The organism is Pedobacter sp. MC2016-24 (assembly GCF_015223055.1).
Classification (GTDB): domain Bacteria; phylum Bacteroidota; class Bacteroidia; order Sphingobacteriales; family Sphingobacteriaceae; genus Pedobacter.
This window is the reverse complement of sequence record NZ_JADFBX010000001.1, coordinates 1,095,234-1,210,576: the sequence shown is the minus strand read 5'-3', so window position 1 is coordinate 1,210,576 and position 115,343 is coordinate 1,095,234. Positions and strand designations below refer to the sequence as shown.

At 40.7% G+C, this 115,343-nt stretch carries 98 protein-coding genes (2 of these 98 cut by a window edge); 67 read left to right on the top strand and 31 right to left on the bottom strand.

All coding sequences use genetic code 11. The features are described 5' to 3' along the window. Both IM797_RS05235 and IM797_RS05230 read right to left on the bottom strand, forming a co-directional pair. Positions 1 to 197: the beginning of a J domain-containing protein gene (locus IM797_RS05235; protein WP_194126023.1), read on the bottom strand. It extends 277 nt beyond the left edge of the window; the window shows 197 of its 474 coding nt (coding positions 1-197); its start codon is at positions 195 to 197; its stop codon lies off the left edge, out of view. Positions 198 to 215: 18 nt separating this feature from the next. Beyond that, the gene (locus IM797_RS05230) at positions 216 to 488 is read right to left on the bottom strand and encodes a hypothetical protein (protein ID WP_194126022.1); all 273 of its coding nucleotides are present in this window, start codon (positions 486 to 488) and stop codon (positions 216 to 218) included. A 509-nt stretch (positions 489 to 997) separates the two neighbouring features. On the opposite strand from IM797_RS05230, the gene IM797_RS05225 reads away from it, so the two are divergent. The 3 genes from IM797_RS05225 to IM797_RS05215 all read left to right on the top strand — a co-directional run bounded on the left by IM797_RS05225 (position 998) and on the right by IM797_RS05215 (position 6,179). Next, positions 998 to 1,225, top strand: coding sequence for a hypothetical protein (locus IM797_RS05225; RefSeq protein ID WP_194126021.1), 228 nt, complete (start codon positions 998 to 1,000; stop codon positions 1,223 to 1,225). Between the two features lie 105 nt (positions 1,226 to 1,330). Beyond that, positions 1,331 to 2,083, top strand: coding sequence for a hypothetical protein (locus IM797_RS05220; RefSeq protein ID WP_194126020.1), 753 nt, complete (start codon positions 1,331 to 1,333; stop codon positions 2,081 to 2,083). Between the two features lie 181 nt (positions 2,084 to 2,264). Then, positions 2,265 to 6,179, top strand: a complete 3,915-nt coding sequence (locus IM797_RS05215) for an SMEK domain-containing protein (RefSeq protein ID WP_194126019.1) — start codon at positions 2,265 to 2,267, stop codon at positions 6,177 to 6,179. A 17-nt stretch (positions 6,180 to 6,196) separates the two neighbouring features. Here the strand turns inward: IM797_RS05215 and IM797_RS05210 are convergent, their stop codons facing one another. From IM797_RS05210 to dinB, 4 genes are all read right to left on the bottom strand, one after another. Further along, the gene (locus IM797_RS05210) at positions 6,197 to 6,934 is read right to left on the bottom strand and encodes a hypothetical protein (protein WP_194126018.1); all 738 of its coding nucleotides are present in this window, start codon (positions 6,932 to 6,934) and stop codon (positions 6,197 to 6,199) included. A gap of 168 nt (positions 6,935 to 7,102) precedes the next feature. Then, on the bottom strand, positions 7,103 to 8,587 hold the full coding sequence (locus IM797_RS05205) for a caspase family protein (protein WP_194126017.1): 1,485 nt from the start codon (positions 8,585 to 8,587) through the stop codon (positions 7,103 to 7,105). Positions 8,588 to 8,661: 74 nt separating this feature from the next. Beyond that, on the bottom strand, positions 8,662 to 11,604 hold the full coding sequence (locus IM797_RS05200) for a DNA polymerase III subunit alpha (protein ID WP_194126016.1): 2,943 nt from the start codon (positions 11,602 to 11,604) through the stop codon (positions 8,662 to 8,664). Positions 11,605 to 11,623: 19 nt separating this feature from the next. Then, positions 11,624 to 12,763 carry a DNA polymerase IV gene (gene dinB / locus IM797_RS05195; protein ID WP_194126015.1) on the bottom strand — a complete coding sequence of 380 codons (1,140 nt, stop codon included), beginning with the start codon at positions 12,761 to 12,763 and terminating at the stop codon, positions 11,624 to 11,626. 73 nt (positions 12,764 to 12,836) lie between these two features. Between dinB and IM797_RS05190 the strand changes: the two genes are divergently transcribed. Together IM797_RS05190 and IM797_RS28645 are read left to right on the top strand one after the other, a co-directional pair. Further along, positions 12,837 to 13,403: a helix-turn-helix domain-containing protein gene (locus IM797_RS05190; protein WP_228098717.1), complete on the top strand. Its 567-nt coding sequence runs from the start codon at positions 12,837 to 12,839 to the stop codon at positions 13,401 to 13,403. Beyond that, on the top strand, positions 13,286 to 13,630 hold the full coding sequence (locus IM797_RS28645) for a helix-turn-helix transcriptional regulator (RefSeq protein ID WP_370583064.1): 345 nt from the start codon (positions 13,286 to 13,288) through the stop codon (positions 13,628 to 13,630). The genes IM797_RS05190 and IM797_RS28645 overlap by 118 nt, the downstream gene beginning before the upstream one ends. 14 nt (positions 13,631 to 13,644) lie before the next feature. Here the strand turns inward: IM797_RS28645 and IM797_RS05185 are convergent, their stop codons facing one another. Together IM797_RS05185 and IM797_RS05180 are read right to left on the bottom strand one after the other, a co-directional pair. Then, positions 13,645 to 14,634 (bottom strand): hypothetical protein, encoded by a 990-nt coding sequence (locus IM797_RS05185; protein ID WP_194126014.1) that lies wholly within the window; start codon positions 14,632 to 14,634, stop codon positions 13,645 to 13,647. Between the two features lie 89 nt (positions 14,635 to 14,723). After that, positions 14,724 to 15,227, bottom strand: a complete 504-nt coding sequence (locus IM797_RS05180; protein ID WP_194126013.1) for a hypothetical protein — start codon at positions 15,225 to 15,227, stop codon at positions 14,724 to 14,726. Positions 15,228 to 15,655: 428 nt separating this feature from the next. Between IM797_RS05180 and IM797_RS05175 the strand changes: the two genes are divergently transcribed. Next, entirely contained in the window at positions 15,656 to 15,925 is a 270-nt protein-coding gene (locus tag IM797_RS05175) for a hypothetical protein (RefSeq protein WP_194126012.1), read from the top strand. Positions 15,926 to 16,028: 103 nt separating this feature from the next. Here the strand turns inward: IM797_RS05175 and IM797_RS05170 are convergent, their stop codons facing one another. Then, positions 16,029 to 16,226: a hypothetical protein gene (locus tag IM797_RS05170; protein ID WP_194126011.1), complete on the bottom strand. Its 198-nt coding sequence runs from the start codon at positions 16,224 to 16,226 to the stop codon at positions 16,029 to 16,031. A 65-nt stretch (positions 16,227 to 16,291) separates the two neighbouring features. Continuing rightward, positions 16,292 to 17,134 (bottom strand): LytTR family DNA-binding domain-containing protein, encoded by an 843-nt coding sequence (locus tag IM797_RS05165; protein ID WP_194126010.1) that lies wholly within the window; start codon positions 17,132 to 17,134, stop codon positions 16,292 to 16,294. Between the two features lie 97 nt (positions 17,135 to 17,231). Between IM797_RS05165 and IM797_RS05160 the strand changes: the two genes are divergently transcribed. Both IM797_RS05160 and IM797_RS05155 read left to right on the top strand, forming a co-directional pair. Beyond that, positions 17,232 to 17,609 (top strand): hypothetical protein, encoded by a 378-nt coding sequence (locus IM797_RS05160; protein WP_194126009.1) that lies wholly within the window; start codon positions 17,232 to 17,234, stop codon positions 17,607 to 17,609. A 173-nt stretch (positions 17,610 to 17,782) separates the two neighbouring features. Further along, complete coding sequence (locus IM797_RS05155; protein ID WP_194126008.1) at positions 17,783 to 18,355, top strand: sigma-70 family RNA polymerase sigma factor; 573 nt, start codon at positions 17,783 to 17,785, stop codon at positions 18,353 to 18,355. Positions 18,356 to 18,459: 104 nt separating this feature from the next. Here IM797_RS05155 and IM797_RS05150 read toward each other — a convergent pair whose 3' ends face one another. Beyond that, on the bottom strand, positions 18,460 to 18,945 hold the full coding sequence (locus tag IM797_RS05150; RefSeq protein WP_194126007.1) for a DUF1877 family protein: 486 nt from the start codon (positions 18,943 to 18,945) through the stop codon (positions 18,460 to 18,462). Between the two features lie 149 nt (positions 18,946 to 19,094). On the opposite strand from IM797_RS05150, the gene IM797_RS05145 reads away from it, so the two are divergent. From IM797_RS05145 to IM797_RS05130, 4 genes are all read left to right on the top strand, one after another. After that, the gene (locus IM797_RS05145) at positions 19,095 to 20,291 is read left to right on the top strand and encodes a FecR family protein (protein ID WP_194126006.1); all 1,197 of its coding nucleotides are present in this window, start codon (positions 19,095 to 19,097) and stop codon (positions 20,289 to 20,291) included. 181 nt (positions 20,292 to 20,472) lie between these two features. Next, entirely contained in the window at positions 20,473 to 23,793 is a 3,321-nt protein-coding gene (locus IM797_RS05140) for a SusC/RagA family TonB-linked outer membrane protein (RefSeq protein ID WP_194126005.1), read from the top strand. Between the two features lie 5 nt (positions 23,794 to 23,798). Continuing rightward, positions 23,799 to 25,208, top strand: a complete 1,410-nt coding sequence (locus IM797_RS05135; RefSeq protein WP_194126004.1) for a RagB/SusD family nutrient uptake outer membrane protein — start codon at positions 23,799 to 23,801, stop codon at positions 25,206 to 25,208. A gap of 1 nt (position 25,209) precedes the next feature. Then, positions 25,210 to 26,505, top strand: a complete 1,296-nt coding sequence (locus IM797_RS05130) for a TlpA disulfide reductase family protein (protein ID WP_194126003.1) — start codon at positions 25,210 to 25,212, stop codon at positions 26,503 to 26,505. A gap of 3 nt (positions 26,506 to 26,508) precedes the next feature. Here the strand turns inward: IM797_RS05130 and IM797_RS05125 are convergent, their stop codons facing one another. The 9 genes from IM797_RS05125 to IM797_RS05085 form a co-directional block, all read right to left on the bottom strand. After that, positions 26,509 to 27,537 (bottom strand): hypothetical protein, encoded by a 1,029-nt coding sequence (locus tag IM797_RS05125; RefSeq protein WP_194126002.1) that lies wholly within the window; start codon positions 27,535 to 27,537, stop codon positions 26,509 to 26,511. A 46-nt stretch (positions 27,538 to 27,583) separates the two neighbouring features. After that, positions 27,584 to 27,808, bottom strand: coding sequence for a DUF6520 family protein (locus tag IM797_RS05120; RefSeq protein ID WP_194126001.1), 225 nt, complete (start codon positions 27,806 to 27,808; stop codon positions 27,584 to 27,586). Between the two features lie 109 nt (positions 27,809 to 27,917). Next, positions 27,918 to 28,361 carry a MauE/DoxX family redox-associated membrane protein gene (locus tag IM797_RS28640; protein ID WP_194126000.1) on the bottom strand — a complete coding sequence of 148 codons (444 nt, stop codon included), beginning with the start codon at positions 28,359 to 28,361 and terminating at the stop codon, positions 27,918 to 27,920. 91 nt (positions 28,362 to 28,452) lie between these two features. Further along, positions 28,453 to 28,914: a hypothetical protein gene (locus IM797_RS05110; protein ID WP_194125999.1), complete on the bottom strand. Its 462-nt coding sequence runs from the start codon at positions 28,912 to 28,914 to the stop codon at positions 28,453 to 28,455. A 352-nt stretch (positions 28,915 to 29,266) separates the two neighbouring features. Then, on the bottom strand, positions 29,267 to 30,232 hold the full coding sequence (locus tag IM797_RS05105) for a helix-turn-helix transcriptional regulator (RefSeq protein WP_194125998.1): 966 nt from the start codon (positions 30,230 to 30,232) through the stop codon (positions 29,267 to 29,269). 20 nt (positions 30,233 to 30,252) lie between these two features. Then, positions 30,253 to 31,023 carry a sensor histidine kinase gene (locus IM797_RS05100; protein WP_194125997.1) on the bottom strand — a complete coding sequence of 257 codons (771 nt, stop codon included), beginning with the start codon at positions 31,021 to 31,023 and terminating at the stop codon, positions 30,253 to 30,255. After that, on the bottom strand, positions 31,013 to 31,669 hold the full coding sequence (locus IM797_RS05095; protein ID WP_194125996.1) for a hypothetical protein: 657 nt from the start codon (positions 31,667 to 31,669) through the stop codon (positions 31,013 to 31,015). The genes IM797_RS05100 and IM797_RS05095 overlap by 11 nt, the downstream gene beginning before the upstream one ends. A gap of 10 nt (positions 31,670 to 31,679) precedes the next feature. Next, positions 31,680 to 32,138 (bottom strand): hypothetical protein, encoded by a 459-nt coding sequence (locus IM797_RS05090; RefSeq protein ID WP_194125995.1) that lies wholly within the window; start codon positions 32,136 to 32,138, stop codon positions 31,680 to 31,682. Between the two features lie 24 nt (positions 32,139 to 32,162). Next, entirely contained in the window at positions 32,163 to 32,837 is a 675-nt protein-coding gene (locus IM797_RS05085) for a response regulator transcription factor (RefSeq protein ID WP_194125994.1), read from the bottom strand. Positions 32,838 to 33,247: 410 nt separating this feature from the next. Between IM797_RS05085 and IM797_RS05080 the strand changes: the two genes are divergently transcribed. The 26 genes from IM797_RS05080 to IM797_RS04955 all read left to right on the top strand — a co-directional run bounded on the left by IM797_RS05080 (position 33,248) and on the right by IM797_RS04955 (position 58,032). Beyond that, on the top strand, positions 33,248 to 34,072 hold the full coding sequence (locus tag IM797_RS05080) for an RteC domain-containing protein (RefSeq protein ID WP_194125993.1): 825 nt from the start codon (positions 33,248 to 33,250) through the stop codon (positions 34,070 to 34,072). A gap of 75 nt (positions 34,073 to 34,147) precedes the next feature. Then, positions 34,148 to 34,570 (top strand): hypothetical protein, encoded by a 423-nt coding sequence (locus IM797_RS05075; protein ID WP_194125992.1) that lies wholly within the window; start codon positions 34,148 to 34,150, stop codon positions 34,568 to 34,570. A gap of 391 nt (positions 34,571 to 34,961) precedes the next feature. Further along, a complete protein-coding gene (locus IM797_RS05070) occupies positions 34,962 to 35,396 on the top strand; it encodes a hypothetical protein (protein ID WP_194125991.1) in 435 nt (144 codons plus the stop codon). Between the two features lie 103 nt (positions 35,397 to 35,499). Continuing rightward, positions 35,500 to 35,673 carry a hypothetical protein gene (locus IM797_RS05065; RefSeq protein ID WP_194125990.1) on the top strand — a complete coding sequence of 58 codons (174 nt, stop codon included), beginning with the start codon at positions 35,500 to 35,502 and terminating at the stop codon, positions 35,671 to 35,673. A 42-nt stretch (positions 35,674 to 35,715) separates the two neighbouring features. Further along, positions 35,716 to 36,081, top strand: a complete 366-nt coding sequence (locus tag IM797_RS05060) for a DUF4134 domain-containing protein (RefSeq protein ID WP_194125989.1) — start codon at positions 35,716 to 35,718, stop codon at positions 36,079 to 36,081. Between the two features lie 11 nt (positions 36,082 to 36,092). Further along, a complete protein-coding gene (locus IM797_RS05055; RefSeq protein ID WP_194125988.1) occupies positions 36,093 to 36,521 on the top strand; it encodes a DUF1896 family protein in 429 nt (142 codons plus the stop codon). A 63-nt stretch (positions 36,522 to 36,584) separates the two neighbouring features. After that, entirely contained in the window at positions 36,585 to 36,908 is a 324-nt protein-coding gene (locus IM797_RS05050) for a DUF4133 domain-containing protein (RefSeq protein WP_194125987.1), read from the top strand. 2 nt (positions 36,909 to 36,910) lie between these two features. Continuing rightward, entirely contained in the window at positions 36,911 to 38,023 is a 1,113-nt protein-coding gene (locus tag IM797_RS05045; protein ID WP_194125986.1) for a hypothetical protein, read from the top strand. Positions 38,024 to 38,049: 26 nt separating this feature from the next. Continuing rightward, positions 38,050 to 40,491: a TraG family conjugative transposon ATPase gene (locus tag IM797_RS05040; protein ID WP_194125985.1), complete on the top strand. Its 2,442-nt coding sequence runs from the start codon at positions 38,050 to 38,052 to the stop codon at positions 40,489 to 40,491. Between the two features lie 33 nt (positions 40,492 to 40,524). Further along, the gene (locus tag IM797_RS05035) at positions 40,525 to 41,217 is read left to right on the top strand and encodes a conjugal transfer protein TraI (protein WP_194125984.1); all 693 of its coding nucleotides are present in this window, start codon (positions 40,525 to 40,527) and stop codon (positions 41,215 to 41,217) included. 5 nt (positions 41,218 to 41,222) lie between these two features. Continuing rightward, complete coding sequence (locus tag IM797_RS05030) at positions 41,223 to 41,867, top strand: hypothetical protein (protein ID WP_194125983.1); 645 nt, start codon at positions 41,223 to 41,225, stop codon at positions 41,865 to 41,867. 2 nt (positions 41,868 to 41,869) lie between these two features. Continuing rightward, entirely contained in the window at positions 41,870 to 42,502 is a 633-nt protein-coding gene (locus tag IM797_RS05025) for a TerB family tellurite resistance protein (RefSeq protein WP_194125982.1), read from the top strand. 10 nt (positions 42,503 to 42,512) lie between these two features. After that, the gene (traJ, locus tag IM797_RS05020) at positions 42,513 to 43,733 is read left to right on the top strand and encodes a conjugative transposon protein TraJ (RefSeq protein WP_194125981.1); all 1,221 of its coding nucleotides are present in this window, start codon (positions 42,513 to 42,515) and stop codon (positions 43,731 to 43,733) included. Between the two features lie 26 nt (positions 43,734 to 43,759). Further along, positions 43,760 to 44,377, top strand: coding sequence for a conjugative transposon protein TraK (gene traK, locus IM797_RS05015; RefSeq protein ID WP_194125980.1), 618 nt, complete (start codon positions 43,760 to 43,762; stop codon positions 44,375 to 44,377). Positions 44,378 to 44,379: 2 nt separating this feature from the next. Beyond that, entirely contained in the window at positions 44,380 to 44,862 is a 483-nt protein-coding gene (locus IM797_RS05010; protein WP_194125979.1) for a hypothetical protein, read from the top strand. A gap of 2 nt (positions 44,863 to 44,864) precedes the next feature. Beyond that, complete coding sequence (gene traM / locus IM797_RS05005) at positions 44,865 to 46,166, top strand: conjugative transposon protein TraM (RefSeq protein WP_194125978.1); 1,302 nt, start codon at positions 44,865 to 44,867, stop codon at positions 46,164 to 46,166. 35 nt (positions 46,167 to 46,201) lie between these two features. Beyond that, a complete protein-coding gene (gene traN / locus IM797_RS05000; RefSeq protein WP_194125977.1) occupies positions 46,202 to 47,041 on the top strand; it encodes a conjugative transposon protein TraN in 840 nt (279 codons plus the stop codon). A gap of 105 nt (positions 47,042 to 47,146) precedes the next feature. Further along, positions 47,147 to 48,031, top strand: coding sequence for a hypothetical protein (locus tag IM797_RS04995; protein ID WP_194125976.1), 885 nt, complete (start codon positions 47,147 to 47,149; stop codon positions 48,029 to 48,031). 14 nt (positions 48,032 to 48,045) lie between these two features. Next, positions 48,046 to 49,104 carry a hypothetical protein gene (locus IM797_RS04990; RefSeq protein ID WP_194125975.1) on the top strand — a complete coding sequence of 353 codons (1,059 nt, stop codon included), beginning with the start codon at positions 48,046 to 48,048 and terminating at the stop codon, positions 49,102 to 49,104. Positions 49,105 to 49,107: 3 nt separating this feature from the next. Beyond that, a complete protein-coding gene (locus tag IM797_RS04985; protein ID WP_194125974.1) occupies positions 49,108 to 49,386 on the top strand; it encodes a hypothetical protein in 279 nt (92 codons plus the stop codon). Between the two features lie 37 nt (positions 49,387 to 49,423). Further along, the gene (locus IM797_RS04980; protein ID WP_194125973.1) at positions 49,424 to 49,699 is read left to right on the top strand and encodes a helix-turn-helix domain-containing protein; all 276 of its coding nucleotides are present in this window, start codon (positions 49,424 to 49,426) and stop codon (positions 49,697 to 49,699) included. Positions 49,700 to 50,295: 596 nt separating this feature from the next. Next, positions 50,296 to 50,580 (top strand): helix-turn-helix domain-containing protein, encoded by a 285-nt coding sequence (locus tag IM797_RS04975; protein ID WP_194125972.1) that lies wholly within the window; start codon positions 50,296 to 50,298, stop codon positions 50,578 to 50,580. Continuing rightward, complete coding sequence (locus tag IM797_RS04970) at positions 50,577 to 52,646, top strand: class I SAM-dependent DNA methyltransferase (RefSeq protein ID WP_194125971.1); 2,070 nt, start codon at positions 50,577 to 50,579, stop codon at positions 52,644 to 52,646. Before IM797_RS04975 ends, IM797_RS04970 begins: the two co-directional genes overlap by 4 nt. Continuing rightward, complete coding sequence (locus IM797_RS04965) at positions 52,643 to 53,920, top strand: restriction endonuclease subunit S (RefSeq protein WP_194125970.1); 1,278 nt, start codon at positions 52,643 to 52,645, stop codon at positions 53,918 to 53,920. The genes IM797_RS04970 and IM797_RS04965 overlap by 4 nt, the downstream gene beginning before the upstream one ends. A 316-nt stretch (positions 53,921 to 54,236) precedes the next feature. Continuing rightward, positions 54,237 to 57,692 carry a DEAD/DEAH box helicase family protein gene (locus IM797_RS04960; protein WP_228098715.1) on the top strand — a complete coding sequence of 1,152 codons (3,456 nt, stop codon included), beginning with the start codon at positions 54,237 to 54,239 and terminating at the stop codon, positions 57,690 to 57,692. 1 nt (position 57,693) lies between these two features. Continuing rightward, complete coding sequence (locus IM797_RS04955) at positions 57,694 to 58,032, top strand: hypothetical protein (protein WP_194125968.1); 339 nt, start codon at positions 57,694 to 57,696, stop codon at positions 58,030 to 58,032. Positions 58,033 to 58,381: 349 nt separating this feature from the next. On the opposite strand, the gene IM797_RS04950 is transcribed toward IM797_RS04955, so the two are convergent. Further along, positions 58,382 to 59,626, bottom strand: a complete 1,245-nt coding sequence (locus IM797_RS04950) for a hypothetical protein (RefSeq protein WP_194125967.1) — start codon at positions 59,624 to 59,626, stop codon at positions 58,382 to 58,384. Positions 59,627 to 59,675: 49 nt separating this feature from the next. After that, entirely contained in the window at positions 59,676 to 60,542 is an 867-nt protein-coding gene (locus tag IM797_RS04945; protein WP_194125966.1) for a LysR family transcriptional regulator, read from the bottom strand. Between the two features lie 106 nt (positions 60,543 to 60,648). Between IM797_RS04945 and IM797_RS04940 the strand changes: the two genes are divergently transcribed. The 7 genes from IM797_RS04940 (at position 60,649) to IM797_RS04910 (ending at position 71,858) form a co-directional block, all read left to right on the top strand. Beyond that, the gene (locus IM797_RS04940; protein ID WP_194125965.1) at positions 60,649 to 61,845 is read left to right on the top strand and encodes a YbfB/YjiJ family MFS transporter; all 1,197 of its coding nucleotides are present in this window, start codon (positions 60,649 to 60,651) and stop codon (positions 61,843 to 61,845) included. Positions 61,846 to 61,918: 73 nt separating this feature from the next. Continuing rightward, the gene (locus tag IM797_RS04935) at positions 61,919 to 62,515 is read left to right on the top strand and encodes an RNA polymerase sigma factor (protein ID WP_194125964.1); all 597 of its coding nucleotides are present in this window, start codon (positions 61,919 to 61,921) and stop codon (positions 62,513 to 62,515) included. Positions 62,516 to 62,605: 90 nt separating this feature from the next. Further along, positions 62,606 to 63,775 (top strand): FecR family protein, encoded by a 1,170-nt coding sequence (locus tag IM797_RS04930; RefSeq protein WP_194125963.1) that lies wholly within the window; start codon positions 62,606 to 62,608, stop codon positions 63,773 to 63,775. A gap of 56 nt (positions 63,776 to 63,831) precedes the next feature. Continuing rightward, on the top strand, positions 63,832 to 67,389 hold the full coding sequence (locus IM797_RS04925) for a SusC/RagA family TonB-linked outer membrane protein (protein ID WP_194125962.1): 3,558 nt from the start codon (positions 63,832 to 63,834) through the stop codon (positions 67,387 to 67,389). 9 nt (positions 67,390 to 67,398) lie between these two features. Continuing rightward, positions 67,399 to 68,823 carry a RagB/SusD family nutrient uptake outer membrane protein gene (locus IM797_RS04920; RefSeq protein ID WP_194125961.1) on the top strand — a complete coding sequence of 475 codons (1,425 nt, stop codon included), beginning with the start codon at positions 67,399 to 67,401 and terminating at the stop codon, positions 68,821 to 68,823. A gap of 16 nt (positions 68,824 to 68,839) precedes the next feature. Beyond that, the gene (locus tag IM797_RS04915) at positions 68,840 to 71,281 is read left to right on the top strand and encodes a zinc-dependent metalloprotease (protein WP_194125960.1); all 2,442 of its coding nucleotides are present in this window, start codon (positions 68,840 to 68,842) and stop codon (positions 71,279 to 71,281) included. Positions 71,282 to 71,339: 58 nt separating this feature from the next. Then, positions 71,340 to 71,858, top strand: a complete 519-nt coding sequence (locus tag IM797_RS04910) for a DUF3347 domain-containing protein (RefSeq protein ID WP_194125959.1) — start codon at positions 71,340 to 71,342, stop codon at positions 71,856 to 71,858. 67 nt (positions 71,859 to 71,925) lie between these two features. On the opposite strand, the gene IM797_RS04905 is transcribed toward IM797_RS04910, so the two are convergent. Continuing rightward, on the bottom strand, positions 71,926 to 73,404 hold the full coding sequence (locus tag IM797_RS04905; protein WP_194125958.1) for a PLP-dependent aminotransferase family protein: 1,479 nt from the start codon (positions 73,402 to 73,404) through the stop codon (positions 71,926 to 71,928). Between the two features lie 101 nt (positions 73,405 to 73,505). Here IM797_RS04905 and IM797_RS04900 point away from each other — a divergent pair, with 101 nt between their 5' ends. Together IM797_RS04900 and IM797_RS04895 are read left to right on the top strand one after the other, a co-directional pair. Then, positions 73,506 to 73,841: an antibiotic biosynthesis monooxygenase gene (locus IM797_RS04900; protein ID WP_194125957.1), complete on the top strand. Its 336-nt coding sequence runs from the start codon at positions 73,506 to 73,508 to the stop codon at positions 73,839 to 73,841. 18 nt (positions 73,842 to 73,859) lie between these two features. Continuing rightward, the gene (locus IM797_RS04895; protein ID WP_194125956.1) at positions 73,860 to 74,279 is read left to right on the top strand and encodes a GNAT family N-acetyltransferase; all 420 of its coding nucleotides are present in this window, start codon (positions 73,860 to 73,862) and stop codon (positions 74,277 to 74,279) included. 63 nt (positions 74,280 to 74,342) lie between these two features. Here IM797_RS04895 and IM797_RS04890 read toward each other — a convergent pair whose 3' ends face one another. Beyond that, positions 74,343 to 75,725: a hypothetical protein gene (locus tag IM797_RS04890; RefSeq protein WP_194125955.1), complete on the bottom strand. Its 1,383-nt coding sequence runs from the start codon at positions 75,723 to 75,725 to the stop codon at positions 74,343 to 74,345. 19 nt (positions 75,726 to 75,744) lie between these two features. Then, positions 75,745 to 78,558, bottom strand: coding sequence for a TonB-dependent receptor (locus tag IM797_RS04885; RefSeq protein ID WP_194125954.1), 2,814 nt, complete (start codon positions 78,556 to 78,558; stop codon positions 75,745 to 75,747). A 318-nt stretch (positions 78,559 to 78,876) separates the two neighbouring features. Between IM797_RS04885 and IM797_RS04880 the strand changes: the two genes are divergently transcribed. Further along, the gene (locus IM797_RS04880; RefSeq protein WP_194125953.1) at positions 78,877 to 79,659 is read left to right on the top strand and encodes a hypothetical protein; all 783 of its coding nucleotides are present in this window, start codon (positions 78,877 to 78,879) and stop codon (positions 79,657 to 79,659) included. Positions 79,660 to 79,728: 69 nt separating this feature from the next. On the opposite strand, the gene IM797_RS04875 is transcribed toward IM797_RS04880, so the two are convergent. Next, positions 79,729 to 81,084 carry a glycoside hydrolase family 28 protein gene (locus IM797_RS04875; RefSeq protein ID WP_194125952.1) on the bottom strand — a complete coding sequence of 452 codons (1,356 nt, stop codon included), beginning with the start codon at positions 81,082 to 81,084 and terminating at the stop codon, positions 79,729 to 79,731. A gap of 159 nt (positions 81,085 to 81,243) precedes the next feature. Between IM797_RS04875 and IM797_RS04870 the strand changes: the two genes are divergently transcribed. Genes IM797_RS04870 through IM797_RS04860 form a run of 3 tightly spaced genes read left to right on the top strand, consistent with a single transcriptional unit; the run spans position 81,244 to position 83,919 of the window. Beyond that, positions 81,244 to 81,981, top strand: a complete 738-nt coding sequence (locus IM797_RS04870; protein ID WP_194125951.1) for a CPBP family intramembrane glutamic endopeptidase — start codon at positions 81,244 to 81,246, stop codon at positions 81,979 to 81,981. Between the two features lie 58 nt (positions 81,982 to 82,039). Next, positions 82,040 to 83,209: a sensor histidine kinase gene (locus IM797_RS04865; protein WP_228098714.1), complete on the top strand. Its 1,170-nt coding sequence runs from the start codon at positions 82,040 to 82,042 to the stop codon at positions 83,207 to 83,209. Next, positions 83,209 to 83,919 (top strand): LytTR family DNA-binding domain-containing protein, encoded by a 711-nt coding sequence (locus IM797_RS04860; RefSeq protein ID WP_194125950.1) that lies wholly within the window; start codon positions 83,209 to 83,211, stop codon positions 83,917 to 83,919. The genes IM797_RS04865 and IM797_RS04860 overlap by 1 nt, the downstream gene beginning before the upstream one ends. Here the strand turns inward: IM797_RS04860 and IM797_RS04855 are convergent. After that, positions 83,909 to 85,189, bottom strand: coding sequence for a tetratricopeptide repeat-containing sensor histidine kinase (locus tag IM797_RS04855; RefSeq protein ID WP_194125949.1), 1,281 nt, complete (start codon positions 85,187 to 85,189; stop codon positions 83,909 to 83,911). The genes IM797_RS04860 and IM797_RS04855 overlap by 11 nt on opposite strands. Before the next feature lie 190 nt (positions 85,190 to 85,379). Between IM797_RS04855 and IM797_RS04850 the strand changes: the two genes are divergently transcribed. From IM797_RS04850 to IM797_RS04820, 7 genes are all read left to right on the top strand, one after another. Next, positions 85,380 to 86,426, top strand: a complete 1,047-nt coding sequence (locus IM797_RS04850) for a COX15/CtaA family protein (RefSeq protein ID WP_194125948.1) — start codon at positions 85,380 to 85,382, stop codon at positions 86,424 to 86,426. Positions 86,427 to 86,546: 120 nt separating this feature from the next. After that, entirely contained in the window at positions 86,547 to 90,902 is a 4,356-nt protein-coding gene (locus tag IM797_RS04845) for a hybrid sensor histidine kinase/response regulator transcription factor (RefSeq protein WP_194125947.1), read from the top strand. Between the two features lie 186 nt (positions 90,903 to 91,088). Then, on the top strand, positions 91,089 to 94,310 hold the full coding sequence (locus IM797_RS04840) for a TonB-dependent receptor (protein WP_194125946.1): 3,222 nt from the start codon (positions 91,089 to 91,091) through the stop codon (positions 94,308 to 94,310). A 12-nt stretch (positions 94,311 to 94,322) separates the two neighbouring features. Beyond that, positions 94,323 to 96,119: a RagB/SusD family nutrient uptake outer membrane protein gene (locus IM797_RS04835; RefSeq protein WP_194125945.1), complete on the top strand. Its 1,797-nt coding sequence runs from the start codon at positions 94,323 to 94,325 to the stop codon at positions 96,117 to 96,119. A 120-nt stretch (positions 96,120 to 96,239) separates the two neighbouring features. Then, a complete protein-coding gene (locus IM797_RS04830; RefSeq protein WP_194125944.1) occupies positions 96,240 to 97,031 on the top strand; it encodes a rhamnogalacturonan acetylesterase in 792 nt (263 codons plus the stop codon). A 5-nt stretch (positions 97,032 to 97,036) separates the two neighbouring features. Beyond that, complete coding sequence (locus IM797_RS04825) at positions 97,037 to 98,128, top strand: pectinesterase family protein (RefSeq protein WP_194125943.1); 1,092 nt, start codon at positions 97,037 to 97,039, stop codon at positions 98,126 to 98,128. Positions 98,129 to 98,764: 636 nt separating this feature from the next. Continuing rightward, a complete protein-coding gene (locus IM797_RS04820) occupies positions 98,765 to 99,286 on the top strand; it encodes a sigma-70 family RNA polymerase sigma factor (RefSeq protein ID WP_194125942.1) in 522 nt (173 codons plus the stop codon). An 80-nt stretch (positions 99,287 to 99,366) separates the two neighbouring features. On the opposite strand, the gene IM797_RS04815 is transcribed toward IM797_RS04820, so the two are convergent. Beyond that, positions 99,367 to 100,017: a response regulator transcription factor gene (locus IM797_RS04815; RefSeq protein ID WP_194125941.1), complete on the bottom strand. Its 651-nt coding sequence runs from the start codon at positions 100,015 to 100,017 to the stop codon at positions 99,367 to 99,369. 30 nt (positions 100,018 to 100,047) lie between these two features. Beyond that, entirely contained in the window at positions 100,048 to 100,218 is a 171-nt protein-coding gene (locus tag IM797_RS04810; RefSeq protein WP_194125940.1) for a hypothetical protein, read from the bottom strand. Between the two features lie 21 nt (positions 100,219 to 100,239). Between IM797_RS04810 and IM797_RS04805 the strand changes: the two genes are divergently transcribed. The 9 genes from IM797_RS04805 to IM797_RS04765 all read left to right on the top strand — a co-directional run bounded on the left by IM797_RS04805 (position 100,240) and on the right by IM797_RS04765 (position 113,738). Beyond that, positions 100,240 to 101,328: an ATP-binding protein gene (locus IM797_RS04805; RefSeq protein WP_194125939.1), complete on the top strand. Its 1,089-nt coding sequence runs from the start codon at positions 100,240 to 100,242 to the stop codon at positions 101,326 to 101,328. A 336-nt stretch (positions 101,329 to 101,664) separates the two neighbouring features. Continuing rightward, on the top strand, positions 101,665 to 102,237 hold the full coding sequence (locus tag IM797_RS04800) for an RNA polymerase sigma-70 factor (protein ID WP_194125938.1): 573 nt from the start codon (positions 101,665 to 101,667) through the stop codon (positions 102,235 to 102,237). Between the two features lie 143 nt (positions 102,238 to 102,380). Continuing rightward, positions 102,381 to 103,349 carry a FecR family protein gene (locus IM797_RS04795; protein ID WP_194125937.1) on the top strand — a complete coding sequence of 323 codons (969 nt, stop codon included), beginning with the start codon at positions 102,381 to 102,383 and terminating at the stop codon, positions 103,347 to 103,349. Positions 103,350 to 103,512: 163 nt separating this feature from the next. Continuing rightward, complete coding sequence (locus tag IM797_RS04790; RefSeq protein ID WP_194125936.1) at positions 103,513 to 106,959, top strand: SusC/RagA family TonB-linked outer membrane protein; 3,447 nt, start codon at positions 103,513 to 103,515, stop codon at positions 106,957 to 106,959. An 11-nt stretch (positions 106,960 to 106,970) separates the two neighbouring features. Continuing rightward, entirely contained in the window at positions 106,971 to 108,365 is a 1,395-nt protein-coding gene (locus IM797_RS04785; RefSeq protein ID WP_194125935.1) for a RagB/SusD family nutrient uptake outer membrane protein, read from the top strand. Positions 108,366 to 108,375: 10 nt separating this feature from the next. Further along, positions 108,376 to 109,134 carry a DUF4843 domain-containing protein gene (locus IM797_RS04780; RefSeq protein WP_194125934.1) on the top strand — a complete coding sequence of 253 codons (759 nt, stop codon included), beginning with the start codon at positions 108,376 to 108,378 and terminating at the stop codon, positions 109,132 to 109,134. A gap of 18 nt (positions 109,135 to 109,152) precedes the next feature. Next, entirely contained in the window at positions 109,153 to 110,682 is a 1,530-nt protein-coding gene (locus tag IM797_RS04775; RefSeq protein ID WP_194125933.1) for a PKD-like family lipoprotein, read from the top strand. Positions 110,683 to 110,730: 48 nt separating this feature from the next. Then, the gene (locus IM797_RS04770; protein WP_194125932.1) at positions 110,731 to 112,662 is read left to right on the top strand and encodes a TlpA disulfide reductase family protein; all 1,932 of its coding nucleotides are present in this window, start codon (positions 110,731 to 110,733) and stop codon (positions 112,660 to 112,662) included. Between the two features lie 41 nt (positions 112,663 to 112,703). Further along, on the top strand, positions 112,704 to 113,738 hold the full coding sequence (locus tag IM797_RS04765) for a S9 family peptidase (protein WP_228098713.1): 1,035 nt from the start codon (positions 112,704 to 112,706) through the stop codon (positions 113,736 to 113,738). 115 nt (positions 113,739 to 113,853) lie between these two features. Here IM797_RS04765 and IM797_RS04760 read toward each other — a convergent pair whose 3' ends face one another. Together IM797_RS04760 and IM797_RS04755 are read right to left on the bottom strand one after the other, a co-directional pair. Next, positions 113,854 to 114,594, bottom strand: coding sequence for a hypothetical protein (locus tag IM797_RS04760; protein WP_194125930.1), 741 nt, complete (start codon positions 114,592 to 114,594; stop codon positions 113,854 to 113,856). Between the two features lie 72 nt (positions 114,595 to 114,666). Continuing rightward, positions 114,667 to 115,343: the 3' portion of a hypothetical protein gene (locus IM797_RS04755; protein ID WP_194125929.1), read on the bottom strand. 172 nt of this gene lie beyond the right edge of the window; the window shows 677 of its 849 coding nt (coding positions 173-849); its start codon lies off the right edge, out of view; the stop codon is at positions 114,667 to 114,669.

Below are 115,343 nucleotides of genomic sequence, written 5' to 3'. Positions count from 1 at the left end.
AAGCGGATTTCCTTTTCTGTGTCTTCTTCTGATAGGTTGGCACCTTTTAGGATACGAGCCGAAGCAAAGGCATATTCTGCATTTATTGCCTGCATAGTCGCGGTATCGCCTCCCCGGTCAGGGTGGTGTTCTAAAGCCAACTTTTTGTATTTGGCTTTTACTTCGTCCAGTGTGGTACAATCGTTAAAGAATTTCATAACGCGGCGGTTTAATGGTTAAGCGGTTTTTAACAGTTGGTTTAATTTGTCCTTTACTTCTTTAGCTACTTCGCCCCGCCATGCCTTTGCATTGCTTAAAAAGTAGCGTACAATCGACGCCGCTGAATCCTCGAAATACGCCTGTTTGATGTCGGTCAACTCCTCCATTGCCATTAGGTAAGGCACTGCCCCGAAATAGATTTTTTTCCAGTCCTGCCGGATGATTGCAGCAATTGCGGACAGGTTGTCCGGGATTGTTGTTTGTGCTGTTACGCTTGCTGTTGATTTCATAACATGATTTTTAAAAAGTGAATAATCTGTTTTCTCTTTTTTCCTTCCCATGTTCTTTTGGCCTAAGGCATTTTTCAAATGAGCAGATGCGGGAAGAAAAGAAAGCAAGGACAATGGGTGCCTGACTGGAAAGACCAAAAGGAAACGGAATTATTGGAGGGGACCCTTTAGGGGAGGAAACCGTTTATGCCGTAGTCTTTTGGGCAGGGTTTGTGCGGTGGGCAGGCACACTACCTTAGCTGTACTTTTCCCCGCTTGCTTTGAAAATGCCCGCCAAAAGAATATTCAGTACCTATGGCAATCAACAGGACCAAAGGCTCAGAAACGAAAAAAGCCACCAATCAAGGCGGCCAGGAACTAATTGCAACTATAAGGAGTATCAGGAGAGCATCAGAAATGCGTTAGTGGGATAGAGGCGGCATCCCCGCAAAGCGGGATATAGCTGAAAGCCCCGGTCCTGCGGAGCAGGAAACGCCATTTGCAACCGTAAATTGATTTAATTTTGCTGCATGACTATGCAAGAATGGAGTAATGAATTAGCACGGCTGGAAGCATTTTTTACTTCCATTAAAATACCAACAGAAGGGAAAAAGATCAATGGTTACGAAACATACAACGATTTTAAAGCAGCTATTGAAACAGATTTAGTCAGAGCTAAAATGGATATCGGAAATAAATGGTTTGAAGCACCGTTACTTCGTCTGCAAAAAATGGAAGCATATTTGAAATCAATTTAAACCATACTATTGCTTGTAAGCGAACTGCTGTTATGATAAGCACTGGTCGATATCGAAAACAACTATAGACCTTTAAAGTAAATCTAAAAATGATCCATTACCATTATGTCTATTCAGATAAGGGAAATGCGTAAGCTCAATTTCCATAACAAGGTAATTACCCCTTCAGTTATAAACCGTATTGCAACTATTATTGACAAAGAAGCTGACAATATTAACGATAGCGAACCCTTCCTGATATCTTACTCCATAGAGGCAGCTGACGACTCATCTTATGAAAGTCAGAGCAAAGAAATTTTTAATGCTCCGGAAATTATGGACACAAAGATGGTAGAACGTATTCATATGCGCTTGCAAACCTTATCGGGTAGTAAAAGTATTGAATTACAACTATTACATTGTGACCAAAATAATGCTGGTAATAACTTTATGTTGGTCAGCGGAAATAATTCAGTATGGGTTAACGGAGTTATGTCCCGATTGTCAGAGATTATTGATTCTTCGAATGAGCAACCCCAAATAATGCATCACCTGGAACTACTGCAATGGGTTGTAGTCATTACCTTTAATTTCCTTTACTTCAGGCTTTTTTTTAGAGACATTGAAAAAATAGAAAATGGTTTTATTGGTCTTGGATTGGTATTTGGTATTCCACTATTATCATTATATCTCGCGGGATTAGCGAAAACGCATATTGAGCAACTCTGGCCGGATGTTGAATTACAGACAGGACCAGATCATTTGCAGCAACCACAAAAAAAGCGCCGGGAACTAGGGTGGATAATGACTATGATCATTCTGCCAATCCTGCTTGGATTTATTACCGATGTTCTGAAAAACTGGCTGCATTTGTTTTAGACGTTATTGATTTGATAGGTAGGATCAATTTATCTCAGCAAATTCAGTCAGTATTCAAAGGCTCGTTATGAAATAAAACATCGGCAAACCTGCATTTCATGAATATGCACCGAATGATATGTGTTAAAAAAATATTATTTTGTAAGCTTGCACATAATCTTAAGTTGATTTTTGACTCTTTATGAACAGAAAAGATTACATGACCGAAATCAGGAAACTAATTAGTTTCTGGATAACTCAAATAGCATTTGAGAATGGGGATACCTACTACGACATCAACAAAGTCTCCGAGCATTTGTGCCGCCAGTTGATGAACCTGCTATATGGTTATGAATTGATTGATTTGAACAAGGTCAAAAGCAATTTCCCTGGGCTGGACATTGGCGATCCAGACAAAGCAAAGGTTGCCTACCAGGTAACTTCCAGAACCGATAGACAGAAGATCAATGAAAACCTAAAATCTATCGTTAAGAATAAATATCATACAACGTTTACCGCCGGTATCAAATTCCTGATTCTGAACCAGGCTTCTAAGGTAGAATATGGTAAGAAAGCTATCAACCCCGCGACAATTCTTCCAACTTTTGATATTTTAAGGGATATAGTTTATCCAGCCGACCTTATAAGCCGAATCGAAGAAATCTATGAAGCTGAAAATGACCTTATAACTTTTACAAGGATATCGGCTCTTTTAACTAAGGAGCTTTCTCCCCGATTCCCAAAGCACGAAAACGAGAAGCAAAAAGAAGATATTAACCAATTGCAAAATCTTCTAAAGGTTGCGCTTGAAAAACTTGATACTACTAACAATGGGGGCTACAGTATTTCAAGAAAATTCTTTGATGGCGATCTTGCTGTTCCCGAAATCAAGCTCCTAATTGACCGGCCAGAACTGACGGGATATTTCCGAAGTATTATTGATAGTAAAAGTTTCTTGTGGATACAGGGACCGATATCTACAGGAAAAACGAGCGTTGCGGTAAGTTTGTCCCGTGAATGGGGAAATCACGTAGTTTGGATTGATTGCAGGGATATAGAGGCTGGACGGTTGATTGAGCATATAATTGACCTGCTTTGTGGCGGATTGAATATTGACTTAGAGCAGAATTACAAAGCAACGGTCAAACGTTTGGCAGAAAAGCTAAAATCAGATACTCTGATTATATTGAATGATTTACCACAACTTAGCCATTCAACAAGAGAGAAGGACCAATTAAGCTATTTTATTGGTCAGCTTATTTCTGCAAACATCGCGGTCGCAGTCACGTCGAATTTTGATCCTCCGGTGGACTTCGGCGATAATGAGGGATTCAATGCTGTTCCAGAGGTCATTCCACCGTTTCTTAATGAGGATACGGAACAATTGCTGAAAATTATGGATGCCCCTGCTGAAATAGTTCCCACCATGGCAAAGATTATTACAGCATCAACGCATGGACATCCTCTTATTATAAAATCAGCAATTAAATACCTGAAAGAAAGAGATTGGAAGGTAGATGAAGATGCTATTGTTTCGGTATTCAGCGGCAGTTTTGATATTGGCCGGGATAGAGCCGCATACCAAAGACTTATTAACGAAACAAGCAGCAAAAACGGAAGAGCGCTACTTTACCGTTTACAATTTGTAATAGGAAGTTTTGACATTAAAACGGTGCAAAAAGTTGCCGCGATTGAGCCTGCGATTCAAAATCCGGAAGATCAACTTAGTGAACTTCTTGGAACCTGGATTCAACAAAACCAGGAAGGAAGATACCAGTTGTCTCCGCTGGTAAAGAAGTTGGGAGAGAATGTTCCCTGGGAAATGAAAAGCCAGGTCTACCTGGAACTGGCTAACTTGATCCTGGTGACCAAAAGCCTTTCCATCTTCGAGGCATCCTCGGCCATATTTTATTTGCATATGGCAAAAGATAATAACCGAGCAGCTTATTTACTGATTACCGCGCTCAGTGCTCTTAAAACCTATGAAATGTTCGCCAGCTCAGGGCTTGGCATTTTTTGGTATAATTCTCAACTGCCAACCGATATAGCTCCATTACTACAGGCGCAGATCCGGGCTGCTCAAATTGCCTTAACGGAAGATAATGAAAAAATACGTTTTCTAAACGAAGACCTGCAAAAGATCAGTAACCAGGAAGGCGCGGGAGCCTTTGAAAAGTTATTAGCGGCCCATTATATGGTAATGCTCGAACTCCGCCAACATCCGTTACTGGCTTTAGATCAGCTATTGCTTTTAAAAGATGCAAGTGAAAAGTTAGAAAAGGAATTTAATCTGGATCAACCATTAACCAGTGATGAGATATACTGTGCAATCTGGCTTGCATTCACCGGACTAAAATCGATAGAGGAATACAAACAATGGTTCGATAAAATTCATCCAAAGGATTTCCCTCCTCAAATTTTCGATGATCAATCAATTGAAGAATACCAGATCGCGGCGGCATCGATCTATAGAAATGCCGTATTGCATGAAAATGATTTTGAAAAGCAAAGCGAAGTACTTAAAGAAATTCTAGCTATTTCACTTGCAAATGAACTGTGGTTGTTCGCTGCCTACGCGATAAAGTATCTTGTTAAGATTTACGCGGAAAACGGAAAATTAGAGGAGGTGGTTTCAATCGTCGAAGCGCACGAATCTTTACTTAATAAATCAGATACTTACAAGTTGCTGGTATATGCTGAATTAGGCAATAAAGCATATTTGGCAGATAAGCAGCATTTAGCGATGGACTTCATTTCTCCGATAATGTCGAAGGAACTTCCTGTGTTCTATCCTGAAATGCTGGATTTTAATATGACCGTCACCCAACTTTACGCGAAAGAAGATCCTGGGATATCTGCGGCCTTCTCGGAAGCTGCATTGAACTTAACGAATTCCAATGATATTTATCTGATTGAAGACAAAATAAAACAGTATGGTGAGGCCGCTATTGGAAAAGCGCATATCGGACAATATCAGGACTCGCTAAAATACCTGGCCATCGGATATGAGCTGACCCTCGATCATTTCCAGGACAATGATGAATACAGGGCAATGGTAATCCGGTTTGGTCATGTTATCATGTATATCAACAAAATGCTGGAGTATGGATATGCACAAGGGTTCAAGGAGAAGGATTTTATTATACCTTATGCAGGGTTCTTTTATAAAACAAATGAAAAACTATTAGAAGGTGGCTTTTATTTTGAGGAGCGGAAATCATTAGTTGCTACCCTGATAAATGATGGATTCGAAAATATACTCGATAAAGAGAGTGCAAAAAAATGGGCCTTTATTTCGCTCGACCAGGCACTTAATACCGAAGGGGGGAAATTTGTGCCGATCCTTGAAAAGGTAGTATTCTACCTTATTGAGGATTCGGAATTTGCTAAGGCATATAATGTGCTGGCATTTGTGGATAGGTTCTATAAACAAATCGCCGACAGAATAGGAAAAGGCAATGCATCTGCTGAAGACAAAGAAATATTCGAGCGGGCTAAAAATACAAAAGCAATATCCAGTGATTTTGGCGTTTACCTGCACATACTTCTGCCCGCTGCTTTAAAGTTTTCCAAAAATATCAGGAATGGCAGCCTGGAGGTAGAAGGCTACCAAAAATGCATCGACTCCGCATTTGAACACGGACAGTATCAGCCGCGTGACCCTGATGAATTTCACATGGCCAAAGACCTATTCGAGCAGATCATGATTGGCAAAATAGAGTATGAGCAAATGAAGGCAATCATTGATAAGTCAACCAGTGGCAACAAAGACATTATCTATGCAATAGCTTGCTATTTGTTATCAGCCTTTACTGATGCCACGCAAGCAGCTAACCTGCAGTTAGCTACTATATTAGTTTTGGAGAAAGCCTTCCGACCGCTTAAGGCGTTTTATTATTTTTCATTAGTTCCCTACTTCGAGGAGTTCTGGACAAACACTATTATGAAGAATCCAAAGGAATTTAGTGATATAGGGTTTTTACTTGAAAAGGGGTTACCACTGATTGATAAGACACCCGCTGAAAAGAGGATAGCAAAAATATTCCAGGTACTGAATAACCACCTGTCGCTACAATTAACTGCACCGACCGAGGCTTTCATTTTTGGCGACACGTAGGGGCTTTGGGGATATGATTATAATCCTACGCAAGCTATATTTGTTGACCTCAATAACAATAGGCTTAGGTACGGGTACAATATTTCCAAAAGCCTTGCTTTGTTTCTATAGCCAAAAATGGCGGGTACCACTGTCGTTTCTCCATTATGAACGAAGTTGTTACGTATAGCGTACATTACTGTAAGCACCTCTGTATGCGTCAAGATAAACGGACCAAACGAAATTTTTGCTATGATAGCTGATAAACCTACTCTTTGGGCTCCAAAAGCATTAGGAAGGCAGTAATTTAAATATTCTATTAATTCCGTGCGTTTGTTTGCGGTATTATATAAGACACCAAAGGCGCTGTTGGCAATATTCAGTGTATTAACTAATATCGGATCAACAGGATAATTATTATGCACCGCAGTTCCGATCCAATTGATCTTATGTTTGGTAACACCTGCTATATGCCCAAATAATTTTATAAATGTTTCATAGGCAAACCACAAATCAGCCAACTTATAATAGAGTAAATGGCAGATTTTCAGATCCCCTTCCTTATCTTGAACAAATTCATTATTCAATCGGATTTCCCGTATCCCAAAAGCCAATCGCATTTTGACATCAAGGTTCTGGAATTCATCGTAGATGAGCCTTAACTGCTGAGTCTTTGGAATATTTGCAACGTTATTTTGCAATGCTATATGAATGCGCCCTTCAATATTATGGTAGGCATTGTATTCATTTTGAAAATTCTGAAACTGAAACTCCATATAAAATTATTTAAATCCATCACCTCTGAAAGGAGATCAATCAAATATATGTAAGTTAAATTGTTCAATGATGAATTGGAAGACTAATCTCTTAATATACTAACAGATACATTTGAGATCAACGTTTATAAAACATACTCTGATCAAGAAATGACAATTGATATGGATTTAGCTTATTAAGGCAATTTTATAAGGTATTACAATAGGTTCGTTATCTACGGGATGTCTATCCGTACTAAACCTTAATTTTTTCAATGGAACCATTAGCAATTTGCTAAGCATTTTTTTCAAATCTGTAAAAGAAACTTTATCAAAATTGAATTCTAAATCTTCATTCATTCTAACCTTATCTAGAAGTTCAAATCCTTGATGTTTTACTGAGGCTAATCTAAGTCGAGTTACCAGCTTTTTCTGAAAGGTTAAGTATTCATAATTTTCAAATTTTATCTCAATTGGAACAGTAGGAGATCCAGGTTTATAAAAAATGTAGTTTTTAAATGGTTTGAGATGTTGACCAATCATATTGAATGCTGATGCGTATTCAATATCATCTTCCAGTAAATAGATTTCGTCAAGGAAATTATTTTTAAAATTTGTTTGCCTAAATCTGCCCTGATTATTAAAATACATTTCAAATAAAATACCATTTAGTACATGATTTTCATCATCAGTTGCCATGCTCGGAAGCCAATAAGAAGGATTCGCCATAAACTTCATCGCACTCCATTCTCCACCATGAGCTGCCTGTAAAATATTTCTTCCCATTAAAAAAAGATCACTCGTATTTTTATTGCCTATATCACTTAAGTTTTTAAATTTCCTCAATGCTGAGTTTTGAGAATCCCAATTATATATTCTCATTTGTAAAATTATTTCCTGAAGATCATTTCCATTGGAAACAAAATATTTGTCAGCAATCCCATAATGGCTATATGGAAGGTTAACACTATGATTTAAGTCTTTTCCATTGAAGTTGAAATTGCCAATTAATGAGGTATGCTCCCAACTAGTTTGCTTTCCGTCAGTCATGTCATAAACCGATGTTCTAACTCTTTTAAAGAATTCTTCAATTGGAATATCCGTATCATCAATGTGATTTAGAAACGCTTCGGCGTAAACGCTATTGGTGCCCTCAATTCCATCTTTAGCCGTTTGTCCAGGAGATGTTGAATAGGCAATTATGGTTCCTTTAGGGGCAAATACTGGGGCTAAACCTTGCTGATTAAGGCTACGCACAGCAATATTCCAGGGATTATCTCTACAGGCATCCAGAACAACAATGTTTATTGAATTTTCCGATGACTTTGACCTATCCATATAATCGAGAATCATAGCAAGGTTATAACTAGAATATTGGGCTGACAATTCATCTTCAAACCGTGTATTGATAGCAGTTAAATAATTCTGCCCCTTAACTTGTAATCCATGACCAGCAAAATAGAAAAGACCAACTGCAAAGTTTTTAAGCTTTGCTGAAAATAATTGTACCGCTTTTTCAAAGTCTTGTCCGGTACAATCTATATGCCTATCAACGGTAAAGCCAAGATCGGTAAGCTTTTTTGAGACGTCAATTGCATCTTTCGCTGCATTTGGCAGTTTATGCTTTTCTAAGGTATAATTACTATTTCCAATTACCAATGCTAAGGCATTCATGAGCGATATATAAGTACGCTCTAAAAATACTCTATAATTATTTGAAATGTTTTGTACAGGTGGACGTTTTTTTGTTATTCACTCCTTGGATCAAAATGTACTGGCAGTTTTGCAATTTTATGAACCTCAACTGCAGGGTATCCAAAGTCCAGCACTACTTTACCCATGACTAGATATACGCCGCTACCACGCAAAGGGAATGATTTTAAGGACGGAGGGAAGTGTACCGTATCAAAGAAGTCGCCGTTTACATCGTAAAAGGTGCCAAATTTCATGTTTTGACCGTTTTTAGTACGTACATGCTTGTCGCATACAAAGTCGCCTACCATGCGCACTATTTTACCTTCATATGCCCGTAGATCAGCAGCAAATACATCACCCCGGTAATCTGATTTAACCAGGTCAAACAATGTTGCTGAGATAGGGAAGCCTATCAGCTCCAGCTCGTCGTAAATGTCCTCAATGTAAGAACTCTCCAATACTGGTAAGATAGGCTTCACGCTACCTTCTTCCAGGAATAAACCAACTTCAGTTCTCCGCTTATTTGAGGTGCTTAGCAATAAATGTGCTTCCCAAAGCAATTCTTTTTTGCCAATACCAGTAAAAGCCATTGCACCGCTGCGGATCAGTATCACCAACTGCTCCAGGGTAATGCCGGTCCGCAATACAAAGTTCTCCATACTTTTAAATTCTCCATTGCGTATCCTTTCCTCTGGAATAGCAGTGGCATACTGGTGTTCCAGGTTCTGTAGGCAATCAAAGCCCATATAGATCACACTTCCTTTGATGCAGGCTGTGTATCGGCTATTATTCAAGCAGGGCAGGTTTACCGTAGCACCGGCTTTCTTCGCTTCATTGACATAGACCTTTCGGGAATAGAAGCCGCCATAGTTATTAAGCACTGATACCATAAATTCCAACGGGAAGTATGTTTTCAGGTAAAGACTCTGATAACTTTCTACTGCAAAACTGGCGCTATGCGCTTTATTGAAAGAATACCCGGCAAAGGATTCCATCTGCCGCCACACTTCCCGGCTGATGTTCTCGGGATAACCCATAGTATTACAATGACGGAAGAACTTGTCTTCGATTTCATCTAAGTGCTTTTTGCTGCGGCTCTTTCCGCTCATCATGCGGCGCAGCACATCTGCATCAGCCAGGTCCAAGCCGCCGAAATGATGGCCGACCTTCATCACGTCCTCCTGGTACACCATCACACCATAGGTCTCTTCCAACTGTTCCTTAAATACAGGATGCAGATATGCTACCTTTTCAGGGTTATGATGCCGTTCAATATAGGCTTTCATCATACCACTGCTGGCTACTCCGGGCCGGATAATGGAACTGGCTGCAACTAAGGTCAGGTAATCATCACAATTCAGTTTGGCAATCAACTGCCGCATAGCCGGGCTTTCCACATAAAAGCAGCCAATGGTATTTGCCGAACGAAGCTGATCTGCAATCTTAGGATCTTTAAAAAACTTCCGGGGCTGATGCACATCAATGATCTGACCTGTGTTCTCTTTTACGATCTCAACGCAGTCTTTAATATGCCCGATTCCACGCTGTGATAAGATATCAAACTTCTCAAAGCCGAGGTCTTCTGCAACGTGCATATCAAACTGCATCGTTGGTAAGCCTTTTGGAGGATAGTCTAAGGCACAATAACAGGTGATTGGCAATTCCGATATAATCACACCGGAGGCATGGATTGTCCGTTGGTTCGGAAAATCCTCCATTTGACTGTAAAGGGATAAGATCGTATTGACCACCTCATTTTTATTCAATATGCTGCCTGGTTCCATAATTAGGCGATCAATGTCTCCTTTGGGCAAACCATGCACCTTACCCAATTCCCGTATGATGGAGCGATCCCGAAAAGTACTCATGGCACCCATCAGGGCGGTATGCCCGGATTGATACCGATGAAAGATATAATCGTACATTTCATCTCTTTCTTTCCAGGAGAAATCTATATCAAAGTCAGGCGGTGACTGACGCTTGGGATTTAGGAAACGTTCAAAATATAAGTCCAGCTCTATAGGGCAGACATCAGTTATACCCAGGCAATAGGCCACAATACTATTGGCACCGCTTCCCCGGCCTACATAATGAAAATTGCGGGACCTGGCGTAACGGCAGATATCATCGGTAATCAGGAAATAGGAAGAGAATTTCAGATCATCAATGATCTTTAATTCTTTCTCTATTCGTTCCCTGGCAATACGGTCGCCACTTCCATACCTGCGTAAATACCCATCCATCGCATATTTATGCAACAGCTCTTTATCATCGATCCGGTTGCCGGTAAATGTTTTCTTATTGCGGTGTTCGCTGAAATCAAAATCAAAACGGCAATCTGCTAACAATTTCTCTGTGTTAGCAATGATACCAGGAAAATCTTTGAAACGATCCAGCAGCAAGGCTTTTGAAGGGAAAACCTCTGATTTATTGGCTACTTGTGTCGGCTCCAACTGAGAGATCAGGATATTATGATCAATAGCTCGTAATTGGTTGTGCAGCTTATATTGATCAGCAGAAATAAAGGTTACTGGCTGCCACAATACATATCTGGACATCTGTACTGGCGATGCAAAGCGAACTTTGTTTAAATGTTGCTGCCTGATGCCGATAAACTCATTATCTTGTAGTTTTCGGTTTTCATTCGTATCAAAAGGATAGATTACGAATACATGATTAAAAACAGGTGCAGCAGGAGGTAGGTTTGTTTTTGTCCGATTGCACTCAGTCAACAGCTCATTCATTTCCCGGAACCCATTTTCATTTTTGGCGATCCCGATATACAGCAATTCATCACCATTACGGAACTCAATACCCGCAAGCCCCTTAATACCTTTAGCCTGGCAGGCTTTAATAAAAGCCAATGAGCCGGTGCTGTTATTGATATCGGTAAGCACCGCAGTATCATAACCACGGGTTTGCAAACCGGTTACCAATTGATCCAGGCTTAAAATACCGTAACGCAGGCTATAGTAGCTATGAATATTGAACAGCATCTCAAATCCCCCTTGTCATTTATAAACTAATGGCTCTCTTAACGGAATCAATACCGTACCGTTCCCTTATCTTATCCATTGCCGCCGAAAGGTTGACATCTGTTACTGCGTCGTTGAATAAATCAATCTGGTAATTACCCGCAACCAGCTCACTAAACTTTACGCCAATCAACCGGATCAGCATGCGCCTGCTGTATAATCCCTTAAATAGTTCCAATGCTTTTTCAGATAACAGGCGATCTGAACTGGTAAATGGAATACGTACTTGTTTAGTAAAAGTTTCAAAATTGGAATAGCGGATCTTAATGGTCAGACAAGCGGTCAGTTTGCCGCTGTTGCGCAATTCAAAAGCCAGGCTATCCACCATCGTAATGATGTGCTTGCGTAATGAACCCATATCAATTGTGTCATTTTCAAAAGTGTGTTCTTTGCTGATGCTTTTCTTTTCAGAAAAAGGAATTACGGGAGAATCATCAAGACCATTAGCTTTCTTCCAGATCATCACACCATTGGCTCCTAAGACCTTTTCCATAACCGAGGGCTGCATTTGCTGTAAGGTGATAATCTGTGAAATGCCCATATTACGGAGCTGCATGAAGGTTTTAGCACCTACCATCGGAATCTTTTTTATAGACAAAGGGGCCAAAAAGGACTTTTCAAAACCAGTGTTCACCTGGCGCTCGCCACATGGCTTTGCTGTTCCCGTTGCTATTTTTGATACCGTTTTGTTGACAGATAATCCAAAAGAAATAGGAAGGTTGGTTTCGCGGATGATGCGTTGCCTTAATTCCTGCGTCCATTTCCAGCAGCCGAAGTACTTGTCCATACCTGTAATGTCCCGGTAGTGTTCATCAATGCTGGCTTTCTCGACAACCGGTGCAGTCTCGGAAATGATCTCTGTGACCATACGGGAATACCGGGAGTATTCATCATGATCACCCCGCACCAATATTGCCTCCGGGCATAGTTGCCGTGCCATCCGCATCGGCATTGCACTATGGATACCAAATTTTCGGGCTTCATAGCTGCAGGCGGCAACAACGCCGCGGTCAGAACTGCCGCCTACCAATACCGGTTTACCTATCAAATCTGTATTTAACAGGCGCTCCACGGACACAAAAAAGGTGTCCAAATCACAATGCACAATATGCCTATCCATAATTCCCCGATTTATTTTACTACTTTTGTCACTATTAGTAACAATATCGTGTTATCAATAATAACATTCTGAAATGGAGAATCGAAAAATATTTTTTGCAGCCAATGTAAAATTCCTCCGAAACAGGAAGAAAATAAGCCAGGAAGAGCTTGCATTGCAGTTAAATATTACGCGTGCTAAATTGGCGGCCATTGAGTTAGGAGAAACGAAGTCACCGCAGCCTGAAGATTATTTAAATGTCTCGGAATATTTCAAGATTAGTGTAGATGCCCTTCTGAAAATAGATTTAAGCAAATTAGGAGAGCTGAAGGTTCGGGAACTGGAGGCGGGCAACGATGTTTATATGGCCGGAGGAAATATCAGAGTGCTGGCCATTACAGTCAATAAGCAAAACGTCGAAAATGTGGAATATGTGCCGGTGAAAGCAAAAGCAGGATACAAGGCTGGCTATAGTGATCCGGAGTTTATTGCTACACTCCCCAAATATAGTTTTCCCGATCTTCCAAAAATGGAACATACAGGATGTTTCCAACGACTGGCGATTCTATGCTACCCATTCCGGAAGGCAGCGATATCCTGGCGAAGTATGTTCAGGATTGGACCAGTATCAAGGCGGGAACACCTTGTATTGTCATATTAAATGGAACCCAGGATTTTGTATTTAAACTTGTAACAGTAAATAGTGACAATACCCTGATGCTAGAATCTCTAAACAAGAAGTATCTACCCTATTCAGTGCCGACAAATGATATATTGGAAATTTGGGCCTACCATAAATACCAATCCAATAAGTTGCCCGATTCAATTACTGAACTGCAGGAGATAAAGTCGATGATATTGGATCTAAGCAATAAGCTGGTTAAGTAAAAACCGAAAATTGATTAAGCGTTTATTTTTCGATGAAACTCTGCGGTCAGATGTTTATCATTTACCTGGGCATGCAATACCCGTTTATCAACATCTGTATAATTTCTGTCTAAATTGCCGTAATATCCAATTTGCTTTTCAATCTGCATGTCTTCCACTTCTTTTAGTATCTGGCAAATGGTTTCTGATAATACAAGGTATGAAGTAGCGATGTCAACTAAATCCCGTGTTCTAAAATCGGTAATTATATAACGGTGTACCACCTTGTTTCTATCTTTATAAAGCTTTTCAAGCTGATTGAATAGATCTTCGCTTAGGATACCTTCATTTTTTGCGAGATCATATATTCTCCGCTCCATTACAGCCTTATCCGTATCCCCCTGGTATAGTAAGGAAATATCCAGCCGATTGGACTTTTCATCGAGCTGCTTCTTTAGCATAAGAGACATTCTTAAATAGGCATCTATTTGATTGGCCAGGATTACTATCATTTCGATGAGTGAGAGATTTTCCATTGCCTTATTCCTAAGATCGAATGACGCGGCTAAAGAAGCAACGAAATTACTTATCCTAAAATGCGCTACAGCAATCTCACGACGGTCTTCACTGAGCAACTCCAGTGTACTTAATGCCTGTTCTACTTTTAAAAGGTCATTGACTTCAGATTCTGAATTTTCCGCAGCGAGATCACAAACATACTTGACGATGAAAGTATGATCTTCCACTATTGCAAACCAAAGATGTATTCGAAATTCATCTTCTACAAATCCTGTTTTGATAAACTTTAAATCTTTTGTATTGTAGGTTTGTATAGCAACATTCTTTTTTATGGGCACTTCCTCTTTTGAGTAACAGCTGATCTGGAAAGACCCATTTTGCGGCGCATCATATGGCTGAAAGCAAAAAGGTGATTGCTCGTCAAATCCAGATCCCGGATTAGCATATTGCCACTCTATCGGAATCTCAAGTACAAATTTCCCACTGGGTTCAAAAAAATATTTCATACATCGCAATATATTAAAAATGGATAAATAGAGCTGCTCATTTTCAGTTACCGTACAATTTTGGTTTACCTAAAAGTTAGAAGAGCGTCTTACAATCTTACCAAAGCCGCAATCAATGAGAGGTTAGAAGCGTCTACTGATAGTTTTACGCCCGACGGATACTCCAGGGTAACTTCTTGTCGTTTAGCCCCATCTCTTACTGTTACGTCCTGATAATGCGCTATATCTTTAGGGCTCAAAACGCCTTCCGTCCGGTCTGATGTGTTATGACCTATATCGTTGTGTTGTTCAGGTAAGTTATTCGCAGAACGGTATAGGGGCTCCATATTATTGCCCCCTTCAACTATTCCGGTTTCGGTTATTGACAATTCAGAGAGTGGGTCTGTTTTACCCTTCGATAAGCGGCAGTATTGTGAATAAGGACGGGGCCGAAAATCGATTAACCATGCCAGAAGCTCAATATTTTTCTCCCTGGTCATTATGTCCTTTTTCAGAAAGTTGCAAAGCGGCCTGAATTTATCCGGGTCACATTTCCTGACTGCTACAGCAGAAATTTCCTGGTCAAACGGTAGCTCAAAAAACTCCTTTAGCATACGCCTGTCCATGTTACTGCAGCCTGAACTAAACAGTAAGCGAAATTCGTTACGGACCTTTGCGGTTGTAGGGTGTGTCAGGTTTGAGGAGAGTTCACCCGCAGCTTTTTTTTTTCGTAGAACGCCAGAACGTCAGATTTATATTTTTCTATCATTGTCGAAAGAGTTAGACAATAAATTTATACTAATTTTTTAAATACAGAAAGGGTTGATAGACATTCCGCTAGTAAACTCAATAATGCTATTGGATCAGGTATTGGCAGGATAATACGACATTCTATAGCTTTAATGCAAATAGGATTTACGATTACGGTTTCCCGTAATTAACAGCTTTTTATATTCCCCATCTTTACGGCTTTAAGACACCGAAACGGACAACAAACAATATTAATTATAATAATATTTGTACTTTTAAAAAGAACAGACTTATGGCAACAGAGAAAGATACCAGTGAAACCTTAATGAACAAAATTATTGAGCTGGCCACCCAATACGGAAATGTATATACCGATACAAAAGAGGCCCATATTGCAGCGAAGGGATATGCAGTTGGCTATAACCATGCGCTAACGGAAAAGACAAAAGAAATAAAAGAACTGGCGGGCATTGTAAAATTGCTGCTGCCAGGCATAGGATCAATACCTCTGGAAAATGTAAAGGTGATTGAACAGTATGTTGAAAAAATGGATCAGCTATAATTGAGCGTGGATGTGCTACTGAAGATTGGTAGGAACAAAGAAGGGGGCTAAGCTGTAACACCTCACCCCCAAATTAACGCTCTCGCCCAAATATATAAATAATTTAATTACCATTCGGTGCATTTGATATTACCCACAATTTTGCGTCTTTCGGATAGCGAAATACATGTTTCTCATTCATCCTGGAAATCACCAAAGCATATTTGCTATCTTCCTCTGTTATTTCCAGCACACTCCCCAAGTTAAGTATGTAAAAACCGGCAGTAAGTTCCGCAATGTCTATTTCTTTAATATCTTTCATTATGAGCGTGTAGAAGTAATGCAAATATATAGTTATTATAACAATCAGATATTTGGTGTTGGATGCTACTTTACAGAATTATTACCGTCTATCCACTCCCTGAAACTCCTGCTCTTTTTCTGACTAATGACAATAGGTATTTTATACTTCGGCTCTGTCACTAATTCCAGTTTATTATAAGGCAAGTTTTCAAAATGTTTACACGCTTTGCGGCTGACCAGCATCTGCCTGTTTGCTCTAAAGAAGTCCTTTTCAGGGAATAACTGCTCCAGTTCATCCAATGGTTGTATCACTGTATAATCATCACCGGAAAAGGTGCGCAGAAAATTATAATCTCCTTCCCGGAAAAAGTAGGCGATATCGACAATTGGAACAGGTATGCTTTTGACTCCCTGGTTGACCATAAAGGATTGTTGCGGGAGATCGTCGCTTTCAGTGGTTACCACCGGTGTATTAGCAACAGCCCGTTCTGCTATTTTCATTTGCGCAAAAAAGTAATACGCTAAATAATACAAATTGAGCAGTAGCAGCAATACAAGGATGATCGGATAATCAAAGCGGAGGTAGTATGTCTTTAATATCCGCAGCCCCCGAATAGCGAAATAAACATAGGCCAATAAAAAAGCCAGCAAACCGGGAGCAACCCAACCTAACAATACCTGCAGTGCTGCTCTTTCTAACGGCTTGGCTCTCCAGTCAAATTTACGGTCAAGTTTCAGATACACCCAACGTACAAAGCTGATGAGTAAAAAAGCGATCAGAATACTGCCCGTCATAGCCACATAGTAGATCTGCGTGAGCACTGCTTCAAAAAGAGAGATTTCCTCTCCATACATGACTATAAAATGTGCTACCAGTACAGGTACTATTATTCTAAACCAGAGATCATTGTATCGAACATAAACCATAGCGAAGTCATTAATTCTTTTAGTATTGTAATTCTAAAACAGGCGCACTAATTTAGAAATATTATTAATATATATTATTCACTTAACCCTATTAACGATGCAACAACAACCGCTTACGCCTGCAGGCGTTACCAACAAAACAACAGAACTGTATGCCTTATCCAATAACGATTTGCTCGCACAGGCGAATTTGGTCCGTACAGATTTTATAACCTGGATGAATACCAATTTTGTGCTGAATGCAAGCCAGTTGAGCTGGCTGAATGGCGTTGATACAAGGTGGATAGCTTATGCAGCATTTTCAACAGGATTTGCGCTTGAAAACAGGCTACCGGTTATTTTCGATGCACCGGTGCCACTACCACCGGCATCTATTAGTAAAATGGCAAAAGTGGAGAATAAATTCAAAGTCGAATATTCGCAAATCACTGGTTTTGTACCTCATGGAGAACTGGGCTTTACCCTGACCTATTAAAAAAATGGCCGGATTGCTCCGGCCAAAATTTATCCCTCACTATCGGTAGTGAAGCCACAAAGTTATCTATTATCAGTTTTTAAAGAAATATCCTTAGTATTTTAAGATGCTCAATTCGCTTGATATAAATATTACATTTTAGTATATTTGATATCAGCAAATTAGGAATGGAAGTGAGGTCACATAGCGGTTTTGATGTTGTTGCTTTTAATCAAAAAGAAGTAGCAGCGTATAACTACGTGTTCCGTTTTTATTATCCTTCACTGTGTCAATTTACCGGGAGATTAATAGGTCGCGATTTTGCAGAAGACCTGGTTGAAGAATTATTCTTAAGGTTATGGTCTTCTGAAAAGACCTTTAACAATGAGGAACACTTAAAAGCATTTTTATACCACTCCATTAAAAATGCCAGTCTGGACTTTTTGAAAACTACCAAACGGGCAGTGGATCGCAATACCCTATTTACAGAAGAGCATTCCTTCAATGAAGCAGACTACCTCGCCGGTATCATTCGCTCTGAAGTATTAATTGAATTGTACCAGGCAATAGCTGAATTACCGACAGAAAAAGGCCGGATAATCAAAATGACCTACCTGGATGGAAAATCTAACCAGGAGACAGCAGCCGAGTTAGGCATATCTATCCAGACGGTGAAAAATCAAAAGCTAAGAGGTTTGGCGTTATTAAAAAACAAGCTACCTGACGGAATATATGCTTTCATATTCCTTTATCCATTTGTGAAATAATCCTCGAGGCTTTATTTCCTCCGCTTAATATGATATTTCAATTGATGGTCGCCCAAGTTTTGTTTGTCCGCGGTTTTCATAAATTGATAAATTGCAACAAGTATTTATGTTGTCATTATAATTATGGCTTTGGCGTCACGAGCAGCTTGCGAAATGAACCTTTTAAGGCCGAGGAAGCAGGTATGCAAATAATCATATGATTCTTTGCCATATCCCCATATATTGGGGTAAACATCAGACGCCATCATAACGAGTGGATCAAAGTTCTGCGCAAGAATGGAATCATTTACAGTGGACAGTAACTCATCCAACTGCTCTATTTCTTTGTGGGTTAATACCTGATAGATAATACCGTTTTCCTCATCTTGTGGCAAAAGGACAATCTTACCCTTCAATAAGTTTTGATAGGGATTGTCAGCGTCAGCACTACCGGATAACAAGAACTGAATACCTGGTAAACTTTTATCAATATCCAATAATTTATCCCCTGACACCGTATCATTCGGATAAAACCTGTTGTATAGTTCTTCCAATTTCAGGCCGGTTAGTTCAACAGGATTTAACTGAAGCAGTTTAGTGTATCGTCCCATACTACAAAGTAACAGATCAGACTTTAAAAATGCGCCATTTACCTGGGTATCATGCGAAAAAAGAAAATTGCCATTTGCTAAAAATAATTCTGAAAGCCGTGGTACTATGGGCCAATCATGTCGTGTTGCTTGTAATTAACCACTCCATTATGCAACATAAAAAAGAACTAACCGCCATTAGAATCGGCAAACTCGTTATTAAAGAACTAGCTGGACAGCTCAGTCCTGCTGAGCAGGCCGAGCTTCAGGAATTGATCTGTACTACTGAAGAAAATAGGTTAGTCTATAAAGAATTGTTACGGGAAGAAAAAAGAAACGGCCTTTTGGGGGAATTGAAGAGGTTTGATGGTAATGCTGCATTTGACAGGTTTACCAACAAGATCAATCCTCCGGCAAATAGGAAGCCCATCAAACTTTGGCTGAGAATTGCCGCAGGTATAGCCGCAATTGTAACAATAGCTATCCTAAGTACCTACCTGTTTCAAAAACAAGGATCATCTGATCAGAATATAACACAGACTATAAAAGACATATCCCCAGGTGGCAATTTTGCCACTTTGAAATTGGCTGATGGTAGGACTATAAGTTTGAAAGATCAGCAGAACGGTACTATAAGTAAGGAATCCGGTATCAACATCAGCAAGACAAGTGACGGGCAATTGGTCTATACTGTTGATCAGAAAGATCAATCTTTAGCTAAAGAAGTGTACAACACTATTACGACACCTGTGGGGGGACAATATCAGGTGCTTTTGCCTGATCATTCGACAGTATGGCTAAACGCTGCTACTAGCATAACTTATGCGACAACCTTGAATAAACAAGGTAAGCGCTGGGTACGATTGGAAAGCGGCGAAGCCTACTTCGAGATAGCGAAGGATAAGGCACATCCGTTTATTGTTTCTTCTTCCGGGCAGGAAGTAACCGTATTGGGTACGCACTTTAATATCAATAACTATTCGAACGAAAATGCAATTAAGACAACCTTATTGGAAGGATCAGTAAAGATTCAGAGTTCTTCGAGCACTAAAGTACTGAAGCCAGGCCAGCAATCTGCAGTAACACGTAATCAAATTAAAGTAACCCCAGTCGATACAGAAGCAGTCGTAGCCTGGAAAAATGGCCTGTTTGTATTCAATGAAGCAGATGTACCTGCCATCATGCGGCAAATCTCCAGATGGTACAATGTAGAAGTTCAATATAGCGGAGCAATACCTAATAATCTTATTTCAGGCGGTATAGAACGTAACAGTAACCTGACAACAGCTATGAAGATGCTGGAAATGGTCGGCATCAAATACCAATTGGTACAGGTTGGCGACACAAAGAAAATAATCATCCACTAAACAATAACTAACCTGATGTTTTACTTAAACCCAAACTTATGAGATAGTACCATTAAAATTTAGGTTAATAATCCCCAAAAGAAAAAGCCGGACGTGTTGTTCAGAACACATCCGGCAATGCCGGGGTATTAATCATTAAACCTCTAACAGTATATCAATTAAACCCTAACAAATCAAAAGTATGAAATTTTTCAGCTACGGGAGTTCCTGTGAAGAAAAAACACGGCTACGGTACTGGTTCATGAAACTGGACCCGGCCATTAAAAGGATGATCATTATGCGTATAAACCTCATCGCATTCCTGGTAAGTATCACTGTAATGAATGTTTGTGCATCAGCAAGCGCACAAAGCATCAGTATTAATGTACAACAGGCTCCCTTAAAAGAGGTATTAAACCAGATCAAAAAGCAAAGTGGTTATCAGTTCCTATACGACAAGGTACAGATCGAAAGTTCAAAGTCTGTAACCATTAACGTCAAAGGTGCAGAGCTTAAACAAGTGCTTGATCTTTGTTTCGATCAACAGCCCTTAACTTATGAGATCGTCAATAAAACCATTGTTATCAAATTAAAACCCCGGAGCTTGGGCGATAAGGTTACATCTTTCTTAAAATCGCTGAAGGTAACAGGCAGGGTTAAAGACGAAGACAATAAGCCTGTAGCCGGGGCAACTGTAAAAATCAAAGGCAGCAAACAGTCTGGGACAACAAATCAGGATGGTAAATTTTCCCTTAATGATGTATCAGAAGCCGCAACCTTAGTAATCAGTTTTATTGGTTATGAAGATCAGGAGATGCCTGTCACAGCCGAAATGACAATCGTTCTAAAAAGGAGTACTTCAAGACTTGACGAAATTCAGGTAATCGCCTACGGCTCCGTCGTTCAGAGACTTAGTACAGGTACTGTAACTAAAATAAAAGCTACAGATATTGAAAAGCAACCTATTTCCAATCCGTTGGCTGCTTTGCAGGGCAGAGTATCCGGGCTTATAGTTGCTCAAAGCTCTGGTTTGTCAGGCAGTAGTTACGATGTGCAGTTGCGAGGCCGAACATCAATAAAAAACTCCAGCAATCCTTTATATCTTATTGATGGAGTGCCTTTTGGCGGAACAAGTTTAGATATAATAGGCGGTGGTACCGGTATTTATGGGCAAAGTCCGTTCAGTAGCATCAATACACAGGATATTGAAAGCATTGAGGTTTTAAAAGATGCCGATGCGACTGCAATTTATGGTAGTCGTGGTGCAAATGGCGTAATTCTTATTACTACAAAAAAAGGAAAAGCGGGCAAAACGGAATTCAGCGCCAATTTTTATTCAGGTATTGGAAAGGTAACGAGGACAATGGAGTACTTAAATACAGCACAATATTTAGATATGAGGCGTGAAGCATTTAAAAATGACGGAATTGTTCCTACAGCCAGTAACGCCCCGGATCTTATGGTGTGGGACAATAGCCGTTATACTGATTGGAAAGACCTGTTAATTGGCGGAACTGCAAAAACGACTGATGTACAGGCCAATTTAAGCGGAGGGTCACAGACTACCCAGTTCCTGATCGGGACAAATTATCATCATGAAACAACCGTCTTCCCTGGTAGTCTCGCAGACAATAAGGCTAATGTGCATTTTAATTTAAATCACCGGTCTACCGACAATAAATTTTTATTCAATTTTTCGGCAACCTATAACAATGACAATAATAACCTGATATCAACTGACCTTACAAGTGTTGTCCGTATTGTTCCCAATGCCCCATTACCTTTTGATGCAAGCGGAAAGCTAAATTGGAGCGAAGGAGGGGTGAGCTTTCAGAATCCATTGGCCTATTTCCAACAGCCCTATAAAGCAGTTACGGATAACCTTATGTCCAATGCCGTTGTGGAATATGCTCTTTTTCCTGAACTTAAAATCAGGACCAACCTAGGTTTCACTAATATGGCTCTGAAACAAACTATTCTCAAACCAAAGAGTAGTGCTGATCCAGCTAATACAACAACTAATTCCGCCACCTTTGCCAATAATACTGGCAAGAATTGGATTATTGAACCTCAGTTGGAATACGAAAAGTCCTTTGCTTTGCATAAAATAAATGTTCTTGTAGGGAGTACGTGGCAACAGGATATTATTGACGGCAAAAAAATTGATGCTAGTGGTTTTATTAGCGATGCGCTTATTGAATCGCCGGGTGCCGCTGCATCCCAGGTAACCAGATTAAATTATAGCCAATATAATTACCAGGCGGTGTTCGGGCGTATCAACTATAATTACGATAACAAATACATTGTTAACTTAACAGGTAGAAGGGATGGCTCCAGCCGCTTTGGTCCCGGGAAACAGTTTGCTAATTTCGGATCAATAGGAGCAGCGTGGATATTTACTGAAGAGGCGTGGACAAAACGCCTGCTCCCTTATCTCAGTTTTGGAAAGTTACGGAGCAGTTTCGGTGTGACAGGCAACGACAAGATTGGGGACTACAAATTTTTAGATACCTGGCTAACTTCAAATTATCCTTACCAGGGGACGGCAGGTCTAACTCCTTATTTTCTGAATAACCCCGATTATGCCTGGGAGCTAAACAAGAAATTGGAATTTTCTATTGATCTGGGATTCTTTAAAGATAAGATACTGTTCAATGCCGGATTCTATCAAAACAGAAGCAGCAACCAATTGATTGATTATTCATTGCCAGCGCAGACTGGTTTTACCCAGATACTCAAAAATTTTCCGGCGCTAGTGCAAAATGCAGGTTGGGAGTTTAATCTGAATACTACAAACATAAACAACCAAAAGTTCAACTGGACCAGCAATTTAAACCTTACTATCGCAAGAAATAAACTGCTTGAATTTCCCGGATTGGAAACTTCATCCTATGCAGATCAATATATGATCGGGTATCCGCTTGCTATCACCAAGAACCTAATATATAAGGGAGTTGACCCGCAAACAGGCGTCTACACTTTTAATGGTACCAATATTGTTTCAGACAGAACCAGCATCGGTAATATTGAACCAAAATTCTATGGAGGCTTATCGAATAGCTTCAGCTATCAAGGTTTTCAACTGGACTTTTTGCTTCAGTTTGTCAAACAGGATGGACTCAACTACTTAGCTTCTTCCTCGGTCGTAACTCCGGGGATAATGAATAATCAGCCTATTTATGTGCTGGACAGATGGACTGCTCCCGGGCAAAGCACGACAGTGCAAAAGTTTACAACGCAAAATACAACCGGAGCGGCGGGTACTGCCAACTACAACTACACTTTCTACTCAGACGCCCGAATATCTGACGCGTCCTTCATCCGGCTTAAAAATGTATATCTCGGCTACTCTATACCCGGAACATGGATCAATAGGATCAAAGCTAAGAGCCTTAAAGTGTATCTGCAGGCACAGAACCTGTTTACCGTCACTAACTACTTTGGCAATGATCCGGAAAACGCCAACTATAATGCGCTGCCGCCTTTGCGGGTGATTACAGCAGGTTTACAATTTAGCTATTAACTACCATGAAAAATCACACTAAATATTCAAATACAATCATCAGCACGGTATTTATTCTGATGATTATTGTGCTAAGTACCCTATTATTCTCTTGCAGGAAATTTGTCGAAGTGCCATTGCCCAAAGATAGGCTTGTCAATGAATTGGTGTTTAATGACGACCCCAGCGCGACGGCTGCGATCTTAGGTATATATAGCAACATGATGCAAACCAATACTTTGATCAGCTCCACTGCTACCTGGTATCCTGGCCTAAACGCAGATGAATTGAACTACGTAGGCACTAGCGCCTCGTCGCAGCAGTTTCTGAAGAATTCCATACTTATTGATAATTCCGAAGTAGATGCCGCATGGACGCAGGGATACCAATTTATATATTATGCAAACTCCGCTATCGAGGGCTTAAATAAATCATCAACGGTGAGTGAAGCCACTAAAAAACAGCTTTTAGGGGAAGCGAAAGTTATAAGGGCATTGGTTTATTTCTATTTGACTAATTTATATGATGCGGTTCCCTTGGTCACTGGTACCGACTATGAAAAAAACGCTGTGTTGCCCCGGGTAGCACAAACTGAAATTTACGATTTTGCAGTGCAGGATCTAAAGGAGGCAAAAGAACTGCTATTGCCAGCTTATCCAACCGCGGACAGGGTAAGACCCAATAAGTGGACTGCCTCTGCCTTGTTAGCCAGGATATACCTTTATCAAAAGCAATGGGATAAAGCTGAAAAAGAGGCTACGGAAGTTATTAATTCTAAAGTATACTCTATTGCCCCTGTATCTGACACTTTTCTTAAGACCAGCAACGAAACCATATGGCAATTAATGCCTGTTGCACCAAGTTCAAATACACTCGTATCCACACGTTTTATTCCATCAAGCAATACAAGTGTGCCCTTATTTCCGCTGACCAATGAACTGGCCAATATATTTGATGCGAATGACCTTAGAAAAGCAACATGGATAGGAAAATCCATAGCCTCCGGCATAACCTATTATTATGCCTATAAGTATAAGATCAGGACAACAAACGCTACAACGACCGAGAATTATGGTGTTTTCAGATTAGCTGAACAGTATTTAATAAGAGCGGAGGCCAGGGCACGGCTCAATGTTGATTTAAAGGGTGGTATCGACGATGTTGATGTATTAAGAATTCGCGCCGGTATATCTAAACTGCCTGAAAACTTATTGCAAGCAGATCTTCTGGCAGCAGTTGAAAAAGAAAGACGTATGGAATTATTTGCCGAATGGGGCCACCGATGGTATGATCTGAAAAGGACAGGCAGGCTGGATGCAGTAATGTCTGTTTTCAAACCTACTTCATGGAAACCAACAGCTGCTTTATGGCCCATCCCGTTTTCGCAAATTAAAGCAAACAAACAATTAGTACAGAACCCAGGATATACCAACTAAGATGAAGAAGATATTAATAATTGCTGTACTCCTGTTAAGTAGTGCATTGACTGGTCATGCCCAACAAAGCCCCGTTATTAAACCATTGTCCATTGGTGATAAGCTTCCTGATGTTATGCTTCAGGGCATATTCAATAGCCCGGCAGGTAAGAACCTTAAGCTATTCTCTCTTGTAAAAGGTCGTCACCTGATAATAGATTTCTTTGCGACCTGGTGCATACCATGTATCAAAGCATTGCCGGAGATTCAAAAAATGCAACAATCCTATTCGAAGAGATTGCTTATTCTGCCGGTCACTGCGGAGCAGCCAACAATATTAAACCAATTTTTTAAAGCCCAACCACAGTTAGCGTCAACACTGAACTATCTGCCTGATGACCGGATATTAAGAAGTTACTTTCCACACCGCATGGTGCCACATGAAGTATGGGTAGACAGTAACGGTATAATAAAGGCAATAACTGGTGGCCAGGCATTGAATAGTCAGATCATAGATGCCTTTTTGTCTGACAAAGTTGTTGATGCACCTCAAAAGGTGGATGACCTTAAAGTCAATGTTCGTCAGCCGCTTTTCATTAATGGGAATGGAGGCAGCGATACGACCTATTCCTATCGCTCCGTTTCCTCAAAGTATCTTCCAGGTGGGCTTGGAACCAGTTCTATTAAGGCGGAAGGCGACAAGATCAAAAGGTTTACATCCATAAATGCCACTGCACTGAATTTATTCACCCGGGCTTTTTCAAAGTATAAATTGCTAGTTTATAACTGGAACTGGATTGTAGCAGATGTTGCCGACAGCAGTAAACTGACCTATAGGCCGCATCCGCTTACACAGAAATGGAAGGAGGAAAATATGATCTGTTATGAACTATCTTTTAAGAAAGCTATCCCGGACAGTCTTTTCTTTAGTTATATGATGCAGGACCTTAATCGTTTATTTGATCTGAGCTGTGAAGTAAAAAAGAAAATGGTGCTTTGCAATGTCATTACAAGAGCACAGCAGGACAATACCGTATTGCAAAGTAAAACAACGAAGATAAGTGGCGCCTATACAGGCAAAATGAGAAACCAACCATTTGCGCGGCTTGTTGATCTCCTCTGTAACTATAAAAATGCGATTCCTGTGGTTGATGAAACCGGTATTAATTTCAATGTTGATATGGATCTGGATTTCGGCCTCGACCTGCGTTATCCTGCGGAGATCGATAAGATCAAAGACACTCTTCGCAAATATGGATTAGTGATGAGTCAACAGATGCGCCTTATTGATGTAATGTACATTAAAGACAAATCTTAAAGGCTAGTCTATTTTATAAGCTGCAAGATGATAAGAGTAGACAGCGTAGAGTATGCCGTTATCTATCGTCATGGACCTGACCTCTTCTTTGTCCAATTTGGGCAGGTAAAAACTGCCCAAATATTTTAAGGTCTTCAGATCATATTGATCAATATTGCAAGCGTGTACAAATTTTTCTTCTTCATTGTCCGCTTTAAGCTTAGAGTAATGGTATAGGATACCCTGCGCTACTGCTGAAGCTTTATTGTAAATCAGTGTTGGAGCAGCATTTGTAGCTATGTAAGTTTCGTCGCGTTTAAATCGTTTGACTTTTTCAAATACATTGGATATGGTATCAATTGTTTTGCCCGTGTTCTTCAAACATAAATTAGTATCTAATACCAGGAAGGAATTACGTTTATTAAAAACGTAGATGATCTGCTGATTGGATATGTCATAATATAATTTTCCTTCTTCAGCCATTCCGCTATCATAGTATAGTTTGGTAAGACCGTTGCCTTCAATGGTCGTTTTGTTGTTAAGATCGTATACAACAAGATTTTGATCCCTGATTCCATCTATAAACTGCCGTAGGACAATCTTGTCAGAGCGCAGCATCAGAGCCTTTGTAAATATCTGTCCGGGAACAATTTCAGCCCTGAATGTATCCTCATCAACCTTCTTTCTGAAAATCGTATGCTTGTCGCCATCAAACAAAACCATATTCGTTGAGTCCATAACTAATATTGGATGATGTATGCCTGGTGGATAATGTAGGAGCGTTTTTGATATTAGTCGCCCTCGTTTATCATAGCATTCAATTAGAGGGCTGTCTGTCGCGGACACATATATTGAATTTGCCGTGGTGCCGGCGATGTTCCTGATCTTATAATTTGTTTTTAGGTCGAAAAGTAAGGTTGGCGCTTTAGGAAGATAAATACGGATGAAGCCATTCTTTGACCTATTCAATTGGAATGATTGGAAGAACAGCAATGCTATTATAGTCACTCCGGCAAATGCCCCTATCAGCATTGGGATAATTTTTCTTTTCATAAAAGTTAATTAAAAGAAGGCTCCAATGCGGAGCCTTCTGTGTTTGCTATTCAAATTCCACTGTTTCAAACGGACGACCCAGATTGTCGTAATGCGTGGCGCACAGGTCTTCGCCAATGCTGCAGCCTTCCGGGGCTTGGTCCAAAGCTACTGTTGAAGCAGGATAAGAAGGAGCATACCATTTGTTAGGGGTAGGATCAGCGCTGGCGAAAGCTGCGCCGGTGGCGACTACGAATGCAAGCGCTGCGAGGGAGATTTTTACGCGTTTCATAATTAATGGAGCTTTTATGGATCAAAAAGCAACAAAAACTTTGAGAATTATTGGTGCCTACTCTGTTCTACAGGTTTTCGGCTTCTCCTGTTTGTTGGCCAACAATGATTTATAACGGAACAGTATTTTCTAAGGTTGAACTATCCTTGACCTGTTTTGTTAATAATATGCCTATCAGTGCTAATAGTGCGTAACCGAGATTAAACACTATGTGGGTTTTCCAGCTCATCCCTTTCAGGATACCGCCACAACTGCATGGTATATAGTAACTGAAGTTTAATATTGCGACCAGGTATGCACTGAATGTAATTAAAAGGATAAAGGATAGGTAGAATCCAGGTAACCTCCATTTTGTAAATACCAATGTAAATGATATCCCTAGTTCGATCATTGGGATAGAAACTGCCACGAATCCAGGAAAGTTGGTGAGCAACGGCGATTTGCTAAGTTGCAAACGGAAACTATCATAGGCGATTAGCTTACTTACCGCAGCATACACCCACAACAATATTAGTAGGGCTGCTATAACTTCAACTACAGTTTTCCTTATCATAATTGATACGTGTTTGTACTGAAATAAGGGAAAGGGTTATAGGTCCTAAACTGAAGTAACCCAAAAACAGTTTAGGTATTTCTGGCCCGATTTAATTGAATACAACTGTTGCCATACCACCACTGGAACTCCAGGTCCCGGTAACTGATCCGCAGAGTTTGCAATCACTGTTATATACATTCTGTTTATCAACCTGGGGTGTGCCTGCACATTTATCATAAATGCAACGCTGAGCGATAGGAATCGCAGGACAAATAGAAGATGGATCGTAATTATACCAGCATAACATAGAGAAGATGCCACCTGCAGCCATTGGAGGCGAAAAAGGCGCTACGCTTGTATTAGACCAGGTAATGGAACCACCCGGAAGTAAGCAAATGGTATTAGTTCTGGATGTAAGTGGGTTACAATCAGGTCCTTTCGCTCCAGCCACGTAAAAGCAGACCGTACAGTGTGAATTATTCACTATTTTAAGGCTGGTTGGAGGCTGAGCGCTGGCGACAAAGGAGAGTGTCGTAAACACGATCATCAGGAAAGAAAACAGTTTTTTCATTTTATTTGGTTTTTGATCTTAATAATTTGCCTACTCTATTCTAAAGGTTTTCGGCTTCGCCTTATTTTTTGGCCAAAAAATATATTTATCGGATTCAGATTATAATAGGTTACAATTAATGCAAAGCTTCGCCTGCCGTATCATGAATACAGTTTTGGAGTTTTTATTAATCTTTATGCTTTTGCGGGTATTGAATTATTACCTGCTTTTGATCGGGTATTCTAAACTAAAATCTTGAATTGTCTAACTATCGACTATTTACCTACTCTTTGTAATACAAAACTAATACGGGATAATACTTCGTTGTTTATAAAATCCTATATTTTTTTAGTTGTAAAAAACTCTTCAAAAATTACTTTTTCCGGAAGCTGTTCGGTGAATTTCCAAACTGTTTTCTAAAGGCGCTGCTAAAGTGAGAAATCTCCTCATAGCCAACAATGGCGGCTATTTCACCGCAAGGGTAAGTTGTATTCCTGATAAGATTCATAGCCAGGTTTAACCTCAATGATGTCACATAATGATGTGGGCTTTCATTGAAATTATCTTTAAATATTTTATGGAATTCACTCTGGCTTTTTCCAAATTGCTTGGCCAATTCCTTAATAGAAATGTGTTGACCAATATTACTTTCTATGTATACATTTATAGCCTCAATAAATTCTTCTGTTGATGCGAAGCTGCTTGTATTATTAATCGCTCCATACCTACGTATGTAGTGAAGTAATAGGCTAAGTACTTTAGATTGAATATTAAGGTCAGTTTCTCCTGCTTCCATATGGCAATTCATTATCTCCTCTAATATCTTCCTCATTTTGAAGTTAATCTTACCGGAACTATGAAGGAATATCTCCTTGCTTTTTCGGGCTACGCAATCTTTCAATGATCGTAAACTGTGATGCGTCGTCATCAACCTTTTAATGTATGAAGGACTGAATACAATATGAAGGCAATGATATACACCGGATTCAAACCAAACGTTTTGCCTGATGGGAGGGACATAGAAGAACTGTGCGGTATTTTCTGCAAGCGGTAATTCGCCAATATTTTCCAGCCTGGCAAGTGGCGATCCTTTCAGCATAAAATTTATAGTCAGAATGGATGCGTCTGTTACCGCATACAGGGTAATAGCTTCTTTTATAAAGAAGTGATGTTGCCATATTTCATAATCCAAACCTTTAAATACCTGGGTTATTATTGCACCAAAATTACCCGTAGTTTGGACGCCTTTCGCAAAAGGCATCATCAAATACTTATACTCCTCCTTTACCTTTTCAGGGATAATATTTTCATTAAGATCATGTGGTAAAAGAAAATGCATTACAGTTAGTTCTGGTTTTATTAAAGGGTTCTACCTGGATCTTTGATATCTAATGTTACAATACAACCTTTTCCAGGGTTAGAACTGATATGTAATTTGCCGTTAAGCTGCTTTGCCCGCTGTTGCATATTATTGATTCCCATGCATTGTTTGGCATGTAACCGGACGTTTGGAAAACCCAAACCATTGTCTGTAATGACCATTCTGAAATTATTGTCTTCATACAGAAGTGTAATAAGCAGACTTGTAGCAGAAGCATGTTGTATCACATTTTGAATCGCATCTTTAGCAATCCTGTAGATCAATACTTTCTTATCTCCTGTTAATAAATTAATGTTCCCAGAAGATTCAATTTTATGCGTGATATTTTTAAGCTTGCACGCATGATCAAGATCACTTTGCAGCGAGTTCAGTAAACTGGTTATTTTTATGAAATTTGTATTTAAAGACAGATTGAGGTTGTCTGCGTCGCTGATCACCTTTTCGATAAGCTCATTGGCTATGTTTAAACTCCTTAACTGTTGTTCATCAGAAGAAAATTTTCGGGCATGACCGATATGGAACTTAACGGCAGACAAGGATTGGAGGATGTTATCGTGAATATCCCGCGACACTTCGTTTAATATCCTTTCCCCTTCATCGTGGAGCTTACTCTCCATCACTGTACGGCTCATAAAGTACTTAAAGTTTCTTCGTCTTAAGTAGACTATCATGTAAATATTGAATAAACCAAACAACAGGAGCATAGTACCGCCAACTATGAAAAAGGCCAGAATCTGACTATTGAGCATATTTCATGTTTTTGGGATTTGACAAGAAGATTATCGTCAGTCCGATATTCATCAGCATGCTGATCCATACCATCATGTAATTCGAAATGGATTGTAGGATTCCAGGTTTGTCATTTAGAAACTCGTAAATCCAGACGTTCATTAATGCGAATGTCCAACAGAAGATAAATAAGATAGCTGCCCAAAAATGAGGAGAGAATTCAGGCAATCGGTATTCCGACCTATACAATTGTTGTATCAGCGCAAAAAGGCACATTCCTATTACAATTATCCCCTGGTAATAAAGGAAAAAGTCATTTATGCTGTCCAGCGATCCGAGATAGAGCAAGCTACTAATGGCTGATAAAATAGTTAATAGCGTCAGCCACTTTCCAATGTACCTTTTGTGGAAATAAGCAATACTGGAGTCAAAGTATAAACAAAGCAATATGGTGTCCACAACGCTATATATGGTATATACCGGAATGTTGTTGTGGAACTGAAATGCAGCATACAAGGCCAATATCTCGCTTAGCAATGATACACCACAAATGATACAGAGTATCTGCATGCCTTTGTCCAATCTCTTGTATCTGGATAAGGCTGTTATAAAAGGGACTGCAAAAAGACTAATGTTGATAGCTGAGATGATATCATAGGTTTTCATAGGATTTGTATTAAGGAAGTGAAGGGGAAGCGGCAGTGCCGGTAGGACAGTTACGGGGACAAGGATTACTGTGGTCAATTACATTGTCAGAACTGAAGTAAACATAATCCCCTGTGGCATTAATCCCGCTGATAATAACGGTAAGCGCGTTGCTTTGATAACCGGCATACTCGTTAGCGTGACCTGAATTAATGTACTCCAGCTTATGAGCCAACATAATCTTAATTGATTTAAGCCTGTTTGCACCGGTACTCAATTCATCGTAAAGACGAATCTGATCCATATCAATCACCCAGGAATGAATGTTGGTATCGTTGCCTGTCGGGATACTGCCCAGGTAACTTGCGATCATTTTATTGGCCGTATCTTTTGAAATGAAAGCAGTTGGGGAGATAATCCTTGATGTTTTTTTACAGGATACAATCGTAAGCGGTAGTAATGTCAGCATAGTAATGGTTCTTATATTCATCGTCATTGTTTTGGTTAGTTATATTTATAAAATTCTTTTACCGGGGTTGTCTAAAGGTGCCCATCCGTACTTTACAGCATACATCGCTAAACCGACCCTACTGCTTATATTCAGCTTGCCGAATAACCTATCCCGGTATCCTTCGATACTCCTGGTTGTAGTACCTAACTCCAGGGCTATTTCAGTATAGCTTTTATCCGTATGGATCAGTCGTAGCAGCGATATCTCACGTTCTGTAAATTTTGGAAGTTTAAGCTTGTGGCTGTGTATTGCGTTGGCCCGCTTTTCATCTAAAAGGTCATTATGATAATATCCGTATTTGTGAACGGAGTGAATGGCTCTAACGATTTCGTCTGTCTCTGCATTTTTATGCAGGTAGCCCTTTGCACCCATGCTAATCATTTTAATAATGAATGGCTCCTCGTTATACATAGAGAGTATAAGGGTTTTAATATTGGGCCAACGGTGGCTTATCTCCTGTTGTAGGCTAAATCCATCCATTTCAGGCATGTTGATGTCTATTAGGCATACATGCGGCAATTCTGTAGTCTGTTCTAATGCTTTCAGCATCTGGATTCCATCAGCCGCTAAAGGGCCGATCTTTATAAAGCTATTTCCATCAAGAAGCAATTTTAAGCCTTCACGCATGGCGAAGTGGTCTTCGGCATAGGCCACCCTTATTGTCTCTGTACTTTCCATGTGGCAAAAATAAACGGCACATGTGTTACAAAATTCGAGGTGAAAACCTTAAATAAGTTGATTTTGCCTATTTCAGAAATCAATAAAAAGTACTACTAACATTATATTGAAATTCTGTAGTGCAAATCAATATTGATTTTACATCCTGTTGAATATCACTAAACTGAATGAACTGTTAAAAATAAAATCAAGGTTTTTACCTCTACGTTTATTTCACTCAAAGGCAGAATTTTGCATCTGTAGAATTAGTTCTTTATTTAATAATAAAAATATGAAGTAGAATCTACTATATATAAACCTACTTCAAGTACTAATTCTCCTACTTCAGCATAATTGAAGTAAATCCTTTCCGAATCTTAATTGGCATTTGCAGATTAGCGGTAGTTCATGTGATATTTAAAGTGAAGGGTATGACCAAGTATACTACAAAACAATACGGGCTGATGATGGATAAACTCACGGAGATTGCACGTGAGTCAAGCAATAACCTGCAAAAGGCAGAACGCTCCTTAGCGTTAGTGCAGACCTATATACAGGAATTAAAGCTATTCGTCCTGAACTATGAGTTTTGTGACGAAGCAGAAGAAATAAGTTTCTTTAAACAGATTAAGCCAATGTTCCTAAAAGAGTTGATCTACCACAAAGAAGTATACCATATTGAGGCGAACAGACCTTATGGTAATTCAGAAACACTTATAGGTTACTACCGGCAAATGGTAACCAACATTGGTTTATACTTTTCGAGGAACCAGTCGTTGTATAATTACTACCAGGCCGAAAAAACCAATTCGGACCGGGAATACTATTTACGGGATTTTCAACAAACTACTGTAGACAATACAATGGATATTGATTCCCGCTTCTGTACCATTCACAGTAATAAGCTATCCAAATTGCTTGCCTTTGAAATGGTTGGCCACCATGTTCATAAATCCATTTATCATTTGGAAAACCCATCCATGTCCGAAGAAGGAAATCTGCGAAAATTTACCAACCAATGGACCGGAAGTCTCGTTGATCTCATTGAGCTTGGCTATGCCTTATATGCCGGTGGAGCGGTAAATAACGGAAGGGGGGATATTAAACAGATCATGACAGACCTGGAACTGATCTTTAATATTGACTTGGGCAATTATTACCGGACATTTCAGAACATGCGTTTGCGCAAAAAGAATCTCACACCGTTCCTGGACAATCTGAAGGACAATCTTGTACGAAAAATGGAAGATTATTGATCTTCTTAAGAGCACATGTTCCATATATACAGTAGCCATTTTAAAAACTATCATTATACACTAAAACTACAGCATATGAAAAAACAAAACATCGTATGGGCCTGCCTTGCAAGTCTGTTGCTTTCCTGTAATTCGGAGCCGGTTGATAAAATCACCGGTGTGTACGTCAGGGAATCCAGTTCGGGGCATAAGAACATCAATACTGAAAAGGTCGTTGGAATGGTACACTTCCGGGATTCAATTTTTGTAATCAAAAAGAAAGCAGGCTACCAGGTCGATAACTCCAAATGGCGCAAGAACGATTATGATGATGCCGGTTGGCAGGCCCTTTCTTTTTACAATGGAAAAAGACGTACTATCTTTTGTGCTTTTGACAATACAGACAAGACATTGGTACCAAATGATCCATCAATGGGCGTAGCCATATATCTTGATCTGGATAAAGGTTTACTCTCCTTTGATAAGGACCGGCAATTTGTCTGGAAAAAGGTAAAATAACCAGTTATAACACTAAAATCTTCGTTGTAGCCAACCCAAAAGGGTTGGCTTTTTTTATTTCTAATCGGTCAATTCCTGAAACAGGTTGGATAATAAAAAATTAAGTCAGTAAAGATTGATCATCCGGAGTCCATAAAGGTCCTTGGACTTGATAAGAGGATTTTGTATTGATTTTTGATGTTCCGGATTGCAGTTATCCCAATCTTCATTTTATTCACTTTCTGATAAAATTCCTGGTGGTGTATTGTTAAATAAGCCTAACAGATGCTTTTAAATAAATATTAAGGACCTCCTTCAAAAGTGTCAAAACACCCTTCTCATCATCGACACCTTTGCTATCGTAAACGGCACAGTAAAATAGCCGGGCGATTTAAAACTTAAAAGCAAAGCAATGTTGAACAACTACACATGGAGCGATTACCTGACAGCAGCAGCTATCCTAATCGCAGGTTATTACCTGGTCATCGGCGGGTTATACTACCGGACAGAAATCAAAAATCTGTTGACTGGTAAGATCAAATTTAAATCAAGGAATATTTCAGAGGACTACACTGCTCCGGGAGAAAGGGAGGAGATGGATTTTGACGAATTGGAAGCAGTCGTTGGCGATCTGAAAAGCAGTGTATTCGATCAGGCAGGGGAAGAGGTCACCAAATCAGAGTTGCTTATGCAGCTCAAAGAAAGAGTGGCGAACTATGGCGGGTTAAGCCGCCCTGCCTATCGGGTAGCTGTCAATCATTATATCATACAGCATGCACAGGAATCTTGCGGGGTGGCTTTCAGTGAAAGTGAATTGGATGCAGCGTGGAATAAGCTGCCCCGCTAATTATTGTCCGGCACCGGTGGGTAGATGGTCGTTTATGGTTACGGTGCCGGCAGTTTTCCCCGCTATCCCTCTTGGTTGAGGGATAGCTTCGGGAAAACACTAAATGAAACTAAAGAAATGGCGGGCACTGCATGGTGAAGAGGAAAAGGAGCAGTTGCATGCAGTTGTCCCGCTAATTATTGCCCGGTACCGGTTGGTGATGGTGGAAATGGTTGAGGTGGCGGTACCGGCGGGCTTTCCTGCTATCCTTCTTTCCGGGAGGATAGCCAGGGAATGACCTGAGCCTCGAAAGAATGGTCAATTATTTAAAACGTGAGATATGAAAAAAGTGAAGTTGAATGTAAACAATGAGCCATCTAAAAGGCAAAAATTAATTGGCAAAGCCTGGCTACTGGTGCTTACTGCTATTGTGTTTACCACATTGGCAGACATAACAGCCGCAATGGCACAGGATGGCAATGCGGGTATTGAAGCGGCCAACACGCAGGTAAGGAGCTACTTCGTAAACGGTACCAAGCTGATGTATGGGGTGGGTGCGCTATTAGGTTTAATAGGTGCAGTAAAGGTTTATCAGAAGTGGAATGCCGGTGATCCAGACACGGGTAAGATTGCTGCCGCGTGGTTTGGAAGTTGTATTTTCCTTGTGGTCGTGGCTACTGTAATCAAAAGTTTCTTCGCTGTTTAATACCGGGAAAGATGCAGAGCAGGCTAATGGAAAAGCTACGCGCTTATATCCTGATCAACAATCCTGAACTCGGGGACCAGCTTCATGCTGACTATTCCATGAGCCAATACCTTGAAGATAAAGTAGTGGCCGTAATGCCCTTACTCGAACAACTCCACGCAGCGGGAAGCCCGGAATACAGCATAGAAGAATTATGCCTGACTGCAATGACCCAGGATCTTCGCCCCTCCAGGTTCCAATACATCAGGGAGGTTATGGAAACGGAGTTCCCGGAAGAATACCGCCAATTGTCCAACAAAGGTGTGCTGACTTTTGAGACTATTCAAATCCTGGAATTATGCCATTCTGTTTTTGAAATCTACGGCTTTTCGGAAGAAACAAAAGACAGCAGGTTTCTGCGCTATGCAGTAATTGTGGTCCTGCACCAGCATTTTAATTAAATAACCCGCCTGGATAGCGGACAGCAATAGCGCTCCACTATCCGGGCTTTAAATGATCAGTATATGTCCAACAGTGTATATCAAATTAATAAAGGCATCAACAAGAGCATTGAATTTAAGGGTTTGCGCGCGCAATACATCTGGTATTTAGGAGCAGGCATCATAGCACTACTGATCCTGTTTGCGATTATGTATGTCATTGGCCTTCCCTCTTTCATTTGTATTGGTATTATCGTCATAGCAGGTACAAGCTTGATTTTCAAGATATATGGCATGAGCAACAAATACGGGGAACATGGGATGATGAAGGCTATGGCCCGCTCATCTATTCCTAAAGTGGTAAAGAATAACAGCAGAAAAGTATTTACGCAACTCAAATCGATCTAGTTATGGAAAGGACATTACCGACTCTCGACATTGAGGGTACTGCATTTGTCATTGATGTGGCCTGGCAGGAACTCCGGGAACGCGATGATCCCGCGAATACGATTTCCTTCCTGGAAATGAAAGATCATGGGACTCATTATATATTAAGGTACGATCCTGATGTCAGGAATCTTCCCGAAGTGTTTGGAAAAGATATTATTGAAGTTTCAATTCCCCAAATGGTAACGCTTGATCCGGAAGGAATGTCTTTAGCGCACGGCTTAAGCCTATCTCAACTTAAAGGTAAAACTGATTTTGACATCATTGTAGACCAGGATCTCGTACAGCAGCGCAGGAATGGACAGCTCCCTGTGATCGAAATTGCCGGTCATCCATTTTATGTAGATGTCAGAATCGGACTGCTTCGGCCAAAAGACGATTTCTCTACAATGGGGATCAGCTTTGATGCAATAGATCATTGTTTGAAGGTAGATGAGCGGATGTATGAGATCAATTATAATCCTGCCTCGAAGGAATTTGTTTATGTAGATTACCGGAATATCACCAGCATGCCCGAAGGTGTCATTATTGTGGAATTCCCACATGAATCTATTCTAGACCCTATCGCATATGCCCGTAAGTACGGGTTCGATGAGCGGGAAATGTTAAGGGCACACCCGCCACAGGAGGACATGAAAGCCAGAACAGTTCCCTGGAAGGAAACGCCTATCGAGGAAATATTGGCAGAAAATATCAAAAGAGAGCAGCCCAATAGTCTTATTATTCAAATAGGAGATGAGCAGTTTTTATTGGATCGGAAGACGGTTGTATTGCAACCGCTCATCCGCAAAGATGGTGCTATAGACCTTAATGCTTTTGATACTGATATGGATGGATGGGAATATATGGGCTTCTATGATACCAGCAAAAGAGCTGTCGTGCATCCAAATGAGAGTAACAGTGGTTCCCCGCATTTACACATGTTGATTATCCCGGTTGACCTGATCCACAATCCATACAGGGCCGAGCATAGCAAAGGCTATGGACCCAGGCTAATACCAATGAATCGACCAAGACCCGAAAAGAAAGAAAAGCAGCAAGTAAAGATCAAAAAGAGTAAAGGCAAAAGAATATAGTTCAAGCGTAACTAAAGGTTTGTGAGATGGAAAAGTGGATGAATGATATACTACCCATATTGGGAGTGGAGCATGATTGTATGCTCAGTAAACAAGGTGACATAACTGTTGCCTACAAGGCAGAATTGCCCGAGATTTTCACCCTGAGTGATCAGGAGTATGAAGCCTTTCACCAGGCATGGGTTAAAGCAATTAAATTATTGCCTAAATACTCAGTGTACCATAAGCAGGACTGGTTTACAACGGCAACTTATAAGCCTGTGGTAGGAGAAGCAGACGGTTTCCTGGCCAAAGCGGCCAATCGTCATTTTACGGGCAGGTCCTACATGGACCATTGCTGTTATATCTATCTGACGCAAAAGCCTGCGGGACGAAAGAAAAGCACTTCACTGTTTTCTAATTTATTGAGAAGGACTATCGTACCCGATCAGACCATTAAACCGGAGCTGCTGCAACGGTTTTTAGACTGCTGCGGACAGTTTAAAAAGATCATGGAAGATACGGGCTTTGTCAAATTGCATCGGCTTAGCAATTCAGAATTAAGCAGTGATAAACGCAAAGAAGGCGTTATCGAACAATACTGTGGGCTTATGGATCAGCCTGATTCTTTATTGGTCAATGACATTTCTTTTGACGGAGGCATCAAAGTGGGCAATAAACATTGCCAACTGTACACGCTTGCTGACGTGACCGATCTTCCGGCACTATGCGGCAGCAGGATCACTTATGACAAGTTCAGCACGGACAGGACCAAATTCAGTATGGGTTTTGCCAGTTCCCTGGGCCAACTGCTGCCTTTTAACCACATCTATAATCAATATATTTTTATTGAAGATGAAAGGGCTACCGTTAAAAAGCTGGAAAGTAAAAAACTGAGGCTGCAATCCCTTTCTGCCTATAGCCGGGAGAATAGCATTGCCAGGGATGCAGTTAACGATTTTCTGAATGAGACCATCAGTATGCAACGTCTCCCGGTTAAGGCCCATTATAACCTGCTGGTCTGGAATGATAACCTTATCGAATTAAAAGCAGTAAAAAATGCGGTCAGTTCGGCACTGGCACAGATGGATGCTGTTGCCAAAGAAGAAACAGTAGGCGCGCCGCAAATTTTCTGGGCAGGGATTCCGGGCAATGCCGCAGATTTCCCGATGAACGATACGTTCGATACTTTTTTGGAACAGGCTACCTGCTTTTTGAACCTGGAAGGCTCACCCCGGAGCGTAAAGCCCAGCGAAGGGATTCGCTTTTGTGACCGGTTGTCTTCGCGTCCCCTATTTTTAGACCTGCTAGATGCTCCACGTGAGGCAGGAATATCCTCCAATATGGGCATGCTGGTCTGCGGCACGAGCGGCGGTGGAAAATCGATGACGGTCAACCATATTTTAGGTTCTCTATACCAACAGGGCGCTCATTGCCTTACTGTAGATATCGGCGGTAGCTATAAGGGACTGTGTGAGTTGGTCGGTGGTTACTATTTTACCTATGAAGAAAGTAATCCTATCCGGTTTAATCCTTTCTACCTGCCGGAAGGCCAGGTTTTGGATACCGAGAAAAAGGAAAGCCTGAAATCTTTACTTGTTAGCTTATGGAAACAGGAAAATGAATCCTTTAATAGAAGTGAATATGTTGCCTTATCCAATGCGTTGCAGGGGTATTATGATCTGCTGAAAAATGATCCGGCTATTTTTCCCTGCTTCAATAGCTTTTATGAATACCTCGAAAGTACCTATGTAGGAGTACTGCGTTCCCATAAAGTTAAAGACAAGGATTTTGACCTCGATAATTTCCTTTATGTGCTTAGGCCCTTCTTCAAAGGTGGTGAATTTGATTATTTGCTGAATGCAACGGAGAACCTGGACCTGCTTAATCAGCCATTTATAGTCATAGAGCTGGACAATATAAAGGACCATCCCATACTTTTTCCCGTAGTCACGCTTATACTGATTGAATTATTTATATCCAAGATGCGGAAGCTGAAAGGAGTCCGTAAAGTGTTGACGATAGACGAATGCTGGAAGGCCATTGCGAAATCCGGCATGGCTGAATTTCTCAAATACGCCTTTAAAACAATCCGAAAATTCAATGGTGTACCTATTGTGATCACCCAGGAACTGGATGACCTCATAAGTTCGCCCATCGTTAAGGATGCAATCATTAACAATGCAGATATCAAGATCCTGATGGACATGAAAAAGTTCATCAACAAGTTTGATAAGCTGCAGGATACACTCGGCCTTTCCGAAAAGGGTAAAACGATACTCTTATCGGTGAATAAAGATGAGCGCGAAATCTTTATTGATATCGGCGGCCAGATTCAAAAGGTCTACAGGAATGAGTTATGTGTAGAGGAATACCTTGCCTACACCACGGAAGGAAAGGAAAGGGTTAGGGTGATGGAGTCTGCACAATTACATGGAAGCATGGAAGCTGGTATTGCGGCTATGGCAGCAGCCATACGGTCTAATTGAAATCACATTTAGTATTTATTAAAACAAGGAACGATGAAAAAGTTCAGCATTCAAATTATCGCATTGCTGCTAATGATCAGCATTGTCGCCATCCCGGTAAAGCAGGCCCAGGCAATAGCCCCGGCCCTGATCGCTAAGATCATCAAAGAAGGCATTAAAAAAGTGATCAAAGCAGTTGATCTCCAGGTCCAGCGCCTTCAGAACAAAACCATCTGGTTGCAAAACGCACAAAAGACATTGGAAAACACATTGTCCAAACTGAAGCTGGATGATATCGGTGATTGGGTTGAGCGGCAGAAGGACTTATACAAAGACTATTACGAAGAGCTGGCGAAAGTGAAAACCATTATTGCCTATTACCAGCGCATTAAAGACATCACTCAAAAGCAGGTACGGCTGGTGGATGAATATAAGCGTGCCTGGAACCTGTTCCAGAAAGATAAAAATTTCAATGCCGGTGAGTTGGCTTATATGGCCAGGGTTTACGGGGGCATCCTGGAACAGAGCGCAGACAATATGGAACAGATCTACCTGGTCATCAATTCCTTTAAAACTCAAATGACGGATGCGAAACGCCTGGAACTGATCAATGCTGCTTCTAATAAAGTAGATAATAACTATTACGACCTGACCAGGTTCAACCAACAGAATATTGGTTTAAGCATGCAGCGGGCCAGGGCGAAGAATGATGTAGATATGGTCAGGAAATTATACGGACTCAATTAAGGTATATGAAAACGATAGTATTTATAATAGTATGCTGTCTTTCTTTTGGTGCTGCTCAGGCGCAGACCTGGGATGAGTGGTTTAAGCAGAAAAAGACCCAAAAGAAATACCTGCTTCAGCAGATCGCGGCGCTTAAAGTCTATATCGACTATGCTCAAAAAGGATATAAGATAGCCCAGCAAGGATTGGATTTCATTGGTGACATGAAAGATGGTGAGTTCAACCTGCATAATGCATTTTTCAATTCCTTAAAGTCTGTTAACCCTGAAATCAGGAAGTATTATAAGGTAACAGAGATTATTTCCATACAGGCCGATATTCTTAAAAGCTGTGCTGAGACCCGGAAGCAATTGAGCAAAGGAGGGATGCTTCGATCCGAAGAGCTGGACTATATTAATCGCTCCTTCGGCAGGATGCTGGATAACTGTGCCGAACTGGTTGATGAGCTGATCACGCTCACCACGGCAAACCGCCTGGAACTAAAGGATGATGAACGCATTAAGCGCATAGACGGCATACATGAGCAAATGCAGGATAATTACCGCTTCACGCGTGGTTTTGGTGATGAGGCAAAGGTACTCAGCGCTTCCAGGCAACAGGAATATAATGGCCTGCAGACAATCAAAATAGTAAACGGCATAAAAGAATAGCTATGAAAAAGAAAATAATAATGCTGGCATTGCTTGTCGCAGCATACATCAATAAAGTACAGGCGCAATCCCAGGAGGTGGTGCAGCTCCTGCTAAATGTTGAGAAGCTCGGACAGTTTGAGCAGATCCTAAAGGATATGAAGAAAGGTTATAGTATCCTGGAAGGTGGTTATAAGACAATAAAGAATTTGTCGGAAGGAAATTTCAGTCTGCATAAGACCTTTCTTGACGGGCTAATGGCCGTTAGCCCTACAGTCCGGGATTATAAAAAGATAGCGGACATCATATCTATCCAGCGGCAGATCGTGAATGAATACAAATCAGCCGGTAAAAAATTCAAGGCAGCTGATCTCTTTAACCCAGGGGAGTTAGACTACATCAGCAGTGTTTATGATAAGCTGATCAGCAGCAGCCTGGGTAACCTGGAGGACTTAACAATGGTGGTCACTGCCGGGAAGCTTCGCATGTCAGATGATGAACGGTTGCAGGCTATAGACCGGATTCATGAAGACATGGCGGACAAATTGGTTTTCCTCAGAAACTTCAATAGTAACGCGGGAATACTTGCAGCGCAGAGGGCAAGTGAAAAAAGCGATATCGGTACGATGCGCAATCTACATGGTGTAAATAAATAAAAATCAGAATATGGCAAAGTGGATTAGGACCACGCTCAGCGTGGTAGTGGGTATGGTATTGCCCATAATAAGCAAGGCCCAGGGCGGTATTGCCGATGAAATGCATGGAATGCAAGGCGTTCTGGAGCATTTATATGACGAAATGATGCCGATGTGCCGCGGCCTCATTGGAGTAGGTCAGGGCATTGCCGGTTTTGCGGCACTATGGTATATCTCATCAAGGGTATGGCGGCACCTGGCCAATGCAGAGCCGATAGATTTTTACCCTTTGTTCCGGCCCTTTGTTTTGGGCACTTGCATTTTGATGTTCCCGATGGTGCTTAACCTGATTAATGGCGTCATGAAACCCACAGTAGTTGGTACTGCAAAGATGATGGAAGGATCAAACCAGGCGATTAAGACCTTGCTAAAGCAAAAGGAAGAAGCGATTAAAAAGACAGATGCCTGGCTCATGTACGTGGGGGACGACAATATGGGTGATTTTGGCAAGTGGTACAAGTACACTCATGAAGATCAGTCGATAATCTCCAATATGATGGACCCTACCGGTATCGTAGGGGACGGGGTCAGCTTTATGATGTCTAAAATGGCTTACCAGTTTCGTAATTCGGTGAAGGCATGGATGAGCGAAGTCCTGCGGATCTTGTATGAAGCAGCGGCACTCTGTATAGATACGCTGCGGACTTTTCAGATGGTCGTTCTGGCCATATTGGGACCGCTGGTTTTTGGCATTGCTGTATTTGACGGTTTGCAGCACACGTTATCCGCCTGGCTTGCCCGTTACCTCAATGTATTCCTGTGGTTACCTGTCGCTAACATTTTCGGGGCTATTATCAGTAAGGTGCAAGTTGAAATGATCAAACTGGACCTGAGCCAGATCGGGGCCACGGGAGACACTTTCTTCAGTTCCAACGACGTAGCCTATATCGTATTTATGATCATTGGTATTGCAGGTTATTTTATGGTTCCTTCTATATCCTCCTATATCATCAATGCCGGTGGTGGCGGTGCATTAGGTCAGAAAGTCACCAGTATGATGTCCAGCGCTGCAAGTGCACCGGGTGCCGCAGTTACATCGGTTATTGATACCCAAAAAAGCTATTCTGACGGTAAGAAGTATGATGCAGGCACAGGCGTTTCGGGTGCATTGGGCCGAATGGCTGGTGGTGGTAATAGCAATAGTAATGGAGGTGACTATCAGCACAGTAAACTGTCCGGGAGAGGTCAATAAATAGTCAATCATTTAATTAATACAACATGTTTAAACAAGCAAAAAATATAGACACGGCATTCAAACACGTGAGGGGATTTACTTTGATTGTTATTACCGGATGCATCCTTTTATCCTGCTATGCCTTGTATAAAAGCTTTCGACTGGTATCTGAAATGCAGGCCAAGGTTTATGTACTGGCCAACGGAAAAGCCATAGAAGCATTTGCTTCGGACCGAAAGGAAAATATACCTGTCGAAGCTAAAGACCACATCAGGACCTTCCACAGGCTGTTCTTTACACTTGATCCGGATGAAAAAGTGATCACATCCAATATCACTAAAGCACTTTACCTGGCTGATGGGGCCGCCAAACGGGAATACGATAACCTGTCTGAAGGTGGCTTTTATTCCAATATCATATCGGCAAATATCAGCCAGCAGATAGCTGTAGACAGTATTCATCTTGATCTGTCAGCCTATCCCTATGCCTTCCGATGTTTTGCCACCCAAAGAATCATCAGGACTACCAGTATTGTTTCGCGCAGCCTGGTTACAGAAGGCTACCTGCGTAATGTCAGCCGCAGTGATAACAACCCGCATGGGTTTCTGATTGAGCGCTGGGCAACACTGGAAAACAAAGATTTGAAAATCGAAAACAGGTAATTATGAAAAATCCATTCAAAAAGCCAAACCAGGTAAATAGCACTAAGGCATCAGGCAGCGAGATTGTAGCATCCCGTATAGGTGCTTTTATCAATAGCATTCAACGACGCTGGGCAGCCTGGATGGCTGCGAAAAGCGAAGGACTTTCGTTAAGAACCCAATGGGTGGCATTAACCGTTTTCTGTATCCTTACTGCTGCGTCCTGTATTTACCTGATCCGGTCCGCGCTGCAACCTAAGCCAATATCAATGGTATCTGTTGATCGGATTAAAATGCCAGTGCAATCAGCGCAGGTACCGCATAAGCGGCCAATCATCAGTGCTCAGGAATATGAAAAACTGAAAACATACCGGCTGTATATGGATAGCCTTGCCCGTTCACCAACCGGCAGACCGCAATACGATCAATTTAGAAAGCAACATCCGGGTTTGCTCGATAGCATCAGGACAATAGAGCAATTATATCAATCACAATTAAATCAATAAATATGGACAACAAACACTCGCCTAAATTTTTAAGGCAAAGAAAATTTCTAACTGTACTGCCTGTTTTGGTTTTCCCATTCATGACCCTGGCTTTTTGGGCGATGGGAGGAGGCACTGAAACCGTAGCTGCGGCATCTGCCAAAGGCGGGATCAATATTGATGTGCCTGGGGCGAACCTGAAAGATGAGCGCAACATGGATAAGATGCAGTTCTATAACGCGGCGGAAAAGGATTCAGCTAAAATGAGGGATTTGAAAAAAAATGATCCCTATTATCAGAACAGGGAGCTGGCGGATCAAAATCTGACACTGGACCAGCAGCGCCTGGGATTTAATGGAGGCAGTTTTGCAACCACTCCTCCTGGTTATGGCGCTGCTTACACGAACCCACAGGAGCAAAAAGTATATCAGCGTTTGGATCTTCTGAACAAAGCATTGACCCAACCGGTAGACCCATTGCAGCAACAACCCTATACCTCTGCCAATTTCGGCGCTTCAAAAACGGCAGGCGTTACCAGTGCTGATGTGGATAGGCTGGAGCAAATGATGAAAGCCATGCAAGGCGGAAATGAGCCGGACCCGGAAATGAACCAGCTTAACGGTATGCTCGAAAAGATCATGGCTATACAGAATCCTGGTCTGGTACAGGAAAAATTGCGGCAAACCTCCGAGCAACGTAAAGGAAGGGTTTATGCTGTATCAACCGGCAAACAGCCTGATCCGGTGTCTACCCTGGATAAAGAAGTATTGGCAAAATCAAATGGTAGTCGAGGAAATGAAAAGGAGGTCAATGGCTTTTTCTCTTTTGACAATGCCAACACTGGAGGAACGGTTAATAACGCCATATCTGCTGTGATTCATGAAGATCAAACGATCACTACCGGCTCTATTGTCAAACTCCGGCTGACCAGTGACATTTTTATAAATGGCCAGCTGATACCGAAGGGCAACTTTATTCACGGCATTGCTTCATTGAGCGGCGAAAGACTAGGCATCAAGATCGGTAGTATCCGCTATAACAATAACCTGTACACAACAGAGCTTGCAGTCTTTGATATGGATGGCCTGGACGGCATCTATATACCAGGAGCCATAAGCAGGGAGGTTGCCAAAGAGTCAGCGGATAGGGGATTGCAGAATATCGGTTTCCAAAGTATGGACCCCACTTTGGAAATGCAGGCGGCTACTGTTGGTGTTGAGGCAGCAAAAAGCCTGTTCAGTAAAAAGGTGAAGCTGATCCGTGTCACTGTAAAGGCAGGTTACCAGGTGTTACTGCGTGACGAAAAACAAAAAGACCAGGATTAAAAGAAACAACTCTCAATTCAAATTAAAAATTCCAAATGATGAAAATGAAATGTGCAGCAGGGATATTCGGAATTTTCCTATTTCTCCTCAATTTGACAACTAATGCCCAGGAAACAAAAACCTCGGCTATTGACCCATACCGCCTGGCAATAACTTTTGCCAAAACAACAAACCTGATATTCCCTTATGCGATCAAGAGCATAGATAAAGGTAGTCGTGATATCCTGGTGCAAAAGGCTATTGGCGTTGAAAATGTCTTACAGCTAAAAGCAGGCAGACAAGACTTTGCAGAAACAAACCTGACAGTAGTGACAGCGGACGGCAGTTTATACTCATATGTGCTGAACTATTCTGAACAGCCTACAGGCATCAATATTAAGGTACAGAATGCCCAGCTGACGCCTAACCCACTTGCTGTATTCACACCAGATGCCACAACTGATCTGATACAGGGTAATGCTGACAAGGTAGCGGTAAAGAGAAAATCGGTTCGGGGCATCAAAAAATCTGCCTACGGTGTTGAAATTGAATTGAAGGGCATGTTTGTCGAGGAAGACGTCATGTATTTCCAGTTTGAATTTAAGAACCTATCCGCTTTAAATTATGATATTAAGACGCTGCGCTTCTTTATTAAAGATAAAAAGAAATCCAGGCGCACCGCCTCACAGGAGATTGACATTAAGCCTCTCTTTGTATTGGGTAATGGCAAGATCATAAGGAGCAACTCGGAACAGGTTGTTGTCGTGGCGGTACCAAAGTTCACCATTCCTAATAAGCAGGTATTTAAAGTGCAATTGCAGGAGGATAACGGGGGGCGAAACCTGGATTTGAGTATCGGCAATAAGAAGATCTTCAGAGCTGACAGGATACAGTAATCATCTTGTATGCCCTACAGGGCTTATTCTCGTGATGACTGGAACGCACAATTAATACCATTCAATTAATCATATCAATAGTTCAAATCTTTAATAACTAAGACAATGAGTACTGAAATAACAAATAATGCAGAGAGCCTGCACACCAATGTAAAATACACAGGCTTCGACATCGACATCGAACACCTGAAAAGAGAAATGGCTACGTTACAGCCGGAATTTAAAATCGAGATCAGGAAGGAAATCGGGGGCAAGCTGAATGCGGGTAAGGAAATGGTGTACACCCTTCCATTTACCAAATCACAAACAGAGAATAACTATTTCTTTAATAGTTTCCAGGCAACACTTAAGCGTCCCGGAATGGAAGACCTATCAACAGAGTTTTACGCCGATCAAAGGATCACAGCCAGGGAAGCGTTTAATCTTTTGGAAGGGCGTTCTGTAGAGAAAAAATACAACCGGCACGAGCCGATAGAACAAGATGGAAAGACGGTATATAAGCCAATAAAAGATGATACCTACATGGCCTGGCGTAAGATCGATTTTACGGACACTGATGCCAGGGGAAACTTTAAACTACAATCCTTTGGAGAAGGATACGGCTTCAAGTTTGAAGAGAAGTTAGCGAATGTGCCACTTAAGCTGCCATTGGATGATGATGCTAAGAAGGATCTGAAAAAAGGAGAGGTGATCACCGTAACATTTGCAAAAGAAGACAATACCATCAAAGGGTATTTGCAGGCAAATCCTAAGAATTGGAATTTCAATACCTATGATGCTGATATGAAGTCCATTCCGGACATCAATAAACGCCTGAACCAGGGACTGGAGGGACCTGCTGAATCCAAAGCACAGAATGTTACCAATGATTTATCCGATCAATCCCAAAAGCAGGGTAAGAAGGAGGACAATAAAAATAATCTTTCAGCCGAAAAAGATGCCGTTGAAAAAAAAACGGGTAAGAAAAAAAGCGCAGGCATCAGACATTAATTATACAGATACTCATGGAACCGCAGAATAGAGTTGAGGCAGCATTGAAAGCATGGCAGGAAAGGGAAAGCAGGATTGAAAAGCTGATACCCGGTACCATTAAAAACAACAAGCCCTTTTTAAAAGAGAAACTGGCATTTCTCAATAACCTTCAGGTCAGGTATGCCGGTTCCATGAGTTTTGATGAACGCCTAATGATCCGGGTGATCCAAAGTGAACGGCAAGAATTAAGACGAACGCTGTATCCTAACAAGGTTTTGCGATTCTTACGGAACTTACTTTCCCCAATCCGGCAGTTGCAACAGGTAAGGCAGCAGGAACGTGCTACAGTTAACAATACCGAACAGTTAACGGCTAAATTGATCAGTGCAGGTTTTGGAGAGGCTAATAACCAAATGGCACAACAAATTAGCCAGGGAAAGGAAACATTTTCTATACCTGTTTCTTATTATCCCCGTGAAAATGAAAGGGTGGATTTTAATCTGAATTTTAAAAGGAATGAGCAGGGACTTTATGACTTCACCGATTACAAGGCAACATTAAAAAATGGTTCTAAAGAGATACGCTCCCATTCTTTTAAGCCAAGTCAGGATTTTGTCTTAACCCAGCATGAAACAGCCAATTTCCTTTCCGGAAGACCTGTACTAAATCAGGAGGTAAACGTTCCCTGGAGCAACGAACGCTGGTTACAGCTTGATTTAACCGATAAGGATGCGGACGGTAATCATAGGGTACGGGTCATAAAATCTGATGATGCCTTTAACTGGAATACCGTTATTAAATCAGCAGGGATTACCGAAGCTCATTTGGGAATGGATGTGGATACCGCATCTCGTCTGCTAAAACAAGGTGACCTGGTTAAGATAACCATTACTAAAGAGGGAGCGAAGCAGAACTACACTATTGAAGCTAATCCTTTCCAGCGGTCGGTCAATGCTTACGACGATCAGAACAGGAGAATCGCTGTAGACCAGGTTATAAGGACCAAAGCCGCACCTACTAAAGTGGTTGCGCTGCATCCGCAGAAGAAAGAAGAAAAAGTCATTAAAAAAGGTAAAGGGCTCTCACATTAGGTTATGGAAGCATTAGAAACACTCTGCAACTTCCTTCAGCGGGCGAGTAATGACGGTAGAATCGGGCCTGGCCATATATCGTTATACACTGCCCTGCTTAAATGTTATTATGACCAGGGCAGAGCCGAGATGCTGAACATAACTAGTTCCGAATTGATGCGTGTATCCAAAATATACAGCCCTACAACCTATCATAGGACGATACAGCAGTTGAATGAATTTGGCTACATCACTTATAACAGGACCTACAGCCGATGGGAAAGCAGCACCGTGAAGTTATGAAGCAATAAAAAATTAGGAATTATTAAATCTGAAGATCGTGAGTTTAGAAATTGTGAGTAAGGAAGATCTGGAAATATTTCGCATCCGGTTATTGGATGATATTAAAAAGATAGTTAACCAGGATTTAAAAAAAGAAGAACAGCCTGAATGGCTGAAAAGCGGTGAAGTGAGAAAGATGCTAAAGGTATCACCGGGAACTTTGCAGAATCTAAGGATCAGCGGTAGGATAAAGCCTGTGAAAATAGAAGGGACCTGGTATTATAACCTCGCAGAGATCAAAGCGCTGTTTGCGGTTAAGGAGGATAGGTTATGACAATTGATCTTAATTTCTTCAGCAGCTACCTGCTTTCCTTTTCTCATGATCAGCGGATAACTGTTTGGCACATGGCTGTTGTTTTTGCAATTGTACAATTAGCCAATACGAATGAAAGCCGTGCGCCTATATTTATATCCCGAAAGAAGATTATGCGACTCGCGCATATTAAGAGTATCGTCACTTACCATAAGTGTATATCGGAATTACAGCGCTTTGGCTACATCCAATATGATCCATCTTATCATCCTGAGTTGGGAAGTAAGGTCCTCCTATTATTACGGTGACAGAGGCCTAGCAATTCAGTAAATATTTTAATTAAAGTACCGTTTGATATTATTATTACTAATATCAAACTTTGCCATTTCCACATGTTTGGATTTTTTGTGAAACAGTTTCAAGCAATAGGCATCCTTTTCTTTCTAATAAGGATAATATCTCTCCTAGAGATCTACATTAACGCACATATTCATTTACTTTGAAAAATTATAAAATCGCTATTTAGGCCATTGATGAGTATAAAAACAATAATTGAGGAATGATCTAAATTTCTTTGTAGATTCACCAAAATTTGACAAGCCAAAGAAAGAAAAGTCATGAACTTCGGTGAAAAGATAAAAGAATTGAGAGAAGACCAAGGTTTGCTCCAGCGACAGTTGGCTGCCAATCTTGAAATAGACACACCCATGTTTAGCAAAATCGAGCGTGGAGAGCGGAAAGCAAAAAGGGAACAGGTTGAACAACTTGCACTGCTTCTCCACGTAGATAGAACTGCTCTCTTTTCCATTTGGTTGGCCGATCAAATTTTGGATTTGATACAAAATGAACCTCAGGCAAGTGAGGCAATAGAAATAGTAAAAAAAGAACTAAAAAAAGCATGAGCATTAATATTCTGAAATACGAATCAGAGGTCTGGCGTACCGCCGATTTACTTATTGGAGCAGGAATCAAACAGAGCGACTTCCCTAAATATATGATGCCTTATTTCGCCCTACTGATGGTAGAAAGCAGATTGATAAGGGAAGCAAACAGATTAGAGGAAGAAATAGGTAAGAACAACGTTGAAGATTTTGTGGAAGAGTTCCAATTAGCAGGATTAGGATACAATGACTACATCATTAGACAAGGAAAATCCCTAAAAGACATTTGCAAAAACGACAAAGCCTTTGACTCTGATTTTCACCTTTATTTAAAGTCTTTTGATCCTGAGACCAAATATTTATTGGGAGTTGACAAAGGAGCAGAAGACGAAAAGTTTCTGGACATCTCAGGCATCAGTGGTCAGCTCAAAAAGAAGAGAATATTATTTGAAACGGTACAGGCCTGGAGCGAAATTGACCTTACACCTTTTAATAACTCTGAAATAACCACCCTTGAGGAACACATTAAAAGAAAATGGGCAGATATTTCAGCAGAAACAGCCGGAGAACAGTACACTCCGGACGATATTATTTCGCTTATCTCTGAACTTATTGCCTCTAAAATTGAGGATAATGGTAGGTTCCTTACTATTTATGATCCTACTTGCGGAGGTGGCAACTTACTCTTTGGTGTAGAGGATAAAATCAAAGAGAAATTCAAAAGGCCCACTAAAACATTTGGTGAGGACTGGAGCGATAGCCTTTATGCCTTAGCTAAGATTGAAAGTCGTTTTAGGGCCGATTCAGAAATTAAATATGGCAATACACTTACCAATATATCATTTATTGAAAAACGGTTTGATATAGTGGTTGCAAACCCACCTTACGGTGTAGATTGGAAAGGGTACCAGAAAGATATTCAGAACGATACTACTGAACGCTTTGTCGCACTTCCGTCTATTTCAGATGGTCAATTCCTGTTTACGCAACATATCTTATACCAATTAGCGAATGATGGGTTTTCAGTAGTAGTTCATAATGGTTCCACACTGTTTAGTGGAGATGCAGGAAGCGGTGAAAGCACTATCAGAAAGCACTTTTTTGACAATGATTGGGTGGAAGGTATCGTTCAAATGCCTACAGATGAATTTTTCAACACAGGTATTTATACCTACCTGTGGATATTCAATAAAAATAAACCTGTCGAAAGAAAAGACAAAGTAATCCTAATCAATGCAAGTGAACTGTATGAAGGACTGAAAAAGAGCAAGGGTAAGAAGCGTAAACAAATGAATCTTGACAACAGGACTGAGATTGTAAAAGCATTCACCGACTTCAAAGAAAATGAATTTTGTAAAGTATTCGATAAATGGCATTTCTACTACAACAGGCAGAGCATTATGCTTACTAATGTGGATATAAATGGCAAATTCATTGAAATGCCAGTTAATGAAACCAAAGAGGGCGAAAAAGTAGAAGCAAAATCTATCAAGCTCGATCCGGTGAAAATTACAATTACCGATGAAGCTGGTACAGTTACTTTCACACATTTTGAAATTACCGAATTTGATGAAACAAATTGCCCATCATTGGATTCAAAATTCAATGAAGAAATAAAGCCAAATATTGCTGCACTTGACTATAAAGAACAGAATCTAAAAGTTTTCACGAAGAAGGCTATCTATTGGTATGATTCAGATAAAGACACAATTATTGAGGAGATTGGCAACAAGCGATCAGAATTAGGTTGTGGAAAGATAGTCATCAAATCGACTTTCAAAAAGGCTTCTAAGTCGAAGAATGCTTCAATAGTTATCACGGTTGAATTAACCAAAGATTTGCAAAAGGATAATGAAACTATTCCATACTCATCAGACCAAACCGAAAACCAGGAATGGATTACGGATTTTATGGCTAAATATGTAACAAAGCCTTTTGAGTATCTGGACAATGTTATTGGGGTAGAAATTAATTTCAATAAGGTCTTTTACAAACCTGAGAAGCTAAGGGAAGTTTCGACTATCAATGCTGATTTAGAAGCACTGGAGAACGATTTAATAAACTTAGAAAAGGAATTGGCTTTATGATTAAGTACGACTCATATAAGGATTCTAAAATTGATTGGCTAGATGAAGTTCCATCTACCTGGCAGGTGATAAGAGTAAAGGACATTGCTAAAAAAATTGGAAGTGGTGTCACTCCTAAAGGTGGAAGCGAAGTTTATGTTGATTCTGGTGTTCCCCTATTAAGAAGTCAAAATATCTATGATGATGGACTGAGAATTGATGATGTGTCATTTATTGATATTGAAACTCATCAAAAAATGAAAAGCTCTCAGCTCAAACCTTTTGATATTTTGATCAATATCACTGGCGCTTCCATTGGAAGAACCTGTGTGGTTCCGGAGAGCCTCCCAACAGCTAATATTAACCAGCATATTATCTATTTACGGATAAAAAAATCCTTAGTACCTTATGCTTCTTATTATTTCAAATCAAATGCACTTAAAGAGTACATCAATTTAATTCAGGCAGGTTCATCAAAGGAGGCATTAAATATGGGCCAAACTTTGAGCACACCGTTTCTTTTACCGGGTCAAAAAGAACAAACCGCAATTGCTCATTTCCTCGACACGAAAACTCAAGCCATTGACAAAAAAATAAGCCTATTAGAAAGAAAAACAAGCTACTATCAAGAGTTGCGAAAAAGTCTCATTCGATCACTTGTTTTTAGAGGATTAGATTACTCAAATGGCAGCCTTAAACTCAAGAATACTGGAATAAGTTATATCGAGCAAATTCCTGAACATTGGTCGGTTGAGCGAATAAAAGACCAATTTCTTATTGGAAGAGGTCGAGTAATTAGTCAAGAAGAATTGCTTCATGATGGGAGATACCCTGTTTTCTCATCTCAAACGGAAAATAACGGCTGTTTAGGATTTATTGCTACCTACGATTTTCATACTGATTTACTTACTTGGACAACAGATGGTGTTAATGCTGGTACAGTTTTCAAAAGAAGTGGAAAATTCAGCTGTACTAATGTCTGTGGTACTTTAAAGCCAAAAAGGAGAAATTTGGATTTAGGTTATACTGGATATGCACTTCACATGAGTGCATCCCATAATAAGCGAATTGACACAAATGGAGCAAAAATAATGAATGGTGAAATGGCTGTTATTCAGATTCCATTCCCTCCATTAAATGAACAAAAGGAGATTGCACAATTCTTGGATACCCAACTGGACACTATCAGCAAAATCATTGCCAACATCCAAACCCAGATAACCACCCTCAAGGAGCTTCGCAAAACACTAATTAATGATGTGGTAACAGGTAAAATCAAAGTAATTAACGATTAAGATGAAAGAATTAGACTTACAAGATAAATACCTTATCAACTTTCTTTGTGAAAGGCCTGATGGTCTGCTTTATAAAGAAGCGAAAGCCAATACTGTATCACCTAATTTCTTCATCATAGAGGATTTAAAATACTTCATTTCTGAAACGGAACTGAATAAGGCGAATTATAAAAAGCTGTTAAAAAAGTTCAGTAATGAGAAAGACCTACTGAATGCGTTTGCACTTTTCCTGGATGAGAAAGTAAAATCGTCCATGAACATGGCCATCTTCATCAATACTAATAAATCGGTTACGTTTGAAGGTATCAAGCTACATTTGTTTTATCCAAGTGGCAGCGAGTTTGAGGAAGATAAATTGTTTGACCAAAATGTCTTTTCGGTTGTTCAGGAAATGCCTTACACTTTCAAGTATGAAGGCAAGCAACATTTTTCATTCCGGCCGGATTTATCCTTCTTTCTTAATGGTATTTATTTAGGCTATAGTGAACTAAAAAGCAACTGGACAAATCAGACAGCTACAAAAAATGGGCGAAGAAAGATTAGCAATGACTACTTGAATGCAGTTCAGGAATATTTAACAATTGCGGACAAGAATGACCTGTCCCTATCTATTCGCAAAGATTTTTTAAAAATATTTGAAAAGGCTATTCACATCACTTCTACCGATATTTCGGAAACTTACGTTATTCGCAATATTTCAAATCAGTTTGATGAGATTAAAGCCACGGTAACCAATGGTAGTTATGATTTTGAGCAATATGAAAAGAAGATCCTAAAAGATTTTAAGCCATATCCACTTCGTAACAAGGAAGCTTCTAAAACACAGCGTTTTGAGGAGGTTTTTAAAGCCCTATACGACAAGAAAATGATAGAGAAGGAAATTCTTTATTACAATTTCATTGAGCGTGAATTGATTAAAAAAGAAAGCAGCAGAATAAAAGAATACAAGCACAATGATGGCAGGTTGATTAGTCCAAGGCCAAAACAGAAATTTGGAACCGATAAAATCCTTTCTAAAATCAATGAATTTCTGGAACATGAAAATGAGCCAGAATATTTCATCAAGAAGCTGGATGCAGAATTGAGAGCTAAAGGAATTGGTGAAAACCAAATCAAAGACCTGATTGCCAAACGCCAGAAATATCAGAATAATAAAACCGTCTATTCGCTCTTGTTACAGTATGCAGCAGGTTTTGGGAAGAGTAATATTATTGGCTGGACTGCCCTGCAACTAAAAGACCTTCGGAAAGACGGCTTGTATGTTTATGACAAAGTAATGTTGGTTGTTGACAGGTTACAGCTTCGGGATCAGCTTGACTCAAAGCTACATAATATGAATATTCAAAAAGGAATGTTCATTGAAGCTTCTGACAAGAAAAGCTTTATGACTGCTCTTAGCAGTGATAAAAGGATTGTGGTTGTAAACTTGCAAAAGTTTACCGCTGTAAATAGTATCATGGATAAAGCAGTAGTAAAAAAGCTATCCAAGTTAAGGATAGCTTTCCTAATTGATGAAATCCACAGAAGTAACAGCGGTGTCCAGCATGAGGAAATGATAAGTGTATTTGACGAACTGCAAAGCAGTTTTGATCAGAGTAAAGATTATCAGGCACAGCACACCAAGAAAAACCTGATTGTTGGTTTCACTGCGACCCCTAGCGATCATACCTTAGCCCGATTTGGAGAGTTTAATAAATATGCTGAATCTGAAAAAATATGGATTCCATTCGATAGTTATACCATGCGGGAAGCGATTGAAGATGGCTACATTTTAAATCCGATTAGAGGTATAGTTCCCGTTTCTGCTAAGATGTTCTTTGAAATCCCAGAAAACGACCTGGAAGGTTTTGAAAGTGATTTAGGGTATGGATTTGAGGAAATTCCTGATGATACAGATACAGGCGTTGATGAAGAAGGAAAGAAGTACGTAATACGCAAAAAGAAAATATACGGAAATACACAACGTATTGATGCAATATCCAAATTCATTGTTGAACGTTTACTTTCATCGGTTTATCCCAATATTAGAGGTACAGCAAAAGCAATGCTTGCTGTTTCTTCCATTCCTGCTGCAATAAAGTATAAAGGCTTTATTGATAAATATTTTGCTGAATTAGTAAAGGACAAGAAATATGAGCGATTTGTTGACGCTCCGATATATATCGTCTATTCAGAGAGCCAAGAACACAGAAGTGCTAATGGTTTAAATGGAGGAATCAATGAAGAAAAAGTATTGCAGAACTTCGCCATTAAGAAAAATGGATTAATCATAGTTGTTGACAAGCTGCAAACAGGGTTTGATGAACCCAAGCTTCATACACTTTTTCTTGACAAGGAAATCAGAGGAATTAACGCCATTCAAACAATCTCAAGGGTAAACAGAACTGCTAAGTACAAGAATGACTGTAAGATTATCGATTTTTCATATAAAAACGTCAATGTAAAAAATATCAAAGCAGCATTTGAGCATTTTAGCAACGTGGTGGTTTCTGATTTTGACCCATTGGGCGATGAAGAAAAACTGGTAAATGTCTTTAAGGAATTGAATACTCACCCAATTTTTAAAGCCAATTTTCCATCTTTTAAAGCCTATTATACATCAAATCCTGATATTTCTTTGATTATAGGCATTGAAGATGCAATGGACGATTATATCCGCAATTCAAAGGAGGAAGCCCAGAAATTAAAGGAAAAGATATTAGCCTACTTTAAAATTCTTAATCTTATAGAGTTTGTAATAGAATTAGATCCAAAATACAGTGAAACACTTCTGTTGGATTTCTGGCGTAAATACAACATACTTTATAATCAAATCAATAAGGATTCGGAGATCACAGATGATGTAGAAATATACTTTGACAATCGCATCGGCATAATCGCACCTAAAGAAATAAAGCCTAACAGTACAAAATCCGTAGTTGCAGAACCAGCCGGTGAATATGGTAATAAAAAATACAGATACCACATTCTAAAAGTGATTGAGAAACGAAATCAGGAAGAAGAAGCGATTGCAGAACTCATAGCAGATTTTGAAAGTAAAATTACCTCGTTGTTCGAGTTTATCAAGCAAGATGAAACAGGTCAAAGGCTTATTGCAAAGATTAATGACGATGGTACCGCATTCTCTCAGGATGAAATATATGCTGACTTCTCAAGAATATACCGAAAATTCACAATTCGGAATAAAGAGTTAGGCGATTTCTTTATTAGAGAAACTAAAGATATTCTAAGTCAATTGTGTGACGACTTCGAGAGAACCTTGAAGGAAAGCATTTTCAAAAATACAATTACCGAGATTGCTGAAGGTTATATCTACCTCTCGACTGATGACTTAATAGCAGCCCAAAACATCTTCGTAAAGTACAGCCATTTTGCAGAGTCATTGGGTTTCGAAATTACTGACGAAGGAACGTTCGAACAAGGTTCCTGGATAAAGAAGGGAATTAGAATGGTTCAGAATTTTTTAAAGCGTGAGGAAGTGCAGGAAATTTACGAAAAAGGCAAAAGGAGTTTGGAACTCGCCTACGTTGAGAAGGTTCAGGCTGAAATTGATGGCTTAAAAGTTGGTGCAGCAGCCCAGCTTTTAGAAAGCGTTAAAGGCACTTCTAATGTAGCAGTTAAGCTTGGCTCTATCGTATTAATAAAAGCAGAAATCAACGGTCAAGAACAAACTTTAATATTCGACCTAACAGACAAGCAGCGTCAAAATCTCGAAAAAAATGGATTTCTGCTTAATCAGCCACAAGAATTATTAAAGTCCTTAAACAATTGATATGGCAACTACAATACAAAATATTGAAATTCTTAGAGCATACCTTTCAGGTGTGTTAGATCGAGCAAACCACCACGCTCAAAATGTAAATGAAATTGCGCTTGCAATAGCTGGTGGTATCATTTGGCGAACAACCGATAATATCCGTGTGTTATCCCGTGAAGGAGAAATGAAAAACGTTTTATGGCTCCAAGTAGGTAGTAGAACTTTGTGTTTTGCCTATAATCATGACGCTGGAAGCATAGAAGTTAGAGATGGCTCTGTTCAGGGAAGTGTAATCATTAGTTTTAATAATAATACGCCTATATCGGATGTAAAGACTTTTTTCCAAAATCTTTAATAAAATTATAGACTTTTAATTTTGAGGTATAATTTGTAGATTTGTATTGATAGGGAAATGCGATTGTTCCGAAACATGAAGTAAAAATTATGGACGCAGGCAATAGCTTCTGATCTTGCAAATTCAAGTTCTTATAAAAGGCAATAATATAATGGCGTCATTCGTGGCTCCTAATAAATTTAAAGTTTTAATTGGCTGGTAGAAAGGGTGTTAGTTTTAAAGTTCAAGTCCCTCTTCCTCCGCAGAAAACCCTGATAATTCATTATCAGGGTTTTTTTATAAACAGACATTTCATCATCAATACACCAAAAGTGTTTGATTCGTTTAGACCGAGTATTTCACATAAATGCTATTCCGCATTTAATTTTGACTTAAAATATCTGAATTTTAAATTCTCTTCCTTGTCCCTCCGTGTTTCATTATACAATTCAAGAGTGATCGTATGCTCGTCCACCCAGGTCAAATTATGAATTGACCAGTCTTTGGTATGATAATTAAATCCAGGTGTTATTCCTTTTAACCCGATTCCTGTTGAAACATTGAATAAAAATATTTCTGCTCTATAGTCGTAATAGTTACCATAATCAGGTCCATCATATGATGAACAAACCAGTAGTTGATGACACGATGGGGAAAGTAACATCTTTAATATTCCTGCATCATAGGATGAAGGCATTAACATTTTTTTATTCGTATTCCTTTCTGCCAGGTAAGTTTCACAAATTTCCTCACCGTCCTGAACTACATAAAGATTTGAACCACTGATAAATTGTCCAGAATCCAATATGCAACTTATTTTATATTTTGCTTGATAGGATTGAAAATCATTCTTCGATATTTCAGTAAAATTCAGTTCCAGGTTAACTGTTTGTCTCTCCGTTTTATCATATTTGACGAACTGATGCCCGTTAAATTTTAAATGGAAAATATTTTGTTCGCCAGATGGAAACGAGGGGTTTGTCAATAAACCAGTTAAAATTTGTGTTTTAGTGTCGAATTCAAATTCTCTGTTACACAAATTAAGGTAGGGTCGATTGTCAAACATTGGATTATTTACAATTAAATAATTACCCTTAATTTCAATAACATAGGCTATGCCCTGATAACAATTGCCGTCACCAGCCTCTTGCCCAATTAACAAGTATAAATTACGAGATGGACTTTTGAGTTGATGTATTTCGAAAAAATTGCAATTGATCTTTGAAGATAAATTATAGGCAAAGGTTTTTCCGGACCCGTTTTTCCATTGAATGATAGGGTGTGTAATGATTCTTCTCGTTCCGCCACAATCATAACCAAAATTATAAATCTTGATGTCTGATTTGTCCTTGCGCTCTGCAGACAATTTCAAGCCGAGACTTTGATAATAAACTGACGAATAATTGTTGCCTGCCATTAAACTGACTACTTTATTTGCCGTTACCTTGCAAAGGCTATCGATATTGTAATCAGGATTTTCTGCATAAACAAAACGTCCAGCGAACCTGATATTCTTTTTGATCTGTTCGGGCAGTTTTTTCTGATAAGTATTCTTCTGTCCAAGACTCATTATCGATAAAGAGAGTAGAAGTGTGCATAAAAAAAATGCTTTCATGATTGTTTTTATTTTCCCAATAGGTTTAACAGACTTAAACATAAACTTATTATTTAGCAAGTATAGAATCCTCAAACAATTGTAAACCTTTATTGGATGCTGAGTCCTTCATTCTGATGAAAACTGTCGGGCATTGGGCATATTTTGCGGGAATCTTTATGGTACTCAAGCTCCTGTAGGCGTACTGTTTTTTAATTAGCGCTTCGGGAAGTAAGGTAATTCCCAAACCATTTTCCACCGACTGAATCATGCTGTCGAGCGAATCCATTTCTACAAACTTTAGTTTTCTAAGCCCTATCTCAGTCAATAATTCTTCCAAAATGTCGCGGTAGGAGCAGCCTTTACTGAAAACAATTAATTTGATGGGTTTGGTGCTTTTGTTTAAGTGCTCAATACTGGAATATAAAGAAGAGGATACAATGCATAGTTTTTCGGTAATAACTGGCTTTACGATTAAATCCGGGTGTGACACCTTTCCTGCTACAAATGCTCCGTCAAGTTTAAAAGAAAGTACTTTTTTTATGAGCTCATCAGTTGTGCCTGTTTTAAGGGTAAAGCCCATATCCGGATATTCGGATACAAATCGTTGCAGCATGTCCGGTGCTCTTAATGAAGCAACTGATTGTAAGGAGCCTATTTTTAGCGCCCCGGTAGGAGAGCCGTTTTTGCTTACTGAATTTTTAAAATTGTTTAGCGTATTTACAATTTCTTTGGCGACTTTAAGAAATTGAGTTCCCTCCTCCGTTAGTTCAAGTATCCTTGTTGTCCGGATTAGAAGTTTCAGGCCCAACTGCTCCTCCAGATATTTGATCCTCGCCGACACGTTGGATTGGACAGTGTTGTTGATGGCGGCTGACTTGGTGATACTTTCGTATTCGGCAACACTTATAAATATTTTTAGATCATTGATGTTCATATATTTTGTGCTTATTGATCGTTTTTAGTGATAAGTTTATATCACTATATATCGTTTTTAATGATGTAAAAATACAAATAAATTTGTCCTGATCATTATAGTTGATATGGATAAAGAATTGAAAAGAACGCATTCACTTGCCTATGCTTTTACAGGTTTAGTTACATTATTAATTGGTATTGGCATCGGAAGGTTTGGTTATCCGCCACTGATACCTGCAATCGTGAATGAAAAATGGTTCACAATTGAGCAAGCAGGGTATCTGGGCGCTGCTAACTTAACGGGATATATCATTGGCTCTGTCAGTGCAACTTTATTGAACAGGTATGTGCGTTCCGTTACACTGATCCGAATTATGCTCATGCTTGCCGCATTCACTTTTCTTTGCTGTGCTTTTCGCATCTCTTTTCCTTTATACTTTATGCTAAGGGCTATTGCAGGTGTCACTGGTGGTGTATTGATGGTTCTTACGGCACCTACACTATTTAAACACACATCAAAAGAAAAAAAAGGCTTGATTGGCGGATTCATTTTTTCAGGCGTTGGCATTGGTATTGCCCTATCAGGAACCCTTATTCCCTTACTTGTAAATCATGGCTTGTCGATAACCTGGTTCGCTTACGCCATAGTGGCCATTGCTTTGATCCTGGTTACCTGGAACGGATGGCCGGAAGGAAGTAATGAAAGACAGGGGGTCATTACTGTAAATCAGGGTTCTGGTGTCAGGTTCTGGAATAAAACTATTATTTTACTGATTGTGTCCTATGCCTCTAATGCCATTGGCTTCGTTCCGCACACGGTTTTTTGGGTAGACTTTGTCAGCAGAGGTTTAAGTTTAGGTATCAGAACTGGAACGCAGTTGTGGGTGCTTTTGGGCTTGGCTGCTGCAATAGGCCCATTGTTAACAGGTTTTATTGCAGATCGGATCGGTTTTGCAAAAAGCATCAGGATCAGTTTGCTGATTAAAGCAATTGGTGTGGTTTTACCTTTAATTTCCACTTCGATATGGAGCCTTGCTATATCCAGTATTTTTGTCGGCAGTCTGGCATTGGGAATAAGCTCACTTGCCGCAGGTAGAACGGCAGAACTGGTTTCAGATAACCTTCAGAAAAAAGTATGGAGCTATATGACCGTTAGTTATTCCATTGCACATGCTTTAACGGCTTACCTGCTAACCTACCTTTTTTCCGTATATGGCTCCTATGATATGCTTTTTACCATCGGCGCAATCGCATTGATTATTGGGAGTTTAACGGATTACCTGAGTTCTAAGTCTGCTGGACAATTCGTGAAGAATCGTTGACAGCGAAATTAATGCTGAAAAATTCATAATTTAGCATTTTATAATATCCTGCTGCTCACCATGCCTCAATAAAATGATAAATGAAAACTTTGCAGATGAAAAAAAGTGGCTTTCCTTATTAAAAGGAGGAGACAGAGCCGCTTTTGATGCCATTTACAAGTTTTACAGCAACCGTATTTATTCCAGGATTTTGTCTATGGTCAAACTCACTGAAGTAACAGATGAACTGGTGCAGGATATTTTTCTCAAGGTTTGGGAAAGAAGAGGGGAAATCAATGAAAACCTGTCATTTCAAGCCTGGTTATACCGGATTGCAGAAAATATGGTGGTTGATTATTACCGCAGATTGGCGTTGGACCTGAAAATGCGAAAGCATATGCTGGAAACCTATGCAGAGCTATATAACCAGACCGAAGATTATATTTTAAATAAAGAACGCGCTCAATTATTAGATAAAGCTCTTCAGCTATTGCCACCACAGCGCCAGGTCATTTTTAGATTGTGTCGCTTGGAAGGTAAAAGTTACGAAGAAGCTGCGTCATTTTTAAACATCAGCACGTCTACCGTAAGTAATCAACTGGTTAAGGCAACAAAAAACATCAAAGACTACGTTTTCTTCAACTCAAAAGAGTTTATTGTATTTATAGTTGCCCTTTATCTTAGAAATTAGTCTGGATTCGGTCTTTTTTAAGAGGAATTGTTTTTTTTTATTTTTCCAGTAGTGTGTTTTTGGTTTTCGTTCGTATAAGTACTGTATAAAATGAAAAAGGAACCTGAAATCGAAGAAATCTACCAGCGCTTTTTAAAGAATGAAGCGACTGCAGCAGAAATAGACAAACTATTATTGAGCTTTGAAATAAGCAATGATGCGGAAATTGGCAGACTGGTAGCTGGCTTTATGGGGAATGCTATCGATGAACCTGCCGATCGGAAAAGGATTGCACACCTTCAGGATCTTCAACTCAAGATCAATGCAAAACTAAACGTAGTCGATGTTCCACTTAAACACCGCTCTTCCATCATTAAAGTGTTTGGCTTGCCATTGTATCGTATGGCAGCAAGCTTACTCATTGTTGCTTTCCTGGGCTTTGCGGCGTATTATTATCTAAATCAGCAGTCCAGGCAGATTAAACCGGGAGGGAACTATGCAATGCTGATTACAAAAACTGGTCAGGAGATAGACCTTAAAAAATCTTCAAACCAGGTTGTCCTGCGTATGGCTGGAGTGACGATCCGTAAAACTGCAGATGGACAGCTCGTATATACTGCGTTGCCAGGATCTCAAAATGCCGTACAGGAATGGAATTCAATCATTACCCCTTTGGGTGGACGTTATAAGATCTTGCTATCCGATGGTAGTTTAGTGATGTTGAATTCAGGTTCAAAGCTGGAGTTTCCAGTTGGTTTCCGTGGAAAGGACCGTCGTGTTAAGCTAACCGGAGAGGCTTATTTTGAAGTGAGTAAAGATCCTTCAAAACCTTTCATTGTCGTGTCGGGCAGGGGATCGACAGAAGTTCTCGGGACAAAATTTAATGTCAGCAATTATCCTGAAGATCAGGTAATCAAGACAACCTTATTAGAAGGCAAAGTGAGGTTTACCGATCATACTTCGCAAAACATGAAGGTTTTGTCGCCGGGACAGCAGGCCAGCCTGTCAGGGGATGAAATCCAGGTCTCAGAAGTAAATGCAACAGATTTCATGGCCTGGAAAGACAATAAGTTCATATTTAAAAATGAAAAGTTATCCGTTATTATGCATCATCTGAGCAGATGGTACAACATCGATGTGGATTATAACAGCTTACCTGAACGTCGTTTATACGCCAATATTAGTTCAGATGTTAACCTCTCCGAAGTATTAAGAATGCTGTCTGTTACCAGCGACCTCAAATTTAATGTGGATGGAAGGAGGGTCTCTGTGATGCAATAATTTTACCTCCAAAGCCAATCTACCTCAACTAATCCAAAAACCTAAACACAAAATTAATGAATGTAAAAAGACGGATTCTTATGATCCTCATGGCATTTTTCGTAACTTATAGTTCGGCAAATGCACAGTCAGCAACCTATACCTTTTCTTTTAAAAACGCAAGTCTGGACAAAGTCATTGAAGAAATTGCCAGACAAAGTGGTTATGAATTTATATTTGATGCAAGTTACCTTCAGAAATCAAGTCCAACCACACTTGAAATTAAGTCGGCAAATATCGATGAAGTCCTGAAAGCTGTTTTTAAAACACAGAATTTTAGCTACGAAATCTCCAGAAAGACAATTATACTCAAGCCGGTTTCTGATCAACAAATAGAAGGTGCTTCCTATCAGGTTAAAGGTCGTGTCATAGACAGTACCGGCGTATCTATACCAGGGGCCGTTGTACGCGTAAAAGGGCAGCGAATTGGTGTTCAGACCGATCCCAATGGCAACTTTGTACTTACCGTGAAAGAACCGGACAATACCTTACTGTTTAACTATGTAGGTTATCAGGAGCAAGAATATACAGCGGTACCCTCCGTTGCTTCAACTAGTATTAGCATCGTTTTAAAACCCAACACTTCGATGTTGCAGGAAGTGTTTGTCAACGGTTTTCAAAAAATCAGTAAAGAAAGGAGCACGGGTTCTTATACGAATGTGAATAATGAAGACCTGAACAGAAATCTGAACGTAGATTTGATCTCTGCACTTGAAGGAAAAGTAGCTGGTTTGATTACCACAAAAAACCCTACCGGGAAATCTGCTGATAAACTCTTGTTAAGAGGAATCAGTACATATTCACCTACTGTGGGTACACAGCCCCTGTTGGTGATAGATGGTTTGCCTACTGAGTACGCATTGGATGAAGTTAATCCTTACGATATTGAATCTATTACCGTTCTTAAGGATGCTGCAGCTTCTTCCATTTACGGTGCCCGTTCTGCAAATGGTGTAATCATCATGACGACCAAACAGGCCAAAGGAAAAGGGGTAAAAATCAACTTAAATGCAGATTTGTTCATTACCGGAAAACCCGATGTCAACAAAATGCACTATGCTTCTACCAGTGATCTGATCGACTGGGAAACTGCTGTGTATAAAAAAACGCTGAGTAATTTCTCTAATGTGGAAAGTATGTTTGCGGGGTACGGAACGTTAGCGAGTGGAACTTTAAAGTATTATTCTCCACTGTATCAATTGTATCGTTCACAAGCTTCAGGTGCTTTAACAACAGAGCAGGTAAACAGTACTTTGGATCAATGGCGTCAAAATGACTATGTAAAAGATTATACTGAAAATGTTTGGCAAAATGAGGTTCGCCAGCGTTACAACTTGTCTTTAAGCTCAAATACAGACAATAGTAATACTTATTTATCCTTGAACTACGATCAGGGTAAAGGTCGAATCATTAACAATATGAACAGGGCATTTAACCTGAATATGAAGTCTACCTTCAAAATAAAAAGCTGGTTAAGTGCAACGGTAGGTTTGAATGGTAAATATGCAAATGACGAGAGCACAGGAATAGATTATGACAATGTGTTTTTACAGGAGCGTTATGCGCGAATTGTAGATGCTGAGGGAAACAAGGTAATTAGTGACTATGTCAATCTGAGCGATGGTTTTTCTTCTTCATCTGCCATCAATGGATCTGTAATCAATGCTGTTGCGGGAAATGCAGCATTCAAGTCGTTCGGTTTTAATATTGTAGATGCCCTGGCTGATGGACTTGATAAACAAAAGTATCTCAATCTCCGTGCATTCAGTAATCTGGAGGCTAAAATATATAAAGGACTTACCTTCAATACCCAGGTTCAGTACGAAACCTCAAGTACTAAACTGGACCGGTACAATGCTGCTGACGGTTACAGAATGCGGTACATGTCAAACATGTTTGTTGATAAGTCAATGGTTAGCCATTTGCCTGTCGGTGGACGCTATTACCAATTGGATAAATCAAGCAATAATTATACTTTTCGGAACCAGTTAAACTTTAACCGTGGTTTTGGCAAAGATGACAATGAACATTATATCGCCGCAATTGCTGGTTTTGAAATGAGGCAAACTTTCAGTCCGGTAATTAATGAGTCATTGCACTTGGGCTATGATCCGCAAACTATCCAATTTGTTAACCTGGATGATGATCTACTGGTGAATGGAATTGCAAGTTATTTTAATGGAAACAGGACTGTCGGCAGATTGGGCACCAGTCAGACAGAAACTAAACATCGTTACACTTCCCGTTATGCCAACATGAGCTATACTTTCCAGGGGAAATATAACGCAACGGCGAGTGTACGGATGGACAATTCCGATTTGTTTGGTGTAGATTATAAAGATAAAAATCGTCCTTTCTGGTCGGCAGGTTTAGCCTGGAATGCCAGTAGTGAGGATTTTTTAAAAACACTGAGCTGGTTAAATACTTTGAAAGTACGGGCAACTTATGGTACAAATGGTAACGTAGACCAGAGTACAACCTCGTTTATCGTAGCCAGCAGAAAAAAGGATGCCCTGTTAACCAATCTGAATTATTGGAACATCACAACCATGCCGAACCCGACGTTGAGGTGGGAAACCACAGCAACTACCAATTTTGGTATAGATTACGCCGTATTTGGTAATCGCCTTCGTGGTAGTATTGATGTATATAATCGTAAAAGTACAGATTTGCTGAACACCACAAAACTGGACCCAACCGTAGGCACATTGTCGCAGGTGGTAAATAGTGGTTCTTTAAGAAATCGCGGGTTTGAATTTAGTGCATCGGGAGATTGGTTTAAAACAAAGGACTGGACTTTAACCACGAGTGCGACTTTTGCCATGAATAAAAATGAAGTGGTGAAAGTGAATAATCCTCAAACTTCCATTGGTGTTTATGTGACGGCTCCAAATACATTTTTTATAGCAGGAGATGCATTTAATAGCCTGTATGCATACAGGTACGGAGGTATGGTTAATGGCTATCCTTATTTTCTGGATGAGAACGGAAACCCAAATGTAACGTTTGATGCCGCAGGTACGCCTACAGCTGTAAAACAGATCAACAATTTAAATGCGTTGGTAAAAGTTGGACAGCTGGATCCGAAATATTCAGGATCACTGTCTCAGCGGATAAGTTACCAGGATTTTGAGTTAAGTGCAATGTTTGTTTTTTCTGGAGGAAACAAATTGCGTAAGGATGTGAGTGCATTGGATGCCTCGGATCTTAAGGATCTGGATGTGGTAAACCGCTGGACTGAAGGATCAGATTTTCCACGTTTATTTATTGATTATGCGACTAGCCAAAACAACAATATGCAAACCCTGTCTACACTTTGGAAATACGCTGATAAACAGATTCTGGATGCGAGTTATATTAAATTGAGAAACATTGCGGTTTCTTATAATCTTCCCCGTCAATGGAGTAAAAAACTGGGCCTGGCTGCGTTTAAGATTACCGGACAGGTTAATAATTTGTGGTACTGGAGTGCTGCAGGCGATGATATTGACCCGGAGACCTATTCGCTAAATTCGGGTACACGATCTTACAGCGTTCCGAAATCATTCTTACTCGGTCTAAATGTTACTTTCTAATTCATGATTATGAAATTAAATATAAAACTACTATTGTTAATGCCGGTTTTGCTATCGCTATCCTGCAAAAAATATATCGATATCACTCCCCGTGGATCTGCCGTGGTCGAAACTGCACAACAATTCTATGAAATGGTATCCTTACCAAATCGGGGCTATGCCATCAATAACTTTCAGTACCTTGTTGACGATCAGTGGATGAGGGAAAGTGATGTGATCGGAAAAGCTAAAAACCTGAATATCGTTAATTTTACCTTTGATGAAACTGAAAATCGGGTGAACCTGCTTTCCAGTTCTTCCTTTTATAATCAGGCCTATTCGTATATCAACAGATGGAACATGATCATCAGCCTGGTAGATGGTTCTACAGGTGATGATGCGACAAAGCTCATTGCAAAGTCTGAAGCCAGGGTACACCGGGCATTTGATTATTTTTTGTTGATAAACACTTATGCAAAAGCTTATGATCCTGCTTCAGCAGCAACGGATGGCGGGATTTGCATTATGGATAAGTTTGACCTGGAAGCAAAGCCGGTAAAATCTACTGTAAAAGATGCTTATGATTTTATCCAGAAAGACCTGGATGACGCCATTCCAAATCTACAAGCAAAGCCTTTAGATGAGAATCACCCTTCTCTGGCATTTGCCTGGGCATTAAAAGCTAAAGTGCATTTGTTTAAAAGAGAATTTGCTGCGGCTAAAGAAGCAGCTTTGAAATCTTTATCCTACAAAAATGATATTTTTGATTTAGTTGATTATACTGCAAAAGGAGGTCCCAATGTCGTGGCAGTTGTTGCCCCAAATAATCCTGAGGTGTTAAACTATGCTTACATGACCGGATACACAGAGATGAATTTTGCTTATGTGAACATCATTAGTCCGGAATTAAGAACCTTATTTGGTAACAATGATGCGCGTTTTAACCTGTTCTTTACCACTGTAAATGCATCATTTTTAGATGCAGGTTCAGGAACTGCGTATTTCAATATCGGCTACAAAAAATTCTTTTACCCTACTGTAGGGATGAAAACGACAGAAGTTTATCTGATGCTGGCTGAACTTTATGCCCGAGAAAATAACCTCACCGAGGCCATAGCCACATTAAATAAGATTCGGGTAAAACGGATCACTTCAGGAACCGTAAATCTTGCTGTTCCAGCTACTATAAAAGAAACTATAGCACTGGTCATCGCCGAACGCAGAAAAGAACTGCTATTCGGTGTAAACCGATTCTTTGATTTGAAAAGGTTCAACCTGGAGCCTGATTATGCAAAAACGATTGTCCGTGTATTCCCGATTGTGAATACAACTGAACCTAAAAAAACGTATACACTGAATCCAAACTCCAGATTGTATATCATTCCTTTTGCTCAGGATGTATTGAAACAAAATCCAGGATTGAAGTTAAACACAGACGAAGTCATTCCTTTTTAAACTAAAAAACACACAAATGAAGTTTGCTTTAAGTATTTTATTTTGTGCCATATCCTTATCTGGATATGCACAGGATAAGACCAATAAAAAGATAGACAGTACCCAGGTTAAGGCTGTCGTATCTTATGAAAAATTAATTCCTAAAACAGCATTGAGCAAGGAAGGGATGTTCGATGTAAAAAGTACGGACAATAAATGGTATTTTGAAATTCCGGATAGTCTGTTAAACCGTTATATTCTTGCTGTTACCCGCTACGTAGCTATGCCTCAGGGAGCTGGTAGTTTTGGTGGCGAGAAAGCCAATGAACAAACGGTTTATTTTGAAAAAGGAAATGGCAATAAAATTTTCCTGCGAGCAGTAGTGTATCGGCAAGACGTGAAGGATGAACAACAACAAATCTCCAGGGCAGTTGCATCTTCGCAGGTCAATCCGATTGTTGCTGCATTTGATATCAAATCTAAAAATCCGGCTACAGGTAATTCCGTGATTGATGTTACTGACTTGTTGCGTAAAGAGAGTAATGTGCTGTCAATTTCTCAGCAGGAGAAAACAGAGAAAAAACTCGGGGGGCTGGCAGATGACAGGTCGTTCATAGAATCTGTTCATACTTATCCCATGAATATCGAAATCAGGACCACCAAGACTTATGCTACTTCTGGCGTGGCAACCATTACAGCAGGTGCATTAACCGGTAGTGTAACTGTTCAGTTAAATACATCCTTGGTATTGTTGCCTAAAGTACCTATGCGAAAGCGGCTTTCAGATGAACGTGTGGGGTATTTCGCCAATAAATACACGCTCTTTGACGAAAATAAACAGGTTGCACAACCCTTGTTTTTTATACAGCGTTATCGCCTGGAACCCAAAGACAAAGACCTTGCGAAATATAAAAAAGGTGAGTTGGTTGAGCCTAAAAAACAGATTGTTTATTACATTGATCCGGCAACGCCGAAAAAATGGCGTAAGTACCTGATTGCGGGAGTGAACGATTGGCAGAAAGCCTTTGAGCAGGCCGGCTTTAAAAATGCAATTGTAGCCAAAGAATGGCCCGAAGCTGATACCACGATGAGCCTGGAGGACGCACGCTATTCCGTAATCCGTTACTATGCTTCTGAAACACCTAATGCCTACGGACCCCGCATCAGCGATCCGCGTAGTGGCGAAATCATTGAAAGTCATGTCGGCTGGTTTCATAACGTGATGAAACTGGTACACAACTGGTATATGATACAGGCCGGAGCACTGGATCCCCGTGCCCGAAAAATGGAATTTGATGATGAATTGATGGGTGAATTGATTCGTTTTGTATCCTCGCATGAGATCGGACATACATTGGGTTTGAGGCACAATATGGGCGCAAGCAGTCAGACTCCGGTTGAAAAACTGAGAGATAAGAAATGGGTAGAAGCCAATGGACATACCGTGTCAATCATGGATTATGCGCGTTTCAACTACGTTGCCCAACCTGAAGACCATATTGGCCCGGCAGGAATTTATCCGAGAATTGGGATGTACGATAAATGGGCCATACAATGGGGATACAAATATCTGTTTGGTGCTAAAGATGAATTCGAAGAACAAGCCGTCTTAAATAAAATGACCATCGACAGTCTGACCAAAAATCCGAGACTGTGGTTTGGTGGTGAAGGGAAAGATGAAGATCCCAGGAGCCAGACAGAAGATCTGGGTGACGATGCGATAGTGGCAAGTGAATACGGTATCAAAAACCTGCAGCGTGTGGTGCCAAATCTGATCAGCTGGACCTACCAACCTGGAGATTTATATGATAACCTGAAGACGATGCATAAAGCAGTAGTTTCGCAGTATTCAAAGTATCTATATCATGTGATGAAAAATATAGGTAATCGCTATATCACTCAGCGAAGTACAGACGAGAAAGGATTTGTTTATACTGAGGTGCCCAAAGCAAAAGTAAAAAGTGTAATCGGGTATTTGGATAGACAGGTATTTGAAGCCCCGCTATGGATGTATCCGAAAGAAATTGCTGCACTGATCGATATCAAACCTGTGAATGAGATCATGGATCAGCAAAATCAAATGCTGAATATGTTGTTGAGTTCGGGACTGGTTTTTAACCTGGAGCAGCGGGCCCTTTCGTCGGCCGATCCATATCCGGTAGCCGAGTACTTGAATGACCTGGAAAAGGCGGTCTGGAAAAATCTATCTGCAGATCCTGTACGCTCTAGCTACAGACGGTCTATGCAACGGGGGTATGTAGAAAAATTGAATAACCTGATCAATCCGAAGGACATGGCAGATGGTAAAATGATGTCTAATGCACAGCGTAGCGACGTGCGTATTGCAGCTATTTTGCATGCTAAGCATCTGCGGACAACAATAGCGACGATGTCGGTAAACGGAGATTTGAATCTGGAACATCAGGCAGATATGTTGAGCGAGATTGATAAAATCATTGCCAGAATTAAAAAAGATTAAATGTTAGGATGTTAAGCTCTTAAAGGCTGCTTCTATATCAAAATATAATTGCATAAAGATGAAAAGAATAACCAGTATGATGATCACGCTCTTTGCTGTGATCAGCTTTAGCGGAGTAGCACAAGTCTCAGTCTCAAATGTGGCAACGGAAAAACAAGAAGCTGCTAAGACAGAAGTTTTGGAAAGCTATCTGCGCATGAGCAATAGCCTGATCTTGTCTGACTCTGTCGCGACTGCAAAAAATGCTGCAGTCTTTTTAAAAAGCCTGGAAAAGTTCAGGTTTAAGAAATTGACTCTTGAAGAAATGAATTCGGCAACCACCACCAGGGCCGAAATTCGTTTACTGCTTGCAAAAATTGCGGAGACAACCAACATCAATGCTCAGCGCAAAGCTTTTCTAGATGTTTCTGATAAAATGTGGAAGATTGCAAAAAGCGTACAGCCTATTGGCCTTTCTTTGTATCAACAGGTATGCCCGATGACGGGGGCCACATGGATTAGTAAGGAACGGGAGATTAAAAATCCCTATTATCCCAAGAATATGCTCACTTGCGGCGAGATTAAGAACAGTATTTAAAAATCAAAAGGCCCAATTTTTTCATAAAATTGGGCTTTTTGATTTTTAAAGATACAATACAAACAGTTTAGATCAGCCCTTTTAAAATATTTACGCTTCGGATTAAATCGTCACAGGAGGAAGAAGCAAAACCCAAACGAGCTCCATTGACATTGTAGTTTGCGTAACGGTGTAGTTTTCCATTTGAAATAGATAGGCCTTTTTGATAGGCGTTTACGGATAGCTTTTCAAGGTCAATTGATTTGTCAAATGTTGTCCAGACAGTCATCCCGCCTTCGGGAATAGTGAAATTTACAACGCCTTCCAATTCACTATTTAACAAACCGCAAAATAGATTACGCCTTTCTTCGTAAACCGGTAAGGCCTTTCTGATGTACCGCTGAATTGTACCGTCATTTAATATTTCGGATAAGGCATTATCCATGATATGGTCGCCCTGCCTGTCTATAAGAATCCGGATCTTTGCAAGATGCTCAATCACATTTTCGGCAGCTACCAGATATCCCATACGGAAGGCCGGGGAAAAGCTTTTACTGAAGGTGCCACAATAAATAACCATTCCGGTTTCGTCGGCACTGGCAAGCGGTAACAATGGTCGGTGTTTGTAATGGAAGTCAAAGTCATAATCATCTTCAAAAATGAAGAAACCAAAGGTGTTTGCAAGTCGCAGCAGTTCCAATCTTCGGTCAATGCGTAAAGATACTGTTGTTGGGTAGTGGTGGTGTGGGGTTACATATACCATTCTCACTTTCTTTTTTATGCAGATTTTCCTCAATTCATCTATTACGAGGCCATGTTCATCCACAGGTATTGTAATGTGTTCAGCTTGGGCGTGGATAAAATTCATTTCCGCTTTATTCCATCCGGGTAAACCCGATACAATAACATCACCGGTTTCAATCAGTCCGTTGCAGACCAGGTTTAAGCCCATGAGTGTACCTCTTACTGAAAAAATATTCTTGGCTGTGGTTTTTAGCCCTCTTGTCTCATTCAGATATACAGACAATGCCTGCCTGTACAAATCTGAACCTTCTGGATCGCCATAATGGCCAAATTTATTGTAAAAACCACTTCGTGTCAGTTGATTTCTGTACGCCCTATACATCTCTTTTATCGGGGTTAATTTAGGGTCAGGCAATCCATCGTCCAAATGAAGTTCAGCAGAAGTTGTGGTATACTGACCGAGTAAGAAATGTTTAGTCTCAATGGTAAAATGAGCTTTCTTCAAAGGGCTTGAAGTCAGGGATGTTTGCAATATTCTTGGTTCGGGTTCTGGAACGTGTGAAGATACGAATGTACCTCGTCCTACAAAACTTTCCAGCCAACCTTGTGTCTGCAATTCCCCATATGCCCTTGAAACTGTAATCCTGTTTATCTTTAACAACTTGGCCACTGCCCTTGAAGCCGGCAGTTTTTCTCCCGAACATAGTTTTCCATTTTTTATTAAAGATAAAATAGCATCTGCCAACTGCAGGTACACTGCTCTGTCTGCAGTATGGTCAAGGTGTAGGTCAATGAAAATGCGATTTATGATTGGACTATCCATTTTATTTAAATTGGATTACAAACGTAATCCAATTTAAGGATAGTTTTGTTGCAGAGTAGGAAATGGTGTAAAGAAACTGGATTAGCTAAAGCATAAAAAAAATGATAGCAGTAATATTTGAAGTCATGCCCGAAGCGGGTAAAAAAGATGAATACCTGAGCATTGCAAAGGCATTACGATCTGAGTTAGATAATGTTCAGGGATTTATTTCCATAGAACGCTTCCAAAGTCTGGTTGATCCAAATAAAATCCTTTCATTGTCTTTCTGGCAAAGCGAAGAAAGCGTAAGGGAATGGAGAAACCAAACCATGCATCGAAAGGCCCAGCAAGCGGGCAGAAATTCAGTTTTTGAAGATTACAGGTTGCGTGTTGCCACAGTAATCAGGGATTACGGCATGGGGGAGAGAGCAGAGGCCCCACAGGACAACATATTTTAACTATAACAATTAATAGATATGATCACTTATCAGGTTGAAGAAAAAATTGGAACAGCAGAATTTATTGAGGTATTGCTGAATTCTACATTAGGAGAAAGGCGCCCCGTAAACGAACCAGATAGAATTGCCGGGATGTTACAGCATGCTAACCTGATTGTGACGGCACGCGATAATGGCAAATTAATCGGAATCTCAAGGTCTTTGACCGATTTCGTGTATTGTACGTATCTTTCAGATTTGGCAGTTGACGAAAAGTATCAGAAAAAGGGAATAGGATTGGAATTGATCCGCATGACTAAAAAAAATACAGCCCAGGCAAAACTTATTTTGTTGGCGGCGCCGAAAGCAGTGGGCTACTATCCTAAGGTTGGCATGACGCAATGGGAACAATGTTATGTACTGGATGATGTCGAAGATTTGATCCTTGTAAAAAGGTAGGGAGGGGTTTTATGAAAAGGCGAATCGTCATCCCGAAATAAATTCAGGATGACGATTCCCGATTTAGTGACGGTTGCCCGTACCATCAGTTTGAAAAGCACCAATGTCTCTTCCTGGTGGTGTCAATTCAGTAATACCATAATTGGCTGCTATAGGAATGTTGCCCGTGGGTGCAAATCCAGTATAACCCGCAGCAATACATGGTGATCCTGTACTCAGACCGAAATTATAGGTTCCGGCGACAGCAATACCTTTAAGCGTTGCGCCTGCCGGTAGGGGGGCGGGGCCATTGATGAACTTAGGATTGTTTTTTCCAACCAATGCGGTACCATCGTACACATCGCCTAGTTTATAGGTAGCAGGTAAAAAAGTATTTGGTTTGGGGATATCAGATGTTTTAGGTTTGGTAATGTAAGTGGGCGGATAAAATTGGTTGGTGACAGCTAAGGAATCACCATAATTAAAGTTATTGCCGTAATCCAGGTTGGTTGTATCTGCTGGTGGCGATGTGACTACCCTCGGACCATATTTACAATTCACCATCAGGTTATTATAAAACTTACCGGCAGCTCCCTCTTCAAAATTTACTGAACCGCCGCGGCCAACCTGTGCCCTGCGCCAGCCGCAGTTGATGATGGTGTTGTTGTAAACACGCACATTGGTTTGAATATTAGTCCCGCCCGTGTTAGATATTTTAATGGCATTGGTACACATCCCGACACAAAGATTATAGGCTACATTGCCTACAGTCCCGCCTTTGCAACTAAATGCTTCACCACCTGTTAAACCACCTTTCTCAAAAGTGTTGCGCAAAATGGCGATCTTGCCACCTGTTACCCGGATCGGATCGTCTACACTACCGTAAAACCAGGAATCCTCTACAATTAGTGTACCTGCAGGATTCTGGAAATAAATATTATAAGTATTTTTATTGTTGGCAATACCTAAAGCCGCACCAATGGTAGCACCCGCGGCACCACCACCAAATTCAACATGTGTCCATTTCAGCACAATCATATTACAATCGGTACTGCCGTTAATGCCTCTCCATAATCCTTTAAAAGCAGGGTCTGTATTTGGATTCGCATTTACAGCATCTGTCCTTACCACGCCATCAACAGTTAACCAGTTGGGGTTTTCATGTGTGCCCAGAGAAGCAAAGGTACCGTAAACCAAAATCCCGGCACCATTGGTTACGTTTACACGTACGCCTGGCTGCAGGATTAATGTATCTCCTTTTTGTACAATAACATCTCCGTTGATGGTATAGGTTTTACCACTTAACATGGTACCCTTGATATTGCCTGATAAAGGCGCTGTATCACTTACCGGATTTGAGGGCGTAAGCACCGGTGTATAAATATCAGCATGTCTTTTTTCCAGTTTTTCACAACCTGTAAATATCAGGACTGCCAAAGACAGGGTATATAGGAGCTTCGTTTTCATTTGAAGTATATTTTAATAGTTAATTGAATTTATAGCGTAGTCCAAGTAAAAAAGATGGTTTGTAAAATGTGTTTTGTACCAGTATTTTATCGGTGTCTTCCTGCATCGGTAACCTATCCCGGCCCGATAAAAATGTATTGGGCTGTAAAACATCAACCTTGGTGTGTGAATTGGTAATGTTGGTGACTTTGCTATACACAGAAAAAAGTTTCATTACTTTCTTTTCTACCGAGAAGTCGAGTTGATTGAACGGGCGTTGCCAGTAATCGAGGCCGTAATAAGGGCTTACCACGATAATCCGTTTGCCTGTATATACATAAGCTATTTGCGCATCTAAACCAAGTGCAGGATCTTTATAAATGAAAGATAGGTTGGCAATGTGATCAGCCTGTCCCTGAAGCGGCCGGGTTTGATCGATATCCCGGAAGCCGGTAGAATTATCCGGTTTACGGTAGTAGTACGATTTTGGTGTGGTAATGCGCGAGTGCGTATAGGTATAGTTTGCGGACACACCGAAATGACCAAAATATTTAGTTGCCGCGATTTCAGCACCATAATTGCTCGCAGCACCATAATTAAATGGTTTTAACACCTGAGTGGTATTTGTACCCGATACTTGTGCCAGACCCGCCTCAATAGGATCTTTTATACGTTTGTAAAATGCACCAATCAGCACCTGATCAGCTGCACCAGGAAAGAATTCATAGCGCAGGTCCACATTATCTGCACGTGAGCGGTTCAAATCATAGTTGCCCGCTTCATTATAGTATTCGCCACTAATCAAGGTAGGTACAATTTCAAAATAACCAGGTCTTGATATGGCTTTGTAATAAGCCAGGCGTAAAGCTTGTTGAGCTGTTAAGCTGTATTTAAATTGCACACTGGGTAACAAGTCGGTATAGTAAATGGTACCAGCTTTACCCTGGACAGTATTAGGCTGTACGGTCTCGTAATGATTACGGGTATGCTCTACCCGTAAACCACCTATAATTTCCAGTTTAGGAATCGGGTTCAATTTACCTTGCAGGTAACCCGCGGTAATGTCTTCCTGGACATTGTAAGTATTGGCATTGATATCCCCGCTTTTACCGCCATCGCTTCCTTTAAATGCAAATTGTGCATTAAAAATATCAGTATAAGCCTGGTTGGTACTGCCTGATGGCACAGATGGATCCAAATCGTACTGGTTGTAATAGTTGTCACGGTTTTTATGACGGTATAAACCACCTATCTTAAACTCAGCCTTGCTGTTGAATACTTGCTTAGGATTGAAGGTTAAATTGGCATAGAGCGCCGCATCTCTGTCCGTATTATGGGTCCAACGGCGGCTCATGCTACTCAAATAATAAGTGGTTTCTGTCTGCTTTCCATTGGCATCGGTACTTACGCCATGTTGTGTAGTGAAAGATGCGTAGTCAGGGATTTCATTTTTGGCAGCAGAATATACGGCCGACCAGTCGGCAATAAAGCGTTTGGATAGGTAATGTGTGCCTTTCAATGTGGAGTTATAAATCTGCTGAATTTGCCAGGTGCTTCGGTTTTCCAGGTTTACATTGCCGTTACCCGGACCAGTAAAGCTGATGTTGCGTACAGAATCGACTGTAGCACGCGATTGAAAGTCTTCTGTACGAAGGTACATATTAAACCAGGTAATCTTATGTTTGGCATTGATCAGGTAGTCCATATTGCTATATAAGCCAATACGCTTATTTTGCGTGGAATATTGCCTTAAATACACGTCAGCAAATACAGGTGTATTTTCTAAACCAGGCTGCGTATTCGGAAAAAAGTAATTGGTATTGGTGCCACGGTAAATGTCCTGATAGCTGGCTGATACAATGACGCCAAATTGTTTCTGCTCACCAAAACGATCACCCAGTGTTAAACCAAAGGTTTTATTAATCGGGCGCTTCAGTTCACGATAAGACAAATTTCCTGCTGGAAAATCTTTTGGCGATGCATTATAATCTGGACCGTTAATTTCTCCAGGCGATTTTTTATTGATCACACTGTGGTCAAAAGCCTGGAAAGGCTGCGCGTTTAAAATGGTACTATAACCTGCCGAGGCATTGGCCTGGACCAGTAATTGCCGGGGGGCATCTTTCATCACCATATTGATGGTACCACCAATGGCATCGCCTTCCATCGATGGAATTAAAGATTTGCTTACTTCCAGGCGTTCCAGTAAATCGGCCGGAAATAGATCAAGAGGCACGTAACGGTTATTGTTATCCGGACTTGGAATTTTAATGCCATTAACTAAGGTGGTATTGTAACGTTTGTCCATACCACGGATTACCGGATACCGGCCTTCGCCATTATTGCTCCGGTCTATCACAATCCCAGGAACACGCTGCATGACGTTGGCTACAGTAATATCGGGTAATAATTGTATGGTCCTGGCCGAAAATACATTGACCAGCTGATTGGCATTCTTTTCAATGCTGCGGGACCGGCTTTCATTTGAGGCCGAAGCCGAGATGATGTTTACGTCGTTCAACTCATTAATCTGCGGGATCAGCGCAAAGTCTTTCAGCGTTTCACTTTCTTTTTTTACTGTTACTGTCGCGGTTTGTGTATGATAAGACAGGTATTTTACCTGTACGGAGTAACTGCCGGGCTTTACTTTCTTAAAACTATAACCCCCGTCCAATAGCACCGTTTTATGCTGATCCGTTTGTAATATGGAAACAGTGGCACCAATAAGTGGCTCGCCGGTTATACCATCAGTAACCTTGCCCTTAAGGGTTTGGGCGTAACTGTACGCTCCAATTAGAACAAACAGCGGGGTTAGGCAAGTAAATTTAAAATTCAAGTTGCGTTTTAATTGCATTTATAAATGAATTGATGGTGAAAAATGGTATTGGTATGCAAACAATAAAACTGATGATTAAGGGGGGAAGAGGAGGATAGCTTAAAGAATCAGGGCGGGGCCTGATTGAGGTTTGTTTTCATTTAGACTAATTCTAATTAGAGCAAATGTATAAAAGAATAATCAATTTCAAAATTTCCTTGAAAAAAGTCTGTATCCCGTGGGCACCTGAGCTTGTCGTATCTCCTATTTTAGTATTTTTTTCAGGAAAATTAATGATTACATTTAGGGAACAATTTCAATCAGAAACATGTTAATTTGTAAAATACATATATCGCAATGGGATTATTTGACCACTTCCGAAAGGAAAAACAAGAACCACAACAAACTGAAAATACGGAATCTGAACGCTCCAATCAGCCCTATCTAGGTGATCTGCAAAAAACACAGCTTGTTTTTGAGCTGATCGGCGTACCTGCCGGGGAACGTAATGAAACCTGGCAGCGCGATTTTCTGGAAAACATTGTACAGGCAAGTTTTCGCTGCGGAGAACCTCAGGTCACTAAAGGGCCAGATGGCTTTCCTTACTTTCAGTTACTGATGCCAAAGCCAAATGAGCGTTTTCAATGTTACGTTATCGACCGGATGAAGGATGACTTTTTACTAAAACTAGGCTATGGTGTCGTCATTAACCCGGATAAGGGGCAGCCGGATTGGGTACTGACTTATGGCGATATCCTGAACCTGCATTTAAACGGATCGTTTTATACTACGGAACCAACGCCCTTTTCCAGAGCAGTGGAGGATGAAATGATCGAGAACGAGGAAAATGTGTTGGTAGGACAGCCATCTGATCAGATTTTACCTGAACACACGAGAGCAGTTTTAAATAAGTTTCTGACCAATAGCGGGGTTAAGTCTCCAAAGGTGTTGCTGATGTGCAGAACTGCTACTGACGGAACAGTTTCCCAGGATCTGGTTTTCAATTTAACACCTGATGATTTTGAAACTGAGGCGCATTTCAGAAGTGTCATGCAGCATTTGGGTTGGTTTTTACCTCGTCACTATTCTTTCGTAGCTATGGCGGAGCAGCAATTTGAAGATAGTTTTATGCCGCTTTGATCAAACAGGGTTGCGCTTTACAGCGCGCAACCCTTAATTTTTTTCTCTCAAAACGGTTAAGATGTGAACTTAAAAAAGCTTCTTCCCGTTAACTACAACATTGTTTAGTTTGAAATTCTTAATCAATGAGGTGTCTATTTTTGCATCTTTAGCTTTAATATCCAGATTTTCAAACTTGAAATCTGATAAAGTATATTTGAATGCGTTCGATTGATCGCCATCACTTGGTAATCCTACATTGAAAAAAGTACTGCAATCCAGTTTAATATTGCGCATCGTGATGTTTCTGCCATATGAAGTTCTCAAGTTTTTCTCCCCTTTAAGATCAAAAAACTGGGTCCAGGGACGTATGTAAATGAAATTCTCAATGTTGGATCCTTTGATGTCTTCTACCAGTACATATTCATAGGTTTGCGGTGTGTCACCGCGCATTTTAAGCCAAAGCAGACGTTCTGCATGTTGAATGTTAATGCGTCTCAGGATGATGTTGTGGTTGTAAATCGACTCACTTCCAAAGGTTAGGGCACCATGGCAAAATCCGTAAGTACAGTCTTCAATGATCACATTGGCATTGCCACCATTATTTTCATCTTCATCTGCCAACGGGCCTTTACCACCCTTAAGTGCTACGGCGTCATCATTTACCGACATATAGCAATTTTTAATCAGAAAGTTTTTACACGCATCTATATCAACCGCATCTGTACTCGGAGCCTTAACCGGATCTTTAGGAGAGAAGATATGCAGATCAAGCAGTTTCACATATTCACATTTGTAGAAATGGCTGGTCCAGAAAGGGGAGTTGATTAATTTAACACCAGAAAGTTGAACGTTTTTACTGTTGGAGATGTACACCAGTCGGGGTCTCATTTCATCCATATTGGTGCATTTGGGATTAAATTCTCTTCTCAACCAAAAAGCTTTCCAGTACTTTAGTCCGTTGCCATCTATGGTTCCCTTACCGGAAATGGTAAAGCCGTCCAGTCCATCGGCATTCACTAAAGCAGCGAAATATTTCAGGCTCTGGCCTTCCATACGTGTAGGTACCAATGGAAAATTAGTAATGTCGTCACTGCCTTTTAGTTTTGCACCTTCTTCCAGGTAGAGGTGTGTACCTTGTTTAAAAAATAAAGAGCCGCTCAAAAAAGTTCCCTTCGGGATGACCACTACGCCGCCGCCATTTGCCTGGGCTTTATCAATTACGGCTTGTATCATTTTTGTCTGAATAACCGTACTGTCATTGATCAGGTTGTAATCTGTAATGCGGTACCGTTTACCCAATTTATTGATATCTGTAGTTTTGTTTTGTCTAAACCAATCTGGTATTGGTGTACCGTCAGGAAATACTTCCTGGGCAAAAGTGTTTAAGCTAAACATCATGGAAATTACAAGCAATATCCTGAGTTTATTTTTTTGTAGGTTCATAGTCATTGTGTGTGTTTAGTGTTAATAACTGTCTTGGTGACGCGTAAATATAGTTAATCTTTCCATATTGAGCTTTCATCGGTAGAAATGATGTTTCCATCGGTAGCTTTTTTAATCCAATGCGCAGGCAGATAGTTTTGATAAAAAATATTAAAATCTATGTCACTATTTACCCCACTGATCTGGATCCTCATGATCCTGCCAATGATCACCATCGCAATGATCCAATCACAAAAAGGTCAGCTTAAGTATCTGGCTTTCTTTGTGCTATATTTCTTGTTCGATTGTTACCTTCAGCAATTGTCCGGTACTTATCTTAAACTGGATTTCCTAGGACTCCAGTTTTCCTGGATTGGAAAAATTTTAAGCTTGATCACCTCAGTAGCCATCATCTATTCGGTTTCAAAAGCAGATCGGCAAGCCATTGGATTAACAACCAAAACAAACGCTAAAAAGCAATTGAAATTTGGGCTGCTGTTTTTCTTTGGCTTGCTGTTGTTTGATTTCATCTTCAAAATTATCTTGTTCCCTAAAGGAGGCAGTTTCCATTTCGAAACTTTTGCTTTTCAGGCCAGTATGCCGGGCTTAACCGAAGAGCTGGCTTTTAGAGGAATCGGTTGCTGGTTACTGGATAAAGCATTTGTTCCCAGGTGGACTTTTAAAGGTGTTCAGTTTGGTTGGGGGATTGTGATTGTCACTGTTTTTTTTGGAATCGCCCATGGCGTGGTACTCACAGAAAATCACGAGCTCAAATTTGATTTGGTGACAATCATTTATTTAACCTTAATTTCTTCAGCAAGCCTTGGTATGCTTAGAAAGTTTTCAGGTAATCTTATTTATCCCATTCTAGGCCATAATACGATCAATATCATGAACTCAATCATTAGAATTCTATAATAAAAATGTGATCAAGTAAATCAAACACTTATTTTTGGTTGCTTTTAGACAATAATAAATGCATAATAAACGAGTTTTCTCCAGCTACTTTACGGATAAGATTGCAGAATTTGATTTCGAAAAATTCTACATCAAAAGGAATCGTATGCTGCTCCACGGTCTGATGTGGATGGCCTTCGCCATGCTCTTGTTTTTAAGTTACAGGCTTGCTTATCAATTGACCTTTTTTAACAGTTTTATACTGACATTGCGGATGACGATGGTTAACATGGTTGTTTTCTATTTGTTCTTCTATGTGGCATTGCCCGGAATTTTTAAAGGAAGTGTGGGCATAGCTGTGCTTTTATTAACCATTGCTTTTCCGGTGTTTGTGATGATCTGGCTCTTGGTTACCTATGCTTTTTCAATCGCTTACCATGCAATGGGGTTTGAAATCCTAACCGGTGAACTTAAAGGAGCAATTCAGGGGAGTGCGAGTCAAACTCTTTTAGAAGCCATATCGCCGGGCAGAATGGTATCGCAAGCCATCATCATCATTTCTATTTTGGCGCCTTTCTTTTTTGTGAAAATACTTTTCGACTTGTCCAGGCTTTATAATAAGACCTTAAATATTCAAAAGCAAAAAGCAACATTGGAAATCCAGAACATCAATATCGAAAAGGACTTCCTGAAAGCTCAGCTCAATCCGCATTTCCTTTTCAATACGTTAAATAATTTATACAGTTTAAGTCTGAAAAAGGATGATCTGGTGCCCGAAGTTATTCTCAACCTTTCAGATACCATGAGTTATACACTGTATGAATCAAATACAGAAAAGGTGCCTTTGAGCAAAGAAATGGAATTTATCAAAAACTATTTGGAGCTTGAAAAAATGAGATATACAGGCGACAAAAACATTCAATTTGAATTCCCTTCCAATTCCGCATGTGCCGGGTTTTATATCGCTCCACTTTTAACCTTTACATTTATTGAAAATGCTTTTAAATATGGTTTAAAATCTAAAATAGGTGCCCTGTTTCGCTTAAGTATAAAAATGGAAAAGCGGTGTTTCTGTTTCGAGATTGAAAATGATTTTGATCCAAGCCTAACAAAGGGTGATTTTGGAGGAATAGGTTTGGAAAATGCAAAAAAGCGATTACAACTGTTATATCCCAATAAACACGAATTGCAAATCCAGCATACTGCAAACAGTTTTAAAGTGTCACTACAAATAGATTTAGCAAACTAATGAAAAAATTAAACTGTGTCATTATAGACGATGAACCTCTGGGAAGAGATGTTGTAGCATCTTTTGCTACAGAAATCCCTTTTATCCATGTCCTGGCCACATTTGAAGATCCTGTTGAAGCACTTTTGTTCATCAAAGCGCATCCTGTAGACCTGGTTTTTAGTGATATAGAAATGCCTAAACTAAACGGTTTGGAACTTGTTCGCGCTTTGGGTAATGACGTAGTTGTTATTTTTATCACTGCATACCGGGATTTTGCAATAGATGGTTTTGATACCGGGGCAACAGACTACCTGGTTAAGCCTGTGAGATTTGACCGCTTTTTGAAAGCGGTCAATAAGGCCAAAGACTATCTTGATTTAAAAAGTTCTTCGTCCAAACCACAAATTAATAACGACCATATATTCGTCAAGTCGGATGGTAAGTTGATTAAAATTTTACTGACTGATGTCCAGTATGTGGAAGCACAGGGTGATTATTTAAAAATCGTTACGCCAGCAGGTATGCACAGCACACAGGCTACGCTAAAATCCATGGAAGAAACCCTGCCTTTACCAAAGTTTTTTAGAATTCAGCGTTCATTCATTTTAAATCTTGGAGCGGTGAAAAGTGTAAATGGCAATATGGTAGAGCTCATGAACGGAAAATCCATTTCCGTTGCATTGAATAAAAAAGACGAACTTTTCAGTCTTTTGGGGATTAAATCCTAGCCGCCCCGTTCGGATAACTAAAATAAAATGTGGTGCCCTCACCGGTGTTGCTCTCCAGCCAGATGGCACCGCCATTTGCTTTTTGGAATTCCTTACTTAACATCAAGCCAATTCCTGTACCTTTTTCGCCCTTGGTACCAAATGAAACGTCAAGCTGATCTGTTAAGAATGCCTGTTGCTGCGCGGCGCTGATTCCTACACCTTCATCCTTTACCGAAAAAACAATTTGATCTGACTCAGTCGTATTTGCAGCAATGGTGATTTTACTTTGATCATGACTGAACTTGATCGCATTGGAAAGCAGGTTGCGTACTACAAAGTCGAAATGATCCTGATCAGCGGTAAGATGTATATCCGCCGGGACCTGATTTTGTATATCCAGGCTTTTTTCAACCGCTTTTCCCTGTAAGGCAGTAATGTTACTGGTTATGACCTTTGATGGATTGAAAACTACAGGTTGAACGGTTATACCATTCAGTTGTGCTTGTCCCCAGCTCAATAAAGAATTCAGTATTTCGAGCGACACGTCGCCTTGTTTGCGCATTTGGCTAATCATGTGTCTTTGCTCGTCTGCAGTCAGTTCATCGTGTTCCATCAGTGCAAGTACATCCGTTATCGAACCTATTGGGTTGCGCAGGTCATGCCCGATAATGGTAAACAATTTATCCTTGATCAGATTGGCCGCATGTAGCTTTGCATTCAGTTTTTTTGTTTTCCTGATGTCGTAAAAGAGGATGATAAGGATGACAAATATGGCAATGGCAACCAGGAAAATCACATTACGCTGGTAAGTTTTTTGTAGCAATACAATCTTTTGATCCTTATCGTTTTGCACCAGTTGATCTGCAATCCGGTGATGTTCTTCAAGGGCTTGTAGCGCCTGTTTGTAATTGGCCTGTTGTCTGTAGATTTCAGAAAGACTGCGGTAGATTTCAGCAGAGAGTCGTTGTTGTCCTATCGAATCTGCAAGCAGAAGGGCATTTTTCAAATGAACAATGCTCTGATCGGCATCATCAGTTTTGAGTACATGGGCAATGCCCATTAGCGACCTGATTTGATCCTCATACAAATTATACCTCCTTGCTTTTTGAAGTGCCTGGTTATGGTAATACAAAGCCTTTTCTTTATTCTTGTTTTTCCGGTGAACCTCGCCGGTCCGGTTCAGCGTAGCAATTTGAGCGTGCGTGGTATCTGCTGCTGAAACCGGTTTTTCAATTTGTCCACAAGCAGAAGACATCACAAACAGAAATAATATGAAAATGTACCTCATGATATGAAGATAACATATATTCCAGATTTAGCGTGTAAAAATATCTGTTCATTTTTTAACGCTGTGTGATGACAGAATTTTAACTGATTAACCAGATCCGAAGAGACTGATGCAGATCAAGATCTCGGTTGATTTACATCACTTTTTCTGCTTAAACTTTTAGACAGTTTTGTGCCAGGAATAATAAGTTATGAATTTGAGTAAGAAATCGCCGGTTACCGTTTGGCTGGGTATTGGCGTAGTGATGTTAATGATCCAGATTTTATTGGGTGGTATTACCCGGTTAACAGGATCAGGTCTTTCTATCACCGAATGGCAGCCCTTACTAGGTGCATTACCGCCCCTAAGTAAACAGGGCTGGGAGCAGAGTTTTCAAAAGTACCAGCAAATTGCGCAGTTTAAACAAGTAAATAGTCATTTTTCCCTATCCGATTATCAACATATTTTCTTCTGGGAATGGTTGCATCGGAATTGGGCCCGGCTGATGGGACTGGTTTTCATTGTTCCGTTTTTATACTTTATTATTCAGAAAAAAATCAAGAAGGATATGATCAGGCCGTTAATGGTTTTGTTTATCCTTGGTGGATTTCAAGGTCTTATCGGCTGGGTTATGGTACAAAGTGGTTTAAATGATACGGATGTCCGGGTAAGTCACATCCGTCTGGCAATCCACTTCATCAGTGCCCTGTTTCTACTGTGTTATCTGCTTTGGTTTACTTTAAAACTCAGTGTCCCAGCTTCAAGAAGAATAGTCGCTCCCCAGTCGACCACGTTGCAAGTCTTTTTGCTTGTTTTACTTTTGATGCAATTGGTCTATGGTGCTTTTATGGCAGGTAGCCATGCTGCACTACATGCGGCCACCTGGCCGGATATCAATGGTAGTTTTGTTCCGGCCGGTTTACTGAGTCCGGATAACCTGACCTACAGGTTGTTTTATGATCCTTTGGTGATTCAATTTGTACACCGCAATCTTGCTTATATAATCGCTTTACTGATCATAGTATGGTACTTCCAGACAGGAAAAGTCGAAAGGAATAGCTTTTTACATCGGTATCGGTCGCTTCCCTTGTTATTGGTGCTGCTACAGATCACTTTAGGTGTTTTTGCATTGATCAACAGCCCGTTTAAATCATCAATCTATTTTTCGTTGCTGCACCAGCTTACCGGTATGCTCTTATTGATGACCTTAGTTACCGCATATTTTTTAAGTGTAAAATCAGTTAAGCCAATTCATTAGTGCTTTTCGATACCGGAAACGATTGCACACATTTAATTGTACATCCGTTTCTTTTATTAATTTCTAGTGTTTATTCTTGCCCCATACCAGATATGATGATGTATGAGTTAAGTTTGTGTCATGCTTAAAAGAAAAGGGTTTTGTGGTTTGATGTTACTGCTGTTCTTAGCCACCTATGGCGGGGCTCAGATCAAATGTAAAATAGAACACTATTCTACAGAAGACGGGCTGTCTCATGATGGCATTAGGGCAATCATCAAAGATCGCGACGGATTGATGTGGTTTGGTACCTGGGATGGCATCAACCGCTTTGATGGACAGAACTTTGTAACCTACAAGACGAGGCCCGGCGACAGTTCCAGCTTAAAGTTAAACCGGATTGAAAAGATTGTAGAAGATAAGCAGGGATATCTGTGGCTTGAGGTATACGATAATCAGGTATACCGCTTTGATAAAACAGGTAAGAAGTTTCTTTCAGTGGCTAAAATTCTTGCGGAAAAGAACATCAATCACATTTTGTTCAACGGCATTGTCATCGCAGAAAATGGATACATATACCTCAGTACCTTCAATCAAGGTCTGTTTATCCTAAAAAATACAGCTGAGGGTAACCTTGAAGTCAATAGATATGATTTTAAATCGGTTAACTTTTTCCGTACAGATCAGCAGCAGCAATTGTGGGTAGGTACCGAAGCGGGTTTAAGTTTGCTCCGTTTAGACCAATCCGGAATATATCGGAAGAAAGCCATCAATACCGGTTTTGTTAAACCTGAAGCATATACTTGCTTTGCAGAGGATAAAAGAAACATCTGGATGGGTACAAGTGATGGGGATCTGATTCGATATGATAAATCATCCCATCAGTTTTCAAAGCAAAAAATAGCGCAAAGCCGGTTGAATGAAATATTGATTTCTAAAAGTGGTCAGCAGGCTTACGTCACTGCTTCAAATCACCTGGTAACAGTGAACTTATCCGATCTTTCCAGTGTAAAAGCAACGATGTCCGCCGCGGGCACCATGTTATCCATTTATGAAGATAAATCCGGTTTGTTGTGGATTGAGCCGGAAAAGCATGGCTTAATTAAATATGATCCCCAAAAGCATAAATTCAGTTATTTCTTTCAGGAAAACGACGCCAATTTTTTCAATAGTGCAAAAGATTATAAGGTTTTTGAAGATCATACCGGCAGGGTTTGGATGTCTATGAAGGGGGGCGGCTTTGGTTATTATAATCCGGCTGCTGATGCCGTCGAATATTTTTACAACAGACCCGGATCTGCAGATCATAAGTTCTCAAATATTGTTGGTATGAGTTATTTTGACCCTGCCGGTATTCTTTGGCTAAGCACCAGGGACAGGGGCCTGGAAAAGGTTATTTTCCAGCAGAATGATTTTAAGCATAAGCTATTGGCAGAGCATACGCTGAATAAATCTGACAATGAGATTCGTGGTGTGTATAGTGATCGGAACAACCGGCTTTGGATCAGCGCTAAATCAGGGCGTTTGTATGTTTACGATCGTGGCAGGCAATTGACTGATATTTTTACCAATATGCCTGTTGGAGGTCTCGGCTTAATATACACTTTCCTGGAGGATAGAAATGGGGTTATGTGGCTTGGTACAAAAGGTAACGGACTATTCAGAGCGGTACCAACAGACAAAACTGCGCTTAAATATACGCTTACGCATTACCGTGCCGATAAAAAAGATCGCAATAGCCTGAGCAGTGATCTCATTTACGCCCTGTTAGAAGACAAATCGGGCCGCATATGGGTTGCTACTTATGAATACGGAATTAATTTGGTCCGTAATCCATCGGGAAATGTTCAGTTTGTAAACACCTTTAACTCTTTTAAAAATTACCCATCTGCTTCTTTAAAAGTGAGACATTTGGCCGAAGACAAAACAGGGGAAATCTGGCTGGCAACCACCAATGGACTGATGACTTTTAATCCGAATGGTAAAAAAACGGATGATTACATTTTTAAGAGCTATGGTAAAATACCTGGCGACAAAGAGAGCCTGGGTAACAACGATGTGCAGTACATTTACAGAGATACTAAAAATAGAATGTGGCTGGCTACAGCAGGTGGAGGCTTGAATCAAGTTGTTTCGTTGTCGGATAATACCTTGAAAGTTAAGGTTTTTACTAAAGAAAGCGGTTTGCCGAGTGATTATATTCTGAGTATCGTGGAAGATCGGGCACATGATTTATGGTTAGGTACAGAAAACGGTATCTCCAGATTAGATCCTGAGCAACAACGTTTCAGAAATTACGATTCCTATAATGGCCTGCCCAAAACAGGATTGTCAGAAGCTGCAAGTTTGAGACTGCCTAACGGCGATTTGTTTTTTGGCTGTATCAACGGATATCTGACTTTTAGCCCGGCCGCAATTACCGATCAGAAGATTAAAGCGAAAATGGCTTTAACTGGCTTCCAGATCAACAATAAAGATGTCAGTCCGAATGAAAAGCGGCCTACCTTAAACGTTGACATCAATGCGGCGAAGGAGATTGATCTGAAATACAACGAGAATATCATCAGTATTGATTTTGCAGTGCTTGATTACCGTTCCAATAATAAACAACAATATGCGTACCGTTTGAAGGGATTTGATACCGAGTGGCAAAGCGTTAAAAACCAGCGCAGGGCTACTTACACCAATTTGTCTCCAGGGCATTATGTTTTTGAAGTCAAAAGTACCAATGCTGATCTATACCAAAGTATACCTGTTAAAACCCTGATCATCCATATTGACCCACCGCCATGGCGTACGCTATGGGCTTACTTGTTGTATCTGGTGCTATTCGGCATTTTGATAGCGGTAGGCCGTAGAATTGCGCTTACCATGATTAGATTGCGCAATAAAATCGCCCTGGAACAGCGTCTGACAGAACTTAAACTGAGTTTTTTTACCAATATTTCTCATGAGCTCCGAACACCACTGACCTTGATTGTGAATCCGATTGAGGAGATTGCACGACAGGAAAACCTGTCTGTGAAAGGACAGGAGTACATTGCTGTAGTCAGACGGAATGCCAACCGGATGGTACGCTTCATTAACCAGTTGCTGTATTTCAGAAAAGCCCAAAGCGGAAATATGAACATGCAGGTTAGCCATACTGATGTCATTGCCCTGATCAATTATATCGTAGGTTATTTTTCAGAATTGGCTAGAGAGAAACAGATTGAATTACTGGTCTACGCCAAAGTACAGGAGTTGTATGCCTGGGTAGATGCTGAAAAGATTGATATTGTCGTTTACAACTTACTGGCTAATGCCCTTAAATTTACAGCCAACAATACGATTGTGAGGGTTGAAATTGATCATGATCCTGCACAGCAGATTTTCACCATCCAGGTCATAGATCAGGGGCCGGGAGTTCCGAATGATAAACTTAAAGACATCTTTGAGCTCTATTATGAATTGGATAAAGAACCAGGCAATAATCTGGAGGGTACAGGAATTGGCCTGGCACTTTGTAAAGAGATCATTGGCCTTCACCATGGCAGGATTGAAGCCAGGAATGGTACAGACCAGGGCTTAGTCGTGATGCTGACACTTCCTTCCGGAAAGGAACACTTTAAAAATGGGGAACGCATTGTAGATGCCTTGCCTGATCGTGTACAAACTCCTGTTGTTCAGCCGGTATTGGCTGTGTCAGATGTTGAATTCGCTGCGGATGAAAAGGATGCAAACCGGCCGGTTGTGCTGGTGGTGGATGATAATGGTGAACTGAGGAAATTTTTAGCCGATCAGCTGAGTGCTTTTTACCAGGTACTGGAGGCAGGCGATGGTAAGCAAGGTTTAAAAATTGCTATGGAATTGATCCCCGATCTGATATTGAGCGATGTGATGATGCCTGTAATGGATGGCATAGCGCTACTAAGTCAGCTGAAAGATCATGAAAGGACCAGTCATATCCCTGTTGTGCTGCTCACGGCAAAATCTTCTGTTGAACATCAAATAGAAGGATTGAGGTATGGTGCGGATTACTATATCACCAAGCCATTTCAGACCGCCTTTATCCTGGCTTCTATAGCAAATCTATTAAAACAGCGACAAAAGATTTTTGAGTCCTTACTGGCCAGTAAGAAAACAATTCAATTGGGGCCAGGCGAAATTTTAATCACTTCAAAGGATGAAGCCTTCTTAAAGGAGATCATCGAAATTGTAGAAAAAGGGATGGCTGATCCCGATTTTAACATAGAACTCGTTGCAGAATCGATAGGGATGGGGCGCACCACATTTTATAAGAAATTCAAAAGTTTAACCAATCTGGCCCCGATAGAATTTGTTCGGGAAATGCGTCTCAAAAGAGGAAAGCAACTTTTAGATGCCGGTGGATACAACATTTCCGAAATCGCTTATACCGTTGGTTTCAATAGTGCTAAATATTTCAGTACCTGCTTTAAAGAAGATTACGGAATCTCTCCATCGGAGTACCTCAAAGCCCTGAGAAACAAAAAATAGACCTATTTGGTCAATTTTTAGACCTCCAAATCACGCTTGTTCTCTAGGTTTGTTTGAAAGAATAACCAAATACTAAACCATTCAACTGTTTCCCCAACGGGCATAAACCACACCGGTCTCCCTACATTATTGAACTGGCACGAATGACTTGAGTATTTGGTTGATGAAAAGAAACTAAATATAAATATGAATAAATTACTACTTCCATTTTTTATGCTGCTGCTGCTGATTTGTAGTACAGCATGGGCGCAAACGCGTAAAATTTCAGGTAAAGTAACCGAGAAATTAAACAATCAACCTATCCCTGGTGTAAGTGTCGGTGTCAAAGGGACAGCAATTGCAACCAGCACAAATGATAAAGGGGAATTTAACATGTCGGTGCCGGCAACAGGTAATGTCATTTTGCAGGCCAGATTTATAGGTTATAAAACTGCAGAACTTACGCTTGGCTCGCAAACCAAAGTGACCTTTTCATTAGATGAGGACGTAAATGCCCTTAAAGAGGTTAACGTGGTTAATGTCGGTTATGGCACGGTGTCGCGTGAAGCCTTAACAGGTTCGGTATCTTCTTTACGTGCAGATCAGATTAAAGATATTCCGATCAACTCTGCAGAGCAATTGCTGGCCGGTCGCCTGGCAGGTGTTCAGGTTACGGCCACGGATGGTGCGCCTGGTACAGGAGTACAGATTCGGGTTAGAGGCGGAAATTCGATTACACAAGACAATGGACCACTTTATATCGTGGATGGTGTGCAGGTAGAAAATGCACTAAAATCGATGTCTCCGCAAGATATTGAAACGATTGATGTGCTCAAAGATGCAGCTTCGACTGCAATTTACGGGGCAAGGGGAGCAAACGGGGTAGTTGTGATTACCACAAAAAGCGGGAAAAAGGGTAAAACCAGGATCAGTTACAATGGCTTCGTTGGCGCCGGGAAAATGCTGGGTAAACTGGAGGTACTGGATGCACCCGATTACCTTAAATATCAATACGAAAGGAATAGAGGAAATGTGCTGGATAGTACAGGCTTTGCAAAAAACTTTGGTCCTTATGATACGTTAGGCGTTTACAGGAATAAAGGTACAGATTGGCAACAGGAAGTTTTTGGACGTGTGGCCTTGCAGCAAACGCATAACCTGGGGATAAATGGAGGGGATGAAAAAATAAATTATAACTTAAGTGTAACCAGCAATGGTCAGGATGGGGTAATGATCAACTCCGATTACGACAGGAAACTGTTGAGTTTCAAAATGGATATTAAACCCAATGATAAATTCAGAAGTGGTTTTACGGTGAGGTATACAGATGAAAAGATCAATGGTGCAGGCGTATCCAGTCCTGGTTTGGCCAGGGACAATTTTCTCAAGAACACACTCGCTTACCGGCCGATAGATACCAAAGACGGTACGGATATTGATTTTTACGATGCACAGTATTTAAGTGCAGCTGATCTTAGAAATCCCCTGGTCAATGCAAATGCTGTTTACAGAAAAACGTTTGGCAAACGATACAACTTAAGCGGTTATCTGAGCTATGCCATTACCAGAGAACTTGTGGCGCGGGTAACGGTTGGCTATGACAACAACAACAACAGAACGGATAATTTCTATTCGGAGATTACCGGACAGGCTTCTTTGTTTGCAGGGATGCCCATTGCCTCTATACTGACCAATGTGAGCAATACCTTAAACAATTCAAATACCCTGACTTATACCAAAAGGGGATTTAAGAAACACCACGATTTTGATTTTTTAATCGGCCAGGAAAGCTATCAGACCCGTGGCCAGCAGTTCAATGCTGAGACCCGGTATTTTCCGATCGGTATTGATGCCCAGAAAGCACTATCGAATATGAACCTGGGTAATCCGCCTTCCGGTCAGGCTCAGCCACGGCCAACTACCAATAATGTAACGGCAAGAACTTTATCTTATTTTTCCCGGATAAATTATGCCTATGATAAAAAGTATCTGCTAACCTTAACCGGAAGGGCCGATGGAAGTTCGAAATTTGTTGAAGGCAAACGTTGGGGATATTTTCCGTCGGCGGCATTTGCCTGGAGAATTTCAGAAGAATCATTTACCAAATCGATTAAACCCGTATTGTCTGATGCGAAACTACGTTTGAGTTTTGGCTCAACGGGAAACAATAGAATCAGTGATTTTAGTTATTTACCATTGTATTCTTCCAGTACTTATTACGGATTGAACGATCAATTGGTGCCAGGTCTGGTTCCAAGTCAGCTGGCCAATCCGAATGTAAAATGGGAAACTACACTATCGAGAAACTTAGGACTTGACCTGTCCTTTTTCAACAATCGCGTACAACTGACTACAGACATTTATTACAACACGACTAAAGACTTGTTGCTGCAAAATCCAATACCACAAACTTCCGGGTATACGCAACAAACTCAAAATATTGCATCCACCTCTAACCGTGGATTGGAGTTTCAATTGAGTGGAACCATTGTTCAGAAAAAAGATTTCAATTATAGCATCAATTACAACATGTCCTTTAACCGCAATCGGGTGGATAAGTTGAATGACGGCATCACCAGTAAAGGTTATGCTTCTGGCTGGGATACCAATACCGGAAATGATTACCTGGTAGAAGTTGGAAAGCCCTTAGGACAGATGTATGGTTACCGCTCTGATGGCTTTTATAAGGTAAGCGATTTTACCTTTGATCCGGTAACAAAGGTATACACGCTAAAATCTGATGTTCCTTCGTTTTTCGGTGTAACCAGAAGTTCTATTCAGCCGGGGACAATGAAGTTAAAGGATTTGGGTGGTGCAATTAAAAATCCAGATGGTTCGCCTGCGATACATACTGATGAGGATCGGACGGTAATCGGTAATGCAGCACCTAATTTTACTGGCGGTCTGAACCAGCAGTTTAGTTATAAGAACTGGGACATGAGCATTTTTGTCAACTTTAGCGTCGGCAACGACATCTACAATGCCAATAAAATTGAACTGACCAATGCGCGCTTAAAAGGACCAAACTTATTGTCCATCACCAATGGTCGCTTCAGGACTATTGATGATAATGGGGTTTATATCTATAATGACCCTGCTAAACTTGAGGCACTCAATCAAAATGCAACGATTTGGAGGCCCTACGAAAATAGTCCTTTGTTTACCGATTGGGCAGTGGAAGATGGTTCCTTTCTGCGGATCAATAACATCACCCTTGGTTATACACTTCCCCAGCAACTGCTGAAAAAAGTGAAAATAAACAGTTTAAGATTTTATGCTACGGTAAATAACCTGGCTACCATTACGGGCTATTCAGGTTTTGACCCGGAGGTAAATACACGTACAAACGGAGGTCTGACACCTGGTGTAGATTACTCTGCATATCCACGTAGCAGAACCATAATTTTCGGTTTAAATCTTTCTCTTTAGTAAAAATATAATATGAAATTTAGCTCATTTAAAATAGGTGTGGCAGTTACAGTAACTGCGATCTCAGTGCTTTTTGGCGCTTGTAAAAATTATCTTGATGTTAAACCAGAGTCTGCATTTTCTCCAGATGACGTTTTTAGCAATGTCTCCAGTGTGAACTCTGCAATTATGGGCGTTTATCAGCTCCTGGCTGGCGACGATGGTTATGGGCAGCGACAGGCTATTGTTTTTCCTAATGATACCGATGAATTTTCAAGAAGTGGTGATGTGGATGCCGGTGCCAGGGGTTTGGCAAGGTACGTAGCCGATGGGGGAAACAGTGAACTGGCCGCAACTTTCATCAGGGAATACAATGGAATAGAACGTGCAAATCTTTGCATTAAGTATATTCCTTTAATGCCTGCTTACAACAATGGTTCAGCAGCAGACAAGAAAGAATTGAGAAGAATGTATGCCGAAGCATTGGCATTGAGGGCGATCTATTACTTTGAACTGGTGAAAAACTGGGGTGATGTGCCACTTCAAACCGAACCTTCTGTATCGGGCATGGACTTCAACCTGCCAAAAGTAAACAGTGAGGTAGTTTACGATCAGATTTTAGCCGATTTGCTCATCGCAGAACGTTTGCTGCCCTGGAGAAAAGAAGTTACCATTGACGAACGTTTAACACAGGGCGCTGCTCGTGGTATGCGCGCCCGTATAGCACTTTTTAGAGGTGGCTACATGCTCAGAAGAAGCTCTAATTTAATGGAACGTTTACCTGATTATATTAAATATTATACGATCACAAGAGATGAATGTGATACGATTATGAAATCAGGTCAACATACCCTGAATCCGAGCTTCTATGATGTGTTTAAAAAATTAAATGAATTGGTACTCGACAATAGTTATGGGGAGCGTATGCTGGAAGTGGCACAGGCCGGTGGAAATGCAAACTATGACAGTAAATTGGGCCGGGCGAATGGAACGCGCATTGCCGATGGGTCCAGATATGGACCTGGCGGTGGTGCTCAAAATCCAACACCCAGTTATTTTTATGCTTTTGACCCCGCAGATCCGCGTAGGGATGTCACCATTGCAAATTATAACATTGACATCAATAATTTGAAGAGTCCGGCCAGAATGACCGAGATGAACGACGGTAAATACAGGCGCGACTGGAGGCCAATCATAGCTGGTGCGACACAAACACTGGGTATCAATTGGGTGATGCTGCGGTATTCCGATATCTTATTGATGTATGCAGAAGCTGTAAATGAAATTAATGGCGCTCCTGATGCTTCCGCAATCAAAGCTTTTGAGGATGTTAGAAAAAGGGCTTTTGCAGGCAATTTGTCTAAAGTTGGCGTAACACCAACTGATAAAATAGGCTTTTTTAATGCATTGGTAAAAGAACGTTCTTTTGAATTGGGCGGCGAGGGGATCAGAAAGTATGATCTCATCAGGTGGAATTCGCTTGGGGCTAAATTACAGGATGCCAAAACAGCCATGACAGCCATCGTGAATACAACAACCAAATATGCAAGATACTTGTATTACCGGAATGTTGGGGAAGAGTTTGAGTTTTATCCGGGAACAGGGTACTATCTGCCCGATCCTGCAGTGGCACCAACACCTTTATACAACGCAACTACAAATCCTACAGGTTATATCCGGGTAGACTGGAGACAAAACTTAACAACCACGGCCGGAGGTTTCATTGAAAAGCTAGGCCGTTCTTTTAAATCAAATCATTCAGAAGTATTGCCCATACATAAAAGTATTACAGATCTAAATCCTAACTTAAAGCAAGATTACGGTTATTAACGGGACATGAGGTACGCTCGTCATTCTGAATTTACTTTGCTGATAAGCAAGATAAATTCAGAATGACGATTTGCCTAAAATTCAAGCCGACCTGAGTTTTTTCAATATATAATAGATAAGATGAACACAACAAAGATTTTTAAGCAAAGCATTTGCTTTGTCTTTTTATTGCTGATCATAACAGCATTTAAACCGTTGGATAGACCGGTGCTCTACATCATCGGTGATTCAACCGTGCAAAATAGCGACGGCAACGGCCGAAATGAATATTGGGGCTGGGGAAGCCTGTTGTATCCTTATCTGGATTCCAATAAATTGGCTATCCGCAACCATGCCAAAGCAGGGACCAGTACCCGGACCTTTATTTTGGATGGCAGGTGGGACAAAATTTTAGCTACTTTGAAAAAAGGTGATTTTGTCCTGATGCAGTTCGGGCATAATGACCATGCCGGTGTAGATGATACCACCAAACAGAAAGGGTCTTTGTTGGGGATTGGTGAAGAGACCAAAGAGATCATCAGCATCCGGACGCATCAGAAAGAACTTGTTCATACCTACGGCTGGTATCTTAGTAAATTTGTCAAAGAAGCCAAACAAAAGGGGGCCGTTCCCATCATCTGTTCATTGGTGCCGCGCAACAAATGGGAAAAAGGCCAGGTGGTAAAGGAGGCCGAATATCCGGAATGGGCAGAAGCTGTAGCAAAAAAAGAAGGTGCTTATTTTATCAATCTGAACCGTATTATTGCCAAGCATTGGGTAGAAATGGGGCCTGAAGCAGTTCAAACATTTTTCCCTGTTGATGGCACGCATACCAATCTGAAAGGTGCAGAGCTGAATGCCAAATGTGTCATGGAAGGCTTAAAGGGAATAAAAGAATGCCCATTGAATACTTATCTGAAACCAAATAAATAGTATAAATGAAACCACTAAAAACTCCAGTTTTACTAACCTGCGTCTTATTCAGTTTGCTGATTTTTACAAAAGCGAAAGCCGCAAAGCATTTACCTAAAGCAGATATTGTAGTTGCTTTGGACGGAAGCGGGCAATATAAATCCATTCAGGAAGCAATCAATGCAGTGCCCGACAATAATACAAAGCGAACGGTAATGCTCATTAAAAATGGCACGTACAACACAGAAAAGTTAATTGTTCCCGCCAGCAAAATTAACCTGACAATCCTGGGTGAATCACGTGAAAAAACAGTGATAAGCTATCACCTTTACGACTGTAAAAGCGAAGCATCCGGAAACAAATGCCCGGTAGAATCCTGGGCCCTGTGGAAAGACAACAAAGAACTGATCCGGACTTCAGCAACATTAACTGTACTGGCCAATAATTTCATTGCGGAAAATCTGACCATATCGAATACTGCCGGTCCGGTGGGCCAGGCTTTGGCATTGACCTTAAAAGGTGACAAACTAATTTTTACCAATTGTAATATCCTGGGATATCAGGATACGATTTTATTGGGTAAAGATGGTATGCTCAATTATTTTGTGGGTTGTCTGATTTTGGGACGTACAGATTACATCTATGGGGGCGGGATTGGCTATTTTCAGTCCTGTGAAATCCGTAGCTATGGTGGTGGATGGGTTACAGCTCCTTCTACACCTGACACCCAATTCTATGGATATGTCTTTAATCAATGTAACTTTACTTATGTTGACAATAGTCCGAGACAAGGAGATGACGGTCGTAAAATCGCAATCGGTCGCCCATGGCACAATTATCCAAAAGTAGCCATCTTAAATTCTGAAATGTGCGAACAAATGCATCCTGAGGGCTGGCCTACAACCTGGAACATGACCTATGCGGCTACGAGTGACAAACTTCATTTGTATGAATATAACAATACGGGCAAAGGTGCCGACATGAGCTTCAGGGCAAAATGGGCGGGCTTGCGTGCCCTAAGTTTAGAAGAAGCTAAAAGCTATTCCAGGGAAGCTGTTTTAGGAGATTGGCCTTTAGCATTAGCCCTGAAAATACCTCTTCAAAAGAATCGGAAATAGGCGAGGTTGTTTGATCTCGAAAATGCCGACGAATCGTACAATAAATATCAAAAAAGACAATAGATAATCGTTTGGTGCATTTTTAGCATAAATGTCGGTCAAAAAGGGGGCAGTAACGCTGTTCTGTAGTATTAAAAATGGTTATTTATAGCCATTTGTACCCGATTGTCAATCCAGTAAATTTGGAACGCACAAACCACCTTAATTGCGATGCAGAAACATCAGGTATTTAAATTATTCCTTTTATTACTGCTGGTGTCTGCTGTTAACATTTGGTCTGGAGGTCTGACCGCGACATTCAAATCCGGTTTAATCTGGGCACAGGTGCCCGTATCTATTTTTCTAAAGCAACTCATGAAATCGAATCGCATCTTATTCAGTTGTTTTGACTGAAAAAAGCTTGAGGTTGTAATCAATAGCTTAAAAACCAAGCCCTCTTGTCTTTTTTAGTCCTCAGGGGCTAACTACCTTTTTTATATCGATTTTACGTGTTTTTCTTGCGTAAACTACGTGAAAAGTGCTCACCAGGGCACTGGGGAGGTCATGAAGCTAGCTCAGCATTTTTTTGCATGGGTACTGGTATGGGCTTTGTGATTTATCGGATGAAAAGCATTTGAAATGTAAACATCTCTCCCTATGAGCACAATTAATTTAAATCAAGAAATCTGCAGTCAACGGTCATGCCTGGAAAGTTTTGCGTTGAAGTTCACCAATGACGTAGACGACGCTAACGACCTGGTACAGGATACCATCATCAAGGCCATTAGGTATGTAGACCTTTATCAGCAGGGGACCAATCTTCGTGCATGGCTTTATACCATTATGAAGAATACTTTCATTAACAGTTACCGGAGTGGGGCAAGACGTAAAATCGTAATTTCGACGGTAGAAGATGTTTCTATCTTTCAGACACAGAAAAACGCTGCTAAAAATTTAGGTGAAAATACTTTTATCATGGAAGATATTAATAAAGCCCTGGCGAATCTTCCATCTGTTTATGCAGTGCCTTTTCTCCGGTATTTTGAAGGGTATAAATACCATGAGATTGCAGATGAGTTAGATATTCCTATCGGAACAGTCAAAACACGGATTCATATGGCCAGACAGGCTTTGAAAAACCAGTTAAAAATGTACAGTTCCAGCAGTTTCATCAACTGATACCCTAATTTGCCCGGCGAACAGCCGGGCTTTTTGTTTCATAACCTGGATAGTGCTTAATGTATAGGTAATCTGTTGATTTATTGAACGATATCGTTTATCATCGCATACCGGATTAGCGCTGCGGTGTTACGACAGCCTGTCTTATCCGTCAGACTTTGCCGGTGACCTTCAACAGTGCGCTTTGAAATGAATAAGCGGTCAGACATCTCCTGGTTGGTCAGTCCTTCTGCAATCAGTTCCAACACCTGGATTTCACGACTGGAAAAATCCACAGCACTTTTTGCTGCTGAAATTGAGCTAGTTACTCTTTTTAGCACACTTGCAAGCATGGACATAGACAACTCGGCACACACATACCTGCCACCACGATTGATATATTTCAAAGCAAAAATTAGTTCATCAGCTGCTACGTTTTTCAGCAGATAACCTGAGGCCCCCGCCTCAAAAGCCTGAGCCACATACTTCTCATTATCGTGCATTGAAAGAATGACAATTTTGATATGCGGATTTAACTTTTTTACTTCTCTGATCAGTGAGATCCCATCCATTACCGGCATGTCGATATCGGTTAATACAATGTCTATGGGTTCATTGTTCTTGATGTAATCAAGTGCCTGTGAGCCGTCAACCGCCTCCGCAACAATAGCAATGGACTCGTCGTCCTCTAATAGGCTTCTGATGCCACTACGGACGATATTATGATCTTCTGCAAGCAATATTTTTAGCATAGTGTTTTTGCTCTCAATAACATTTTTGTGTTATGGTTTGTTTTCTCCGTAATTTATACCAAGTTGAAGTTCTCCAGTTTTGTCATCTTCCATTTCTTTTAATCCTGCCGTTCCGACTACATTTTTTTTGGATAGCAGACTTTCTTCGGTGGCAAACTTTGAAGCTTGCTGGTTGTTGTATAGCTTAGGAGTCCCTGCCAAAAGCAAATTTAAATTCAAGCAATGCAAAATAAGAATCAACAAATCAGCGCACTCATAGAACTGAACGACGAATTGGAAAATTACTTTAGTAATACGATTATTCCTCAACTTTTCGTGGATGCAAATCTTGTGCTGAGGAAATTCACTCCGCCGGCAATGAAGCAATTCAAGCTAGAGGAAGGATTTGTTGGAAAACCGATGGCAGAAATTCAGGAAAATTTCAGATATCCGACGATCATTGATAACATCAAAGTGGTGATTAGTACAGGCAGGATTTTGGAAAAAGAGATACAAACTACGGATCTGCGCTGGTATCAAATGAATATTTTACCTTACCAGGTGCGCAAAGAAAATAAGACCAACGGGGTCATTATTACCTTTGTGGACATTACTCCCAGGGTTCGTGACCTTAAAGAACAGGAAAAACTCATTGCTGAACACGAACTGTTGCTGGATACCATTGCCCATGACATCAAAAACCCGATTCTGGGCCTGGGGCTGACAATCCAAATGCTGAAAAAGTTGCCTGAAAAAAGTATGGAAAAATTTCCGGTGTTATTGAACAACGTTGAAAACAGCTTAACGGCCATGAAAAACGTGATCAGTGAATTAATCGACTCAAGGTGGAAGAAGCAACGGCAGCAGGCGAATGAGGAATTACTGGATCTGGGAAATATCTTGGAAGACGTGAGATTGACGCTTGCACCCCAGATATTGGAATCGGGAGCAGTTATTCTCCAGGATATTCAGTGCCCGGAAATCACCTTTGTTCGCAGAAAGTTAAGGAGTATAATTTATAACCTGCTTAGTAATGCCATTAAGTATACCCCAGCTGACCGTTGCCCTGAAGTTACGATCAGGTGTGCAGAAGAAAACGGCTACGCTATGATCAGCGTTACGGATAACGGGATTGGAATGACCCTGGAGGAGCAACAGTCCATATTTGAAAAATTTAAGCGGGCTAATGTAAATTATGAAGGTTCTGGCGTGGGATTGTACCTGGTGAATACGGTTGTGACGGCTGCAGGTGGTAGGATCGCGTTGGAAAGTGAACCAGGCCGGGGCTCTGTATTTAAGATCTTCCTAAAACATCATAACAATTTGTTGTAATCGTATACTTACAGGATCCTGAACTAAACTTAGGATGAAAACCGCGCTATTTTTTGATCTTGCCATATACTTTTAGTTCACGTTTGATTCTGGTCTGGATCTGGGTGGGGTCTGGCTCGTAACAAAAGGATACCAAACAGGAGTTTCCTAGTCAAAGTTTTACCCAACCGTAAGGCCTATGGTTACCAAACCAGACATATTGCAAAAATGACCAGGATGTCATCCGGTTATGCCGAACTTAGCAAACCTAAAGCAGTACAGCTAAGTATATTGAATTACACTCCATTTACTTATCAGATTTATATTTATTAAATTTGATTTTGGAAAATTACGGAGATGTACAGGGAGTATTCAGATAGCGACTTGGTCGATCTGTTGAATAATGGCGACAGAGCTGCTTTTGACGAGATATATCGCAGAAATTGGTCTGCAATGTACCTTGCCGCTTTCAATATGCTCCAGGATCACGATGCCTGTATGGATGTGGTTCAGGATGTGTTTGTTTGGATCTGGAACAAAAAAGGTGCGCTTGAAATCGTATCTTTAAAGTCTTATCTCGTTTCAGCCGTAAAATATAAGGTCACAAATGTCATTCGTACGTTAAAAAACCGTCAGTCTTTTCTGGATCAGCTGGAAACTGTAGAACCTTCATTCAATAATGTAAATAGCGAAATGGAATTGAAAGAGTTAAAAGCTGCTCTTGCTCAATTTACTTCAGAATTGCCAGAAAGATGTCGTGAAGTTTTTGATTTAAGTCGAAATGAGCATCTAAGTAACAAGGAAATTTCTAAAAAGCTTGGTATTTCTGAGAAAACAGTAGAAAGGCAGATGACAATAGCGCTTAAAAAATTTAAAGTGTCTTTATTACGCCTGTTTTTATGCTCCCTTTTGCTATTTTTAATCCTTTAATCTATCCATAGCCGGCTTTTCTGTTCAGGCTTAAATAATTTGTATTTTTTTCATTTCGCTTGTGGGGGTAGGGAGCTTTGAAGTGCCTTATATATAAATGGGGAAACAATATTTGATATTGACCCTTTTAAAGGAACATTTTAATGAAGCGCGAAGAATTTTTTCAGTTGACAGATAAAATAAATGATGGTACTGCAAACGACCAGGAACTCGAAGCATACAACCGTTATTTTAATCATTTTCAGACCAGGAAAGTTTGGACCCAGGAAGAAATGGGGAGCGAGGATGCCCGTGGAGTCCTGTTGTTTGAATCGATAAACCGTGCCATTGATACTACAGTTCCTGTTAAGAAACTCCGTACGGGCTGGAAACCTGTGATCGCGGCGGCTGCGGTACTGGTTATGGTTGCTGGAATTGCGTTGTTGCTGATTAACAAGGGTACATCTGTTTCGGAGAAGCTGATTGCCCGGCAAAACCAGGTTTCATCAAAAACCAATGACCTGATCCAGCTGCCTGATGGGAGTACTGTAATCCTTAGCGCCGGAAGTCAGTTAAAGTATGCCGACAGTTTTGAAGGTAAAGCCATTCGGGAGGTATTTCTGACGGGGAAAGCTTTTTTTGATATCAAACACCTGAACAATCAGCCATTTATTGTACGTACGGGAAAAGTAAATACCCAGGTTTTGGGGACTGCTTTTGACATCGATTCCAGAAGCGGTCATGTTACCGTAACAGTGATCAGAGGTAAAGTCGTAGTCAATAAAGACGGCCGGACACTGGGTACGCTGACACCGAATAAGCAGGTGGTATACGATCTTCAGTCTGACCTGGCTACTTTAAACGATACCAATGCAGAAAAGACGGTGTCCTGGAGAGAGAAAGACCTCTCCTTTAAAGACATCACCTTTAGTAATGCGGCACTCTTGTTACAGGAGCGTTTTGACGTGAAGGTAACCATCAGTAATCCGGTACTTGCACAACAACATTTTACCACCACACTTTTTGAAAAGCAAAACCTTACAGATTTTTTAACACTGATTTGTGATTTTAACAATGCAGTGTATACATACGATCAAATCACTAAACAAGTAACAATTAAACCAAAAAACTAATCAAATGAACAGACCAGGACCATCATAATAATAAGGTCTGCTATAGCTACATATTTGCGGTATGGAACTATTGCAGAACCTCACGGGCAATCCCAGAGGGATTATACGCCCTGTTTTAATGTAATTCTCATAAGGTATTTAAATCACACCAACATTCGAATATATGAATTTTTCTGCAATTGCAGCTAAATGCGGGGACGGGTATGTCCGCCGTATAAATAAAAAAATCCTGATTGATTTTATGCGTATTACTTCGTTTATCATTCTGACAATTACGATCTCAGCACAACTGCTGATCGCCTCCAATGTTAAAGGACAACATATGGAAGAGGTACAGGTTAAGTTGAAATTGAATAAGGAAAGCCTGGCCGAGGCCCTGGAAAAAATTGAAAAGCAAACGCCATTTCATTTCCTTTACCGGAATGAAGAAATCCGGGAGATTGGAAAACTCAATCTGGTAGAAACGACCACTACACTGGATAAACTGCTGGCAGCATTGCTGGCAAATTCTTCTTTAAGTTTTAAACAGGTAAACAGACATATTGTAATCACCAAAAAATCAGAAACATCAAGCCCTTTAAATGATAAAAACTTCTACGCTAATCCCATTCAAACAAAAATTGCCATCCAAATTTCTGGAAAGGTCATCGATGAGCATAAAGTAGGAATTCCTGGTGCCAGTATCTGGGTAGTAGACAGCAAAATCGGTGTCACGACAGACAATACGGGCTCTTATAGCATTGGTATCCCAGATTCTAACGCTGTACTTGAAATCAGATACCTGGGGTATCTGACCAAACGGGTAACTTTTAAAAGTGGTGCCTATAAAATGATTCAATTGCAGGTCGACCAGAAAAATCTGGATGAGGTAGTCATTAACAACGGGTTGTTTGAACGCAAAGCCGGTACTTTTACGGGAGCCACCTCTACGTTTTCAGGTGCTCAGTTACAGGTAGTCACCAATCAGAATGTGTTGAAAGGCCTGGCCATCCTGGACCCCTCATTTCAGATCATTGAAAGCAATAGCTTTGGTTCCGATCCGAACCGCTTACCTGACATTCAGCTACGTGGGCAGACCGGGATACCCGACTTAAACTCAGAATACGCCAATCAGCCAAACCAGCCGCTATTTATCTTGGATGGTTTTGAAGCTACCCTGCAACGTGTTTTTGATCTGAACATCAATATGATTAAAAGCGTTACGCTGTTAAAGGATGCATCTGCAAAAGCGATTTATGGTGCCAAAGCCGGAAATGGGGTGGTGGTGATCGAGACCATTACACCAGAGGCAGGGGCCTTGCGTGTATCTTACAGAGGCAGTTTGAACATCACAGCTCCAGACCTGAGTAGTTATCACCTGACCAATTCCCTTGAAAAAGTGCAGGCAGAAAGCCTGGCCGGTATGTATACTTCTCCTTTTCCGGATATGCAGGCAAGTTTGCTGAGGCAATATACGCAAAATCAGAAAGCCGCGCTGGACGGTGTAGACACCTATTGGTTATCTCAACCCTTGCAAAACGGCTACGGCCAGCAACATTCGGTAAACCTGGAAGGTGGCGACAATGCCATGCGTTATTCGGCAAATTTAAATTATAACAACATTTCCGGTGTCATGATCGGATCTTCCCGTAAAACGCTATCCGGAAGTATCAATTTGCGTTACCGGATTAAAAACTTTGCCTTCAATAACATCTTAACTGTCGACAATAACAAAGCGGTGAATTCCAGGTACGGGTCATTCAGTGAATATGCGAAAATGAATCCCTACTGGCGCATGACCGATGATGCCGGCGTATTGATTCCAAGTTACCAGGGATTTTCAAGGACGGTAAGAAATCCTTTGTATGATGCTGGTCTGAATACAAAGGACAACAGCAACTACAGAAGTATTACCGAGAACTTTTATGCGGAGTGGTCGGTACAGAAGAACCTGCGTTTAACCGGTCGCCTGGGGATCACATCTCAAAATAATGGAACAGATTATTTCCTTCCTGCCAGTCATAGCAAGTATTTAGGGATACAGCCAAGTTCAGCGGAGTATCAAAACCGGGGAGAATATACGAAAACAAATGGCAAACAAAATATCCTGAGCTCCGATCTTGGTGCTGCATACAACCTCCAGTTTGGTAAAAGTCAGATCTTTGCCAACGCAATTGCTTCGATCAATACCAATAGTAATGAGAGTAACGGTTTTACCATGGTGGGTTTCCCGAACGACAATATCGATGACATCGCTTTTGGTAACCAGTTCCGGGCAGGCTCTAAGGCAACAGGTTCTGAAAATACCATACATACCATTGCATTAACTTCAGCACTAAACTATTCGTACGACAATCGTTTTCTGGCGGACGTATCTTACCGCAACAATGCAAGCTCGCAATTTGGTGCAAATAACCGTTGGGGATCTTTTTCTTCCTTCGGTATTGGCTGGAATCTCCACAATGAATCCTGGATGAAGCCATTAACCTTTATTGATCAGTTAAAATTGAGGGCCAGTGTTGGAAATACGGGCTCACCAATTTCAAATGGCTATTTATCTATTGCTACTTATCAGTACAATACCAGTCAAAATTACAATGGGGATATTGCATTGCAGTTGATGGGACTTCCCAATGAAGATTTACAATGGCAAAAAGTGCTGGATAAAAACATTGGTTTAGACGTATTCCTGTTTAAAAAGCTGAGCGTACGCTTTGACTATTTTATTAAAGACACCAAAGGTTTGTTAACCGATCAGATCACGCCGCCTTCATTGGGTTTTGCCAGTTATAAGGAGAATATCGGAGAGGTGAGAAACAAGGGGTACCAGGCCGCAGTGAATATGAATATCCTGAATGCGAATCGGAAATCTTTGAGCGTTTTTGCCAACGTTGCACATTCTACCAATAAAATCCGCAAAGTTTCGGATGCCATATTGGAACTGAATGCTGCAAATGACAATGCTGCACAAAGACCTGGCGAATCCCTGGAAGATAGAAGATTAAGGTTGCAGCGTCCATACGCCAGGTATGTACCCAATCAATCGATGAGCACCATCTGGGCGGTGAAATCATTGGGTATCGATCCGTCAAATGGTCGTGAAATTTATGAAAAGGCCAATGGCACACAAACGTATATCTATTCAACCGATGATCTGGTAAACAGTGGTGATTCCAATCCGGGCATTACCGGAACCTTTGGAAGTAACATGCGTTTTGGTGATTTCACCGCGGGCTTTGCATTTACGGTGAGGTTGGGCGGACAAGTTTATAACAGCACCCTGGCAGAACGGGTGGAAAATGTTGATTTTGCCTATAATGTGGATGTCAGGGCATTAAATGACCGCTGGAAAACGCCGGGACAAGCCGCTTTATATAAGGATATTGCAGATTTGAGTACCACGCAGCTGAGTTCCCGGTTCGTTCAGGATTTTAATGAGCTGGCTTTGTCTTCAATCAGTTTTGGCTATGAGTTTAATAAACTGAAATTTTTAGGTCCAAACAAAGCCAACAGAATCTCAGCCAGTGTCAACTTAAATGATCTTGCGCGTTTTTCTACAGTTAAAACAGAGCGTGGATTGGATTATCCTTTTGCACGTACCATTTCATTGTCTTTACAGGCTTCATTTTAATTTAAAACCACATGAAGAGAATCTATTATATCGTTATTGCAATGCTGGCCCTGCATCTGGGCGCTTGCAAAAAATTCCTGGATGTTAAACCTAAAACCCAGGTAGAATCTGACGTAGCATTTAAGGATGAGAGTGGTTATCAGAATGCGCTGACCGGGGTTTATGTGAAGCTGACCGCTAAAAGCTTGTACGGAAAGGAACTTACCTTTGGAATGATCGATGTGCTTGGTCGCCAGTACAGCCAGATTACCGGTTTTTACACCAATTTCAATACCTATAATTATGCGCTGGACAGTGTCAAAACCAGAACGGTTGCGGTTTGGAAAGACATGTATAATGGTATTGCCAATGCCAATAACCTGATCGAGAATCTGGATAGGACAGATTTACCGGCTTTTACCGGTCCCAACTACAATGTCATCAAAGGAGAAGCGCTTGGATTGAGGGCATTTATGCATTTTGATTTGTTGCGCTTGTATGCGCCTGCACCTGCTTCTGCTGGTGGGATGGATGCGCTAGCCATTCCTTATGTAACAAAGTTTGTAACGCAGAATACGCCGAGAACAAGTGTAAAAGATGTGATTGGGAAAGTCATTGCCGACCTGAATGCGGCAGAAGCATTGCTCAAAACTTCAGATCCGATTGTACCCGGAAATACGGTTACAAACAATTATTTAAGAGACCGGAGTTATAAATTCAATTATTATGCGGTTAAGGCTTTGCAGGCCAGGGTTTATCTGTACGCGGGTGATCTGGTAAATGCCCTAAAGTGCGCAGAAGAAGTGATCAATTCCAAAGTATTTCCTTTTGCTGCTGTTGCGAACATCACAACCGGGCAGGATCGGGTATACAATTCTGAACTCATATTTTCGCTAAACATCAATGACCTGCATACGTATACAGCCAGCTACTTTGGTACGGAAACCAATCGCCTTGCTAAATTATCGGCAGAATATGCAGCAGATTTTGATGGCATCGGTTCAGATTACCGTTTTCTCTATTTATCAGAAAATCCAGGTGGTGTTTACAGATACAGCACGAAATATACGCCTGTAGCCAATTCATTTATAAATTTCATGTACAAAATGCCGGTCATCCGGGTTTCTGAAATGTATTACATCGCTTCAGAATGTCTGATCGGCGTAGATAAAACCAGGGCTGTCGCTTATCTGAACGCTGTAAGAAGGGCGAGAAATCAGACTGCTGACGTTGCCGTTACCACGAGCAATCAGGAGTTACAAAACCAGATCTACAGAGAATACCGTCGCGAATTTATAGCTGAAGGTCAGCTGTTCTATTATTACAAGCGGGTGAATTCTCCAACTATAGCGTATACCGCGGTAGTAGGTAGCAACGCGATCTACGTGCTTCCTTTGCCTGAAGATGAATTGAAATATGGTAACTAATTTTAAAATCATGAAGAACTTAACTCCAAAATATGTACTGTTTGCATTGCTGACCATGGCATTATTCGCCTGCAATAAAAGCCTTGAACCTTATGTCGACAGTCCACAGGTTTACTTTTTTGAACGGGCAACCGATCTGCTTAAAACGAGGATCACCAATAAGTCTTATTCTTTCCTGAAAGTACCATCCAGCATTCTCATGGATACGGTAAAGATCAAGGTGAAAACGATGGGCTTTCCTAAAGATTATGATCGTGTAGTGCGGGGTAAAATGATTGCAGAGGGCAGTACTGCTGTCGAAGGAACAAATTTTGATTTCATTAATGGTATCGTGAAAGCCGGAGCAGTTGAAGGCTATTTGTACGTATTGTTGTATCGTACCAGTGACATCAAAACCAAAACTGTTCAGCTCAATTTAAGCATCGCAGAAACCAGCGATTTTAAGCCTGGGGTAGTAGAAGATAATTTCTTTACGGTCCTGTGGAGTGACAATCTGGTGAAGCCGGCCAATTGGGAAGGCGGACTAGGCCTGATTAACTTTTTCGGTACTTATAGTACTGCAAAATATCGTTTTATTATTGACATACTTGGAGTAAGCGATTTTGCACTACAGCAGAGCGCACGTGTGCCTTTGGCTCCGGGAGAATACTCCTTTGCCATGATGACAGACCTGAAAAACAGGATGAAGGAGGCATTAGTTGCATACAATAATACGCATGCTACACCGCTGACAGACGAAAATGGGCTGCTCGTTACATTTCCTAATTAAAGTACTAGATAGAAAAGGATGAAAAATAAGATATATAATTATACCAATGCTGCCCTGATCGGCTTATTGGTGTTGATGACCTTTGCCTGTAAAAAAGACCTTGGGAATTACAGCTACGTAAATACGGGGGTACCGATGATTGATACCACTCGTGTCGCAGGCACTTATACAGTACCCAGATATTCAACCATAAAAATTGAACCGGGAATTAGCTTTCCAGTTGCGGATACGGCCAGGCTTACTTACCAATGGCTCCTCTATAAAGTGATTGTAGGAACCACAACTGAAGTTCCGGTTTCCCAGTTGATTTCGACAAACAGAAAACTAAATGCGGCCATTGGAAATCCGATAGGCCCCTATAAACTGGAATTGATTGTCACAGATCCCAAAACGAATCTGAAATCTAACATCCAGTTTAACCTGAACGTGACCGCAAACATCAATATAGGTTATGGTTTATTGGTATTACACACCAGGAACAATACCAGTGATGTCGACTTTTTGCTGACAAAAAATGCGGTACCTACCGTGACTGCCAATCAATGGATTAAAAATATCTATTCGCAGGCACAGGGGCAAGCGATCACTGGCGAACCAAGGTTTATCGCTTCGTCCAGAAGGGCACCAACAGAAAACTGGGTGACTATTGGTACTTCTACGCATTTAACACGGGTGAGTGGGGTTGACTTCACCTATATGCGTGAAAATGCCGGAATCTTTTTACGCCCGGGAACAGTGATCAATCCGCAGGCATTTGTATTGAGTTCAACAAGTTTCAACGACATGGTCATCAATGATAAAAAAATGCATTTTATCAATTCGACTGATCCATTGGGTAACATCTTCCCTGGTGCAGTTACCGGAAGCTATTCGCTGGCACCTTTCATAGCGGAAGCATCATCAAGCAGTATCATTGGTGCTGTTTATGATGATCAGAAATTGAAGTTTATCCATCCGGTCAGCTCCAATGTGATGGCCGAGTTCAGAGCGCCGGCAGCTACTACACAGCCATTTGATCTGACCAATATCGGAAAAACGCTGATTGATATGGACAGGGGCTTTCAGAGTTATACGCTCAGCTTTTTCAAAGATCTTACCGGAACAGGACGCTGGTTATATGTCACTAATTTTAACAAAGCAGATGACGGACTGATGGCGATTGCCAGGTATGACATGACCGCGCTTCCTGATATTGCCAATGCGACAATATTCAGGGCAAGTGAGTATGGTAATGTGGTTTATTATGCCACGGCCCACGACATTTACGTGTACAACTTTGATTCTTCAACAGCCATTCCAACTTTTAAAGGCTATGCTTTTCCGGCAGGAGAGACCATTACCAGCATGAAGATTTTTAAACCAAAACCGAATACCTCTTTGCAAACTACAGATGGATGGGTGTTGTATGCTGCCACCTGGGACGGTAACGTTGGCAGGGTGTATGAATTTGGAATTAACCCTAGCGGGGGATCTAAAATTCCAGAACTGCTCAACAAATTTGAAGGTTTTGGTAAAGTGGTTGACATGACCAGTAAAGGCGGCGGATAAGCAGGTCTTAAGAAAACAATTATTACGAAATTTTAGATACCCATAACTATGAAAAAGTTAATCATTACAAGTGCCCTGGCACTTGTAATTACCACGATGTCCGTTTTTGCACAGGACAAAAATTTTAAACTCAGTACCGAAAAACCTGTTGCCGGTGAACAGATCGGCGTTACCTATAATCCAAAAGGTACAGTCTTAGCAGGAAAAAAGAACATTACTGCTACAGTTTACCAGTTCTGCGACTACCAATGGCAAAAGAACGACATCACATTGGAAAAAAAAGATAGCGTTTGGTATGCCAGCTATCGCTTACCGCAAAATGCAAGTTTTGTTGCTTTCAAGTTTAAAAGCGGAAAACTAACAGATATCGGGCAAAATATGGCTTACGGTTGGATGCTCTTTGGGAAAGATGGAAAAAATGTTCCCGGATCTTATGCTGGCTGGGCTTTTTTGAGAAACCCGTCTGTACCGGAACTGTTTCCTGATTTTACTAAAGATAAATTGCTGATTGGCGATGATGTAGTGGTTTACTGGATGGAGCAGCAGCTTCGCTATGCACCATCTAGCAAGCGGGATATTTTTTATCCCCACTTGAAGGTACTGAAAAAAGTGAATCCTGAGCAAGCGAAAAAGGCTGCGCTGAAGGATATTGCAACGATGAAAAATCTGCCTGATCTAACCGTAAAGGAGTTGAATAACATCAAAAGGGTATATGCAGAAGTTCTGGAAAATTCTACATCCGCAGATTCCATGGCTAAAGTTATTGCCGCCATCGATTCGAACGCCATTAAAAGCAAAAACGCGGAGAAACTTGCAGCAGTCAAATTGATGGGTGCAGAAAGGGATTACAAAAAGTTATTGCCCATGACCATCAGCTTCCTGGAACGCTTCCCAATGGATCAAGCTGACCGTGCCTTTGATCAGGCGAACCGGATAGACTATGCTAAGTTTTACAGTTCGATTGCCATCATTGCTTCGGTAGAAAAGGATTCTGTGACCTTTAAAAAATACGTGGCACAAACACCATTTCTGAGTTTGGCAAACATTTTTTACAAATGCATGCAGGTGCCCTATGTATCACTTAAAACTTTTACTGCTGCCGAGGCATATGTGTATGCAAGGCCGATGATGAGCAGACTGCTTCAATTCAATGATTTAAAGCCAGATGGCTTTATGGATGTTTATATGGGAAACGCTGGGGTATATGCAGATATCTTGATGCATTTACATAAAGATGAACAGGCTTTAGGTTTTGCTGGTGCTGCGCAGCAGAAATATGAATATGGCAATGCGCCGCTGAATGAGGTCTCCTCTGTTTTATTGGAAAGGACCGGACAAAAAGATAAGTTGCAATTGGTACTGGAGCGCAGCATGAAGAAAAACCAGGTGACGCCTTTAATGCTGGAAATGCTGAAGAAAAACTACATCGCCCTGCATCAAAGTGAAGCTGGTTACGAGGCTTACCTGGCATCTTTAAAAGATGTGACACTGGACGCTGCACTGGAAAGCAAAGTAAAAAAATCTATGATTAAACAGTCTTTACCTGAATTTAGTGTGAAGAGCAACCGGGGCGGAAAAATGGTAAAACTAAGTGATTTGAAAGGAAAAGTCGTGGTGCTTGATTTCTGGGCTTCCTGGTGTGCACCTTGTAAAGCGGCCTTTCCGGGTATGAATATGGCTGTAGAGAAGTATAAGAATGACAAAGATGTGGTATTCTATTTTGTAGATACCCAGGAAAAAATGAAGGACTATGAGGCTTATGTAACCAAATATCTGAAAGACCACAATTTCGATTTTAATGTGTTGTTTGATGCAGACGCAAAGTTTTCTAAAAGCTTTGGTGTCGGGCCTATTCCTCACAAAATGGTGATCGATAAAAATGGTAGCCTGCGCTTTTCTGAAGTTGGTTACATGGGGAGTCCTTCCGAACTTGTAGATGAGATCAGTATGATGGTGGAACTGGCAAGAAAGGGAGATTAGAAATGCAGAAAATTTGGTTAATAATCCTGGCTTTTTTTTCAATGGAAACAGCCATGGCCCAAAGTACAGATGTATCGTTTAAAAATTTGGACGGCAGTATTACCTTTGGGGCTACGGTTTCTGTGCCTGCAAAAGGAAACACCTATAATGCGGTGGTCTTGATTTCCGGAGGAGGAAGGCAGGACCGGGATGGTACGATGGCAGGGCATCCCTGGTTTAAAGTATTGGCTGAATACCTGAATAGCAAAGGTCTGACTGTGCTCAGGATGGATGACAGGGGTGTAGGAAAAACCACAGGCGATTATGACCTGGCTACGACTGCTGATTTTGCCAATGATGCACTGGCGGCAATTGCCTATCTGAAATCCCGTAAGGATTTGCGCTTAAAGAAGATTGGGCTGGCAGGCCATAGCGAAGGTGGTGCTGCAAGTGCAATTGCGGCCTCCCAATCTAAAGACGTAGCCTTTCTGATCAGTTTATCGGGCCTTGCGGTAAATGGCATGAGCTCTCTAAAAAGTCAGAATGCGGATATCGTCGCCGCTTCACAATTGAAAGATTACGATATGAAACGATCAAACGAGATCAATAACCTGATGTTTCAAACGGCCTTTAATTATGCAGATTCTGCGAATATGGAGCAGAAGTTGAATGATACGTATGCAACATGGAAAAAAAAGGATGATGCCTATTTTAAAACGTTGAATATCGAGTTTGATCATTTCCGTTTCCCGATCTACAGTTATGTGATGAATGCCACAAAGCCCTGGTATCGTTATTTTTTAAAATTTGACCCGGTTGCTTTTTTACCGAAAGTAAAAGTGCCGGTTTTAGCCATCAACGGAGATAAGGACTTGATGGTAAGGTCTAAGCCTAACCTCGAGAACTGGAAAAAACTTCCTGCAACAGGAGGGAATAAAAACGTAACTGTGAAAGAAATCACAGGTTTAAATCATTTGCTCCAGCATTGTACCACTTGCCAGCTGCAGGAATACACGAGCCTTAAAGAAACCATTGCTCCAGAAGTGTTACAGGAAATTGGAAACTGGCTGAAGTCTGAGGGTTTGAGTAACAGGTGATGTTTTAATCCACCGAACCGATATATACAGCGGTTATAATGCTGGTATCCGGGGCAAATTTGTCCCGGATACCATGATTCTCCTAAATATAATTGAAGCAGCCGAAGAAGTATGATTACAGCTTAATTAGTTTAATAACAGGTTTGTTATTCACACATTCTATTTTTTCTACCTGCATTTGCGGTTTGACTACATCAGCAGGACCTTCTGCCTGGATAATCCTGGCTTTTAGTCTGTTGTACAATGAAACCTTTTTCTTAAATGCAGTGTAGTTCTCTACAGCTAAATAAGTAATAAAGTCGACATCCATCAGCCTGTCTTTAATTAGAGGTGTAAACCCCCATGCGGATGCATTGGTGCAGACTTGGGCATTTACGATCGCCATAATTTCTTCATAGGTTTTTGCAGCCAGCGGCTTGGCTTCTTCGATGCTCAGATTTGCAGAGGTGATAACCTGAACGGCCCCCGATTTACATTCTAATCGTATGGCTTGCTCGCTGATCCAGATGGATTCAAAACAAGGTTCAACGATGTAACCTTCGTTGTACATGGCCTTACTTTGCGCACTTAACAGATCAAGATATTCTTTTTTAAGTTTTTCAAATTTTGACTTGTCGGATGTTTTAACGGGGTAATAGTTCGTTGAACAGTCTAAAGGTATCTCCTGAATGGAAACATCAGCCTGCTGGCTGCAGGGAATGTTGGCCGTAAGTGCGGTGATCTCACTCATCTTTGCGGTAGCAAGCTCAGCCCAATCTGTGGAGGAGCGTTCTTTTTTTTTACAGCCCAGGCAAAATAAGGCGATGGTCAATACAATAGTTAAGGATTTAAAAGCGGAATTCAGATCGTTTTTCATGTTAAGTTTGGTTCGTTAAAGCCAATACGTAACCAAACGGGTAAACGCTACAGTCAGACTATTTTTTTATCATTATTTCCTATACAAAGGGCTTCTTTTTAGTAAGTACTCCAGCGGGCTGCTGTATGAACCGTCGGTATTTGTGAAAAAAGCTTTATGAGATTGGTTGTAAATGCTCACATTGTTGTCCATATAAATGTGCAAACTCACGGATACATCATAACGTTGCACCGAATTGCTATTGGTAGAACCATAAGAAGAAACACCTTTTACCTTATCGTTATCATTACGTTTTACTTTGGTGTTAGAAACATCACTGGTAGAGCTGGTTTGGTAACCTTTGTTTTGTGTAACTGAGCCATCTATTACATACTCCACACCTAAGATATCGCAAATCTCTTTCATGGTGAAAGTGATCATTTTATCCTTTGTCACTCCCGCTTTATTTAGAAGTGCATTTGTTGTTCTTGGATCAAGGATGGTATATCCGGCAGCATGTTGCGATAGCAATCCATAAGTATCTTCCTGTGCCTTGTAACCGATTTCATCTGCACCAGGCTGGTTATCCATCAGAAAAGTAAAAGGTAAAATCGCAATTTTATTGTGGTGATCAGCAGGTGAGGCGGTCATACTAATCTGATCCTGTTGCCTGCTTTGTGCAGGAAAACTCTGTTGAGCGATGTTCTCTACACGGCCACTTGCGTGAACAATTTTAGCAATCTCCGATTTCTTAATGACGTACTGTGCAG

Coding starts and splice junctions, on each gene's coding strand:
- IM797_RS05140 (WP_194126005.1), top strand. CDS start 20,473: ATGAAATTTTTCAGCTACGGGAGTTCCTGTGAAGAAAAAACACGGCTA.
- IM797_RS04845 (WP_194125947.1), top strand. CDS start 86,547: ATGCTTAAAAGAAAAGGGTTTTGTGGTTTGATGTTACTGCTGTTCTTA.
- IM797_RS05070 (WP_194125991.1), top strand. CDS start 34,962: ATGTTGAACAACTACACATGGAGCGATTACCTGACAGCAGCAGCTATC.
- IM797_RS05010 (WP_194125979.1), top strand. CDS start 44,380: ATGAAAAATCCATTCAAAAAGCCAAACCAGGTAAATAGCACTAAGGCA.
- IM797_RS05180 (WP_194126013.1), bottom strand. CDS start 15,227: ATGCTAAAGGAGTTTTTTGAGCTACCGTTTGACCAGGAAATTTCTGCT.
- traK (WP_194125980.1), top strand. CDS start 43,760: ATGTTTAAACAAGCAAAAAATATAGACACGGCATTCAAACACGTGAGG.
- IM797_RS04875 (WP_194125952.1), bottom strand. CDS start 81,084: ATGAACCTACAAAAAAATAAACTCAGGATATTGCTTGTAATTTCCATG.
- IM797_RS05025 (WP_194125982.1), top strand. CDS start 41,870: ATGAAAAAGAAAATAATAATGCTGGCATTGCTTGTCGCAGCATACATC.
- IM797_RS05220 (WP_194126020.1), top strand. CDS start 1,331: ATGTCTATTCAGATAAGGGAAATGCGTAAGCTCAATTTCCATAACAAG.
- IM797_RS04865 (WP_228098714.1), top strand. CDS start 82,040: ATGCATAATAAACGAGTTTTCTCCAGCTACTTTACGGATAAGATTGCA.
- IM797_RS04780 (WP_194125934.1), top strand. CDS start 108,376: ATGAAGAACTTAACTCCAAAATATGTACTGTTTGCATTGCTGACCATG.
- IM797_RS05135 (WP_194126004.1), top strand. CDS start 23,799: ATGAAAAATCACACTAAATATTCAAATACAATCATCAGCACGGTATTT.
- IM797_RS05125 (WP_194126002.1), bottom strand. CDS start 27,537: ATGAAAAGAAAAATTATCCCAATGCTGATAGGGGCATTTGCCGGAGTG.
- IM797_RS05200 (WP_194126016.1), bottom strand. CDS start 11,604: ATGCTGTTCAATATTCATAGCTACTATAGCCTGCGTTACGGTATTTTA.
- IM797_RS04840 (WP_194125946.1), top strand. CDS start 91,089: ATGAATAAATTACTACTTCCATTTTTTATGCTGCTGCTGCTGATTTGT.
- IM797_RS04760 (WP_194125930.1), bottom strand. CDS start 114,594: ATGAAAAACGATCTGAATTCCGCTTTTAAATCCTTAACTATTGTATTG.
- IM797_RS04815 (WP_194125941.1), bottom strand. CDS start 100,017: ATGCTAAAAATATTGCTTGCAGAAGATCATAATATCGTCCGTAGTGGC.
- IM797_RS04890 (WP_194125955.1), bottom strand. CDS start 75,725: ATGAAAACGAAGCTCCTATATACCCTGTCTTTGGCAGTCCTGATATTT.
- IM797_RS05090 (WP_194125995.1), bottom strand. CDS start 32,138: ATGAATATAAGAACCATTACTATGCTGACATTACTACCGCTTACGATT.
- IM797_RS05085 (WP_194125994.1), bottom strand. CDS start 32,837: ATGGAAAGTACAGAGACAATAAGGGTGGCCTATGCCGAAGACCACTTC.
- IM797_RS04990 (WP_194125975.1), top strand. CDS start 48,046: ATGGAACCGCAGAATAGAGTTGAGGCAGCATTGAAAGCATGGCAGGAA.
- IM797_RS05065 (WP_194125990.1), top strand. CDS start 35,500: ATGAAACTAAAGAAATGGCGGGCACTGCATGGTGAAGAGGAAAAGGAG.
- IM797_RS28645 (WP_370583064.1), top strand. CDS start 13,286: ATGTTTCCAACGACTGGCGATTCTATGCTACCCATTCCGGAAGGCAGC.
- IM797_RS04950 (WP_194125967.1), bottom strand. CDS start 59,626: ATGAAAGCATTTTTTTTATGCACACTTCTACTCTCTTTATCGATAATG.
- IM797_RS05120 (WP_194126001.1), bottom strand. CDS start 27,808: ATGAAACGCGTAAAAATCTCCCTCGCAGCGCTTGCATTCGTAGTCGCC.
- IM797_RS05075 (WP_194125992.1), top strand. CDS start 34,148: ATGAAAAAACAAAACATCGTATGGGCCTGCCTTGCAAGTCTGTTGCTT.
- IM797_RS05110 (WP_194125999.1), bottom strand. CDS start 28,914: ATGAAAAAACTGTTTTCTTTCCTGATGATCGTGTTTACGACACTCTCC.
- IM797_RS04940 (WP_194125965.1), top strand. CDS start 60,649: ATGGATAAAGAATTGAAAAGAACGCATTCACTTGCCTATGCTTTTACA.
- IM797_RS04900 (WP_194125957.1), top strand. CDS start 73,506: ATGATAGCAGTAATATTTGAAGTCATGCCCGAAGCGGGTAAAAAAGAT.
- IM797_RS05035 (WP_194125984.1), top strand. CDS start 40,525: ATGAAAAAGTTCAGCATTCAAATTATCGCATTGCTGCTAATGATCAGC.
- IM797_RS04790 (WP_194125936.1), top strand. CDS start 103,513: ATGAATTTTTCTGCAATTGCAGCTAAATGCGGGGACGGGTATGTCCGC.
- IM797_RS04770 (WP_194125932.1), top strand. CDS start 110,731: ATGAAAAAGTTAATCATTACAAGTGCCCTGGCACTTGTAATTACCACG.
- IM797_RS04920 (WP_194125961.1), top strand. CDS start 67,399: ATGAAATTAAATATAAAACTACTATTGTTAATGCCGGTTTTGCTATCG.
- IM797_RS05030 (WP_194125983.1), top strand. CDS start 41,223: ATGAAAACGATAGTATTTATAATAGTATGCTGTCTTTCTTTTGGTGCT.
- IM797_RS05040 (WP_194125985.1), top strand. CDS start 38,050: ATGGAAAAGTGGATGAATGATATACTACCCATATTGGGAGTGGAGCAT.
- IM797_RS05045 (WP_194125986.1), top strand. CDS start 36,911: ATGGAAAGGACATTACCGACTCTCGACATTGAGGGTACTGCATTTGTC.
- IM797_RS04975 (WP_194125972.1), top strand. CDS start 50,296: ATGAACTTCGGTGAAAAGATAAAAGAATTGAGAGAAGACCAAGGTTTG.
- IM797_RS04870 (WP_194125951.1), top strand. CDS start 81,244: ATGTCACTATTTACCCCACTGATCTGGATCCTCATGATCCTGCCAATG.
- IM797_RS05080 (WP_194125993.1), top strand. CDS start 33,248: ATGACCAAGTATACTACAAAACAATACGGGCTGATGATGGATAAACTC.
- IM797_RS04800 (WP_194125938.1), top strand. CDS start 101,665: ATGTACAGGGAGTATTCAGATAGCGACTTGGTCGATCTGTTGAATAAT.
- traJ (WP_194125981.1), top strand. CDS start 42,513: ATGGCAAAGTGGATTAGGACCACGCTCAGCGTGGTAGTGGGTATGGTA.
- IM797_RS04765 (WP_228098713.1), top strand. CDS start 112,704: ATGGAAACAGCCATGGCCCAAAGTACAGATGTATCGTTTAAAAATTTG.
- IM797_RS05230 (WP_194126022.1), bottom strand. CDS start 488: ATGAAATCAACAGCAAGCGTAACAGCACAAACAACAATCCCGGACAAC.
- IM797_RS05060 (WP_194125989.1), top strand. CDS start 35,716: ATGAAAAAAGTGAAGTTGAATGTAAACAATGAGCCATCTAAAAGGCAA.
- IM797_RS04880 (WP_194125953.1), top strand. CDS start 78,877: ATGGGATTATTTGACCACTTCCGAAAGGAAAAACAAGAACCACAACAA.
- IM797_RS05225 (WP_194126021.1), top strand. CDS start 998: ATGACTATGCAAGAATGGAGTAATGAATTAGCACGGCTGGAAGCATTT.
- IM797_RS04985 (WP_194125974.1), top strand. CDS start 49,108: ATGGAAGCATTAGAAACACTCTGCAACTTCCTTCAGCGGGCGAGTAAT.
- IM797_RS05150 (WP_194126007.1), bottom strand. CDS start 18,945: ATGGGACGATACACTAAACTGCTTCAGTTAAATCCTGTTGAACTAACC.
- IM797_RS05160 (WP_194126009.1), top strand. CDS start 17,232: ATGCAACAACAACCGCTTACGCCTGCAGGCGTTACCAACAAAACAACA.
- IM797_RS04995 (WP_194125976.1), top strand. CDS start 47,147: ATGAGTACTGAAATAACAAATAATGCAGAGAGCCTGCACACCAATGTA.
- traM (WP_194125978.1), top strand. CDS start 44,865: ATGGACAACAAACACTCGCCTAAATTTTTAAGGCAAAGAAAATTTCTA.
- IM797_RS05100 (WP_194125997.1), bottom strand. CDS start 31,023: ATGCTCAATAGTCAGATTCTGGCCTTTTTCATAGTTGGCGGTACTATG.
- IM797_RS04830 (WP_194125944.1), top strand. CDS start 96,240: ATGAACACAACAAAGATTTTTAAGCAAAGCATTTGCTTTGTCTTTTTA.
- IM797_RS04925 (WP_194125962.1), top strand. CDS start 63,832: ATGAATGTAAAAAGACGGATTCTTATGATCCTCATGGCATTTTTCGTA.
- IM797_RS05095 (WP_194125996.1), bottom strand. CDS start 31,669: ATGAAAACCTATGATATCATCTCAGCTATCAACATTAGTCTTTTTGCA.
- IM797_RS04785 (WP_194125935.1), top strand. CDS start 106,971: ATGAAGAGAATCTATTATATCGTTATTGCAATGCTGGCCCTGCATCTG.
- IM797_RS04935 (WP_194125964.1), top strand. CDS start 61,919: ATGATAAATGAAAACTTTGCAGATGAAAAAAAGTGGCTTTCCTTATTA.
- IM797_RS04775 (WP_194125933.1), top strand. CDS start 109,153: ATGAAAAATAAGATATATAATTATACCAATGCTGCCCTGATCGGCTTA.
- IM797_RS05050 (WP_194125987.1), top strand. CDS start 36,585: ATGTCCAACAGTGTATATCAAATTAATAAAGGCATCAACAAGAGCATT.
- IM797_RS05210 (WP_194126018.1), bottom strand. CDS start 6,934: ATGGAGTTTCAGTTTCAGAATTTTCAAAATGAATACAATGCCTACCAT.
- IM797_RS04905 (WP_194125958.1), bottom strand. CDS start 73,404: ATGGATAGTCCAATCATAAATCGCATTTTCATTGACCTACACCTTGAC.
- IM797_RS04970 (WP_194125971.1), top strand. CDS start 50,577: ATGAGCATTAATATTCTGAAATACGAATCAGAGGTCTGGCGTACCGCC.
- IM797_RS04850 (WP_194125948.1), top strand. CDS start 85,380: ATGAATTTGAGTAAGAAATCGCCGGTTACCGTTTGGCTGGGTATTGGC.
- IM797_RS05145 (WP_194126006.1), top strand. CDS start 19,095: ATGCAACATAAAAAAGAACTAACCGCCATTAGAATCGGCAAACTCGTT.
- IM797_RS04795 (WP_194125937.1), top strand. CDS start 102,381: ATGAAGCGCGAAGAATTTTTTCAGTTGACAGATAAAATAAATGATGGT.
- IM797_RS05105 (WP_194125998.1), bottom strand. CDS start 30,232: ATGCATTTTCTTTTACCACATGATCTTAATGAAAATATTATCCCTGAA.
- IM797_RS05185 (WP_194126014.1), bottom strand. CDS start 14,634: ATGAAATATTTTTTTGAACCCAGTGGGAAATTTGTACTTGAGATTCCG.
- IM797_RS04915 (WP_194125960.1), top strand. CDS start 68,840: ATGAAGTTTGCTTTAAGTATTTTATTTTGTGCCATATCCTTATCTGGA.
- IM797_RS05055 (WP_194125988.1), top strand. CDS start 36,093: ATGCAGAGCAGGCTAATGGAAAAGCTACGCGCTTATATCCTGATCAAC.
- IM797_RS04860 (WP_194125950.1), top strand. CDS start 83,209: ATGAAAAAATTAAACTGTGTCATTATAGACGATGAACCTCTGGGAAGA.
- IM797_RS28640 (WP_194126000.1), bottom strand. CDS start 28,361: ATGATAAGGAAAACTGTAGTTGAAGTTATAGCAGCCCTACTAATATTG.
- IM797_RS04930 (WP_194125963.1), top strand. CDS start 62,606: ATGAAAAAGGAACCTGAAATCGAAGAAATCTACCAGCGCTTTTTAAAG.
- IM797_RS04805 (WP_194125939.1), top strand. CDS start 100,240: ATGCAAAATAAGAATCAACAAATCAGCGCACTCATAGAACTGAACGAC.
- IM797_RS04945 (WP_194125966.1), bottom strand. CDS start 60,542: ATGAACATCAATGATCTAAAAATATTTATAAGTGTTGCCGAATACGAA.
- IM797_RS05190 (WP_228098717.1), top strand. CDS start 12,837: ATGGAGAATCGAAAAATATTTTTTGCAGCCAATGTAAAATTCCTCCGA.
- IM797_RS05175 (WP_194126012.1), top strand. CDS start 15,656: ATGGCAACAGAGAAAGATACCAGTGAAACCTTAATGAACAAAATTATT.
- IM797_RS04820 (WP_194125942.1), top strand. CDS start 98,765: ATGAGCACAATTAATTTAAATCAAGAAATCTGCAGTCAACGGTCATGC.
- IM797_RS05205 (WP_194126017.1), bottom strand. CDS start 8,587: ATGAATGCCTTAGCATTGGTAATTGGAAATAGTAATTATACCTTAGAA.
- IM797_RS05130 (WP_194126003.1), top strand. CDS start 25,210: ATGAAGAAGATATTAATAATTGCTGTACTCCTGTTAAGTAGTGCATTG.
- IM797_RS04965 (WP_194125970.1), top strand. CDS start 52,643: ATGATTAAGTACGACTCATATAAGGATTCTAAAATTGATTGGCTAGAT.
- IM797_RS04825 (WP_194125943.1), top strand. CDS start 97,037: ATGAAACCACTAAAAACTCCAGTTTTACTAACCTGCGTCTTATTCAGT.
- IM797_RS04955 (WP_194125968.1), top strand. CDS start 57,694: ATGGCAACTACAATACAAAATATTGAAATTCTTAGAGCATACCTTTCA.
- IM797_RS05165 (WP_194126010.1), bottom strand. CDS start 17,134: ATGGTTTATGTTCGATACAATGATCTCTGGTTTAGAATAATAGTACCT.
- dinB (WP_194126015.1), bottom strand. CDS start 12,763: ATGGATAGGCATATTGTGCATTGTGATTTGGACACCTTTTTTGTGTCC.
- IM797_RS04885 (WP_194125954.1), bottom strand. CDS start 78,558: ATGCAATTAAAACGCAACTTGAATTTTAAATTTACTTGCCTAACCCCG.
- traN (WP_194125977.1), top strand. CDS start 46,202: ATGATGAAAATGAAATGTGCAGCAGGGATATTCGGAATTTTCCTATTT.
- IM797_RS04910 (WP_194125959.1), top strand. CDS start 71,340: ATGAAAAGAATAACCAGTATGATGATCACGCTCTTTGCTGTGATCAGC.
- IM797_RS05215 (WP_194126019.1), top strand. CDS start 2,265: ATGAACAGAAAAGATTACATGACCGAAATCAGGAAACTAATTAGTTTC.
- IM797_RS04835 (WP_194125945.1), top strand. CDS start 94,323: ATGAAATTTAGCTCATTTAAAATAGGTGTGGCAGTTACAGTAACTGCG.
- IM797_RS04855 (WP_194125949.1), bottom strand. CDS start 85,189: ATGAGGTACATTTTCATATTATTTCTGTTTGTGATGTCTTCTGCTTGT.
- IM797_RS05170 (WP_194126011.1), bottom strand. CDS start 16,226: ATGAAAGATATTAAAGAAATAGACATTGCGGAACTTACTGCCGGTTTT.
- IM797_RS04895 (WP_194125956.1), top strand. CDS start 73,860: ATGATCACTTATCAGGTTGAAGAAAAAATTGGAACAGCAGAATTTATT.